This window comes from Photobacterium sanguinicancri (genome assembly GCF_024346675.1).
In the GTDB taxonomy this organism is placed as follows: Bacteria; Pseudomonadota; Gammaproteobacteria; order Enterobacterales; family Vibrionaceae; genus Photobacterium; species Photobacterium sanguinicancri.
Window position 1 is genome coordinate 1,960,832 of record NZ_AP024850.1, and the last position, 115,343, is coordinate 2,076,174.

The following is a 115,343-nucleotide window of genomic DNA, read 5'->3' on the forward strand; positions in this document are numbered from 1 at the left end:
AATCAAAATAAGTATTTAAGTTATCCAGCTCAGTCATTAGCTCATCGATTGGTGCACTCTTGCTTTTCCCTTGAATAGCCATGAAAGAGGCATAACGACTAAAAGCTTCGTTAACTACAAATGATGGTTGTAAACGGACTAAGTCATCACCCGCAACGCGATTGATTTTGTCGAGCTTTCTTAGCTGCTTACCGACCTTTTTCAGACCAAGCTGGTTTGCCGCTTTTGCGTTTCCTCTGGTATCAGCATCATTTTTAGCCGCCAGCGTGGTGTTCACAATCACTGCATCTAACACATCAATTAATGGACTGTTGGCTGGCTCTCGGGCAATTTTAATAGCGCTAGCAAGGTCATACACACTGGTGAAGTCTTTCACTTCAATGTTCTTCACTAACTCTTTCCACTGATAGACATAATCCGCGTAGTACAGCCTTTGGATTTTCTTACTAAGCTCAGATAGCTCAGCAACAGACGCGCCAGACATATCCCCTTGGATACTTTTGAATTCATCATATTGCTTTTTCAACAGAGCCGACTTAACGGTTAGATCTATTTTACTGTGCCCTTGGCGAGTGAATAACTCAGGCAATAAATAACCGTGGAAGTCTTCTCTAAATTGAAATAAATCATCAAATTTATCACCCAACTGACGTCGAATATCCACACGATTTCGGTATTCAGGCATCGATTTTACACGCGCATAAATCAAGCGTTCAGGCGATAACCCTTCTAAGTTTTGAACTGCAACCGATACCAACTCATCATTGGATTTCAGCATGTTTTGATAATCACTATTGAATAAATCAACCATCAACTTACTCAGATTGTTGATGTTACTCGCTGAAATATCACCTTGATCGTTGAGTGTATCGACCAGGTAATTAATCATTTCATTCTGATCTAGGCGTTGCTTATCAAACAACATTTGATAATAACGCAACAATTCAAAGACCTTACTTGGATTACCTAAGTTAACGTACACATACAGTTCGCTACTTAACACCTCTTCAAGTTGAGGCAGCAAAAAGATCTGCAGTTGCTTTTGGTAGCTTTGATAAATATCTTCAGCAGTTTGAGTTTGGTTAAAGCTGACTTTATCGTACCAAGCTAAGGGCTGTTCGCCTTCTTGTGCCACCAATCGTAATTCATTCAGAACTGGCGTAATTTCTTCTAAGCCAGTAAAGCCATCGCGCAGACGATCAATATCATTACGGTATAAGCTCAGTTTAGTAATCGCCTTTTCTCGAAACGCTTCATCGTAGCTCCAGTTATCACGCAACTGCAGGCCAAAGAATACAATCCCAGACACGACGCACATCACCATTAACGATCGCAACGCTAAATAGCTATAGTGACGACGTTCATTAACACCAACCAGCGTGGCTTCAGGTAATATGACATTGCTAAAAATACGGTTGGCAAAAAGACTCTTTCGACCTTGTTGCTGGTGCTTGATACCTTCGGCATTGAAAGCGGCTTTATCAGCCACAAGCTGGGTTAACAGATCAAAACTCACCTCTTTTTGACTCGTGGTGAGCATATACATACCACGTAACCATACCGATTGACGTACTCGGTTTTCACGGCCAAGATGAGTGAGCAGCTCATTCGCTCGCTCAAAGAACACACGTAACTGATAAGGAAGTGTGATGATCGATTTGGACTCTTCTTCTCGCGATTCTCGCAATAGCTGAAACTGCTGCTGAGCTAAATTGGTCAAGATAGCATCACACTCTTTTTTGAGGTCACGCGGGTCAAAACGATTATTTTCGTTAAGCTGCAGCGTGACACCAAATGGATTCTCAACATCGCAACCCGAGTAGTTCGTAAAGAAATCGACAAAATCAGCAATCGAATCCGACTTAGTAAAGACGGTGTACACTGGCAGTGATAATCCAGTATGTTCACCTAGTGCCAAAATGGATTCCTGCAAGTTTGAGCTTAATGTAACGCGTGTTTTCTTATCGCCCTGCAATAAACGATCGCAGCCAATCGCCGTAATAATGCCGTTTACCGCTTGGCGTGGACGATATTTCAATAGTTGCTGAGCAAATACACGCCATAGACGATCATCTATCCCTGAGTCATCGAATAAACGGTGGCCGACTTCAACCACAACAAGACTATCGTTACTCCAGAAACGTAAATACTGATCGGTATCACTGTCATCTAACGTACGGTGCAATACGGGTTCTAAGTTGTTTTGCTGTAATAAGCTGCTTTTCGCATCTTTTTCACCACCAATAAGCACATACCATGGAAGTTCATACATGTTATGTAACTTATTAGCCCGCAGGCCTTTTAGTTGCTTAATGGCCTCGATGAACATTTGGTTAATGGTTTTCACATCTTGCTTGAACAAGATTTCCACTTCATGCTCTTGCTTCGCTTCTTTTGATTGATCGCGATACCAATAACACGCGAAACTACTCAGCACACATAATATACCCCCGCCCCACATCATTGCGGTACGTAGGGGAAACGCATCGTCGGTAGCGATTGGCATCCAGTAGACAACTGCCAGTGTGCCCAACAAGAAGGCAAGAGTTATAGCCAGCCATGGCTTATTCAGGTTTACTTTATTCATTATTGTTACTAACTCTGTTTGCTGCGACGAATAACGGCATTCAAGCCAAATCGTGCATTTAACTCATTCTTCAATTGCTTGGCTTTGGTTAGATCTGCCTGTTTAGGCACCACCAGCTCAACCATGTTGTCCATTTCACGAATTTGCACGCTGTAGCCAGTACCTTGCATATCTTGAGCAAGTCGTTTGGCATTAGCCTCTATTGAGAATGTCGCCAACAATACTTCCCACTGTGCAGGCTTTGCCTCTGGTGTTGGAGCAGCTTTTTTCTCTGCGACTGGCTCAATAAGACCGATATCTTCAGCAGTACTGACATACACCAAATCTTCATCTTGAGAGGAGTTAGAAAAGCCATCCATTTCTAGTGTGTTGAACGCCGTGATAGTGGACTGACTTCGGCTGTCATACCAAAACTCAGAAAATATATAAGAGCCCACCACAACCAGCGTTGTAAGCATCATCAACTTAGGGGCGCTTAAAAACTGCCAAGGAGTTTTCTTTACGGGTAACTCTGGCGTAACAGGCACATGCATACCTGACTCTTCGCGAAAATGGCGGATCGTCAGGTATAACTCAGACTTTAACTCGTTGATCTTCCTGCGTTCGGCGTGACGATACTTGCCAAGGAAACCCAGCATCATCAACACATACTGCAGCTCTAGAAAATCAACAAGCTTAGATGGTTGACGGCGCGCCTGATCAAGCAGTTGAAAAAAAACTTCACCACCATTGCGCTGATTAAATACCTTGCTTAGTACAGAGTGATTTTCCCAACGGATTTGCTCTCCCCACGAGGTATATTGGATCATTTCATCAAAAGCGGCACACAGCACAAAGCAACCCTTTTCGATCACACTCGGGTGATAATCTAAAAACAACCCCCGTCGTTTAAAATCATCAATTGCATCCAGTAGTTGTTGGCGGAAAGCGTCAATATCAAGCGGTGACGACATTCTCGGTAAGCTCACCAATAGCCCCAACAACTCACTACATGCATTAAGCAATGGGTTTTCATAGATAGCTAAATTATCGATTACCTTCTCAGTGCCTGATAAATCCAGCGCCTGAGTTTTAATTGGTTCAGCTATGTTTTGCTTAAACTCAGTGCGGCGTATCGAAATTGTTTCTTGTTCATTAAATAACGAAGTCATAGCGATACCATCAACGAATTACGTAAAATTCAATATCAACATCACCAATACGGCTGTCGACGTGTAACGCAATTGGCTCGTCTTTTTGCACCAATTCATGCCATAGCTCAGAACGTGTATCTAACTCAAAATATGCGGCATCCGTGCGCAGTTTTAGCTCGGAAGGTGCTATAGGTAAGGTGCGTAATGGCACACCAGATAATGAATTTCGTACCAAATCAGCAATCGTACTATTCCCCGCCAGTTTCACGGCTAACGGAAATTGTTCACTTAATTGCACTGACCCCAACGGGGATGACACAACAAGAATAAAGCGGCCTGAGTTATATAAACCACGATCTTGCACCAGCGTTCGCAATAAGCGACGTTTCAAGAATAAGTTTGAATCCCAAGTTAACGTGGTGACATTATCAAGTTGAACTTCACGCAATAGCACACGCATATCAACAAATAAGCTAGAGAATAAAGCGTACAACTTGCCATTATTCCAACCAGGGTATTCTTGTGGCATCTTGCCATTTAGCCCCTGCATTTCCCCCGCTATTTGCAGACATTGGTGATACACCTCTTGCGGTGAGGTAGTACCAACATCAAGCCAATACTTCACCATCGGGAGCCAACGCCCTAACGACTGCAGCCATAAATAATCGCGCATCAGCGCCTGATGGCTCTTACTTGCCGATTCAACTTGCAAACGTTGGGAAATCGTTCGTGCGCGATACTGCATCTGCGCATATAACTCACTAACCCCTTCTTTCAGGTAGTTAGACACAGTGAAGTACAGTGATGCTGGAATAAACGCTTGGTTTAATTCAATTTCACCATCAGACTTATGTTCAGATACATGCGCAATCGGGATTAATGTGTAATCTTGTAGATCTTCACCTTCAAGCTTTAATACAATATTCAACTCTGCCAGTTCTAGTTGCAACGCATCACTATTGCCTCTGCTGGTATCAAACACATTGTGATCCGCGCGATGGTAGCGACGGTTTCGGTCACTTTTTTCACCTACGTTAACCACACCAGAGCGGTAGATTGGCATTGCAAGGTAAACCATTTTATCTATGGTGCCTGCGGGAACATCCAGCGCTAAGCCATTACGGATATCAAACGGTGTGCCATCAGGAAAAATACCTCTCGCGTTCTTAATACCGACTTTACCTATGTTCGTCATAGAGTGATCAAGGTTAAAATCAGCCAAACCATAACGCGATGGGTTCATCAGCCCGCAATAGTCTTTTGCAAAGCCTTCTAAATAGCGTTCTTGTTGTTGAAAGTGCTGAGGACTTAAAAACATCCCTTCAGACCAAACGACTTTATTCTTATCCATTATTTGTCCTCTAGATCCGTAACACTGACATTAATACCGTCGATCATTACGTTTACTTCGATTTTTGAATCAGGCTCGATAGCCATAATCACTTTATTTTTTGCTTCTCGGTAATTCGCGAATGCCGCTATCACTCCCACATATTTCACTTCACTCATTTGCGGAATTTCCACCGTCAATTTACCGCTTGGTAAAACACTACCTAGTTGACGCTTCGATAATAAATCGGCTTTGAGTGCACCCTGATCGTCGTTGTAAATGTCCAAAAAATTGGCTTGCTTAAACGCTTCACTATCTGCCAATTGATAAATTCTGACTTCAAGCGGCGATGCAAGACCGTCAATATTTGGGTTAATATTATTTGCAGCGGTGATATGCGCGATCACTAACGCGGGACTGTCATCTTTCCAAAACATCCAGCTACTGCAACCATTCAGCATTAACAATGCAGAGACGAGAAATAAAATGCGCTTCATTTACTTATCTCCAAATGTTTGTTTGATGCGTAAGCTTTCAGCAAAGTAAGCTTTGAACTTCATCTGCCACTCGTTGTTCTCTTTCTGACGCGCATAATAGCGTTGATACATGGCCCAATAATCAGGTTTTCGCCCCCAAAAACTGCTTGGTGCTAAGTCAGTGAATAAACCTTCTAATGACTCTGGTGACACTTCCGTTAATAAACGATCTAGAGCCATTTCAGCCGCTTGCATCATCATCTCTTGTTGCTTCGCTTGAAATGACAAAAGCTGCTGAGGGTCAAGAACCGCAGATGCACTTGCAGTTGTAGCGGCTGACTGATGCTCTTGCACCCCACCACGCTGCGATTCTCGTCGCGGCTCTCGTTGTATGGCGACCACTTGGTTTATGTTGTCATCACCGAATGGGTCATCATCAAAACCATCATCTTGAAACACATTCGCTGTTTGAGACTGCTTATCTAAAACAACTTCAGGTTCTCTTGCTAAAAAAGGGTCTTCAATCACACTGTCTTGCGATTCCGCCGTAAACGACAGGACGGGGTCAAACCTATCTGGCTCAGGAGTAACCACTTCTAAATGCGTTTTGACCGAGGGTAATTCGCTGCCAAAAGGGTCGTCTTCCCAACCGTTCAAAATAGGCTCGGCAGCAGATTGTAATTGCTTCGCTTTGGCCGTTTCAGGAATGAAACAAGAAATCATCAGCCTATACTTACCTAAATTCAGTACATCACCGTCGCTTAAGGTCGATTGGTTATTACGACCCAGTGGCTCATGGCTACCATTAATAAATAAGCCATTGGTACTGACATCCATAATTTGATAACCACGACTGCTGCGGCTAATTAGTGCATGCGTTCCTGAGATTTCACGAGAAGCATCTGAGAGCTGCATGGTCGTGCCAAATGCACGGCCTATGCTGCCTCCTTCATCAGGAAAATTATGCGCCCATGCAGTAATGGGCTCCCCGTCTGGAGAACTGATAATTCTTAGTGATAACGGCATGCTACCCCTCCTTACACTGCTTAACAGCTTGGTTGAACTCTTTAATAAAACGAGGATACTGCTTCGTGAATTTCTTCGAGAAGTAGACCCCTAATGGTTTGTCATTCACTTTTGTTGTTGTGATGGCTCGGTGACTCACGCCCAACTTTTTTATCGCCTCTTCCATTACAAAGTCGTTGGCAAGAACAGCACCCACTTCACCCGAAAGAAGTAACTCTAATAACGCAGTAGGACGACGCGGTTTTTTTTCAACGCGATAGCCCTGAGCTTGCAGCCAAAACCATTTATTCGACCCAAACAGCGCTGTCACCATCACTTCTTTTTTAAACATGGGATTTTTGGTATCAATCGAATCTGACAAGCTGAACCAGCTCCATGTCTGCTGCATCACGGGTGATGAATAATCAGCGTATTTGTCACGAATGCCATTTTTAGATGCTAAGAAAAAGCCATGTTGTTCACCGACTTCAATCAAGATTTGTGCACGATCCCAATCCGTCATGGTGATTTGATAGGGCTGCTTAAGCACCTTCATTACACACTTAAGATGAGTAATCCCCGGCCCTTTCATCTCACCACGTTCTTGGTATTGATATGGCCGCCACTCTTGTGTTGCGAGTAATAAACGTTCAGGGCGTGCTTCTGCATTCGCAAAACTTGATGCTATTACACTCGCTAAAATAACAACGGTTTTCGCTATTTTTGGCATCATCATTAACGCTCCTTCACAGGCTTACCATCCATACGAATAACCGTACCGTTAACGCCATAGACATCACTGGCCATTTCCATCAAAACAAAGGGGACTTTCTGCTTAATTCGCTGTGCTTGTTGAAAGCTAATCGCGATATCAGGCGGTGAGATCACACCAACAGGAAGATCGCCAACGTCAACTTGATCATTAATAACCTGAAGGCCATAAATAGCCGCTTGATGCGCATTGTTCACAAAGCTCACGCCAAATGACATCAAGGCACTATCTTGGCTTTGGTTCACCACATCTGGCACAGCGGAGATCAGTGCTAGTTTTTGTGAATAACGGTTAATTTCATCCACCCGCGACAACAAGCTTGAGCTGCCCGTTAACCAAAGTAATGAATGATCTAACTGAGGATCGTTTTCTTTTAAATCCGCAATGGCTCTTCCCATCGCAAGGTCTAGCTTTAGGTCTGCCATGCTCTCGTCAACGGCAACTGGCACAATCTTGATACCAGCCTGTTCAGCCACCGCTTTTAGAGGAAGAAATTGAGTCAAGTACGCGCTTCGATTGGTGTTTGCATACAAAATACCTATGTTTTTTAAGCTGGGGTTGAATCGCTTCATGAAGCTTAAAATGACATCAGCAGGCAGATTCAAAGAGGTAAAAGCAAAGTTATCACCTGAGCCACTGTATTTATCGATTAAGCCAAGTTGCACGGGATCTTTCGCATTAACAGAAATAACCGGCAACTTACCGCCAGCATAAAGATTACGAACCTCTACCGTCGCTTTCGACCCTAAGGTATAAATGAGGTTTACCTTTTTCTCTGCTTGTTTTAATAAAGCAGCTAACGCAATTGGATTAGACGGTAACTGTTTTACTATCCACTGCGTTTGTGGCAATTCACGGCTATAAACACTTAATAGTGTTTTTAGTGCGACGTCATAAGATGTCGCTTTGCGTGAAACAATCACCAAGACTTTGGGTAACGCTTGCGTTGGTGAAAACGTAACGCTTTCACCAACAACATCAGCTTGCCAATGGCTTGATGGCGCAGGTTGAAGATCTTTCCCTAACCAATTAGGCCAATCCCCTAACTCAGCCGATGTAGAAGCCGAGGCTGTCGATACCAGAAACGCCGACATGATTGAAAAACCAATCACCGCAGACCACAGTATTCTCGAACCTATGCGGGTCACCATAGTGAATAACTTCGCTGTCAAATCTGTTGTATTCGCTAAACAATTCATTCGTGTGCTCCTTGACGTTGTTGACGATCAAAAAGCATGAAGATGACAGACGCGATAACAAAGAAGGCCGCAATCGTTAGCAGTGCTTCTTCAACATCGAGCCAAAACAGTAATTGACCCACAATAATGGCACCAGAAACATGACCAAGTCGCTCAAGAAAACGGTATGTTACGGCAACCGAAGAGTCAGACTCCTGTTTTGCCGTGTTATTAACGACATGCGTAACCACTGGCGCATTAATTAGGCCATGAGATCCACCCATGAAGAGCATGGCTAACGTAGTTAATAAGACAATTAGCCAGTCCTGATCTTGGCTAAACGCTACCGCCAATACCACGAGTGATACACCAGCCAGTAGATTACCGAGGCTAAGTGCCAGTTTGCTACAGCCATGTTTGTCTACCCATGGACCAACCTTGTAACTCACCAACAATACGATGGCAGCATACGTCATTAGCACCTGACCAATGCTTTCCTTGCTAACGCCCTTTTCAGCAAGCATTAACGGAACCGCAAATGAAACGATGCCTGTTAATGCCGCTTTGGTAGGAATACCCACTAAAACCATGGTGCGAATAAAAGCAGGGACTTTGATTAAGCGCCACGAGTCAGCAGCCATGGCTTTAATGTTGCTAAGCAAAGTGCCAGATTCAACGGCTTGACCGTGTGCAGCTCGATAAATAGATCCAGGCATAGATGGTAAGATCAGGCTAAACACACACATCACGGTGCCGATGGCAGCAGAAATCGTAAATATGCCAATATCGCCAAAGTAGCTAACCAATAAGGCCCCGATCGCCGCACCCGAAATAAAGCCAGCATTGAAACAAAATACAATAATGCCCGCGGCTTGGGTTTTATTACTCTTGTCGCTAAAGCGTAAGATGTACCCTTGCACCGAAATGAAGATCAATGATTGGCCAACACCAGAAATAAAGCGTGCAGCAATTATCTTGCTCATTTCCCCAGATTCACTAAAGCCAAGCAAGGCACATCCCAAAGTTGAAAGCAAAATACCAAAGAATAAGACTTGGCGAATATCAAAGGTTTCAATTAATCGTGCGGCAGGCAATAACGTCAGTGCAAAACCAAGGAAATACAAAGCAAAAAACAACGAAGAAGCACTTGCCCCCAAACCATTCGCTTCCGCAACCGATGTTAAAAATTGTGGCAAAATTGGCGCCATCAAAGCTTCCATCAACACGGCACCAAGAAATAGCGGTTTTAAACGTTCCAATACTTGATCTTTCGGTGACTGATTCAGTTCGCCACTCAGCAAACGGATAAAGGCGAAACAAACTAAACCACAAGCAAAAAACAAAATAGCGAAGTTTTTTAATACTTGTGCGAGTTGCCCTATCACCATTTCAGCCTGATAAGATAAACGTACTTCCCCTTCACCCGATGTGCTTAACGCGTACTCTAATCCACCATTGCTCACCATCATTTGGCCCATAGCGTTTTCATCAACGCTTGTTGCCACCAATTGGGCACTCTTGTAAACCGAAATACTGGCAAGTTCTGGATTTGCACGACGGAAATGATCCAGCATGCTATCAACCCCCGTGATCATGTCACGGCCAATGTCGTATTCCAGTACAGGGGATAGACGGTAGCTAACAATATCGGCAAGAGATATCGCCTTACTATGAAGACCATCGCGGTATAAGCTACCCACCAGCATCATTACGCAGACTGTCATGGCAAAAAACACCACAGTAAAGCTGGTCAAGTACACCGCTCGTTTACGACTGCGTAATACACTACCGATAAAGACAAGCAATAAAATCAAAATTAGCCACATCATAGGTTGAAAGGTACTGGTGACCTTCTCTTCAACCTTTTGCTGACTTAAATACACTTTCAAAGTGCCGATTTGCGAAAATTTATTATTCAATGCAATGGTTATCGAACTCTCTTCATCGCTTTGAGTTCCGGTTCGATACAACTCCTTGCTCCCCGCAAACAGCGTTAACCCTGTTACTGATGGATCCGATTTTACAATTGGCTGCAAGACTAAATTTAGCCCTGCAATCTCAGACAGCGGTACACCCGACTTTAGTACTTGTTCGATACCCAGTCGGGTTGCTTGCGTTTGCGCAAAGACGGCATCCGATGATAATTGACGGTAGCTTTTCAGCGCTTGCGCATACCCTACAACCAACACCAGCAATAGTGACATTGTCACTATTGCTGTGCCGAAAGTAAGTCGTAGGTTAGATTTAACTGTTTCCACTAAGACACCTAAGCACTTTCTAAACTGGCGAACTCATCGTTTAGGCAATGCGATAATGCCCCCGGACGCGTATTGTTTAGGTATACCAAGCGGTTAAATACCAGCGATTGGATCAGATCATGATAGGTCATGCCCTCACCTTGAATATCATGACAAACAATACTGAGTTTGTTGCCTTCAGGACGCTTCAAATCAGGTTTAGGATTAGTTTCAAGTACATATAGCTGACCTTGATTATCCATGCGTAAATCAACACGAACCAAAGTATGTAGACCAAGCTGCTTGAAGATTTTGATCCCCAAATCGGCCAATTGCTTACGCAGCTCAGGATCTTCAACTTTCAATAAACGGTCATCAGTGATCGGTTTAACATCCATCGATGTAAAGATTGGTTCATCTTCAAGTAGTACACGTTCAGTGATTGAAAATGCCAACGGCTCTTCGCGTTTACTTAGTTCATCATTTTTGAACACAACAGGCCCAGCAACGGCAACCACAAACTCACGACCAGAAAGGAAAGGTTCGATCATCACCGTATTATTTGTCGCAGCTTGCACGTGCTCGATCTTATGTTTTAACTGTTCGCGATCAAAAACAGGGTATACATGGACAGAGGCGCGACCAGAAACAGGCTTCACCACAAATGTCGAACCGAACTCTGCTTCCATACTGTCTAACTTCTGTTGGTTAGCAATAGACTGAATATCTTCCCCAAGCGCGACAGTAATAAACGGTGCCGTTGGAATACCGGCGGCATTAATTTCATGCTTAAACAGGTGTTTATTATCTAAAACACCCGCTGTCATCGGTGAATGACCGACATAAGGAACACCCAGCATTTCCAACATCGATGGTAAGTGGCACATCGAGTCAAAGCCTTGTAAACCACCACTATTGGTCACCACTAGATCAATATTCAGTTCTTTTAATCGTCGGGGTAAATCAATATTTTCTGGCAATACACAAACGTGCTTAAAACCTGATTCACATAGTGCATCTGCAATATCACAGGCGACAGGTTGGTATGTTTTGGTAGAGCGCGGGCTCAAATTTTCATAAATGAAATTCTCAGGCTGAGATTTTTCACCACCATGAACGACAGCAATGCTTAAAAACTCACGAATCCACTTTTGCTGACTACGGCTAAATACACTCATTTAAAACTCAATATCTCAATCTAAAACGTAGTGGCTAATCAATGTTATTAGCCACTCTTAACAATCAAATAAGGGTTAACTTATCGACAATGGTTAGCCAACCCGCAGGTTCACGCATTAACTTATCAGCACGGTAATGTTCCCCGCCGACTTTTAATTTATGCCCTTTGATGTTGACAATTACGCGTTCTTTTTCGATTTTTGCTGCTTGTGCAAACAGCTCACGTACCATGTTTAACGCAGGTGTTTCGTCGTTATATTCGAATGGCAACTCTTCTTCGCCAAACATATTTGCTAGGCCATAGTCGATATTCATTTCGTGGAATGCACGGTAGTGAAGAATTTTTGCAACTTTATCAATCGCAGGAGCTAACTTGCTTAAACGGTATGCCAGTGATTGACCGTGAATAAAGCCCGCCGCTGCGGTAGCGGCACCGGTAATCACGTTTCCTGGAATACAGTCGGTAGCTAAAGCGGCGGTTTGAGATTCAAGCTTCAACTTTTTACAGTCGATGATCAGTTCACAAAGCTTATATTCTAACGTTAACCCTTTGCCTTTAAATTGGCTCAGTGACTCGTTTAGACGCACCAGATGGGCAATCGTTTTTGCGTCTGAACGACCATGACGCGCAGCCCCTAACGCATTCACATGCGTCACACCAGATAGAACACCGCCTGAAAATGATACGGCCGCCCCGCCAATTTTCTTCGCGCAGCGTTTCTTGAAGTACGCTGCCGTTTTGGTGTTTTGGTACGAGTTAGCATCCATTGGTGACAATATTGGGTTAGCTTCCAACTTTTTCGCATCACGCTTACCAGACCACTCATAGATCTCGGAAAGAATGTCGTAGCCCAGTTTTACAGTGCCAATAATGTCACCCGCACTACCAAACTCGATCCCACTCCCTGTGGTATATAGACCTTCACCTTTAGCAGCGCCAACGATGTCTTTCGTTGCACTCGCCCAATCCCCTGCAAAACCAAGGATATCACCGCGCATGTCATTAACGACTTCACCATAAATTTTGGCTTCATCGATCGCTTTTTGCTTAGTAAAACCTTGTTGCTTGGGTAGTTTTTTCTGGCGAGCAGTCACCTTGGCACCGCTTTTCTGATCTAGCGGTGTATATGTGCCCTGCGTACCGACACTTGCGATGCCAGCATTACTTAAAATATGATTTCTATTTCTAGCGTCTTCTAGATCGTAACTTTTCTTTCGACCAAACATAATTCAACTCACAATTTATTCGTTGATAAAAACTTAAGTTCATCCGGGACTGATTCAGTATTCCCCGCTACCAATCAGTCCCATTTTTAATATGTCATTAGGATGAAATAACCCTTAAGTGATATAGCTGGGTTTATTTAATCACTAGTGATTAAAGGACCAATCTACCAATTCTTTGGTTTCATCAAGGTAAGCATCAAAACAAGTAATATGTGCAGTCACATCAACCGCAGTTGCTTGCATAACGAAACTCATTTGCTGAATTTTATCGACGTAATGCTTAACTTCGTGATAACTCATCGCTACATCATTACGTGCTTTTTTAATTTTCATGCTTTCTTGAAATTCATCATGATGAAGCCCATCAATATTGAATGTATTTTCAATTAAGCGCTCTAAAACCACCTGACGGTTATCGAGTAAAACAGCCGCTTGTTTTAACTTCGCCAAATTCCGCTGTAGCTTTAGTCCAAGATCTGAAATATCTTTAGCATGCCATTTCGCAATTTTTCTTAGTGCTTCTGTCTCACCAAGGCTTTCACTTAAACTATCTAAGTTTGCGGCATCATATTTTTGACGTTTACGCGCTTTTCTCGCGCTGCCCATCGCTTTAGCCGCAGCTTCAATCCCTTTAAAAGTATACTTAACCGCGATCTCGCCACCAGGAATGAGCGTGAACGGTAACTTTATGTATTTAATTGGATTTTTCTTTTGAACACGTACTAAATCTACAATTTTACGGCGGGCTTTATACAATCGACCACTTGTGGCAGATTCATAAGCGTGGGCTGAATTATCCAGATAATCCCCACCACCATACGTACCTCTCTTATGGCGTTCATGACTAATAAAGCTATCTGAATCCGACATTTTAGGTGATGCAAAAGCCTGTAACTTTTGAGCTGCTACTCGGCTAAAGCTGGCAGAAAACTTTTGCTTCGTTTCTTGAATAATCGCTTTCTGCTCGACTTTATCAATGACATGCTTATCTATCAGGCCGTTTAATTCTGTAAATTTATCGCTGCCTAGTGCAAGGTCGATAATAGGATCGGCTTTACCCGCTTTTAACTGCTTTCCAATATCTAATTCAGGCATAATTAATATACTCCTTTATGTTTCACACTAAAAAACACTATTCAATAAAGATACTTACAACACTATTTTCAATAGCGACTTCAACGTTTTCCACATTCAAACCTTCACTCAAACGAACAATGCATTGTGTCGCAAGTTCAGGCATTAAAGTGCGGTTAATTATCTGCTCAATAGCTCGAGCACCCGTTTCAGGAGAATGGTTCTGGGCGATCAAGTGCTCTATTAGCGCTTCGCTGTAAGAAAAATTAGCGCCGTAATGGCTACGAACACGTTTTTCAATTCGGCCTAGTGATAAACGGGCGATTTTTGTCATCTCGTCATGGTTTAACGGGAAGTAAGGTACAACCGTCGTTCGACCAATGAATGCAGGCTTGAAGAAATTCTGCAAAGCCGGGGAAATGGCTTGCGTTAATTCAGGGATGTTCGGACGTTCGATTTCACACGCATCAACAACGGCGCTATCAGCAGCATTCGACGTCATAATAATGATGGTGTTTCTAAAGTCGATTTCACGCCCTTCACTGTCTGAAATCGTGCCTTTATCAAAGATCTGATAGAAAAGATCGTGCACCCCAGGGTGAGCTTTCTCCATTTCATCCAGCAGCAGTACCGAGTAAGGGTTTTTACGTACGGCTTCTGTTAGTACACCGCCTTTGCCAAAACCAACATAGCCAGCAGGCGATCCCAATAGCATCGAGATTTTGTGCTCTTCTTTAAACTCTGTCATGTTGATGGTTGTGATGTTTTTCTCGCCACCATATAACAAGTCAGTTAGCGCAAGTGCTGTTTCTGTTTTACCCACACCGCTCGGGCCACACATAAGGAAGACACCAATAGGTTTACGTGGATCTGTCAAACCCGCACGCGACATACGGATCGCTTTTGAAATCTCTTCTATCGGTGCTTTTTGGCCAATCACACGCTGACCAATTTCTGACTCGATATTCAGCAAACGCTCAACTTCGTCTTTCACCATGTTTCCAACAGGGATCCCGGTCCATAGCGCAATCACTTCCGCAATTGTTTGCTTGTCTACTTGTGGGATCACAAGCGGTGCCTCACCCTGCAGCAGGCTCAATTCAGCCATCAAGGTTGCTAATTTTTTCTGCTCTTGGCTGTTAGCAACCTCCTCGCCTGCACTGAAGCGTTCAGAAATAATGCCTTGTAGCTCTACAATCTGATTCACGAGGTCTTTTTCAGTATTCCAGCATGACTCAAGTTCTGAGTATTCAGCCTCAAGCACTTCAATTGTCGCCTGTATCGCCTCAAGCTTGTCAGTACCATTTGCTAGCATCGCATGTTCATGAGCACAGGACGTTTGCTCGCTTTTCGCATAGCGAATTTGTTCGGCAAGGTTATCTAACTTTTGTGGCAATGCGCTTTGGCTCAGGCCAATACGCGAACACGCAGTATCGAGTAAGCTGATCGCTTTATCAGGTAATTGGCGTTCGGGTAGAAAGCGAACCGATAGCTTTACTGCCGCTTCTAGCGCTTCTTCTAAAATGGTGACTTTATGGTGCTTTTGCAGGCCTTTTGAAACACCACGCAACATTTGAATGGCATCTTTTTCATTAGGCTCATTAATAGCAACCAGTTGGAATCGACGCGTCAATGCGGCATCTGTTTCAAAATACTGTTTGTACTCGGCCCAAGTAGTCGCAGCAATGGTTCTGAACTCACCACGAGCCAGTGCTGGTTTTAATATGTTTGCAGCATCGTTTTGGCCCGCTGTACCACCTGCACCAATTAAGGTGTGCGCTTCGTCAATAAAGACAATAATTGGACGCGGTGATTGCTTCACTTCTGCCAATACATCTTTTAGGCGATTTTCAAATTCACCTTTTATGCTTGCCCCTGCTTGAAGCAACGATAGATCAAGCGTACGTAACTCAACATCAATCAATGATGGTGGAACGTTACCGTCGATAATTTGTTGCGCTAATCCTTCAACAATTGCGGTTTTGCCGACACCAGGGTCACCCACTAAAATTGGGCTATTTTGACGACGGCGACATAGAATATCGATTGATTTACGGATTTCGGGGTTACGGCCAGAAATAGGGTCCAGCTTTCCAGAGCGGGCTGCTTCCGTTAAGTTATGAGTATACTTATCTAGCGCCGCAGTACTTACTTCCCCACCAAAGCTTTGCTCTGTTTGGTGATCTATTTGAGCGCTTGCTGATACCGCTGTTTTTGCTGCATGCTGTTTCAATGATTCCATCGAAACAGTATTCAGCCATGCAGCAAGTTCGCCGTTATAGCCGCCCAAATCAATGCGCTGCTTCAATACCATCAGCACATGGTAACCATTAACACTTACATTACTGTGGTTCAGCGATGCTAATAACCAACAGTCTTTTAATAACTCAACCAAAGATGGCGACAATGATGGTGCACTGTCGTTTCCACGAGAAAGGCTGTTAAAATAGCGTGTTAACCCTTGGATGATCTGTTCATTATCAATATTGCTTTGTTGAACGAGTGCTTTCCAGCCACTATCAGCATCGCTCATCAACTGATAAAACCAATGCTCAGACTCAATGCTAAAATGTGTCCTTGCCATACAATCACCCGCCGCCATTTCAAGCGCACTTTTCAGTGGTGGGGTTAATCGTTTGACCAAACTTTGTAATTCAACGTTGATCATGCTGTGTTCCTGTTATGTTTGAGTGGCATTACCACGTAATGTTGTTTTAATTGTTTAGGTGCAAGCCATGTCGATTGAGCCAAGCGAATATCCGTACCTTCTTTGCTGGAAAGCTGTAATCCAGGAAGGAAACGCCCACACACTTTCATCATCAGCTTCAATTTAATATCCGATCCCATGTAGTGGCGGACAAAACCATCGATCGCATCAACCAAATGTTCGTCGTTTCTTATCTGCGTAAACTCTTTGCTGTTAGGTAACACTGTTACGACCAACTGCTGGAAAGCTGTCACGGCACTTTTACCAACTAAGGCGTCAAAACCTAATTGGTTATTTTGTCCGGACTTCCCTAACTTAGTAATGCAGCAAGGCAGTAATGGCTGGTGCTCGACCTCGCCGTAACAGACCTCGAACTCATACTCGAAATAATCGGTGAGCAGTTCGCCTAAGGTGTCTAAGCACGACAACTTGAGTCCCATAACACCGCTGTATTGCACTAAATGACGGCTAGATAACGTTGAATTGTTGCCTAAATCACCACTTAAATTGGCCAACATTTGGCTTAAAGCGACGTCATGGCGATTCCAACTAAAGTGTTCTTCTTCAGCCTGTAGTGCCAAGTTGTGCTTTATTTCAGTCTGGCTATGAAGACGGTAATGACGGTTACTAAAACCATCGAAGAAATCGATTAACGCACTGTTTCCTTGCTCGAACTCTTCTTTCAACGCCTCAATATAGATATGACGCGGCATCACGCCTTGACTGCCTGATAGTGACGGTAAATCACAGGTCAGTAGCCACTGATTTGCCCCTTCAAGCTCAACATCAACAATGTCCGATTGCTGATAAGCGGGTAACGTACAAGATGAAAAGCGAACAGATGGACGCTGCCCCAATTGTGCCGCTTGGTGTTTGATCAGCTGAACAGCCTGAGATAACCCAAATGAGTAAGGCGTTTCTCGCAACAAAGTCAGAGCAGATTTTTGCATCCTGACCTCCTTGGAAATACACGGTGCTCCCCTTCTCTACCGTCAAGCAAAATCACCACTTGTGTGAAGCTGTTGAAGCCAGCAAAGTACGCAAAGAACTGATCAAGCAGCTGTGATAGCAGCTCAACGCCGCCACCAAGTGCTTTACCGTTTAGGGTGATATAAATACGCGTCCCACTGGCAAAACAGCTTTTGCCTGAAATACGGATTGGGGCAACGACTTGCTCTTGTGCAAGCTTTACAATGGCTTCAACATACGCAGAGTTTTGAGAACTCTCATTGTGGTTGTATAAATTCAGCATGGCTTTAAGCGCAGCAACAGGCTCATCAGCACCAAAAATGGCTTGATAATTGAAGTGCAAATGCGCCAATAATGGCCATGCATCTTGCTCTGTCGCTTTAATACGCACTTGGGGTTTTGGTCTTCTTAGCAGCGAAATATCAGCAGGTAATGAAATCGAATCATGACAATGAATATCACTGCTCACAGACAATTGATTCGATAAATCACCGTTGGAACACGTGGCATTAATCAGCAAGGTATGTGCGCTTCCATTCGCGCTAATATGCTCAAGATCGGCAACACGTAGGTAACTATCTAACTGACGATCTTCAGCGTTCCACGCTTGCTTAAGTTGCCAGCGTAAGCCTATCTCTGCACCTCGAAATTTTTCACCATACAAAGAAGGCACGGTTTTCACTTGTTGCTCGGTCACGTCTAACACGCTATCCACCGAGAATACTTGGAGTTGATCTTGCCCACCCACATCCAAAATAATGGGATATTGGCCTTGGCTAAAATCAACTTTCATCGGATCGGCCGTTAACGATTGCAAGTTAATGATTGGCGCACAAAACAAGTGGAAGTTTTCTAGTCCTAGACTACGTGCCAGCTCAATCGGCATGTCATCCATGAAAATCACAATCTTCATGGTGCTTTGCTTTACCGCTGACAATGCACCCGCCATATTCACTTTCATTGCATGGAAGCGTTCAGAGAACATGAAGAACTCCGTAAGCAATTTAAATCCACCAAAGCTACGAACGCTATATGGCAAGACATAATCACTAGCGTCAAAACCCACTGGTGACAACGCATCCACCCCAAGCTCAATAAAAGTGTCATCCAATCTGATACACACTTGGTTGGTACCGGCGAACAGGTAATCATAAAGACGCAACACCGATGCCGTTTCACCGCGCAAGAAAATAGGTAGCACGTCTAACGCTAAATCGGAGAAGAGTAACGTGGGATCCGTTGTTTCTAGCTCCAGCTCCAACATAGCTTTCGCTTGCTTAACACTTTTCGGCTTAGCAATATCAAAAGGCGCAATAGATACCTGTGCTGATTTAAGTGCAATTGGATATAAATCCACATCTTGGCACGTTCTATAAATAGCAGTATCAGAGTCGCTCTCTGCAATACCTAAATGTGTGCCTTTAGGTAATGTGTATCGCGCTGCAACTTCCTCATGGGGCTGCATTTTTACTAAGCTGTACGACGGAATTGGGCGCGTAAAATGAGGAAAGAGCAGCTGCAATAGGCTGTCGGTTAACTGTGGGTAGTTATCATCCAAACGCTGTTGGAGCTTGGCATTCATAAATGCAAAGCTTTCAATCAAACGGGTCACTTGAGGATCGTCAATCCCATCACCATTTATGCCTAACGTTTTCGCGACACCAGGGTGGCGGCGTGCGAAATCACCAGCATCTTTGCGAATGAAGGCTAACTCTTGTTCGAAATAATTAAGTAATGACTCAGACAAGGTTGGTCTTCCTTACATCTAAACTGCTGGTGGTAAAATCTAAACTCGAGTCAAAAACAACAACATCTTCACCAAAATCTGTGGTGACTGAGCCTTCAATTCGGAACTTAAGCTTATTGGTATCGATAGAGGCTTCATCTAGCTCGATATCAACATGTTTTAAACGAGGCTCGAACACTTGAATTAAGTGCTTAATTTCATGCAGCACAACAGTACTGTTTGCTCGATTTTGTGCGCGCATCGCGGTGGCCATCCCAAAGGTCGCAATAGAATCACGACTCTGTATTAGTAATGATTCTGCCCCCCAAATGGGTGCCCGTGACGAGAGTAACGATGACAGGTTTTCAATAATGGCATCACGCACACTGTCGACATCGTTATGCCACTCTCCTTTCATTTTGGCTAATAGGCTCATTCTGCGACCTCACCGAGCTTACGTGCTGACACATCGGTAAGCAGGACAATATGAGTATCTAACATTTCATACTGATACTGAGGCTGGAGGTGGATCTGACAACGGTACTTAGTGGAATCAAAACTGTCTTGCGTGAATGTCACGCTGGCTTGCTTTAATGGGTATCGAGCCATAATGGACTCATCGCCATAGTCAACACCGCTAATATAATTCTGAAGCCACTGCTCTAAATCGCGCTCACAAGTTGCAGCACTGTCAAAACTACCAATACGATCGCGGATTTGAGCTTTGATGTAATGCGCAAAACGACAGGCCATCAGGTTGGTTTGCAGCATGCCATTTACACGACTGGCTTCATCTGTTGGCTGCCACACAGATTGATTGCTAAAGAAGCCATTTTGATCGCTTAAATAAACACTAGAGATCGGCACAAGACCTTGCTCCGACCAGAAACTATCGTGCTCGCTGTAAATATTGATCCGCGCATCTATCGATAGCCGATCACGATTCAACATTGGGTCCTTTGATGACGACTGGCCAGTGGCTGGAGCATTCCCTGATACAGAAGCTGGCGCATTAATAATTGCGCCATAACTGCCTGATTCTTCATACGCACGTAAAAAACCAAACCAGCTAATGCGATCAAACTCTCGGATAACATTTGCAGCTAACAAATAGGCGGCATTACCCCACAGAACTGAACTATCGTTAGCTAATTCGGTAAAGACGAAACCCGCTTTGTAAGCTTGATAAGGTGAACGTAAACGGTATTCAGGTAATACAATATTTAGAAAACGACTTGAGCCACGCTGGCGTAATAATTGCCAACTCTGGAAATCTAAGCTGGTCAAAATACGTTTTATTCTCGCTTGATCGTGGACCAAGCGTGCGGGTTCATCACCGAAGAAGTATTGATCCAAACCAAGCGCTATTGGGCATAGCGAGCGTTCGCCCAGATCCGCCAGTAATTGCAATGTATATAAATCATCAAATGTTGCTTCTTCGTCCAAATCGAACTGAACAAGACGATCCGCAACCAGTAGCCCAAATGGCTGCCCACCAGCGGTATCAAGTTCTTTTGAATAGACTTTTTTATAAAGCGCACTATGCGAAAGATCAAAGGACTGATTTAGATCAGCCGATAACTCAGGCCAACTCACATCAATGAGTTTGATTTTAACTCGACGAGTAGAAACAGGTAGAAACGTCAGGTTTTGTACATTGGTCCAGCTTGCTTCAAGTTGTTTGAATGCAGGATCTTGAATAACGGCCGAAAGCTGATCACTTAATAGTCCATCTAGCTGACAAATTACTTTGCTCAGTAGTGCTTTAAACCCTGAAATATTTTGCTGTTTGGCATTGTCTAACAGCATTCGCCAAAGCCCTACATCTTGTAAGATGCTGGCGGATGATGTTGGAGTTGATGTTGTCATAAAAACCTCAAACCGAGGGAAGAAACCTCCCCTCGGAAATATTCGTTAGCCTGGAATGTTAGCTACCATGCGTAGTGATGATGTTAACTCTTCCATTTGTAACCAAGGGCGTAGGTATGCTACTGCAGAGTAACAACCTGGACGGCCGGCTTGCTCTTCAACGCTAACCTTAGCTTCAACAAGTGGGTGTGTTGATTTTGCTTCGTTACCAATCGCATTAGGGTTCACATACTGGTGAATCCAATCGCTTAGCTCTTTCTCGATGTTGGCAGGATCAAGGTTTGAACCAACGCGGTCACGACCCATTACTTTTAAGTACTGCGCGATACGGCTACTTGCCATTGTGTATGGCAGGCGAGCAGAAATTGCAGCATTAGCCGTTGCATCTGGATCTGTATACGTTTTTGGTTTATGCGTTGTTTGGGCACCCATAAACACGGCATAGTTGGTGTTTTTGTAGTGAACAAGAGGTAGGAAGCCAAGATCACTCAGCTCTTTTTCACGCTCATCAGTTAGGTTAACTTCTGACGGACATTGCTGAACAAGATCGCCAGCTGGCGTGTAGTAAGTAAAGTTAGATAGGTTTTCTACTTTACCGCCGTTATCTGTACCACGGATAGCCGTACACCAACCAAATTGAGTATAAGCTTGAGTCAGTAGCAGGCCGTATTCGTATGCTGCGTTGCTCCATACGAAATCATCTTGTGATTCAGGTACAGCATTGCCGTTTACATCCTGAGAAAGCTCTTCAAATTCAAAAGAACTTACTTTTACAGTTGCTTGGCCATAAGGAAGACGCGCAATTGTTTTTGGTAGCGTAAGAGCAACGTAACGTGAATCATCGCTTGCACGGAACGCATTCCAGCTTGCGTATGCTGGCGAATCAAAACCAGCAGCAACAGGCTTACCTTCAGAGAATGTTTCGAAAGAATCGAAATCAAACATGCTTGCGTTGGCAGCGGCAACAAATGGAGAATGCGACGCGGCAGCCACTTCACCCATGTAGCGAAGTAGCGCAACATCTTCGTCGCCGTAACCAAACTCGTAATCGCCAATTAGCGCACCGTAAGGTTGGCCACCCGCTGTACCGAATTCTTCTTGGTAAACCATAGTGAAGAAGCGGCTACGATCGATTGCTGGCGCATCTTCAAACTGCTCTAGTAGCTCATCTTTTGTGTAATCAGCTAGCTTGATTTTTAGATCAGGGCCAAGTTCGCTATTCTTAACGAGTTTTTGAAGACCTAACCAAGTCCCTTCCAGTTTCTGGAAATCTGGGTTTTTCATTACCGTAGAAAGCTGTTCAGAGATCTTCACGTCAAGCGCTGCGATCGCTTTCTCGATAGTCAGTGTAAGGTTTTTATCCCAAGTCACTGTACCTTCAAGTACTTGAGACGTTAGCACAGACAACAGTTCTTTTGTCGTATCTGCTGGTGTTTGTGTCGTTGCTGAAATAGCACGATCAAGGAAGTTTAGTTCACCTTCAGCCGCTTCTGCTTGTGGTGCTGCTTGTTGTTCAGTCGTCATTATTCTTCCTCCCCACCTTTAACACCTAGTTCTTCTGCTAGGTGTTGAATCGCATCTGTGCTTTGCAGTACTTCTTTTAGCAAGCGCTCTAAATCGCGAGAACGATCAGCTTTGCTTAGCAGTACTTTTAGTTGATTACGTGTTTCAACTAACTGCTTAAGAGGATCAATTTGCTCAACCAGGTTTTCTGGGTGGAAATCTTTCATTGATTGCAGTGAAATATTTACTTCAAATTGGCTATCATCGTTCGCCAATTTGTTATCTACTTTGTAAGACAGACTTGGGTTAATTTGGCCCATCACTGTGTCGAAGTTGTCTTTATCAACACCAGTAAACTCACGTTCTTCTAGGTCTACTTTTTCACTTTCTGGCTTGTGACCAGAAAAATCACCAATAACACCAACAACAAAAGGCAGTTCTTTTGTTTCTGTTGCGCCATTAGTTTCTACATCGTAAGTAATGCTTACGCGGTTTTTGCTTACACGCTTATGTTGCGAGTTGAGAGCCATACTTCCCTACCTATAAATATTCAAAAATAATCAATGGGTTTAATGCGCTACATTGCTGTAGCGCATTAAGGACGATTATTTAGCGCCAGACAGAAGTTTGCCTTGCGGTACATGGTAAGAAACTAGACCGCCGTCAACCATCTTACCGCCGTCAGCTTCATGCTTATGCTTCTGATCAAGCTGAATGTAAGAAAGTGAAATGCTTTCAAATGGTTGAGAACCATCACTACCACTTACGTTGTAAGAAACTAGACGTGCTTTTTTCAGACCAACTTGGAAGTAAATCTCAGCACCAGAACCATCGCGTGCAGGCTTAGTAAATACGATATCGATGTCTTTACCTTCTGCGCCAGGGCTGAATAGGAAAGACAATAGATCTTCAGATGCGCCATCAACTTCTTTCGTGATGTTTACTTCGCTCATCGCAACCATGCCTGAATCAGCATTGTTACCGTTACCGATGTCCATCGCTACTTGACGCACTGCGCCCCAGCTGTATGAATTTAGAGCGAACCAACCGTCTTTTGGTAAACCTTCAACCGTTGCGCCGCCCTCAACCTTTACACCTTCTACGCGCATATAGATGCTCGCCATAATATTTCCTCTCTTCTTTTATGTTTAAATACAGGTCGATTACCACAGCGAGTCGCTGTTGGACGTTACTTCCTGTTCCTTTTGTTGTTCTTTTTCCGGCTCTTCCTGCACAACAGGCGAACTTGGCTCAACAGGTACTGGCGTAACTGCCGTCATCACTGTGGCCGAAGGTTGAACCTTTTGTCGTTCAGGTAAATGTGTTTGGCCGTCTTCGTCCAAACCAGATAAATTGAATACGCGATTAATCGTGTCTTGTTGATCGGAAAGCAGCTCACTCATCAGCTCAGGCAGAGATAGATATCCCCACCGAATCGCTTTCTCTAACAAGTATGAAACTGGGCTATGTGGCTCTGTTTTTTTGAAAAACTCAGCAAGTTCACGCATTTGATAAAATGCTTGATCACGGTTTTGTACTTGAGCATTTGCAACCGTAGTAAATGACACTGGTGTGACAGTCTGAGCCGATGCAACAACAGCAACTGAGTCAGAGTTTACAATCGTCATCGCAGTGTCTGCCCCATCGTTATTATTCGGCATGGTTGCTTCTTCAACTTGCGTTGCTTCATTCACAGGTGCAGTTTGCGCGTCTGATTCAGGCTTGATCGCCGAAATATACTCAACCACATGAAGTAACTTACCCAATAGCCCCAATACAAATTGGAAACTAGGTGCCGGCAGTAAAAACTCTTGGCAATGCTTTTTAACAACCGCTTCTATACCTGCTAGGTTTGTACGCAAAGACGCCAAATTATTGACCAATGTCGAAACTTGACTACGATTACTCATCGCAATGCTTTGGTAAGTTTGTCTGACCTCTGCAAGGTTGCCTTTGCGTTCTTCACTTAAATAACGTGAGTAATCTAAATCACTAATTAATGGCAACATGAGTAGTGGCGAATAAAGTAACGAGCTATCTTCCGACTCACCGACTAATTGAACAAACGCCTTTAACTTAAATTCGGCTATTTCTTTTTGCTTAGCAAAGTCATCCGATGCCTTAATCTTCCCATCCGGTAAAATTGGATGAAGGACAGGCCAATGATCCTCTACCAAGAATTTAAACCAAGAACTAAAGTGACTAGCTGTATTTATGCTAGGATCGATAATGATTTGTGCAGTAAGCATCCATGAGGCTAACTCAACGTCTCGCGAAGATGTTTTAAAAACGTCAAAGAGACTATCTGACAGGACTGACCAATTTTGTAAGTTGCTTTCTTGTAATGCATCAACCTCAGTTGGATCTGGTGTTTGAATCAGCTGACGTTGAGATGTTTGTGCGAGGTTAAACTCATTCCTTAAAGGTCTGAATACTTGTCTTTCAGATTTAAGGTAAGTACCACAAAATTGCTCATCGCTGATAGCTTGAGATAGGTTTTCAATCTTATCTTCAGTAAAGCGCACAGTATCCCTTTATTATTAATTGTTATTGGAATTCTTCATTTGAATAACCACCACCTACAAACAGCCTGAAAGGATGCCGTAATCTAGCAAGGGAGTGATTATTAAGCTGGTTTTAATAACAAAATTAAAAATAGTGTTTGTTTCGATTTTCACGATATCTTGTTTTCAAAAAGATAGAAACATAATTTTACTGGTACAATCAGGGTATAAATGGATGAATTATTCCACATAAAAATAAAATCTCACAAAAAACAATTATATTACAATGACTTAAATGATGAAATGAGATGTGTAATATAAAGTAAATGTGATAAATAACATAACGAGCATGTAAAATACTTATTTATAACTTTATATATATGGTTAATTAGCTGTATTTTTACGCACCATTCAATATATACAACCAAGCACATATTTACTTCGGTTATAACATTAATTAATCTATTTGGCTTAATTTTATAAATTACAATCAGGTACCAAACCTCTTTCTAATACACCAACTTAAATTGACTTTTATGCAGTCAATTTTCAGCATCAGCTCAATTCCATTGAAACACTTTATATTTAATATTAGTATTCTTAATACATAAAACTCTGACAACGAAATCAACTGAGATTGTTGTCTTAACTTTGATTAACTATATCTAGCCCTTTTATTCAACTCGATGAATAATATTTAATTTAGAATAAAAGCTCTAATATTGTGGAGCTGAGATCTTGAAATGACATCTGTAGAATATAATGACAAACAACGCCCTGTACTTGCCAAGCTCGATGACAAAGGCTCTTATATAGTTACAAAAATTAAAGTCTTTGAGCAAATTTCAGGGCCATCAACATATAATGCAACTCTACTTTCTTCCGACCTTATCTCTGATAAGTCATTGGGTAAAGTTCTCGATATTTGTTATTCACCAGGCACGGAAGGTATTCGTAAAGAAGCCAAGCGTTTCTATTCGATTATAGCTTCTATTGAAAATGTTAAATTTGACCTTAATAAGCAGCTATATACTTACAAAATAGAAGGGATTGATCCTTTGTCTATTCTTGCATATCGGACGTCTAGTCAGGTCTTCCAAGATATGACAACCAAGCAAATCATTGAAAAAGTATTATCTGATTCAGGTTTAAAGACGCATTTTAAACTTTCAATGCGAAGTGCAGGAATCAAACACCGCTATTGTAGTCAATTTAATGAAACTGACAGCGCATTCTTACAGCGTATGATGGCGAGCGAAGGCTGGCATCATCATGTTGACCATAGTAATAAAAAGCCAAGTGTTGTTATTGCTGATAGCAATCAGGATTTCAAAACAGTGGAAGGCACCAGCATTGCTTATATCGCAAAAGCTAAAGATAAACGTAATGCGATTAGCCAGTGGTGTTTCAAAAACGTACTAGGAACGAGCAAGCTCTCTCTCGCTGATTTCAATCATGAGTTGGCAGAAATTATTGATAGTGGTGATCGCTTATCAAGCAGTAAATCAAAAATGAATGCACTCGCCTGCCATTTCTTTGGCCAAGGTAATGCCGATAAATCAACGATACGCGACAGTGCTAAAAAACAAATGGAGCACCTAGATAGCCAAAAAATGCTGATTAGCGCTGCTTGTTCCAATACCGTTATCAATTGTGGTCAACGCTTCAAACTTACTGATCATACAGAGTCGGATTTCAATCAAGAGTATGTTATCACCCAAGCCATACACGTTATTGAAGCCAATGAAGGTGGGCACAACACTGAATATAGCAATGAATTTCAGTGTGTCCCTGCAAATATCACTTGGCGACCAACGTTTCTAGCTAAACCGTCGATCTACAGTATTCAAAGCGCAGTGGTAACGGGGCCAAGTAACGAAGAGACAAATCAAGACAACCTCGGACGTATCAAGGTGCACTTTCATTGGGATAAACATGGTCAAACCAATGAAAAAAGTTCTTGTTGGGTTCCTGTCGCCCAAGCTACGGCAAGCAATGGTTTTGGTATGCAATTTATTCCACGCGTTGGCGATGAAGTCTTAGTCAGTTTTATTGATGGAGATCCTGATAGACCAGTTGTCAGCGGATCTATTTATACCAAGAAAAACAAACCACCTTATAGCACCCCAACACAATCAGGCATAAAAACGCGCACGACCCCAAATGGTAATAACAGCACAGCAAACGAACTGAGATTTGAAGATAAAAAAGACAAAGAAGAAGTCTTCCTTCAGGCTGAAAAAGACCTAACGATTAATGTCAAAAAAGACAAAAAACAAACTATTGCTGGCTTGATGACGCTCGATGTCACTAAAACCGTGAGCATGAAAAGTAAAGAAGCCATGTCACTCGAAAGTGAGGACGCCTTTTCAAGCAAAGCAGCGAAAGACATCAGTTTAGAGTCGGATGCCAGCGTTACAACCAAAGCGGGCAAAAATGCTGAAGTTAGTGCTAGCTCAAAAGTGTCGATAGACGGCCAAACGATCGAGCTTAAAGGTAAAACTAAAATTAAACTCAGTGTTGGTGCTAACGCTATTGAAATCAGTGCAAGTGGTATCAAAATATCTGGCACACAAGTGACTATTGATGCCAAAGGTAATGCAAATATTCAAGGCACCATGGTAAAAGTAGAAGGTAAAGCCAAAGCGGATCTGAAAGGTGCACTCGTAGGGATTAACGGCAGTGCAATGACCCAAGTAAAAGCCGGTGGCATGGTTCAAATTCAAGGCGCAATCGCGAAGGTAAACTGATGCAGTATTTAAAAATCCCCCACCACAGCGCTAATGATATTTTGAGCCTATACGAGCCAAGTGATGAATTACTGGAAATAGCAGAGCAACACAGCCAACCAGCCGCGCTGATTAATGCCACATTGGAAGCTGAACTATTCTCGGATACGGCCATTTTCATTGCACATGCCCTGCCCGTGCGTGAGGCTATTTGGTGGGCATGTTGCTGTACCAGCCTTCTTAACGACTGGACTGAAGATGAATTTAATGCCATTAGAGCGGCAAAAGCATGGGTTCATACACCAGACGAAACGGCTCGTCGCTTTGCTGAACAAATGGCAATCAAAGCTGATTTACAAACTGGGGCTGGTTGGGTCGCACAGGCTGCATTTTGGAGTGGAGGCAGCATGACTAGCCCTAGCGATCCCGTTGTACCCCCTCCCGCTAATTTGTACTCACATGCTGTTGCTGGAGCCATTAATTTAGCAGCAGCACTGCCTGATGGCGAAAATGCGCACGAACGATACGAAATGTTTTTCAACATTGGACTGGATATTGCTCAAGGCGGTAACGGTCAAATAAGCTCTCATACTTAAATATAGGTTTTAGGTTTTAGGTTTTAGGTTTTAAGTCCATTATTTAAGCCTAGTGTTTAGCACTTACATATAGAGGTAACGCTTTATGCTTCCAGCAGCAAGAGCAACCGACATGCACGTATGCCCGATGCAAACACCTGCGTTGGTACCTATTCCACATGTTGGCGGCCCGCTTTTACCGCTTCCAACAACAGTACTTATCGGTAATATGCCTGCAGCGACGTTGGGGCAAATATGTATTTGTGTTGGCCCACCCGACAGCGTAGTAAAAGGCAGTGCCACGGTGCTGATTAACAATAAGCCCGCAGCACGTATGGGCGACACAACGGCACATGGCGGTACTATTATTATGGGTATGCCAACAGTATTAGTTGGCGGGTAATATTACGTTGGAATGACATTAAAAAAGCCTCACTGACTATATCAATGAGGCTTTTTAGTGGATCTTTTTTCATCCCATGAGTGCCTGCTTATATGGCAACTCGTGAGCGTGTTGTGTTAACTGCTAACTAGTTAATTGCTAACTCAGCTTGATGCTCTTCATCTTCAGCAGACATCATACGCGTCAACATTGGTGAAGCCAGCGCCATAACAACTGCAACTGCAAGCGTTACAAGGCCAATATTTTGGAAGACCTCGGTATACAATGGCAGGGTTTGTAGCGGATCTGTCACGTTTTCAGGTGCAGCACTAAAGGTTGCTACATAGCCACCAATAATGAACGAAGCGGCTTGTGTCAGGAACCAAGCGCCCATAGTAAAGCCCATTAAACGTTGCGGAACTAAGCTCGCGACCATCGCAAGACCAAGACCACTGATTAATAGCTCACCCAAGCTTTGGAATAAGTAAACTAGTACCATCCAACCAACAGAGACCATACCCGTTTGGTCTGCAAACCATAGGCCCGCAGCAGCAACAGACAAGAAGCCAAATGCACACATAAACATACCCACTGTGAATTTACCCGGCATAGATAAATCACGGCCGCGGCTTCCATAATAAGTATATAGGTAAGCAAGAATTGGGCTACACAATACAACCCAGAATGGGTTCAATGCTTGCAGGCTCACGGGGTTAATATTGAAACCAAAGAACTCAGTACGCACGTTATAAATAGCGAAGAAGTTCAGCGACGTAGGCATTTGCGCATAAAGAACGTAGAACACGATCGCTTGTAGCATCAGTACAAATGCAACAATCATTTTCTTACGCGCCGCACCTGTCACTTTGAACGTCTCTTTCATGAAGATGCTAACAACACCAACACCAATAAGACCTAACACTAGGTTCGCCATGAAAATATTTTGCAGTAACCATGCACAAATGAGGATTGAAACAAGCGTGCCTCCTGCAACTATGCCTAGGTACTTAACATTCATCGGTGCTGAGTCAGCATCAGAGCCAATACCATCAACAGTTCGACGCAATACTACATAACTAAGTAAACTAGCAAGCAAACCAAAACCACAAATAACAAATGCCGTTGCATAACCATAGCTCGCTGCAATCACTGGACTTAAAGACAGCGATACTAAAGAACCAATGTTAATGGACATATAGTAAAGAGTGAACGCGCCATCTAAACGGCTATCGCCCTCGTCATAACACTTAGCAAGCAGGCTTGATGGGTTCGCTTTGAATAAACCATTACCTACCGCAATTGCACCAAGAGCGTAATAAATAAATGTAGGTTCAAGAATAGAGAACCCCATTAAGAAATAACCCGCAGCAAGGACTATGGCACCAAACACCATAGTACGTTTTGTACCTAATATATGGTCGCCAACGTACCCACCAACAGACACCAAACCATATACAAGCGCGGCAAATGCACCAAAAGTAACGAAAGAGTCTTGCTGTGTGAAACCTAACTGCTCAACAAAATAAACAGCAAGAATGCCCTGTAAACCGTAGTAACCAAAGCGCTCCCACAGTTCGATAAAAAATATCATCTTAAATGGCTTTGGTTGGTTAAAAATACTAACTTTATTAGACATTATAGCCTTAACCTCTAGTCTTGTATGATTTGAGCGGGCATTAGACCTGCATATCGAAAGTAATAAAGTGATTTGTGTTAATGTTTCAAATTGTTACTAGTGATCATGATCACATCCATACAAATAAGATTGCATAATGAAAAAATAGTTGCTGATATTTTTGTAAGATAAAAAAGGCAATCAAATCAATGTAATGAAAAACATAAGTTTAGCTTATGTCAAATGACTAGATAATACTCACTCGTGGTTCAGACTCTTATTCGAATAAACGAATTCGCTTACAATTATTCGTATGTTCACAAGTACAGTACTTTATGCTGTATCACACATAGCCTTGCGATATAGTGAGATCATAAAATCATGCATAAAGTAGTAAGGATACATATGCAAGCAAGAGGAATAAAACGTAGAGAACAGCTCAAAGCTGCAACCCGCGAATTACTTATTGAAATGGACATCTCAGCTATCACTTTTGCCGATATTGCGTTGCGAGCCAATGTACCAAAAAGCTCTGCATACCATTTTTACGCCAATATTGATGACATATATGCGGAAGTGGCGGCTAGCTATGGCACTGAACTACTCAATATACTATCCGTGTTACCTGACTATGATGATGTGGAACACTGGCAAGATATTGTCGACATTCTTATCGATAGATCTATTGTATTTTATGAATGTGAAACCGCGGCAAGGCAATTGATCATATCCGGTAAGACATCAGCGGCAATCAAACAGAAAGATCGCAATAATGATCTAATTCTATCCGAAAAAATTTATCATATTCTTGATAGCTTCTTCGAGTTACCACAAATAAATAACCGTTCAGATATCTTTCATATCTGGGTTGAAATTGTTGATGTAATTTTCACTTTATCTCAAATGAAGTATGGCTTTATCACTACCAGTATGGCCAATGAAGCAAAGCGTGCATCTAAGGCATATTTAGGAACTTACCTAACAGCAAGCCTAGTAAAAAAACCAAAAGTAATACCAAGTATCGTACTAAGTTAAGCTTAGTACTCAGCACGCATGCTAATATAAACAGCTAATAAAGCCCCTAATGGCTAGGGGCTTTATTTTAAGGCTAGAGGTATATGTTTAGAGCTGAATTACCCAGCAACATCAGTTTAAACACATTCTTTATTTTTTTCTTCCACTGCCATCACTTCCAGATGCTCATCACAAAGATAGTAACGGCAAGGCCCACTCCCCATGTCATGCAAACAGACTTTTTTAGGCTTATTTTTTTTAGATCTATACAGTGCGTTATCTGCTGAAGAAATAACACTATCAAGCTCTCCTATCACCGCCGAAAAGCCCACACTCACGGTGTAAGTGGATTTTTTACCATTAAAGTGTACTTCTGATTGGCTCAAAGCTAACCGTAAATCTTGAAGTTGTACATCCGCAACTAGATGTGAGCTAGCAGCAAACAGGATAGAGAATTCATCGCCACCATACCGAGCAATAATTGCCTGATCTGGCATGATTTCTTTAAGCTTTTCTGCAACAGACAAAATCACTTGGTCACCAAATAAATGACCTAATCCATCATTAATCATTTTAAAGTCATCAATATCTAGCATCGCTAAATAATAACCAGCATGTTTTTTACTTATTACTTGCTGAATATGTGTACGAAGATAATTCTTGTTCATCAAATTCGTCATCTGATCTTTATCTTTAATTCGCTGCCTTAATAACACATGATTTAATGCCCCTTGCGCATAAACACGGTAAATATTAACAAACCACGGTAATACAGCAGGCGTCCCCAGTAAGTAAGCAATACCTTGCAGCTGATCATTATTAATAAGAGGTATTCGAAAAACAGCACGCGTTGGTGATATATGTCGCGCAATAAGGTCATCTCGGTTCACAGTCGAGATCCGCATGCTTTGCCGTTTATCATGAGGAATAAATTGTTCAACTTCCTCTTGCGAAAATATATACCTTTTACGAACATCGATATATTCACGAAGATCTTCGTTATACGTAAACAATACAACATTTTCACAAGGAACCAGATCTTTAATCACGGTGTTAAGTTTTTTATCAAGGGCTACTAGCCCATCAACCTCGGTCAGTTGTCTTCCATTAATGTGAACTCGTTTCGAGATTAAATTAACAAGTACCATGATCCCGATAACACAGAATAATGTAATACTTACTGCACCTAAATTAAAAGCTTTAGAGGTAATATCTTGGGTAAGCGTACCCGATAATAAAATCCAACCAAACGTATTCTGTGCGTCATATACACTAAACTTCCAGCGCATTTTGTACATGTACCCATCAATAGCACCTTGCGTTTTACCTTGCTTTATCTGACTAACCAACTCCGGTGAGACACTGACAGATGGCGTGCTAATACGTGATTGATCAGGATGCATAATAACCTGGCGACTATGCATATCAACGACATAAACATAGCCATTTTCCATTGTTTTCAGTAAGGCTAGTTGCTTATATAGCTCAGTAACGTCGGTTTCCAACAAAATATAGGCAAGTTGCTGATTTGCCATCTTGATCACTTTAACAACCGTAACACTCCATTTATCTGTTGTTCGGCTCATATAAATAGGTGATATATAGCTTTCACCTATTTTGGTATCAGGGCTATACCATGGGCGACTTTCCATTTTTTTTGCAATATTATGCGCTTCAATGCCTCGTGTGGCGTAATAACTACCTTGTGTATAAATCCCAACCTCTGAGAGGTTTGTTTGATTAACAATAAGAGCATCACCCATCGCAATATAATCATCAATTGCGACATCACGTACTAAAATTTGTCCCAATAAATACAGGTGGTTTTCAACTGAATTAAAGTGAATTCTAAGGTATTCATTTGCCACAGAGACATTGTCTTCAGCTTCTTGGTAAGCAGCTGCACGACTCACTTTCAGGTCTGAATACCCGACATATGACAACGATAGGAATACGACAACAATCAATGGAATAATTGTTTGTATTAAATGCTTCGGTTTTATATCCATCAATAAGAGCTCTTGGTAGTTATAGTAATCACCGGTTTTAAAGGGTAAATATACTTATCAACCCAATTGTATATCAACCTACCGTGCAACATATTGTTGTATATCAGCTTTGTTGACACAGAGCACATTAAAGCTTGCTAATCGTATCTGGCTTGGGTAATGCTGTTCACTAGAAAGAAATGAGCGCTGTATTGATTATGTGGGCGTATCTACAACTCACGGAATTAAAACTGAAACGCCCAATCGAGTAGATTGGGCGTTTAAATCGGTAAAGCGACTAGTGATAGTCCCGCAATGCTAGACAACCATGCGAACAACTACGCAAACAACGCTTAATACAACCACAGATATTTCATTAATTAATAGCAAACATCGCCATGAACTCATTCACCGGCGTTGACTCTAACTTGGCTTGGTCACTGCATAATTCAAAAATAGATTGGCTGGTTACTGCAGGAAAACGGGTCTGCAAATTACGGACAAACTTACGCTCTAATACAGGTATCCCTTCTTGACGGCGACGGCGATGCCCTATTGGGTATTCAACGGCGACTTTCTCGGTCGAACTGCCATCCGTGAAGAACACTTGTATTGCATTAGCGATAGAACGTTTATCGTCTTCAAGGTATTCTGCGCTGTAACGCTTATCTTCCTGTACTTGCATTTTTTCACGCAGCATATCAATACGGGGATCACCGCGATGAAAATCATCTTCATAATGCTCGGCCATTAAATCACCATGAATCAATGGCACCGCAATCATGTATTGTAAACAGTGGTCGCGATCAGCTGGATTGGCCAAATCACCCACTTTAGAAATAATGCGAATAGCAGATTGATGCGTGGTAATTTCAATCCGCTCAATATCATCAAGGCGATCTTTCACTTGTTGATGTAGCGTCACCGCGCACTCAACCGCCGTTTGCGCATGAAACTCGGCTGGGAATGAAATTTTAAACAGCACATTTTCCATCACGTAGCTATCAAACGGCTGATTAACTTTAAACTGCTCGCCTTTAAACTGAACATCGTAAAAGCCCCACTGCGGCGCTGTTAATACCGATGGTAACCCCATCTCGCCTTTCATGGTGATCATGGCAAGTCGGACTGCGCGAGAAGTCGCATCACCCGCAGCCCAAGATTTGCGTGACCCCGCATTAGGTGCATGGCGATAGGTGCGAAGTGAACAACCATCAACCCATGCTTGGGAAACGGCATCAATAATTTGGTCACGGCTACCACCGAGCATTTTCGTGATGACCGCTGTGGAAGCAACACGTACTAATAACACATGATCCAGCCCCACGCGGTTATAGCTATTCTCTAATGCCAGCACTCCTTGAATTTCATGGGCTTTGATCATGGCTGTTAATACCTCGCGCATAGTGAGCGGTGCTTTCCCCTCTGCAACAGCAACTCGACTCAAGTAATCCGCTGTCGCAAGAATCCCCCCAAGGTTATCTGAAGGGTGTCCCCACTCTGCGGCTAACCAAGTATCGTTATAATCCAGCCAGCGAATAATACAGCCGATATTAAATGCCGCCATCACAGGATCAAGTTCATGCGATGTGCCAGGAACACGTGCACCATGCCGAACAGTTGTACCCGGCACAATCGGACCTAAATGTTTGGTACATTCAGGAAAGCGCAACGCTAATAAGCCGCAGCCTAGAGTATCCATCAAGCAGTTTCGTGCCGTGTTATAGGCTTCTGTTGAATGAATATCACTATTAGCGACATAGTCTGCGATCTTTACCAACAATGCATCGGGGGCGGGACGTTCATTAATATCTACGTTCATGCTCATGTTTTATCCTTTCTAATCCTTTAGTTTTATCTGCTGTGATCTTATCTATTGAATTTACACACCGCACTTTAGTCTCGCTCTTCAATGGGCAACCAATCTTGATGCTCTGGCCCTTCATAATCTGCACTTGGGCGAATAATTCGGTTATGCGCGCGTTGTTCAAAGATATGCGCAGCCCAACCCGTTACTCGACTCATGACAAAGATAGGCGTGAATAACTTAGTAGGAATACCCATGAAATGGTAAGCAGAAGCATGGAAAAAATCGGCATTGGCGAACAAACCTTTCTCACGCTTTAATACTTCTTCAACACGCACAGAAATATCGAACAATTGTGGATCCTTCGCATTCTTCGCTAGCTTGCGCGACCATTCTTTGATTAGCGCATTTCGAGGATCAGATTCTCGGTAAATAGCATGGCCAAAACCCATGATTTTATCTTTACCATCCAGCATAAACATGATGCCTTGCTCTGCATCATCGGGGGTGCGCCATTGTTGGATCATCGCCATTGCGGCTTCATTTGCCCCACCGTGCAGCGGCCCTCGTAACGTGCCAATTGCAGCCGTCACACAAGAATGAAGGTCTGACAATGTTGATGCACAAACGCGTCCAGCAAAAGTAGATGCGTTAAACTCATGCTCTGCATATAAAACAAGCGAACAATGCATCACTTGTTTATGCATTGCAGACGGTTTTTTACCCGTCAGCATTTCAAGGAAATAGCCACCAATACAAGGTTCTTTACTCAATGCCGTGTCGATGCGTACACCGTCATGGCTAAAGCGATACCAGTAACAAATAATGGCGGGTAGCATCGCTAGTAAGGTGTCTGTTTTATCTTGCTGTTGGTTAAAGTCAGTTTCTTGATCCAAATTACCTAACATAGAGCAACCCGTGCGCATTACATCCATAGGGTGTGCAGTGGCAGGTATAGCTTCTAACACTAGCTTGAGAGCATCAGGTAACCCACGCTTGGCAATTAGAGTCTGCTTGTAATCATCCAGCTCTTGCTGATTAGGCAGTTTTCCTTTCAACAATAAATAGGCAACTTCTTCAAATTCAGCATTGTGTGCCAGATCAGTGATATCGTAACCGCGGTATGTCAGCCCAGTTCCCGTTTTACCCACTGTACATAATGATGTTGATCCCGCACTTTGACCGCGCAGTCCTGCACCACCAACGTGACTATTATCCTTTTCTATATCAGCTACGGCGAGTATTGGCATAGCAAACTCCTTTTGTCGATTACGTTATGAATACTTAAATTTCACTGCACAAATGAAATGAAATGAAATTAGAGAACGAGTTAATGACTTACTTTCTGCCCTTATTTCTAGGCTATTTTTTTGTGAATAACTTATCGAGTGTTTCTTCATATTGGTGGTAACCCAAGAATTGATAGAGCGCTTCTCGGGTTTGCATGGCATCAACAACCTGCCGCTGATGGCCGTCATTTTTGAGATGCTGATAGACATTAAGCGCGGCTTGATTCATGGCTCGAAAAGCACTAAGCGGGTATAGCACCATATCAACACCACACTCTGCTAACTCTTCACCTGAGAATAATGGCGTTTGCCCAAATTCGGTTATGTTCGCTAAAATAGGCACATCAACTGCTGATGAAAACTGTTTATATTGCTCTAACGTGTTTATCGCTTCGGGGAAAATCATGTCTGCCCCCGCATCAATACAAGCAATGGCTCGTTCGATTGCCGCATCTATGCCTTCAACCGCAAGTGCATCTGTGCGCGCCATGACAACAAAATCGCTATCACTTTTTGCATCAACACAGGCTTTAATGCGATCAACCATTTCTTGTTGGCTAACAATGGCTTTATTAGGACGATGACCACACCGTTTCTGCGCTACTTGGTCTTCAATATGTACCGCTGCTGCACCCGCTTTTTCAATTTCTCGAATAGTACGCGCAATATTAAATGCCCCACCAAAACCAGTGTCTATATCGACTAATAGTGGCAACGAAGAGGCTGCCGTCACCCTGCGAACATCTTCAAGCACATCATTCAAGGTGGTGATCCCTAAGTCAGGCAAACCGTATGACGCATTTGCAATACCGCCCCCTGATAAATAGATCGCTTGATGCCCTACTTGCTCTGCCATCATTGCGCAATACGGATTTATTGCCCCTACTATTTGGAGCGGATGGTTTGTCGCTACCGCGTGTCGAAATCGCTTTCCGGGTGTCATGATGCTCTCTCCTTGTCATCACTTAAGTGAAAGTCTGTCTCTAAACCTGTGATTAGTCTTACTCACAGGCATTAAATTTATTCTTCTATCAGCAGCTGTTGCTCTATCAATTGGCGGCTTCGCATAATGTGGCGGCGCATTAACATTTCGGCTAGTTCACCATCGCGTTCTTTTATTGCAGCGAGGATCTGAGCATGTTCACTCAAGGCTTGGCTTGGGCGAGAATGCGCTCGTGGAGATTGATAACGATACATACGCAGTAAATGATAGAGCTCATCACACAGCAGACTTATCAGTTTGGAATTTCTACTGGCTTTGATGATCCGATAATGAAAATCAAAATCCCCTTGCTGATGGAAATAAGAAGCGCCTTCAACCTTTTCGATATGTTGATGATGGGTCGTTAATAAGCGCTGTAATCCTTCAATTTCTTCGTCAGAAATATGAATGCAAGCAAGTCGTGCTGCCATTCCTTCTAAGGCTTCACGCACTGCATAAATTTCAATGAGCTTCTCTTGGCTCAGTTCGACAACTCGTGCGCCAACATGCGGCACTCGCTCAATGAGCCTTAGCGCTTCAACCCGCATCAAAGCCTCACGCAATGGCCCTCGGCTTACACCAAAAGTATTAGCAAGATCGGATTCTGCAATTTTACTGCCTGCGGGATATTCACCATTAACAATGCATTCAATCAACCGTTCTGTCAGATCCTCTGACTTAGTCAACTCTTTCACCGTAACCACTACTGCTATCCTTTTTACTAAAAGCTAATCAACACAGCCTCTCGACAAAGATTGTCGACAATCAGCCCGCCTAAAAACAAAAATAGTCAGATATCGCATAAAATACAAATAAATTGTAAACAAAATGTTAATTTCATGTTTTTTATTGTTGGTTCGATGCTAAAAAGCACCTAACCATTTTTACTTATCTCGGTTAGTAAAAGGAAAATAAAAAACGCCGAACCACATATGTGTTTCGGCGTTTGATTCAATAAATAAAGCGTTCTACTTTATGATACTAGATCACGATCGAAATTGAGTTTATTGTCGATTCTTCGTGCTATATCAATACTCTCGCTGCATTATCGCTTCCATACCAAACTGCTTATTACTTAATGTCAGCGTATTATCCGCCCCTAATTTATACTGGCTTTCATGCTGACCATCTTCATAAAGTAGGACGATATTGTTGTCTTCAAGATAGTAGATACCACGGTGTTCTTTCATCTTCCCGTCAGTGCCTTTAACCTCTACCGAGAATAAGAAATCAGGGCGTAACAGAATAGATAAACCAGTAATATGTTCATCTACATCACTTCCCGATATACGAGAGGCATGCCACTGTCCAGGGAGGTTCTCTGGTGCCAATTTAGTGAATCGTGCACCATCGAGTACAAACTGATTGTAGCTAAGCATGTACGAGTGCAATTGTTCGGGTTGGTCACTCGACCGAAATATTATGTTTGTTTCATCAACATCGTATTGACCTTTCCACTGATCAACCGAGCCGTCGGCCCGCAGTAAACGCACAACAAAGTCATAGTTAGACGTAAACTTAATATTCATCGCTGTATAGCTTTCACCTTCGCTTTCTATACCTTCATCGTTAGTACTAAACCAATACCAATCACCAAGTAATAATGGATAATCAAACTCTGTTAGCTTTTCAGCAGCAACTTGGAAACTCCAAGTACTGATGAACAATGCAAAAGTGACGAGTAATGTTTTCATAGCACGACCTCACAAAACGAACGCTTATATAAAACCCTAGTCCTGATTGTTAGATCGAACACAAACTTTCGAGATAAATCACATTTTAGTTAGCGTTATCTCATCGCTGATACAAATTTATTGCATAGCACCTGCATAAAAAAACGGCCCTGATATTGCTATCAGGGCCGTTTCATTGTCTTTTTCAGATAACGTTAGCTTTGCGTATTGGTTAAATCCACAGTGATGGCCACTGCTTCATCTAAGTACGCATCGGGCGCTTCATAATCTTTTGGCACATCGTCCAGTGAAGCAAAAGGTTTTTTACCTACCGCCTTCTGGCGTTTATTCAAACGAGCTAAACGATCATGGTCATCTTTGTCTTGTTCTGCAATTCGCGTTTTTTCATTCAGCGAGATTGTCTTAATATCTTTCTCAGCTTGATACTTCGAAATATCATCAAGAATGAAACCAAATTCCATATCTTTCTGAATACGACCTTCATGCTTAGTAGATAACGACGGTAATACCGAAGAGAAGTTATCAACTTTCTGGTAACCCGCAGGTTTAATGCTATCCCAAGGTAATGCGTTATCTTCGACACTCTCACCTGTATCTGCAGGATCGATCGCCGTTGGGAAACTAATATCAGGAACAACACCTAGATTTTGCGTACTACCACCGTTGATACGGTAGAATTTCTGAATCGTGTATTGAACATGGCCAAGTGGCTTATCGAACAAATCATAAATATGGTTTAATGAACGATGCTGTTGCACTGTACCTTTACCAAATGATTGTTCACCCAATACCACTGCTCTACCGTAATCTTGCATAGCCGCTGCAAAGATTTCAGATGCCGATGCACTGTAACGATTCACTAATACCGTTAATGGGCCATCAAAATAAACGCGATCATCAGAATCACCGTTCACTTTCACGCGACCATAACTATCACGAACCTGTACAACAGGGCCCCCATTAATAAACAAACCCGTTAATGCTGTAGCCTCTGTTAGCGCACCACCACCATTGTTTCGTAAATCAATGACAACACCGTCGACTTGCTGATCATTCAGTGACGCAAGCTCTTTTTTAGTATCTTCAGACAAGCCAACGTAGAAACTTGGTACTTCAATCACACCAATTTTCTTACCGCCTTCAACTTTAACTTCTGATTTTACCGCTCGGTCTTCTAAACGAATTTTGTCACGCGTAATAGTGACATCGTAACTTTTGGCATTTTTGCTTTCAGGTAAGATCTCCAGAATAACCTTACTACCTTTCGGTCCTTTGATTAACTGAACAACATCATCAAGACGCCAGCCGATAATATCGACAATATCTTTACCTTCCTGACCAACACCAATAATGCGGTCGCCAGCAGTTAACTGTTTAGATGAAGATGCAGGACCACCAGCAACCAGTGAACGAATCACAGTATAATCATCGACAACTTGTAATACCGCACCAATACCTTCTAGAGAAAGGTTCATTTCCGATTGGAATTGTTCAGCATTACGTGGCGATAGATAACTGGTGTGCGGATCCACTTCACGGGCAAAAGCATTCATGTAGATCTGGAACACATCTTCGCTATGCGATTGTGTTAGACGTTTAAGAGCGTTGTTATAACGCTTCCCTAATGTCTCTTTGATCTCTTTCCACTCTTTACCTGCGAGTTTTAGATTCAATGCATCATATTTAACACGCTTACGCCAAATTTCGTTCAGCTCATTACGGTCTTTTGCCCATGCTAATTCAGAGCGATCAATTGTAATGCTTTCATCGGCATCAAATTTGATTTCTCTATCAAGCAAAGACAACGCGTATTGGTAGCGATCGAATCGACGTTGAAGTGTTGTATTAAAAATATTGAAAGCAGCTGATGAATCACCCGATTTGAGCTGATCATCAAATTGATCTTCCCACTTATCAAAAGACTGAATGTCAGATTGCGTTAGGAAACTGCGATTGAAGTCCAACATTTTGACGTAACGGTCAAACATGCTAGCTGAGAATTGATCATCAAGTGCAAATTGCTTGTAGTGTGAACGTGTAAAACGCGATGCAATACGCTTACTAGCTGTCGCATGTTGTTTTTCAGCAGTTAACTGCGGCAAGTCACTTAATGAGTATTTAGCCTCTAGGGCTTGCGCTGATGCTGCCAGCATCATGCCGGCAGCGATCAGTGAGAAACGGAATCGACATTTCATACGTCGAGCATTCTCCTTTACGAACGCAGGTGCTCCGCTTTAACAGCCATAGTTAGACCATTACTCAAACGTACACGCACATCGTCCTTATTGATTTCAACGATAGTTGCCGGCATGTTGCCGGTACCCATGTTCACATTTACATCTTTGCCAACTTTAACTTCGTCAGCGTTTAGAGCACGGGTTGTTTCAACAGGCTTTTTATCTAGCTTAGTCGTTTTTTGCTTAGTGTTCTTTGGTTTAGCTGAATTTGTGCGATTTTTTTTCGCTTTAGCTTCACCTTCTTTAGCAACAGCGGCTTTCGCAACTGCTTGCTCTTTACGACGAGCACGTACTTTTGCTTTGCTTTCTTCTAGCGCTTTTTGTGCATGGTCAATATGCTCTTGCTCTAGCTCACCGCATGCGTTGCCATCTAGGTCTACGCGGTTTGCGCCAGCTTTGGCACCATGAAGGTAACGCCATGAAGAAGTGTATTGACGTAAAGCTGTACGTAATAATGTTTTGCTTACTTTAGGGTCGTCGCTTAGACGCGCAGCTAGATCTTGAAAGATACCAATCTTAAGTGGTTTAGCTTCACCTTCAACAGAGAAACATTTCGGGAAACGCTCAGCAATGTACGCAATAACTTCTTTACTGTTCGTTAACTTTTCAGAGTTTTCCATGGATTTTCCTGACTTAAAGCGAGACCATCTCGCTGTTAGTGCTTTGTTCAAAAAGAAATAGTTTGCGCTATTATAGTTACCTAGCGTTGAAAAACCACCGAAAGCATGAAATTAGAGGTGTTTTTGTAGCGCATTAATGAAAGAAACAAGACCCTCTTCATCAAATTGGTCAAATCTTGACAAGATAGGGCTGTCGATATCAAGCACGCCGTACAATTCGCCACCAATTCGGAACGGGATCACAATTTCAGAATTACTCGCAGCATCGCACGCAATGTGCCCTTCAAACTGATGAACATCATCAATGCGTTGAACTGTGTCTTCTGAAAGAGCAGTACCACACACCCCTCGCCCTACCGGAATACGTACACAAGCCACTTTTCCTTGAAATGGACCTAATACTAACTGCTCGCCTTTTAACAAATAAAAGCCAACCCAGTTAATATCCTCTAACTCCATGTTGAGTAACGCACTAATATTAGAGAGGTTAGCAATGACATCTGGCTCATCTTCTATGATAGCGACAGCTTGTTTTGTTAAACGATTATAAAACGCGAGTTTATTTTCCATGGCTTACTCCTTCTTTAGCCGCTAGAATGTGAATCTTGTTAATAATAGGAATCATTATCACCGTGAAAGATTCTGTAAATCAAATGATTAACTGGTCTTGGCTATTAAAGCAAGCAAAACGTCATCGACCACGATTAATTGCCGCTAACCTTATCGCTATCGTTGCAACCTTGGTTAGTGTTCCTATTCCACTATTAATGCCATTAATGGTGGATGAAGTATTACTTAATAAACCAGCCAATGGCATTGCCTTCTTAAACGCCTTTTTACCTGAATCTCTTCAAGAGGCTGGCGCTTATATTATCCTTGTACTTGTCATGATCGTTATCATGCGCATTATTAGCCAAGTCTTGAACATCCTACAAAGCCGCCAATTTACCTTGGTAGCTAAAGACGTAACTTACCTACTCCGTCAACGCTTGATCGATAAATTAGGCCGTATCAGTATGCGGCAGTACGAAGAACGCGGCAGCGGCGGTATTACATCGCACTTAATTACTGATATTGAAACCATTGATAAATTTGTTGGCGATACACTCAGCCGATTCTTAGTGAGTTTACTAACGCTTATTGGTACCGCGAGTATTTTGCTTTGGTTAAATTGGCAGTTAGGCTTATTCATCTTATTGGTGAACCCGATTGTTGTTTACGCTTCGCGTCTAATGGGTAGCCGTGTTAAGAACCTTAAAAAACAAGAAAACCAAGCATTTGAAAAATTCCAGCAACGCTTAGTAGAAACTCTTGATGGTCTGTATCAGCTGCGAGCCGCTAATCGTGAGAAAGAATTTTTAACGCAGTTAAAATCAAGTGCCGATGAGATTCGCCACAATGCAGACAAATACGCATGGCAATCAGAAGCAGCTGGACGTGTTTCATTCCTATTGTTCTTAGTCGGATTCGAATTATTCCGTGCCGCAGCCATGTTAATGGTGATATTCAGTGATTTAACGATTGGACAGATGTTCGCTGTTTTTGGTTACCTTTGGTTTATGTTAAGTCCGGTCCAAGAGTTACTCGGGATTCAATTTGCTTGGTATAGCGCTTCGGCTGCTATGCACCGCCTCAATGGCTTGATGACATTGGAAGAAGAAGTCCGCCCTGTAGCGACCGTTAACCCGTTCACCCCAAACCAAGCTTTATCGATAGATGTGCGTGATGTCCATTTTTCTTATGATGACGATAAAGAAGTCTTACGTGGCCTAAACTTAACGATTCCAGCCGGAAAACGCGTCGCATTAGTTGGAGCATCAGGTGGTGGTAAATCAACCCTTATCCAGCTGCTATTAGGTATCTACCAAAAAGACTCTGGCGACCTATTGATCAACGGTGAGCGCATTGAAGATGTCAGCTATGAGGCATTGCGTGAAAAAATGGCGGTCGTTTTACAACAGCCCGTTCTATTTAATGACACACTGAGGCATAATCTGACATTAGGTGCTGAATATAGCGATAGTGACCTATGGCAGGCGCTTGAAATTGCACAGTTAACGGACGTAACTAAACGGCTTACGCATGGTTTAGATACTGAGATTGGTCGCCAAGGTATTCGCCTTTCAGGTGGGCAACGTCAACGTCTTGCGATTGCAAGAATGGTTCTGGCAAACCCTGATTTTGTGATTTTAGATGAAGCAACATCAGCCTTAGATACCGCGACAGAAGCTGCTTTACATACGGCACTTAATCAATTTTTGCGAGATAGAACGACATTAATTGTGGCGCACCGTTTATCTGCCGTTAAGCAAGCAGATATAATCTATGTACTTGAAGACGGAAAACTCAGCCAAGCTGGTACACATGATGAACTGGTTCGAAAAGAGGGCCTATATCAAACCTTGTATGGTTCGATACAGTCATCCAATCACGAGCAGAGTGAAGATAATCAACCGCTCACTATAGCCAGCGTCAACGTAAAATAATATAGTGTTCTTTTAAACCGCTGCTTATGCAGCGGTTATTCCATTCTGGATAAGAAAAATTTCAGAAAGACTTAAAGGATTAACCAACCCATGTCGACGGCTCGCCTGTGTCCAGGCTGTGACTTGCCAGTGATGCCTAACGTCGCCCTTCGTGGTCAGAGTGCTTACTGCCCTCGCTGTAAAACACGTTTATATAGAGGTGGCTTTACCCGATTTACGGGGGAGTTTGCTATTGCATTAGCCTGTTTAATTCTTTTTATTCCGGCACATATTTACCCCATGATCACTATCCGATTATTTGGGCAGATGATCCCAGCAACATTACCTGCAGGGACTATCACATTAGCACCTGAATTTCCGGCTGTTGCCTTTTTGATTTTATTTTGTAGCACCATAGCCCCTCTTTTAGTGACCTTGGCAGTTATGACTGCACAAGTAAGCTTAAAAATTCAGCACTTTCGGCTATTCAAATCTTCAATGTGGATCATCCAACATCTAAAACACTGGGCTATGTATGAAGTGTTTCTTGTCAGCCTTGGAATTTCTTGCTTTAAAGTTCAAGACTATGCTGACATTTATATTGGCCCGGGGTTGATTAGCCTTGTCATCCTTCAAATATTGATGCTGCTACTGCTTACACGGATCAGCCCAACTCGCTATTGGGAAGCATGGCAACCTGAAACAACTCATAATCCTGATGAGCTAGTGCATCACTGCCATTCTTGCCACCTCAGTCAAGGAACGAACAGCCATTGCACACGTTGCCATAGCCCATTGCATGCACGCCTACCCCATTCGATTCAAAAAACATGGGCGTATTTAATTTCAGCGACTATTTTTATTTTCCCAGCGAACTTATTCGCTATTTCGATCTTTTTAAATAATGGTAAACGTGCCGAAGACACCATTTTTTCAGGTGTTGCTCACTTGATTAAAACGGGTATGCCCGGCATCGCAGCCATTATTTTTATCGCTAGTATTGTTGTGCCAGTCGCCAAAATAGTGGGACTGGCCTACATATTGTTGTGTATTCAGTTTAAACGTCGTATTCACCACCGCTTTCGTATGCGCCTTTTTAGGATCATTCAGTGGATTGGTAAATGGTCAATGATGGATTTATTCGTAATTTCCATCATGGTGGCCTTGATTGACCGAGGACAAATACTCGATTTCACACCAGGCCCGGGCGCTGTTTCATTCGGGATTGTGGTTGTGCTAACTATGTTTGCAGCAGAAAGTTTAGATTCGCGCTTAATATGGGATAACTATGAACAACGGAAATAACAATCAACCAGAACCAGTAGATATTCACCGCGATAGGTCGGTATCTCCCCTTTGGTTACTTCCTATTTTAGCCTTTGCCCTTGCTGGATGGCTGGTCTTTAAAGCCGTAAATGATGCAGGTCAGCGGATTCAAATTCATTTTAATGATGCGGCAGGTCTAATTGCAGGGCGCACAACAATTCGCTATCAAGGACTTGAAGTCGGCATAGTACGCGATGTAACGCTATCTGATGATCTCGAAAGTATTTATGTTGAAGCCGATATCTATCCAGAAGCCGTTCAAACACTCAATACTGGTACACGCTTTTGGCTAGTAAAACCGAAAGCATCTATTACTGGTATTTCAGGTTTAGATGCTTTGGTATCAGGTAACTATATCGCGCTACAACCGGGTGAAGGTGAAGCAACGCAAAGCTTTACCGCTCTCGATGGCCAACCGTCTGACACCCCAATTGGTGCAGGGCTGTCTATTCAGCTGCGAGCTCCTGACTTAGGCTCAATCAGTATTGGTTCCCAAGTATTCTATAAGAAGATCCCTGTTGGTGAAGTGTACAACTACACCTTAAGTAACAATAATAAACGTGTCCTTGTTGATGTGTTAATTCAGCCGCAATATGCCGATTTAGTTACCAATAAAAGCCGCTTTTGGAATGTCAGCGGTATGAGTGCCAACATCAACTTCAATGGCGTTGATGTTCAGTTTGAAAGCTTATCTGCCATGATCGCTGGTGCTATCGCTTTTGATTCACCCGATGAAGGTCGAGCTATTGAAGATAACCATTTATTCCGCTTATACCCTGACCTGAATACCGCAGGCCGTGGCATCGCGATTAAAGTTGAACTACCAGAAAACAGTAACATCAGCGCAAGCGGTGCTCCGATTGTTTATCGCGGCCTTCAAATTGGCCAAATTTCAGATGTTCGCCTTGATGAAGCACGCAGCAAAATCATCGCACACGCAGCAATTGAACCTAGCATGAGCGACTTACTGAACAGCGGTTCAAGCCTACTACTTGAAGAAGCTGAATTATCGCTCACTGGTGTCAAAAACATTGGTAACTTGGTACGCGGTAACTTCCTTACCCTTATTCCAGGTGAAGGCGAACCAAGTCGGTTATTTAAAGCAATCACCAAAGATGAGCTGCAAGAGAAACAACATGGTGTAGCCACTTTCGATTTATATGCTGATAGTAGTTTTGGCATCAAGCGTGGTACGAAAATTCTGCACCGTGGTATTGCCGTGGGCCGTGTAACCCATGTAAAACTAGAAAAAGACAAAGTGCGCTTTAGCGTTATTGTTAATACTGAATATACATCGCTTATTGGTTCAGCCAGTCGCTTCTATATAGATGGTGGCATTAAAGCGAATCTAAGCAGCAAAGGGTTAGATGTTAGCTTGCCACCGGCAGAACAGTTGATCAGCAACGGCATTAGTTTCACCAGTGGCGGCAGTAAGAAAATCGCGAAAAATTACACTTTATATAGCAGTGAACGCCTAGCAACACTAGCAGCAGAGACAGCAAAAGGTTTTGCTCGCTTCACCTTAGTAGCAAACGAACTACCACCAGTTTCTGAAGGTAGCCCTGTACTCTACCGCAACCTACAAGTCGGTGAAGTTACAAGCTACGCATTAACTGCATCTGGCGTAACCTTATCGTTAAACATTGAAAATAAATACCGCCATTTAGTTACCCAAAATACGGTTTTCTGGAATCGTTCTGGCGTTGAGGTTGAGGCAGGTTTAAGTGGCGTAAAAATTACCGCCTCCCCTGTCGCAACATTAATTAAAGGCGGCGTCGCCTTTGATGATATTGATGGTGTTAGTAACAAACAAAATGGTCGCTTTAAGCTTTATTCTAGCTTAAAGGATGCTCGTAATTTCGGACAAGAAATCCAACTAACGGCAAGCGATGCTCGTGCACTTGCTGTAGGCACTGAAATCCGTTACCAAGGCATTGCCATTGGTAAAATTACGACTATTACGCCTAATTTCGACAAAGGGAATGTGAACATTAGCGCTCGCCTTTTCCCTCAGTTTGCCGACGTTATCGCCCGAGCGGGCAGCTACTTCTGGATTGTGAAGCCGAAACTGAGCCTGACTGAAACTAAAAACTTGGACAGCTTATTAAGCTCTTATATTTCAGTGGACCCTGGAAAAGGTATTAAACAGCAGACCTTTAACCTTGGCAGTGCTGAGTTATTAAACTCAGGGCTTACCGTGGTATTGGAAAGCGAGAAGCGTAATTCAATAAGCGAAGGGACACCGCTGCTTTACCGCGATATCCAAGTTGGCCAAGTTGTAAAAGTTAGCCTTGGTGATTTAGCCGATCGCGTAATGATTGAAGCACAAATAGAACAGAAATATCGCCATCTTGTTCGTAAAGATAGCGTGTTCTGGAATGTCTCTGGGTTTGATGTATCGATTGGCATTACTGGCGCAACCGTCAATAGCGGTACCGTCGATAGTTTGATCCGTGGTGGCATTGCCTTTGCGACACCAGAAGCTCACCCACTAGCACCTATTGCTAAAGCGGACTCACACTTCCTACTTCATAAACAGGCGAAGTCTGAGTGGAAAGATTGGCGCACTGCGATCCCGCGCGATTAACGACATTCGCAAAAGTTAACTAATGATCTACTAAAAGGAGCATTTCGATGCTCCTTTTTTATTCCCTTAAACCTATTTACCTCATACTGCCTATTGCCATAGATGCTTAACGCTGTGATTTGATATACACTCTCGCCCATCAATGCCTGTTATCGAGATACTCCCTTGCATTCAAAAATCTATATCCCTGAAGACTTCATCGAACTTATTCGTCAAACCATGCCAGAAAACCTGAATATGGATGATTTTCTCGCCTGCTGTAAGACCCCACTTCGACGTAGTATTCGTATTAATACCTTAAAGATCAGTGTGGAAGACTTCCTAGCCCGTGTTGCGGACAAAGATTGGACATTAACCCCTGTACCTTGGTGTGATACTGGATTTTGGATTGAACGAGAAGATGAAAACACCGTCTCGCTTGGCAATACAGCAGAACACCTTGCTGGGCTTTTTTATATTCAAGAAGCCAGCTCAATGATGCCTGTTACTGCACTTCTTAAAAACAACGATCAATTAGATTGCGTGTTGGATATGGCATCAGCACCGGGTTCTAAAACCACTCAGATTGCTTGCGCGATGCAAAACAAAGGGGCATTAGTCGCCAATGAGCTAGCAGCAAGCCGTATCAAAGTGTTGCACTCTAACTTACAACGTTGTGGTGTGTATAACGCATCATTGACGCACTTTGATGGTTGTGTCTTTGGCGGGTGGGCACCTGAAGCATTTGACTCTATTTTACTGGATGCGCCTTGTTCAGGTGAAGGGGCTATTCGTAAAGATGAAGATGCAATGGCGAACTGGTCATTAGCATCTATCGACAGTATTGCTGAAGTACAGCGCAACTTGATTGTGAGTGCATTTCAAGCCCTTAAACCGGGCGGTGTGATGGTGTATTCAACCTGCACACTCAACCAAACTGAAAATCAGCAGGTATGTCACTTCTTGAAAGAGACCTTTGGTGATGCCGTACAGTTTGAACCATTGGATGACTTATTCGACGGGGCAGCACAATCGACAACAGAAGAAGGCTTCTTGCATGTCTACCCCCAGATTTTTGATAGCGAAGGCTTCTTTGTTGCCCGCATTCGAAAACTGACTTCGGTAGAGTCTCCTGAAGTCAAAAAACGTATGGGTAAATTCCCCTTCTCGATCTTGGCTGAAAAAGACAAACAAGATATTGCAGCAAGCCTGAAAGCAACGCTGGATATTACCCTACCGCACGAAAGCGATGTCTGGGTTCGCGACAAAGAACTGTGGTTATTCCCACAAAACTTAAAACCACTACTCACTGAAATTCGTTTTCAGCGTATGGGCATTAAGTTGGCAGAACAACATAAAAAAGGCTATCGCTGGCAACACGAAGCGATCATGGCCCTAGCATCAGGTCAAGAAAGCGTATCGGTTGATCTAACGGCGGAACAAGCTAAAGAGTGGTTTATGGGCCGAGACATTCGCCCAGAGGACCTTTCAGGTAAAGGGGAAGTCATCGTAAACTACCGAGATTACCCAATTGGCATTGGCAAATGGGTCGGCAACCGCATCAAAAATGGTTTGCCACGAGAAATGGTTCGAGACACCAATTTATTCGATATCTAATCGACTGTATTTAGGTTGATTCCAATTCTCATTGCTAAAACTGGTAAATTGTACTGCGTGAACTAACATTGATAGTGTAATTGATCTCCATTTACTAACCAGTTAGCGCAAGGCTCTCACGAGAGCCATTCCCCTAAGCCCGAGACAGGAGTCGTTTCGGGCTATTTTTTGCCTGTTACCCACCAACAGTCACCTTTGCAGTTCAGTTTTGAACAATAACTGCCAAGATATTTGAATACTCGTTCGGTTTTTTTGAACAAGTTGACCAAGCTTTTGAGCTGTTTCTTCTCACACAAGAAATCTATATTAATGCCTACGCAAAAAAGCATTTAATGTAGGAAAAAATAATGGCTAACGTTCTAGTTCTTAAATCAAGCATCCTTGGTGGCTATTCACAGTCAAACGCATTAATCGATCATTTATTAACAAGCTGGGAAGGTAAAACACAATCAATTATTGAGCGTGATTTAGCTGCAAACCCAGTACCAATGTTAGATGCAGATGTCGCGAATGCACTTCGTGGTGGTGACAATCTAAGCGAGAAACAGCAAGCTGCACTAGCAATGTCAGATCAGTTAATTGAAGAGCTACAGATCAGCGATACCATTATCATTGCTGCACCTATGTATAACTTCACTATTCCGACTCAACTTAAAAACTGGTTCGATTTAATTGCACGTGCTGGTATTACCTTCTCGTACACAGAGCAAGGCCCTGTAGGCTTACTTAAAGATAAAAAAGTGATTGTTGTGACAACACGCGGCGGCATTCACAAAGGCGCAGCATCTGACACGCTTGTACCTTACTTGCAGAATATTCTTGGCTTTGTTGGTCTAGACAATGTTGAGTTTGTTTACGGTGAAGCGCTTGCGATGGGTGATGAACTAGCGTCACAATCAATCACCGACGCAAAAAGCACTCTAGCCCAGCTAAGCGCTTAATCATAGATTCAGATCGATAATACGATCCTATGGTAAAAACAAAAAACGAGGCCAAAAGCCTCGTTTTTTATGATTGCATAAGAAATGAATTCTTTGCTTAAGTCTGTGTATGACTTATTTTTTCTTTTCCATCATCGCTTTTAAATCAGCGAATGGGTTAAACGTTGCCGCTTCATGGTCGTTTTCACCCGCTTTGACTACACTGCCTGACTGCTGATCATGCTCTGTGTATTTTTCATGCTCATGGTCATGACAAAACAAGCAAAGCAGTTCCCAGTTACTACCGTCGGCTGGGTTGTTGGTGTGGTCATGGTCAGCATGGTGAACGGTTAATTCACGAAGATTTGAATACACAAACTCGCGTGAACAACGGCCGCATACCCAAGGGTATAGTTTTAATGCTTTCTCTCGGTAGCCTTGCTCTTGACGTGCATATGCAGCACTAGTGCCGTTATAATCTGATGACATAAGTAACCCTGATAATCTGTAAATCCAACACTGCGAATTTACCGCAATTCACTACTAGATTAATAGTATTTCGCACATAAAATGTGGTCTTATACGCCATCGAACATGACAGCCAACTATTAACTCGCCTTTTTAGTGACACCGTCACTCTTTTTGAGCGAATCATTCATAAATTGTGATATCAATTTGATCGCTTCTTTAGCTTCATTCAACTGGTAAAACAACGGGTACACATGTGGCACACCTTTAACTATATTCAGTGTCACGTCGCCTCCCGCTTCTCCCATTTTTTCTGCTAAACGGATCGCATCATCCATCAGTAGTTCTTCTGTTCCTGCAGTAACAAAACACGGTGGCAATCCATTTAGCTCAGCATAAAATGGTGAGATATCTGGATCGCAAGGGTTGTTATTACCTAAGTAATTATTCCGCATTAACAATAAACTGCTTAGATCAAAAAATGGGTCATCTTTGCTTTTCACAAAGGCCGACTCTCCCGTTACTGCCATATCAGTGACTGGCGATAGCAACACAATGCCAGCAGGCATGCGCATTTTCATATCACGTAAACGTAAGAGCGTCGCAAGCGCGAGATTGCCCCCAGCAGAATCCCCTGCAAAAAGAATGTTCTGCGGCAGGTAACCTTTCACAAGTAGTGCTTGATATACGGCATAGCACTCATCTAAAGCCGCTGGGTACGGTTTTTCAGGTGCAAGGCTGTAATTAATCATCAAACCACGAGATTTGGTTTGTTGGGCTAATCGCCCCACAAAGGCGTTGTGAATGTTTGGGCTATAAAAGCAGAAACCACCGCCGTGAAAATATAATATGATCTTGTTACCACTACTTTTGGGCATGTCGACCCAATCGCAACCAACATTTGCAAATTTAGTGGGTGTTACGTCAAGGCCTTTTGGAGTCGAGATTAACGCTCCAAAATTATCAATATTTAAGATCAGCTCGCGCATTTCTAATGTTGAATTACAGCGAGCAAGTCGCTGTCGCATTACACGATAAAGTAACTTATTGAATGCACGATTACGCCAACTATCCATAACCACCACCTTAGTTCAGTATCAGTTGGCTCCTAAAAAGGAACAACCTTGATATAAACGTAGAAGCTCACAGCTTAGTTGGTCAATGACATCTACGAGACTCGTGACAAAAATAATACATTTTCATGTCATAAGTACGTTACATGACCCGCTTTTTCTTTGTATACCGTGGCACTTTTATGTTTGATAAATGCAAAAAAGAGGCACATGCATGGCTCACGTGCCTCTGAACCCTAACGTCGCTGAAACGCTAGGAAAAGACTACAGCTTCAAGGCTGGCATTCTCCGCTGTAGTCTTAAACTGGCAATTATTGTACTTCAGCCAGTTTTTCGACAGCTTCTGTTAGCTTGTCGATTTTATCATCCATACGCTCTAGTTTTTCACGGTCGACACCACTTAGACGGTAGAATAAATCATTCATGCCCGCTTCCACTTCGTCAGTCGCTTTTTCTGCATTTTTACCAATGCACTCTTTTGTTTCAATCTCAACTTCTTTGCCGCGCTCTACAAGCTCGTCAAAAACAGTTGTTGTTTTTTCGTTGATTTGTTGTGCTTCTTCAAGGGTGCGGCTGTATAAACCTAGGCCTGCAAGCCAAATGTTACGTGCAACACCTTCACCATTTTCTACGACATTTTTTGCCGCTTTCACTACTGTTTTATCGATCATTTTGCTATCCCCCTGCGTCAAGCGCTGGTTCTATGATTAATCAATACCAAAGCAAGCTGCCACTGCTTTAGAGTTAGAACTTATACTGGTTTTGCTGCTTCTTTCTGAGCTTCAACAGGTTTAGCTGTTGGTTTCTCAGGTGTTGCTTGAACCACTGGACGTGCTGCAATTACTGGTTTCACTTCCGTCACAGGTTTAACTGTTTCTTTTGGTGCTTCAGCAGGTTTAGTTTCTAGTGCTTTAGGCTCAGCGGCTTTCGCTGGCTTACGGCGTGCAACACTTGGCTTACGCGTAGTAGCCTTAGCTGCGGGCTTTTTTGCTTCCACTTTTTTAGCCGGCGCTTTTTTCGCGGCTTCCTGCTGACGAACAAGTAACTTCTCAATGGTGTCTGTTAGTTGATCAATTTTGTCATCAACTTGGTCTAGACGTTCATTATCTAAACCCACCAACTTTTGAACCACTTGATGTACACGTTCTTCAATAGCCACGGTTGTTTGGCTACGTGCTGTATGTACGCGCTCTTTCGTGGTTGATTCAACTTCACGACCGCGCTCAATTAGCTCATCAAAAAGGCTCATGCCTTTGCTAGAAATTTGATTAACTTCTTCAGCACTTTTTGCATAAGCGCCTAATCCAGCTAGCCAAATGTTATAGACCATGGCGTCACGCATTGGGCTATTCGCCACCTTGTTTGATTCGCCTGATGTACGTTTAAAGATGCCCATGAGTGTGCTCTCCTTACATGAATTACAACTGTTGTCAGCCAGTTGTTTCCCTGACTGCTTAACTACAGAATACGAATTTCAATTAGAGTGTTCTTACTAAATAAGAAATTTATTGTGGGCAAGATCAAATATTTAGGAGATTGCGATTTTTAGCGTGATATAGGGAGGAAAAGTGTATTTGCTTATAACTAATAAAACAAAAAGCAGCATGCTGATAAGACTAAGCATGCTGCTGATATAAGAGCCAGAGAGCATCGCCGTTAGTATTAGAAATCAGGCGTCAGGAGTTGATCTAAGCGCTGTACAATATTTTGCTCTATAGATGAAGAAAATAAACTCGCAGCAAAACCTAAACGTAGCTCTATCGTTATTTTTCCGTCTTCTGCTAACATAAAACCACGGGCTGATGAGTGGCGAATTTCTAACTTCTCATTATTCCACCCCCAACGAATACCATATTCCTGCGCTAATTCTTCCGCGATGCTCTCAGATAAAGCGGCAATATGGTCAAACTGGTGGTCATGTTCTCGTTCAATAAAAATTGTCACAGTTGCTTCCATTCAGTCGTGTAACTACCAATAGTCTAACTAATTAAATACTTACTCAAACGGTATATTCGCTGGTAAGGCGATATACTCTACAAATTAGTTTAACTCTTTTCTGTGTTACAGGTCGGATCTCTTTAAATTTCTATTACGAAAAACACCTTTGGCTATTGAACTTACCCACAACGCCCCACCCGCAGCAATTACCGCTCCTTTCATTGCTCTGTGGTAGGGGCTTTTTTCTGAAGGCGACAAAAAACTACCAGCCAATATCCCTAGTCCAGCTATTTTTATAAAACGATTTTTTTCACCAACCACTAAATAACCGCCAAATGCGACAACCATCAGCCGTTGGAATTGCGTACACTCCACGGGTAAACCATGGGCTTGCCGAACAAACTGCTCACAATTCTGTGTAAAGATGTTATAGGGCGTACCAACGAACTTTTTAGCATGTAAGAATGCCAGCTTTGGGTTATTACTTGTGATTGAACTCACAATAACCTCACGTCCCTCTGCAAACTCATCGATTGTATCAAATTGAACTTGCCGACGTTTTTTAGAGTTATGTATTACTCCGCCTCTACCATCTGACATTCCATAATGCCAATATGATGTACAACGAATTTTTAAAACAGTTCCGATGGGATACGCTCTAGATTCCATGATTTGCCTTTAAACTCACTATCACGTAAAAAGTTTAGCTGTAAATTTCCAGTTTCACCTCAGAACACCGTTTTGTCTCAATTTTAGGATTTTAATAAATCACAAATTTATTAAACAGCAGCATAAAATTTTATTGTTAATACTTTAAGTAACAAATAAAGAAATGCGTTTAATTTGTATGAGTTTATTGGCGGTATATGATGTTAATAAAGCAAATGCAACAAGCAACGATGACACTTGTATTAGCAATTTTTGTGTTAAACGGTTGCCAATCTGTCCCTAAAGAGCCTGATCAGGCAGCAATAAAAGCAGAACAAGATTTACTGGCTTTAAACCGTGTATTTAAGCCTGTTGGTAAACTGACAGAATGTAAAATTTCCCACCATCAATTTGATGGTAGCTACATTGCAACGGGTAAAGTACCGCATTATCTTTATAACTCCCCTGTACATAATCACATTGCCCCGGTGCTTGCTGATGAAGCCACACGCCATCAATATGATATGTGGGATACACTTGCCGCCAATATGGAAATGCCCATCCCTAATAATCGCCGCATTCGTTACTACCGAAAATGGTTTATTACTAAACCTGAGCATATTGATACAGTAACAACGCGAGCCCAGCCTTTTTTATTTTATATTTATGAACAAGTTGAGGCTCGTGATTTGCCAATGGAGCTGGTACTCCTCCCTTTTATCGAAAGTTCTTTTGATCAGTTCGCCTATTCAAGCCAAGGGGCTTCAGGACTATGGCAGATTACCCGCGCAACAGGTAAAACCTTCGGCTTGAAGTATTGGCAGGGGTACGATGGTCGACGCGATATTATTGCATCGACTGATGCCGCACTTGATCTACTTGAATATCTTCACAAAAAATTTAAAGGAAACTGGCTACACGCTATCGCAGCATACAATACCGGTGAAGGACGTGTACGAAATGCCATTAAGAAGAATAGAGCAGCGGGGAAACCGACAGACTTCTGGTCTTTACAATTACCCAAAGAGACCCGTTTATACGTGCCAAAACTATTAGCGATGTCTTCTATTATTCAGCATAAAAATCATTACGGTTTACAGCTTAATTCCATTAAGCCTCAGCCAGTGGTGAGCGAAGTAATTATTAACAAACGGGTAAAGTTAAAGACTATCGCTAAAGATGCGAAGATCAGCAGCAAAGAGCTATATGCCTTAAACCCTGGTTATACTGGTGGCTATACAGTCAAAGGACGTGACAACAAGTTACTGCTGCCAAGGGATGCACTTACCTCCTTTTATAATCGTGAAAATGTGCGATATACAAAATACCGCTTTCATATTCATCAAATTAAGCCTGGTGATTCTTTGAATGAGATTGCACAACTCAACAACACTACCGTTTCTTTGCTAAGACAACTCAACGATCTGACTGGATCCTTTATCACTGCCGGACAGCAACTGATTATCCCCCCACGATAGTTTAAACAGGGTTATTAATCTTCCCCAAAAATATAAAACCCAATAAAAAATCTCATACTGATACTTAAATGGGTATGAGATTTTTCAGTTGTCACAAACAGTAGATGTTTATTGTTTAGGAGCTTGTTACTTAGATATCAACTATTGCGAACTGTTGCTGGTTGCGGCCATTTTGGAGTAGGCAATCTTATCAAAATAGGTACTGATCTCTGTCAATGAGATTCGATCGTCACTGTAAGCTTGTGCTGTTGCTTCCATTTGATGAAGTAGCTGTACATCTACTTCATTATGGGAAAGCGACAAACCAATCAATATCCCTGCCATTAAACAAGCTGGTGCGATAAGGCTGCGCACTCCAACTAATGTACACAAACCAAATGCTGACATAATGGTTGCAACATAAACACTCCAGCTGCTTTCTACAAAAAAAGCCATATAAATTGCTAACCCTTGCAGCAATGCACCTAATATCAGAAACAATAACTTCATTATTTATGCCCTTCCTTGTGGCCAATAAAACAAGTATAGCCACAAAAAATTACAGCTTTACTAAAAATACCTATTAAAAAATGTCCTAATTATCAATTAGGTGTCTATGATTAAAGTAGAACTATAAACAATAATGGAGAATAACCATGCACCATGACGAACTGATAGACCCTACCGATCTTGGCATTATTGAGAAAGTCGCCTTTGTTGCTTCTGCTTTTCTTATCGCAGGATTATTTATAATGTAACTTTTGTTGCATTCATTTCTCGTATCAGCACAAAAACTGCTACTTAAAATGACAATGACAAAACAGCGCCTTCAATCAACACCGATAAAAAAAGCATGGCTTCTACCATGCTTTTTTATTTAGTTCGCTGCTTAATCCTAAATCAAGCCAGTATCGCGACTAGACTTGCGACTCTATTAAGTTTTCATCCATCACATCAGGACCATTTAAGGCTTTCATTGGTAGGTACACCGAAAATGTTGTCCCAACACCTAGCTTCGATTCCACGATTATCTCTCCACCACTTTGGCTCACAATACCCTGGCTTACCGATAGGCCTAGCCCTGTTCCACTGCGTCGGGTGGTATAGAAAGGGTCAAAAATACGATCAAGGTTCTCTTCCGCAATTCCGCAACCGTGATCCGTAATATGAACCACTGCGCCAATCGCTTGTTGATTATCATCTAACCAATCTTCCGTAGCGACTCGAAGTAAACCTTTGTCATCCATAGCATGAACGCCATTCATCTGTAAATTGACCAAGACTTGCAGCAGTTGATGTCGATTAACCTCGACACTGCAACGTGCATTTAGCTCTTTCTCAATGAAGATGTCCTGTTTTTTCGTCCCTGTTCGCACCAAGGTTAAGCTTTCTTCAACCAATGGATTGAGGTGGTGCCATGTAACTTCATCTTGCACCCCACCTTGGCGACTGTATTGCAGCAAGCTACGGGTGATATTTCGAATTCGATCGATTTGCTCGTGAATAGCTTCGAGTTCTTCTTTAACGCGTTCAGCATCGTCTTCAAGCTCAAATTGTAATAACTCTACATTGCCTAAAATAACAGCAGTCGGGTTATTAATTTCATGCGCAATACCCGCGGTTAATTCACCCAGCGCAGCCAGTTTTTCACTACTGACAAGTCTGCTACGTGCCTGATTAAGCAATTTGATATGTTGCTCTAGCTCTTCTGTTTTTTCATGTAGGCTTTTCGTACGTTTTGCGACTTTGTCTTCAAGTTCAACAGAAGCTTGCTTGATCTCTTCATTACGGTTTTCAAGCTGATCCAGCATAGAATCAAACTGCTTGCCAAGTATTTGCAACTCATGATCTTGACTCAAATCTAAATCACCAATACGGCGCTCTAGACCCAGTTGAACCGCTTTTGCTACTTGGTGAATCTTTTCTATCGGCTGAAACAGATCCTTCGCTCCGCGATACACAACAAACCCTGACAGTAGGAGCACAATGGTAATACCGACCCCTAATTCAACAATATTTGTAAGGTAGACTTTAAGCATTGGCCACTCTAGGTAGCCCGTATAAAGCATGCCAATAATATTATTATTGTGATCGTGCAGTGGCTCATAAGCAGACACATACCAATCGTCATAAACATAAGCACGGTTAAACCAGTTTTGCCCCTGCTCTAATACGGTTTGCTTCACTTCATCAGAGACTCGAGTGCCAATAGCCCGACCATTTAAGCTTTCGCTGTCTAACGGTACATTAGTACTGACACGAATATCATCCAAGAATAAAGTCACAGTCCCGATACTGCCGTCAGGTAGTGTATTAGAGGCATAGACAAGGTCTCGAATGCGATCCACCAGCAAAGTGCTGTTATTGAGTAGCATTCCGCCATCAACAATCCATTGCAACTGACCTTGTGCATTGAATATTGGAAATAAACTGCGGCTGACTAAACCACGCGTTTCAACGCCATTCTCATTCAACAATGGGATATGGGCGTATACAGGTAAATCGCGATTCAATCTTTCCAAAGCCGAGCGGTCGAGTACTTGAAAGAATGTTTGCTCTTCTCCCTTAAGTAGCAAGCCGCGGTTGAATTTTGAAAACTCACCCAATGCAGAAGCGGGATGAAGTACCACAAAATCCAACCCATAAGAGGCGGACTGTTGATTTACCCAATCACTTAAATTGGCTTCATCGGTACGAAGACGATGTTGAAAATCGTATGATGAAGCTAAAGACACCAGCTGCATCCGTTGTTCACGCTGTAACAACTCCATGCTGTGGTGCGCAACCGCCAAGTCCGCCCGCACATTTTTAAGGGCATTTTGCCAGGTATACATCACGGTCCAATACATAGTGAGCGCAATAAGCGCCAACAATGTAATGATTATCGGCACTGACGTTAGTACCAATAACCGATAGCGCACCATAGTGCGGAATCGACGTACCCACATGACAATAAACTGTTTTATATTCATTCGATTATTCCGAGTGGTCGCTCATTAAAGTACGCCTTCATCAGCCCAATCTTTGAATTTTCGCTCTAGCGTTTTACGGGCAACGCCTAGTTGTCTAGCCGCTGCTGATTTATTACCACTATGAGAGTCAACTACCTGTAAAATATGTGCTTTTTCGACATCTTTAAGCGTCCAGTCAGTCGGATAACAAAACTGTTCAACGTCGTTTTCATCATGACAGCGGCATGGTCGGTTTGATCCAACTTCTGCATCTGCACCTACAGCCTGCATTTGATTGGGCTGCACCATTCTAGGCAACGGAATCGCATCGCCTTGTAGTTCGCGCCAATACTCCGCTGGTGGTTTCCCTAGTAAGATACAACGTTCCATCATATTACGGAGTTCACGAATATTACCCGGCCAATCATAGCTTTGCATGGCTTGGATATCTTCATGTGTCCAATTCATGGCTTGCATACCCAGCTCTTTCGCCAACACTTGTGTAAAATGATGTGCAAGCGTTGGGATGTCATCCAACCTATCTCGTAATGCTGGTAGCTCAACGGTCAGTACATTTAGACGATAATATAAATCACGACGAAAACGCCCTTCTTCAACTTCTTGCTTCAAGTTACGGTTGGTTGCCGCCACAATTCGCACATCAATTTGCACTTCACGTTCTGCCCCTACAGGGCGAATGGCTTTCTGTTCTAATGCGCGTAATAACGACGATTGCATTGAAAGTGGCATTTCCCCAATTTCATCGAGGAACAAGGTGCCGTTATTGGCGACGCGGAACAAACCTTCACGACCTTTTTTGGCGCCAGTAAACGCACCTGACACATGTCCGAACAATTCACTTTCAAGTAAGTCAGGCGCTATTGCTCCACAGTTAAGCGGTACAAATGGCCCTGTTCGCTTACTCAATTGATGAAGCGCTCGTGCCACTAACTCTTTACCTGTTCCAGACTCCCCCTCTACCAATACTGCGGCAAGGGAAGGTGCAACTTGCGCTATTACGTTTTTCATTTTCTGTGTCGTTTCTGCATCACCAATAATATCGACAGGGTGAATGCGCTCTACATCGCGCTGCAAGGCAAAGTTCTGGCGTTCGACTAATCGGTGCTCGATGCATCGACTTACAGACTGCATCATTTGTTCAAGATTAAAAGGCTTTAGAATAAAGTCAGATGCGCCCGCCCGAAGGGCTTTAATGGCAGTATCAAGATCAGCGTAACCTGTCATGAAGATAACATCGCTACGGCGCGTAGAAGGGTCAAACGCTTCATGCCATTCAATACCAGAACGACCTGGTAGATTGATATCAACAATCAATAAATCAAAATGGCATCGCTTACGTAATGTTTCTGCTTCTTCTATACTCCCCGCAACGTCAACTTGGGCAAATTTTTTGCTGAGTGCTTTTTTTAAGATGGCGCGCATGCCGGGTTCATCATCAACAACTAACACGGAAACGGCAGTCCAAAGTGACGTGGACGGAAAATCTGACATAATTTCTTTATTCGAGTAATTTTGGGGTGAGACATTTTGTCTCACCAACTCATGCTTTGTCAAAAAACTTTCTGAAACCATTTCACATTCAACATTTTAAATATAATTATCTTGTTTTAAATCATTGGTTTAATTATATTTTGCACATTAGTATAATGCGAGATCGTTAAGTTGGCATTGCTATTGCTTATAGTGCGCCATAGGGCGAGGTTATTTAGATAGCAACGCTAAGCATTCAATCAATGACATACTTGTCAGGAAGACCTATGAAACTATTACAAACAACACTTGTTATTCTTTCTCTTACCACTGCAGCTGCTGTTCATGCTGCCGACGAGATGAAGATCCGTCTTGCTACAACAACCAGTACTTACCACTCTGGCTTGCTTGACTATCTTCTTCCTGAATTCAAGAAAGACACAGGTTACACCGTTGAAGTATTAGCGGCAGGTACAGGTAAATCACTGCGTATGGGCCAAAACGGTGACGTTGATCTTGTGATGACGCATGCGCCAAAAGCTGAAGCTAAGTTTGTTGACGAAGGCTACGGTGTGCTTCCACGTAAATTAATGTATAACGATTTTGTTGTTGTTGGTCCAAATAACGATCCAGCAAAAATCGAAGGCATGAAAGACGTTACCAAAGCTCTGAAAAACATTGTGAGCTACAACGCAACATTTGTTTCTCGTGGTGATGATTCCGGCACGCACAAAAAAGAACTAAACTTGTGGAAACAAACACAAATCGAACCAAACTTTGGTGGCTATAAGTCGGTTGGCCAAGGCATGGGTCCAACGCTAAACATGGCTTCTGAGCTACAAGCGTACACAATGACAGACCGCGGTACTTGGCTGGCTTACCAAAACAAACTTGACCTATCAATTATGGTGCAAGGTGATAAGCGCTTATTCAACCCTTATCAAGTAATTCTGGTTAACCCAAGCCGCTACCCAGACATTAACTACCAAGGTGCGAAAACATTCAGTGATTGGCTTGTGAATCCAAAAGCACAAGCAATGATCAATGGTTATCAACGTCATGGAGAGCAACTATTCGTTGCTGATGCTATCACTAAATAATGAATCTTTGGTTAACAACCCAAGAAGCTGTGCAACTGCTCCTCAGTGGTGATACTGCCCTGTGGAGCATTGTTGGCGTTTCTTTCTCAGTTTCTTTACTGGCAATAGCAACAGTGCTATTGCCATCTTTACTTATTGGCTTTGCTTTGGCGTATGGGAAATTTCCCGGACGTTGGGTCATTTTGTCTCTCGTTAACACTTTCCAATCGATACCAACCGTTGTTATCGGTTTATTGCTGTACATGCTGCTGTCTCGGGCTGGGCCGTTAGGTGACTGGAAGTTATTGTTTACTCAAGAAGCGATGATCTTGGGGCAAATCTTTATTTGTTTTCCCATTTTAGTCTCAATGATGCATGCCGCCTTTCAAAACAGTGACAAACGCGCATGGGAAACTGCCCTTACACTTGGGGCGAGTCTGCCAAAAGCTTTTTTAAGTTTGATGTGGGAAAGTCGCTTCCCACTATTGGCCGCGATAATCGCAGCATTTAGCCGTATAATTACAGAAGTGGGTTGTTCAATGATGGTGGGTGGGAACATTCTTAATGCGACCCGTAATATCCCAACGGCCATTGCACTAGAGAGTTCAAAAGGCGCATTTGCGCAAGGTGTCGCGCTAGGGATTGTGTTACTCCTATTAGCTCTAGGGCTAAACTTCTTTTTATCTGTTGCCCGTGGCAAAGCTCACTTGCGCACAAATTAAGTTGAGGAGCTGGTAATGTCTCAAATTTCAATTCAAGCACACGACCTGTCAATGCGTTACAAAGATCGTCTGCTTTTTCACGTCCCTCAACTTAACATTGGCCCTCAAGAAGCCATTTATTTAAGTGGTGATAACGGCGTGGGTAAAACTACTCTACTAAAGATTTTGTCGGGGCTACAAAAGCCAACCACTGGCCACGTCAATCTACAAAACCAATCTTGGACTTCGCGACTATTTAAAAGTCAGCGCAGCGGCGGTGTGATTTACATGCATCAAACCCCCTACATGTTTGATGGTAGTGTGTTTGATAACGTATGCTACGGTTTAAAATATCGGTTCAGTGATCGTCACTCGCAACGCAGTGAAGTCATCAATGCGTTACGCTTAGTCGGGCTTGAAACATTGGCTAATGAACATATTTCTGTATTATCAGGTGGTGAACGCCAACGCGTTGCCATGGCACGCGCTTGGGTATTAAAACCTAGCGTATTGCTGATGGATGAGTCCAGCGCCAGCCTTGATGCAGAATCCACTGAGCGCCAAGTGTTATTAGCTGAAGATTTATTAGAGCGTGGTGCTAGCCTTGTTATTACAAGCCACCAACAAAACGCACTGACTAAGCTCTGCCGTCGACACTGGACAATCTCACATAATAAATTAGTCGAACGAGCCGATTTACAACTCGTCAATGAGGACAAAAATCACTATGCCTTTGCCTGAAAAGACAAGCTGGGTAATTTTGGCTGGCGGACAAGCCAGCCGTATGGGGGGCAACGATAAAGGATTAGTCTCTCTTAATAACCGCACAATGATAGAGCATGTTATTGACATTCTCGCCGCACAAACACAACACATCACCATCAATGCCAACCGTAATCATGATAAATACCAAGCGTTTGGGACAGTATTTGGTGATCAAATAAAAGACTACCCCGGCCCCTTAGGCGGTATGCATGCCGCTCTGCATACACTCGACAATGAATGGATCGGTTTTGTACCTTGCGATTGCCCGCAACTGCCTTCAGACCTTGTTGAACGTATGTCTCAAGCCTGTGATGCCTCTACCGATATTGCTGTCGCTCATGATGGTGAACATATCCAACCTGTCGTTACCCTACTCCATCGTCGCATTCTCCCTAAGCTGGAAGCCTTTCTGGCCAATGGCGACAGGAAAATCATTTTACTGTACCGCCAATGCAATATGATAACTGTCGATTTTAGCGACCAGCCTAACGCGTTTGTAAATCTTAATACGCCAGAAGAACTCCAACAATTTGGGAAACAACATGAGTCAAATTAGCGCTTCTTTACCTTTACTGGGCTTTGCGGCCTTTAGTGGAACAGGCAAAACGACGTTATTAGAAGCTATGCTGCCAAAACTGGTTGAGCGTGGCATTCGTATTGCCGTGATTAAACATGCTCACCATAACTTCGATATCGATCAAGAAGGTAAAGACAGCTACCGTTTACGCAAAGCTGGTGCTTCTCAGATGTTGATTTCTTCGCGCTACCGCCGAGCCTTAGTCACTGAAACGCCAGAAGAAGAAGCTAACCTTCCTCACCTCATTTCCCAATTAGATCAAACCGCACTGGATTTGATTTTGGTTGAAGGATTTAAAAAACTCGACTTCCCAAAAATTGAATTGCACCGTGAAGAAGTCGGCAAACCTTGGCTACACCCTGACGACAGCAATATTATCGCCGTTGCCGCTAACATCCCTGCAAACACACATCTACCGCAAATGGACATCAACAATCTCGATCAGATCACTGATTTTGTTGTCAATTTTGCTCAAGGCACGTTAGAAAAACCGAGCCTAGATTGCAGTGATGTAAACAATAGCGACATGTTATCGGTTGACGAAGGTCGTGCTAAGATTTTAGATCAAATCGTAACGTTGCCTCGTGAAGTCGCTGTATCGCTTGAAAATGCGCTGGGACAGATTGTCGCACAAGATATTTTATCACCAGTAAATGTTCCACAGCACACGAATTCAGCAATGGATGGCTATGCGATTCGAGGATCTGACTGCGAGCTAGAATCTTTCACTGTTGTCGGTCAAGTGATGGCTGGCCATTGCTATGACAAGCCACTTGAAGCAGGCCAAGCTGTTCGTATTATGACTGGCGCACCCGTGCCCCAAGGTGCTGACACCGTAATTATGCGTGAACAGGCAGAACAAACAGACGACCTTGTGCGCTTTGATACCACTCAATTTGGCATTAAAAAAGGACAAAACGTACGTCAAGCAGGAGAAGACCTCGCATTAGGCCAAGTCGCCATCGCTGCTGGCAGTGTAATTACAGCTCCAGAGGTCGGTATGATTGCCTCTTTGGGCCTTAATAACGTCACCATCACGCAACCACTAAAAGTTGCTATATTCTCAACAGGCGATGAAGTACAGCAACCCGGTGAGACACAAAAAGAAAACTGTATTTACGATTCTAACCGCTTCACCCTGCAAGCAATGCTTTCTAAAATTGGCTGTAAGGTGATTGACTTCGGTATCATTGAAGACAACGAAACATCACTTCAAACCACGCTGAATGCGGCGAGCGAACAAGCTGATATGATTTTATCATCTGGTGGTGTTTCTGTAGGCGATGCGGACTACATCAAAACTGTGCTTGATGCTTTAGGTCAAATAAACTTCTGGCGTATCAACATGCGTCCTGGCCGCCCACTCGCGTTCGGTCAAATTAAAGACACACCATTTTTCGGATTACCGGGTAACCCTGTCGCTGTCATCGTCGCTTTCTTACAGTTTGTAGAGCCAGCACTACGCAAGATGCAAGGTTGTAATTGGCAACCAACTTGCTACACAGCGATTGCCACAGAAAAACTGCGTTCACGCCCTGGCCGTACTGAATATACTCGTGGAATTTACCAACTCGATGCCAATGGACGACTCACGGTACAATCAACAGGACAACAAGGCTCGGGGATTTTACGCTCAATGAGTGAAGCGAATTGTTTGATAGAAATTTTGCCGGAACAGCCAAATGCGGAAGTTGGTGACAAGGTCAGAGTGATCCCATTAACGGGTCGAATTTAATACTGATGAAAGCGGTAATAGAAAATACCAACTAGGGATGAGACGATCTTTTTAGCCTTAACTGGAATAATGTACCTATTACTCTGACTAATATTTTTGCGCTCAACAAGTAACGATAGCTACTTGTTGAGCGCTTTTTTATTTGTAGCTTCCTTGCTACTTTATTTTTCCTTTGGCTTCTACACGTCTAGAAGATGGTTATCTGTTATCTGTCTTATTTTATTTGTTAGAACAGAGCATAACCTAGCCAATTCTATTTAAGTGTCTGTTTTCGGTATGGTGATATAATACATAATTATTCCACTCGTTGCACTTAATAAATCTAACTTAACTTTATAAATTAGTTTAAGTTATTTATCCGCTCTATTTGCCATCAAAATCTGCATTTGCGGACAAAATACAACCAACACCTATTGTAACCCTGTTGCATTTGTGAAACACGTGCCTCATAGGTACCAATGTGACAATAATTATCAATAGCACTCAGAACAAAAACGCTCAATATTAATACAACTATTATCTTTCCCTAAATGAAACTAATGTCTCTAATTAGATAACCTAGCTCTATTCAATATAAAAACTAATACCAAGCCTAATAATCAGTACTTTGAGACAATAAAGACACACATAATATAGGGATAATTAGCTGTTATGTACAATAAAGTGAATAAGCATATGCATATTCATTCAAATTAAAGCCTTGTTTTCTAGACAGCCGTTATGGCAGCAAGTGGCTAGACCATTACTGAGAAAAAACTCATGTACAATAGGCGACAGTTAGATGAACGAAGGTATTCATAAGTTAAACATGTTTTTAAATTCGTACTTTTCAGAGCAAAATGGTGAGTTTTCTTTCTCACGCCAACAAGCAAGTCACTTCGCTAAACGTGTAGCCGGTGATTTCAACCCAATTCATGATGAAGATAATAAGCGCTTTTGTGTGCCTGGTGATCTTCTCTTCTCTGTGGTACTTGCTAAAGCAGGACTTAGCCAAAAAATGCGTTTTGAGTTTGCGGGCATGATTAATGACGGCATTGCGCTAAACATTGATTCAAAATCTGATGCTGACCAATCGATGGTTGATAACAACGGAAAAGAATACCTTCACATTACACGCGGCGGTGATACAACACACAGCCAAGCGTTGATTGAGCAAGTGACAAAAAGCTATGTTCAGTTCTCTGGTATGAACTTCCCGCACATCATGGTTCCTTTAATGGAATCAAAGCAAATAATGATTAACCCAGCACGTCCGTTAGTGATCTATGAAAGCATGGAACTCGACTTTACTCGCTTAGATCTAACCTGCCCTACCGTCGAATTGACTGAATCTGAAATTGATGTCGAAGGAAAACGTGGTAGCGTTACTTTAAACTTCTGTTTCAAAGAAAATGGTGAAGTGGTTGGTACGGGTCGTAAACGCATGGTAATGAGTGGCTTGAAGCCTTATTGCCAAGATGACATCGATGATCTTGTTAATCGCTTTAATGGCCGTAAAGATCATTTCAATGCCATTGCAGCTTAACTATTTGAATCTCTGATCATTCAACAGATACCCAAATTAATGATAGAAAGCCTGATCGTTAGTGATAACCATCAGGCTTTTTGGTCTAATTCGCTGTAAAACCTTAGCTAAAGTAAAGTCTAGCTCTTAAACCTGGGGTATTATCTCGGAATATAACCTCTCCGCCATGTCGCTTCATTACGGCATCAACCAAGCTTAATCCAAGCCCATAGCCTGCTTGTGTTCGGCTTTTGTCACCTCTATACATAGGTTCACAAACGCGTGACTTATCCAAATCAGAAATACCTTCACCATTATCAATCACCACCACTCCAAATGGGTCGGTAACAACGGTTATTATTCCCTTTTCAGGCGTGTATTTAATGGCGTTTTCAATCAAATTAATTGTGGCACGAAACAGTAAATTTGGCTCACCATCAAGCTGATAAGGCGTATCTTGGCGAATAGTGAGTTGTTGTAGTTTTTCTTCGGCTAACGGTCGTAGAAAATCAACGGCGTCTTGTGCAACTGCGGCTAAATCAACAGGCTGCTTGCTGACAAGTTGCTTACCGCTATTGAGATTAGCAATTTCTAACATGCCATTAAACATCCCCAGTAATAGCTCAAGATCATCGTGACAAGCTTCTAACTCTTTTTTTATCTGAGGGTTATTGGCATCATCTAACAAACTTTCTATTCGTAATTTCATTCGTGACATAGGTGTACGTAGATCATGGGCAATGCCAACAGTCAGCGCCTTTAGAGAGCTTTCCTTTTTCTCTATTTGTTCAATCATAAAATTGAGATGGATAGATAACAGATCAAACTCATCATCATTTCGACTAACAGCCAACTTGACACTTTTCTCTCCACATAACACACGGTTCATGGCGAAGTTTACTCGCTGTAATTTTTGAATAATATTAACTGCGAACCATACTGCGCCAGCAATCATCACAATAACAGGCAGTGCGACGCCCGATATCATCATTGGCGCCAGATCATCACGATACTGTTGTAGCAAGTCTTGGTTTATTTCAATGCGTAAAACAGTATGATCATCTAACAATAAGCTACTACCTGATTTCAGTTCAGAAAGCTCAAAATATGGTTGATTCCCAGTTAGTGCCGCAGGGTAACTCAAACTAACCGTTTGGGTGCTAACAGGTTGAATATGGTAGGTGAATGGACTAGATATACTTTGCTTTTCAGCAATAAGCGTACGGGTGGCGTCAATCTTACCCTGTGTCGCTAACGCAGCAAAAACCTCAGTCTCTTGTGATAGTTCACGATCAAGTTGTTTACGGTGAAAGGCGTCTGAACTTAAGTAAACTTGATGAACAAATACTGTGTAAATCACACCAATGCACGCTAAAAAATACAGTAATAGTTTGAATGTTGAGGAACGAGACAGTAGCTCACGGTTGTCGAAGAACATATCCTGCTCCTCGGATGGTATGGATTAAACTCTCACTATTTTCAACTTCTAATTTTTTATGCAAATTAGCAATGTGAACATCTATCACATTGGTCTTTGGATCGAAATGATAGCTCCATACCGCCTCAAAAAGATGCATTCGTGAAACTACTTGCTCTGCATGCTCCAGTAAATATTGTAATAAAAGGAATTCTTTTTGCTGCAGAGGTATTAAAAAGCCGCTTCGCCATACGCGGTGCGATCTAAGATCCAGTTTTAAATCAGCATACTCATATTTAGTCACCTCCCTTTTGTCAGAAGATGCCCGCCTGATAAGTAACTGCACGCGCACTAATAACTCAGCCAATGCAAACGGTTTTATTAAATAGTCATCACTTCCTGCATTTAAGCCCGCGACACGATCTTCAATCGAATCCATCGCACTCAAAATAAGTACTGGTGTATTATTTTCAGTTGCGCGTAACGCAGCAAGTACTTTCATTCCATCCATTAGCGGTAACATGCGATCTAGGATAATAAGTTGATAGTCACAACTGGTTGCCATCACTAAACCTTGATGACCATCACTGGCTTCATCGACGACAAACTGCTGCTCACGTAACCCTTTGGCCACAAACTCTCTTGTTGTAGAGTCGTCTTCAATAATCAGTATTTTCATACCTATAACCCTATATGCCCTTTAAATTCCATTTCCCAAAAAAGAACATAGCTCAACTACACTACACACGTCTGTAACGAGCAAATTCACCAGTAAAGGGAGTAAAACTTATTGCTTTAACACAAAGTGCCATAATACAAAAAAGCGGCTTACTGAACAGCAAACCGCAAGTGGTTTAGGGGGATAAACCACTTATTTTTTATTCGCTTACAATTGTTTCATTTCTGTCGCTATCATTTCAGCTTGTGGCCCAAGAACCACTTGCACGTTCTTCTCACCCACATTTACGATACCTTTCGCGCCTAGGGCCTTCACTTTGGCATCATTCACTTTACTTCGATCGAGCACCGTTAAGCGCAAGCGTGTAATACATGCGTCAATATCGGTCAGGTTTGCTTTACCACCAAGAGCGACTAAATAAGCTTGAGCTAGCTCACTAGGCTGTACATTAGATTCCAATGCACCTTCGTTATCGGTTTCATCTTCTCGACCTGGCGTTTTCAGATCAAACTTTTTAATCGCAAACGTGAATGTCACGAAATACAGCACCGAAAAAGCTAACCCGACTGGTATTAATTTCCACGCGTTGAGTGCAGCTGGTGCATTAAAGTTCAAAATATAATCAATCAAACCCGCTGAAAAACTAAAGACTAAATGCACGTCCAATAGGTAAGCAATAACCAAGCTTATTCCCATAAAGATGGCATGCACCACATACAAGGCTGGTGCCAAGAACATAAATAGAAATTCAAGTGGCTCGGTGATCCCGGTTAAAAACGCAGTAAATGCAACACTGGCTAGCATGCCTGCAACACGGGCTTTATTTTCAGGCTTAGCACAGTAGTAAAATGCAGCAGCAGCAGCGGGTAAACCAAACATCATAATTGGGAAGAAGCCTGCTAGCATTAATCCAGCCTGTGGGTCTTCTGCCCAAAAACGCGATATTTCACCTGTTACACCGTTATATTCGCCAAACACAAACCACACCATAGTATTTAATATATGATGCAAACCAAAAGGGATCAGTAATCGGTTAGCAAAGCCATAGGTGAACGTACCTGCGACACCACTCCCGAGCATCCACTCTCCCAATATATTAATTGCGCTCTGAATAGGAGGCCAAATAAGGCTAAATGAAATCGCTAAACCTAAGGAAACAAGACCTGTAATGATGGGAACAAAACGTTTACCAGCGAAGAAGCCTAAAAAGTCTGGTAATTTGATCATGTAAAAACGGTTATACAAATGCCCCGCCGTAATACCTACGATGATCCCACCAGCGACGCTAGGATCAATATCTGCATTCATCGAACCCAATGCAGCCAGCATCACTAGATGCCCAACAACAGCGGCAATAGCCGCAGCTGCCGAGCCATCTTTTGATAAACCGGCCGCAACACCCATAGCAAAAAGTAAGGCAATATTATCGAAAATAGCTTGGCCACCTTGAGCCATGAATGCCACATCAAGTAAATCGGGTTGACCAAATCGCAATAGCAAGCCTGCGACAGGTAGGACTGCGATAGGCAACATCAATGCCTTACCGAGTTTTTGAAAGTAGCCAAGTATATTCATATTCCACTCCATAAAATAACGCTATCTATTGCGATATACTTTACTTAAGTGGCGTTAAAGCGAACCTTTTCAGAAGATTAAGAATACTTAACGTTTAGTTTAGCTATAGAAACAACACCCCCACTATCAGCCTAGTGGAGGGTATTATTTTCATCTGTTATCTATTTTTAGCGCTATTATTTAATCGTGGGAGTTGAAGATATAGTCGCACTCAAAGCTATCGAGTTAAACGTTGGCAAATTTGTTCGCATAAATAATGTGAATGAAGATTACGCGCTGTCAATTGACTATCTTGTTTACCGCTTTCTACAACAGAGGCCCAATGTTCGTGCATTGCATGAAAGCCTTTCGTGGCAAGCATAGGCGTCCAGTCAGGACTCTGCACTCTAGATTCAACGCCTCCCTCCCACTGTTTACCCGTAACGAATGAATCAAACTGGAACGTTTGGTTACGATAATTGGCAGTAACAATTTCTTGGGTACAACCGTGAAGGCGGTGCATAGAGGCATGATACATCGTTTGTTTGTTCTGCCATTGCACATCTAATCTCGCCAATTGGTCACCATCAAATTGACGTATAATATGCAAATCTTCGGCTTTTACCATCGCGTTGATATTCACGCTGTCTAGCGGGTGGATGTAGTCATCAAAGACAAAGGTGCGAACATCACCGGTAAGATTGTGGCGATGTTTTTCCCACCGCAACGATAATAAGGGTTGCTCTGTTTCGTTGCCAATCTGGTAATTCGGCATACTTTTATTAAACAGTGGAATGTAACGGCGATTAAACCCCATAAATAAAGGCAAAGATTTTATTTCTGCTAATTCATGTAAAGCTTCACAATCGGCATAATTGTCTGACAGTGGCTTATCAACAAAAACAGGTAGGCCTTGCGATAAAAAGAAATGTGCTATCTCAAAGTGAGAAAACGTTGCACTGTGGATCATCACTGCATCAATGCCAAAAGTGAGTAGCTGGCGGTAATCAGTACATATTTCACTCACACGGTACTTTGCTGCTAGTTGCGCAACTCTTTCTGCATTACGCGTACAAAATACTAATTCAATATCAGAAAGTTGTGTTAATACGGGTAAATGTGCTTTTTCTGCAATATCACCTAACCCTATGACTCCGATCTTCATCTACTTTCCTTTCAAATGCACATTGATTATAGGTACAAATGATAACATCGTTCTCACGATGCAACAGAAAATGGCGCAATATAAGCTCACAAATTAAATGACGTATTTTTTACACTGACTAACTTCACTTTTGCTATAGTTGCTCTCTTTTTTGTACAACACAAGCAAACATCATGTTACGCACCCAACTACAACGTAAAATACCTGGCTACAAGGTGCTTGGTTTATTCACTTTGATACTGCTAGCACTATTAGCATTATTTCCCTCGCCTTCTTTAGTTGCTCCAGCAAATGACAGTACAGGTTTTATTTTTACTCTGCTTTCAAGTTCGGCAGGTAATCCATGGTTTATTATCACAGTCGCCATGTTATGCCTTCTGCCATTAGCTTATAAAAAAGATAAAAAAACCTGCCTAACCTTATGGTGTCAATTTGCCTTAATTTTAGTGTTAAGCTTTGCGGCCAAATCCATCATGAAGCACATTACAGAAGTGCCTCGTCCTTATACGCATGAACTTGCCGCGCTTAAGTTGGTTGACTCAGCCCCTGCGTTTTATCAATTATCAGCAGATCAAAAAGAGCTTGTTATAGAGCAGGCAAAAGAAAATGTCAGTGAATGGCGCATCCGCCACTGGGAAGGCGAAACCAACTACTCACTCCCTTCTGGTCACACTATTTTTGTTGCTGTATGCATTGTATTCTGGGGAGGTTTTTTACTTCGCAATAGGGGCTACTTACCCATTACTTTGCTATTTACTTGGGGGTTAGGTGTCGCTATGAGTCGAATCTGGCTTGGTATGCACTGGCCTACAGACCTAATTGCCTCGACTTTCTGCGCAGGGTTACTCTACCTTTTTATACCCGAACCGATAAAAAATGGCTCGCAAGGGTAAGACGGAATACAAAAATGCCAACCGAATCGGTTGGCATTTTTATTATTTACGCCGTTGCAATTAAAACGAAATGGCAATGCTGTACACAGCAAATCAGCATGGTTTTAGTCGTAAAGCGACGCTTCACCTTCTGGGCGTGTTTTAAAACGGCGGTGAAGCCACATGTATTGTTCAGGTGCTTCCAAGATAATACGCTCTACCGCTTTATTCATATAAACGGCCGCAGCTTCAGGATCACCGTGTGGAAATTCCGTCAATGGCTCCATAATTTTAGCAATATACTGCCCTGAGTCGGTATCACGTATCATCGCAAACGGCACCACAGCACAATCAGACGCATCCACTAATAAACTGGTACCCGTTGTTGTGCATGCTTTTTCTACCGCAAAGAAGGGAGCAAAAGCAGAACGGCGTAAACCATAATCATGATCAGGTGCATACCAAACACGAGCTGTACCACGTAGCTCTCTCAGCATTCCTTTTACATCTTTACGATCAATTAACGAACGATTTGAACGAGAACGGCCTTGGTACTGAAAATAATCAAAACAAGGGCTATTATTAGGACGATAAACACCACTGCCTGACATTTTCATCCCCATAGCACGCGCTCCGAGCTCAAGGTTCATTGAATGTACAGCAACAACCAGTACGCCTTTGCCCTGCTTTTCTAGCTCTTCTAGAATCTCAAGCCCTTCATAAGTCACATGCCGTTCAACCCGAATATCTGGCCAAAACCAAGCCATGCCTGTTTCAAATAAAGCCAAACCCGTGTTATCAATATTTTTCTTTACCATCGCATCTCTTTCTTCGTCATCCATATCAGGAAAACAAAGTTCAAGATTGCGCTTGATGGTTTTAGCGCGTTTCTTTACAAATTTCAGAGCTAAACGTCCGATCCCTTGCCCCATGCGAAACTGAATGAAATAAGGTAACCAACTAATCAGGTACATCACACCGATCAAAAATAGCGTCGGCCAATAACGCGGATGCAGCAACGCTTTTGTAAAGCTTGGCGGGGTAAACTTGCTCATATTGTATAAACAGTCCCTTAATTTCGTGATCGCAAGATGAGATCGTTCAGGTAATAGATCTGATATTTTATGGTTTGACGCTAGCTATAGCAAGAAAGCATCCCATAGACGTCGTTTAGCGGTGGCGTTTTAACCGCTTGATCTCACTAAATGAAATACGCAGACAAAGAAAAGCCACCATTACGGTGGCTGGAGGTATTACAATTTCGATACTACCGCACTAGCGCTTATCCCCCTAAGCCCGTGCTACCTCAATCGCCTACCTCTAAATAAGGAAAATTTGAACAAGAAAACTGTTTGTGGATAGAACTTTCAACTACAAAGGTTAATGCATAACTGTTGCCAACTTTTATAGTGCTTTATATTCAGCTAGTTAGTAAAAGACAAACGTTCCATAGCATCCAGAGTGTAAAAAAAGCTGACAATAGATCCAGCTAAATCAATTGATGTATATTTTATGATAAGCTCGAAAAATCAAGGACTAATCAAATGGACATTTCGCTGACATGAGTATTAGCAAAACAAAATCAAGTTTTTACCGCCGTCTTTACGTTGCCCATCTCATTGATACAGGCGTTTCAAGCGTGCCAGCTATTATTGAATTTAGTGGTATGCCTCGTCGTACCGCACAAGACACTATCAAAAACCTTGCCGAGCTCGACATTATTTGTGAGTTTGAGCAAACTCAAGGTGAGCGTAATCATAGCGGCCATTATGTCATTAGAGACTGGGGGGCAATTAATCAAACTTGGCTAAAACAACATATCGCAGAGATCAGAGGCTTGTTGGATTATCCATAATCGAAAATATGTCACACCGAATGCCATTCACGCTGCAACATGAATGCTAATACCGTAATAAATAGGAAAAAATGTCCTATCATAATCTTCAGAGCACGATGACAACACAATATCAGCGTATGGATTGGTTGTAAAATACACTAAGACCCCGATTCTTCTTGCAATTCAGGTAAAAAATGCTGTCAGCCTAGGTGTAATGCGGCTTTGTTATGGTAGTATTCTGGCTAAATTGTTCATAGTGAATCGATTTTTCACTGCAAAGAGTAGACGAATATGGCTTTTGATTTTTCTAAAATGACTGTTGACCTATCGGCAATGCCGACAACTCTCGATATGGGACACGCTTGGTTAGGTGGTTTAGTGTTAGTAATGCTAGTGCTTTACATCGCTAAAAAAGGCAAACCTGTTGAAGTTGAAAAAATTGTTGAGAAACAAGTCGAAGTAGAAAAAATCGTCGAGGTTGAAAAACCTGTCGAAAAAATCGTTGAAGTAGAGAAGATTGTTGAAATCCCTGTCGAGAAAATCGTCGAAGTGGAAAAAATCGTCGAAAAGATTGTTGAAGTTGAACCTAAGCTGAAAACATCAACACCCGACGCTGCCCTTCAACTGCTATCTTTGCTACAACAGGAAGCGCGTTTTATCGATTTTATGCAAGAAGACCTAAAAGGTTTTGCTGACGCTGATATCGGTGCCGCAGCTCGTGTTATTCACGAAGGCGGTCAGAAAGTGCTAAACGAATACTTTAGTTTTGCGCCTGTGCGTTCTGAAGAAGAAGAAACTCGCGTAACACTACCAGCAGGCTTTAATGCCTCTGAAGTTCGCCTAACGGGCAATGTCGTTGGCGAAGCACCATTTACTGGAACACTGATCCATCGTGGTTGGAAAGTAACTGATATCAATCTGCCAAAAATGGCAGAAGGTCATGATGCTCAGATTATTGCCGCCGCTGAGGTAGAACTGTAATGCAAGAAACACAAGAACACCGTTATAGCGTTGGTATCGACTTAGGTACAACTCACTGCGTATTGTCGTATGTTGACCTTCAAGATGAAGATGCCAGCGTTAAAGTAATGCCTATCGCCCAGCTAACGACGCCGGGTCACGTTGAAGAAAAAGATCAACTGCCATCATTCATGTATCAAGCACATGAATCCGAGCTAGCACAGGGCGACACAGCGTTGCCTTGGAACACGCAGCCAAAGGCAATTGTTGGTGCAATGGCACGTAACTTAGGCAGTAAAACACCAATTCGTCTTATCGCGAGTGCTAAAAGTTGGTTATGTCATGGTGGTGTGAACCGCCGCGACGCATTTCTTCCGCTAAATAGCCCAGAAGAAGTGATCAAGGCTTCACCACTCGAAGCGACGCGTTGTTATTTAGAACACCTCGTTGATGCTTGGAACCATAATCATCCTGAAACACCATTATGCGATCAAGATGTTACGGTTACCGTTCCTGCCTCTTTTGACCCAGCAGCTCGCGAGTTAACGGCTGAAGCAGCCCGTCATGTTGGCTTTAAGCACCTTACCCTGCTTGAAGAACCACAAGCTGCGGTTTACAGCTGGATCAAAAACAATGAAGATTCTTGGCGTGACCAAGTCTCTGTTGGCGACATCGTACTTGTTGTTGATATCGGTGGTGGTACTACCGACCTTTCTTTAGTCGCTGTGACTGAAGAAGAAGGTAACTTAACCCTTAATCGTGTTGCTGTTGGCGATCACATCCTTTTGGGTGGCGACAACATGGATTTAGCCCTTGCCTACCGCTTAAAAATGAAGCTGGCGCAAGAAGGTAAACAACTACAACCTTGGCAGATCCAAGCTATCACGCATGCATGTCGCGATGCGAAAGAAGCACTGCTAAGTGATGCTGAATTACAAGCGGTTCCAATCGTTGTACCTAGCCGTGGTTCAAAACTACTGGGTGGCACGCTTCAAACCGAACTAACCCAAGAAGAAGTTCAACAAACACTGGTTGAGGGTTTCTTCCCTCGCACTGGCATTGAAGAGCATCCGGTACAAACGGCACGTGGCGCATTAACGCAAATGGGTCTGCCATATGCACAAGATGCAGCGGTAAGCCGTCATGTTGCTAGCTTCTTAAGCCGTCAAGCTTCTGCTGTAGACGAGCTGTTTGAGAAGTTTGAACAAATTCATGAAGATTTCATCCGCCCTACCGCTATTTTGTTTAACGGTGGTGTACTGAAGTCTGAGCTTATCTCTGATCGCTTACTGGCTATTATCAATAGCTGGTTAACAACAGCAGGTTCAGAAGAAGCTAAATTACTTGAAGGTTTAGATCTCGATCTTGCTGTTGCAAGTGGTGCGTCTTACTACGGTTCTGTACGCAAAGGTAAAGGCGTTCGTATCCGTGGTGGTATCGCAAGCAGCTACTATGTCGGTATCGAAAGCGCGATGCCAGCCATCCCAGGTATGGAGCCACCATTAGAAGCATTGTGTGTGGCACCGTTTGGGATGGAAGAAGGCACTCATGCTGATGTTCCTAGCCAAGAGTTTGGTCTAGTGATTGGCCAACCGGTGCAGTTCCAATTCTTTGGTTCTACAGTTCGCCGCGACGACGCTGCAGGTACGCATCTTGATTGGTGGCAACCAGAAGAAATGGAAGAGCTACCTACTATTCAGGTAACCCTACCTGTTTCTGAAGGCCGCACAGCAGGTGAAGTTGTCCCTGTTCGTCTTGCATCTCGCGTGACGGAATTAGGTACTCTTTGCTTAGAAGCTATTCCTAGCGATGGCGGCCAGAAGTGGCAAGTTGAATTCGATGTTCGTGAAAAATAATCATCGATAATATTAAAACGGCGCATCCTCGATGCGCCGTTTGTTTTAGTATCGGACATTACCTTATTTATTAAACTGGTACCCCGCAAACACTGTACAAACAATTTAAACAATAAAAATTGCGGCTACCACTTCGCTACCAATCAGCATTCACCATTGGTATAACTATCTGGAGTGATAAATGGCTTCCCCACGCTTTCTTGTCGGTATTGATTTAGGTACAACACACACCGTTGTTGCTTATACCGAAATTACCGACAACCTTGAAAATAGCCCTACGCATATTTTCAACATCGATCAACTCATCGCCCCTGGTGAAGTTGCACGTAAACCGCTACTCCCCTCTTTTCGTTACCACCCTGCTGCCAGTGAAATTAATGAATCTGAATTAATCCTGCCATGGCAGCCAGCATTGGTCGACGGTGACATTCCGCTGGTGATTGTTGGTGAGTATGCAAGAGAGCTTGGGGCAAAAGTTGAAGGTCGACAAGTCGTTAGTGCAAAAAGTTGGTTATCTCACCCGAATGTCGATCGTAATGAAGCCATCCTACCTTGGTCATCAGGCCAAGGCGTTGAAAAAGTATCACCAGTAATTGCCAGTGCGAGTTACTTGAATCATGTTCGCCAAGCATGGAACTACCACAACCAAGATTGTAAGCTTGAACACCAAGAAGTGGTTATCACGGTGCCCGCCTCTTTTGACGAAGCCGCACGCGCATTAACACTTGAAGCCGCCAAACTAGCAGGCTTGCCTAACGTTTTACTGCTTGAAGAACCACAAGCGGTTTGTTACGACTGGTATGCACAAAATAAAGACAACGCAGACACCTTACTTAAAGATATTCCATTACTTATGGTGTGCGATGTTGGTGGCGGTACAACCGATTTAAGTTTAATAAAAGTGAGCTCAAATGAAGGTAAACTTCAGCTTGATCGTATAGGTGTAGGTGATCACCTAATGTTGGGTGGCGATAACCTTGACCTTGCTCTTGCTCATCAAGCAGAGCTTCGCCTTCATGGTAGTGATAAAAAGTTAACGGCGGCTGGGTTATCTAAACTGATCCAACAAACACGTAAAGTAAAAGAGCAACTACTGTCTGGCAATGCGCCAGACACTGCAAAAGTGACTTTACTGGGAAGTGGTTCACGTTTGATTGGTGGTGCAAAAAGCGTTGAACTAACAAAGGAAGAAGTACATACCATTGCGCTGGATGGCTTCTTCCCATTAACAGAATTTTCAGACCAACCCAATCAACGTCAAGCAGCTGTTGTCGAGTTTGGCCTGCCCTACGCAGCTGATCCAGCTATCAGTAAACACCTTGCACAATTTATTGAGTTGCACGACGAAGTTTGTCGCGATGCACTAAACCAAAAAGGTGAAACTGCTCTAAGCGATGTCCCACCAATTCCAACAGCTGTCCTGCTTAATGGTGGGGTATTCAACAGCCCACTTTTGAGCACAAGAACGCTCGATATCTTCAAGAAATGGAAGGGTGACAGCGTCACGCAACTCGTTAATCCACACCCTGATTTATCAGTAGCTTATGGTGCAGTCGCTTATGCAAAAGCACGCCATGGCGCACAACTTAAAATCGGTGGTGGTTCTGCCCGTTCTTACTTTTTAACCATCGAAGATAAGAAATCAGCCAAACAAGGTTTGTGTCTATTACCAAAAGGAACTGATGAAGGAAGTGATATTCACCTAGAAGATCGCTATTTTGCATTAACCCTTGGCGAACCAGTACGCTTTAACTTAGTGTCATCAACCGATGATACACATACAGAAGTTGGTCAAATTGTCGATATTGATACCGACAGTTTTGTTAACTTACCGCCATTTATCGCCACATTAGACAGCGACACAGATCGCTCATCACTTGCTGCTAACCAAAAAGAACGGGAGGTCGTCACCCTCGCCTGTCAACTTACCGAAGTTGGTACATTGCAGGTGGAGTGTGTATCGGCTACCGATAAATCAAAGCGTTGGAAGGTTGAATTTACCGTTCGTAAAGATCTGGCCAAATTAAGCCGCAACAAAGATAAAGACGCGACTCAGGCTGAATCCATTCTCCCTTCGCGCATAGACGATGCAATAGCTACGATAAAGTTAGTCTACGGCGGAAGTGCTAAAGTTACAGACAACAAAACGCTCAAAACTCTGCAAAAAGATTTAGAGAAAATGCTTGGAAAACGAGATGCGTGGGAAACGCCTTGTTTGCGCGAGCTGGCAACCGCACTGCTGGATAGCAAAAAGCGCCGCCGTCGCTCTGATCTCCATGAAAGAACCTGGTTAAAACTGGCTGGCTTCACGCTTCGACCTGGCTTTGGTTACCCTTCGGATGAATGGCGCATGGATCAAGTTTGGCAGCTGTACCAACAAGGTATTCAGTTTGAATCTAACCCACAAACTTGGAGTGATTGGTGGACATTCTGGCGCCGCGTTGCTGGCGGTCTCACCCAAGAACAGCAACTTATGATTTATAAAGACATCGCAAAATACATTAATCCAAGTGCATCACGTAATAGCAAACTGAATAAAGAACTTCAAGAACGTAGCTATCAAGATATGGTGCGTTTGGCCGCATCACTTGAACACCTTCCTTTTGAGAATAAACTTCAACTTATTGAATGGCTGTTTGGTCGCCTACAAAAAAGTCAGTACTCTCAAGCGCACTGGTGGGCTGTCGGCCGTATAGGGACTCGTAGTCCATTCTATGGGAGTGCTCATAATTTACTGACATCCCAGCATATTGCTTATTGCTTACCTGAATTGATGGAACTTGACTGGCGAACCGACCCTAATATCGGTTTTGCTGCTGTTATGATGTGCCGAATGACGGGTGATCGCACTCTGGATATTGATGATTCAAGCCGAGCGGCAATCATTGAGAAACTGAAATCTAGTAAAGCACCAGCAAGTTGGGTTCAGATGGTTTCTGAAGTTAAAGTGCTAACAGAAGAAGAGACAAAGCGTGTATTTGGTGATGCGTTGCCCGCAGGTTTGCAGCTAATCAAGCACTAATATCTCGTAAATAGTGTCAAATTGCCCGTCGTAACATTTACAAACATATTGTTACTGTTAGTAGCGGCATTTTGGCACTACCTATTAAGCTTCCGTTAGGGTTCAAGTAGGTATTATAGAATTATTCAATAACAAGGCATGCATGAAAGACATCTTTCATCGTCACCAAGAATAATTTGTGAGTATTCTATGAACCGTAATCAATTTCAATTTATCGCTCAACGCATCTTCAAATCTCAAAACCAACGTGTAGCAGTTGAAGCTGTTATTTTTGATGGACTATCTAGCTACGAAGCAGAAAAGCGCTTTGACGTACCAAAAGGCACACTTTCTCGTAATGTTCGTAAATATAAAAGCGAAGCAGATTATATTTCTTCTGTAGCGACTGCGTAATTATCGATTATCCTCATATTCAGATATGTATGACGGTAACATTCCAAGTCCCTACTTGCTTGCAAAGCCTATTAATGCATTGAATACCATACATTCTAAAATGAATATGACAGTAATAAAAAAGGAGAGCTTCTGCTCTCCTTTTACTTTTATAAACCTAAACCAAACCTTGCCAGAAAATCATCGGTTTGCCGCATCTTTACCGTTAATGCTATACAAACAGCACTCACTATCATCAAGCCTAACCAAGAAATAGCACTCACTGAAAACAAAGTACCAATTGGGTTGTCACTGAACAAGATCGTTATTGGTAAATGATAAAGCCCTTTTATCGAGTCCCCTAACGCCGTCGTACCAAGTGCCAAAGAGGTTGTTATATTGAGCAAAAATATAGCGACTAAAAGCACAACTAATGGAGCTCTCGTAACTTGTGACAGAAGAAATATCACGCTAACAAATGGCACTAACACAATACTGACTGCAACCATTCGCCCAATAAAAGCTAACCAATGCAGTAATAGCGCCCACAAAGTAACTGTTGAGGTCGTATCTACTGTTTGTGGTACCCACAACAAAGATAAAACCCAAACAATAAAATCTGCAAATACGAGTACCGTTGACGCGATTACAGGTAAAACCACTAACGTGAAAAGTAACTTAACCAACACGGTTTCCCAGTCTGACACTGGCATTGAACGCCAAAACATCAAGCTGCCTTCTTCACGCTCTTTACGTAAAGCTTTAGGTGTGTATACCAAAAAGAGTATGACAGCTACAATACTCGCTACCCACACATTAAAATTCCCCAAAACACCGGCAAAACCCAAAAAGTCACCCACATCAGGGATGATACTACTGCCGTTAACTTGCCATGTTACAGACACATCATTGCCAGACATAAAGAGCGCAAGGGCCAGTAATACCACGCATGCAATCACAATAGGAAAACGAAGTAAAAACGGGTATTCAATCAATTCTTTCTTTACTAAGCATAAGAGGCGGTTCATGCGTTAAGCCCCAATTGTTTTGCGAGGAAAAGATCAGACAAGCGCGTTTTGCTTACTTGCCCTAACGCCATAAGTGCTTCACTTGATTCGTTATTAAAAAGCATCAAGGTGTGTCCTTTTTCTTCTTTTGCATAAATTGGACAATACTGTTCAGCCTTTTCTCTATTCTCATGAGGAATGCTGATACTTATATATTGCTCATACAGTGAATCTAATGCACCTTGCAATACGACATCACCCGATTTGAGTACCAATACATCTGTCAATAAATGTTCAATTTCACTAACCTCATGACTCGCTATTATCATTGAACGGTTATGTTTCTGAACCCATGATTGAATATCATGATAAAATGTTTCTCGATAAATTAAATCTAAACCTAACGTTGGTTCATCTAATATCAAAATTTGAGCATCTGTCGCCATCACTAACGCTACATGCAGCTGAACTTTCATCCCTTTTGAAAGTTGAACAATTTTCATTTGCAACTTAAGCTCAGTATTCTGTAAATAAGATTTAGCCCTGTCAGCATCAAACTGTGGGTGCACACCTTTCATGTAATTAATAATTTGCTTAATTGTCATCCAGCTGGGTAATGAACTAACATCTGATATATATGCCACCCGCTCCATAATTTTTGTTCTATGCTTCTCAGGTGTTAATCCGAGTAATGCTACTTCACCGTCATAATGCAGTGTGCCTAGCAATATTTTAATTAATGTCGACTTACCTGCCCCATTGTGGCCTAGCAGCCCTAGAACTTGTCCGCCTGAAAGCGTAAAACTAATATCTGAAATAACTTCTTGACCACTAAAAGCTTTAGAAAGATGTGACACTTCTACTAAATTTTCCAAGTTAGTACTCTACACTTGTTGATACTGCACCACTCTGTGCGCAATATGTTAAACCAATATACCTAGCTTTATAGGCAACAAAACAATCCGATAGTTCAGTGATTTATATCCAAATAACAGGTACGGGAAAAAGGCGCTTACGAATAAGCACCTTTTTTAAATAGCAGCTATAACGATACAGTCTATATTAAGACAACAACATAGCCATACTTACCCATTGGCTAAAGGCAATACCTACAAAATAATCAGCTTCATCAGAGAAACCGCTACAATTTACCTTTGGATAGAATATCAATCGCTAACGAGAATAGAATGAAAACTTATTCTTTCTCAATTAAATCTTCAGGGTGAACACCGTCTTTTTCCATCATAGCTAAAATCTCAATCATGCGAGTATTTTTAGCTTCATCGCGAAACTCATGTAACACTGCAATTAGATTATTAATTTTATCCAGAGGGATGCGCTTAATTACCGCTTTTTGACGACCTGGTACTTCATCAGCAAAATCAATTAATGTTTGACGATAGTCTGTACGTTCGACTTTTTTGTTACCGTCTGCATCTACGCTTTTCAGCATTGCACTTAATGCTTTTTCTGCAGCAGCAAAATTATCCATGTATTACCTCTTAACTTATATGAGGAGCTCCAATCATGGCATTAGGAGATCCCTTAGAAATCATGTTCTATAGATAACGATTAACGATAGGAAATATTAACCGTCTTAATGATATATGGTTTAGAACCTCAGATAAGAGGCTTTCACTACACTAGCAACTAACAGAGTGATCAGTGTTGATCATCAATTATAATAAGTGAGAAGGTGGTGTGTTTCTCTAGTAGCAAGAAAGGCAATATACTCCCACTTTCCACATAAGTGAATCACTTTTTCTTATTTAAAACGTCTTTAGTATAACTTCTATCATCTGATACACCCTTAATGATAGCTGATCAGCGGAAACAAAGTGTAAATATTTAAAATGCGGCTCTATTTTCAGTGATTTCGCAGGTTACTAATGAGTAAGCGACTAAAAGGATAACGACGACCTTCAACAACAGATTTCCAAACATAAAGTACAAAATGAAACAACCACCATTTCGATTCGATAAGTATAGTTTAGGCGAACCTCATAATTTAAGTAACGACTTCTCATTGTTAACACATTGATATGTATAATTCACCAGACCATTTACGCAAGAGCACCTTTATGGAACCTATTTATATCTGCGACCGTTGCCACCAAAGTGATGAATACCTTATTAGTGAATCTGGCACCTATACCTGTATTTGCGGCTATCAATTTGTTGTCATTCAACACGATCAAACAAGCCAAGACACAACAGAAACAATGACAATTAAGCATGCAGTACACTAAGCACCTAGCCCATTCTTTATTTTATGCTTCTTTTGTTTCTATTTCCTTGCATAAAGATGAACCTCCCTGCATATCATGTTAACAACTTACTTCTATTATGAGCCCACTAAATAGGGTATATACTATTTTCGGGCTAATTGGACAGCGTTTTACCCAAAAATAAACAGAACGCAGCGGCTATAACTAACCCATTGTATTTAGTGGCTTTATTATCAAAACCCTCCTTTCCAATTGTCTATTTTCACTCAATACATAAAAAAACGTGATCTGTGTCGTGTAGATTCTCACGTATTTCATGCTACCTTTCAGCGCCCTTATTGCGGCAGATACACGGTTTCATGTTTCAACAATGTTAAATTAAAGACTATTAAATCCGCATAAAACATTAGAAACCAGAACAAAATATAGTTGAAACCGTTGTGGCAAAGTGTCACTAAATGGATGTTCCAGTTCGCTCGATGCTTTTTACGATTGAGCCCTTGTTACAGGAAAACAAAATGAATGTTGCTAACGAATCTTGGTTAGATGCGCTAAACAATGGACTAATGTCTATCATTGGTACTATTAATGGACTTCTTTGGGGCCAAGTTCTTATATACCTTCTCGTTGGTGTTGGTATCTACTTCACTCTGCGTTTAGGTTTTATTCAAATCCGTCAATTTAGACACGCAATCTATGTGCTAAAAAGCGGTAAAAACATCGAAAATGGCTTAAGTTCTTATCAAGTATTTTGCACCTCTATGGCTGCTCGTGTAGGTACTGGTAATATGGCTGGTGTTGCAGTTGCCCTTGCAGCTGGTGGCCCAGGCGCTATTTTTTGGATGTGGTTGATTGCCCTATTTGGTATGTCTACAGCTTTTGTTGAATCAACCCTTGCTCAAGTATATAAAGTAAAAGATGTTGATGGTCAGTACCGTGGTGGCCCAGCCTATTACATGGAAAAAGGCCTTGGTCAACGTTGGATGGGTTCACTATTCTCAGTATTCCTTATCATTGCATTTGGCTTAGTATTTAATGCCGTGCAAGCAAACACTATTACTGATGCGTTAAACCACTCATTCGGTTTCGATGAAACTATCATGGGTGTCATTATTGTTGCAGCATCAGCATTCTTCATTATGGGTGGCCTGCGTAAGATTGCCCAAGCCTCTGCGCGTATCGTACCTGTTATGGCTATTAGCTACCTTGCAATTGCAATGGTGGTGGTTGTAATGAACATTTCTGAACTACCAGCAGCACTTGCGCTAATCGTTAAGAGTGCATTTGGCTGGCAGGAAGCTGCAGCTGGTGGTGTGGCTTACACAATCGCACAAGCGATGCAAAGCGGTATTGCTCGTGGTCTATTCTCGAACGAAGCTGGTATGGGTTCTGCTGCAAACGTAGCGGCATCTGCAACGCCAAACCCTAACCACCCTGCGTCACAGGGTTTTGTTCAAATGCTAGGTGTTTTTGCTGATACTATCGTTATCTGTACAGCATCAGCAGCAATGATTATGCTTTCAGGAGTCATGGATCAACCTGATGCTGCTTCTGGTATTGGTTTGCTGCAACAAGCTCTAACCAACGAGCTAGGTAGCTGGACTGCTTACTTTATGGCAGCTGCAATCATACTGTTCTGTTTTACATCTATTATTGCGAACTACAGCTACGCAGAAACAAACATCATGTTCTTGAACGGTAATACCAAAAAAGGCCTATTTGCCTTCCGTCTACTTGTTCTGGCTATGGTTATGTTTGGGTCTATAACGTCACTACCTGTAGTATGGAATTTAGCGGATGCCTCTATGGGTATGATGGCACTGATTAATATCGTTGCTCTTCTGCTACTGTCTAAACTTGCATTTAAAGTAATCAAAGATTACGAAGTGCAAATCAAAGCAGGTAAAACGCCGGTATTTGACCGTTCGAAGTTCCCTGAACTAGATGAACTTGATGGCGCTTGGCATCCAAAAGAAGCTAAAACTGTCAAATAACAGCTAAGTCTCTAAACTAAAAGCCAGCCTAACTAAATGAAATGACCCCCAATAGTTGGACAACCAATTATTGGGGGTCTTTTTTATGTCCAAATATAGTCGTGAATTAAAGCTTACTATTGCTAGGCAATATCTTCATGGAACAGCATCCAGCAGACTGCTATCTAGTGAATATTCAATATCATCGAGACAAATAAGGTACTGGGCTCAGGTCTATTCGATACATGGCACCAACTCCTTCTTACCTTCCTCACATAGCAGTAGTGCGGGTAAGAAATTGCAGGCATTGAATCTGATGTGGACGAGTGGGTGGTCTCTCAGTCACACTAGCGCTGTTTTGAACCTATCCTCTCCTGGCATCTTGTCGTCATGGCTTAAAAAGTACAATGAGGCCGGTTTAGAAGGACTAGAAAACCGCCCTATAGGAAGACCTCTCATGAAATATCAATCCAAAGCTACACCAAAACCTGATGACGAAATGACCCTTGAAGAGCTGAAAGAGGAACTGGCGTACTTGCGGGCAGAGAATGCTGTTCTAAAAAAGTTGGAGGAGCTGAAGCAGCAAAAGCGTCGACAAACAAAGAAAAAGCGTTAGCCGTCTCAGCTCTGAAAGAAAAGCACTCTTTAAAGCACCTACTTCGAGCCATGAAGATGGCAAGGAGTGTGTTCTACTATCAAATTCAAGCATGCCATAAGCCTGACGCTTATGAGCACGAGCTAGAAGTTATTAGATCGATTTATCATGAGCATGAGGGGCGTTATGGCTACCGCCGTATTCACTTGGAATTAAGGAATCGCGGTATCAAGCTCAATCACAAGACGGTACAACGGCTGATGACCCGTCAGGGGCTAAAATCCACGATGAGGCCAAAGAAGTATCGAGCTTATAGAGGAGAAGCAGGGAGAGCGGCACCAAACATACTTGAAAGAGACTTCAAGGCGACAAAACCTGATGAAAAGTGGGTGACAGATGTCACCGAGTTCAAGGTTAAAGGGCAGAAAGTCTATTTGTCGCCGATAGTTGACCTGTTTAATCAAGAAGTGATCTCGTTTAGGCTAGCCAAAAATGCTCGACTACCACTGGTTACGGGCATGTTGAAAGATGCAATAAAGAAACTTAGAGGACACTCAAGACCAATTGTACATAGCGACCAAGGCTGGCAATATCGGCATAAGGCTTATCAAAAGCAACTCGCTAACTGTGGTCTTGCCCAAAGTATGTCGCGAAAAGGGAATTGCCTCGATAATGCTGTAGCCGAGAACTTTTTCGCGTTGCTGAAAACAGAGATGTATCACGGGAAAAGCTTCAAAGATGCCGATGAACTGATAGAAAAGATTAAAGGGTACATAGAGTATTACAATACAAAACGTATAAAGGTAAAACTAAAAGGCCTGACTCCGATAGAATATCGAAATCAGGCCTTACAAGCCGCTTAACTAAAATGTCCAACTTAATGGGGTCACTTCAAAAGCTGGCTTTTTCTTTTCATGAGCTTTCCATACCCCACCGCATTCAACCCCTATATATCTTTTTCTGAACTCAATTTCTGATCGCGTTTCATAATTAAATTGCCTACTTAGCTAGACCTTGGGTGCATCTTTTCGGTACAGTAAAAAAACGCAATTCAATTTACTATCAAAAGAGTCAATATGGACATTATCGAACTGTTACCAAACCTCTTTAATGGCTGGATATTCCTTGCCATTTTTGTCATTATTTTCATTCGTTCTTCCGTGAAATTTGTACCTCAAAACTCTGCTTACATTGTGGAACGTTTTGGTAAGTACAATAAAACAATGGAAGCAGGCTTAAACTTCATTATTCCTTTCATCGATCGCATCGCTTATACCCGTTCATTAAAAGAGCAAGCATATGATGTACCTCAGCAATCAGCGATCACAAAAGATAATATTTCGCTAATTGTCGATGGCGTACTGTACCTAAAAGTCCTTGATCCAGCTAAAGCCTGCTACGGTGTTGACGACTATGTTTTCTCTGTAACCCAACTAGCGCAAACAACAATGCGTAGTGAAGTGGGTAAACTTGAGCTAGATAAAACCTTCGAGGAACGTGAAAGCCTAAATACAGCAATTGTATCCTCTATTAATGAAGCCTCTGAACCTTGGGGGGTGCAAGTAATGCGTTATGAGATTAAAGATATTGAACCACCTCGTTCAGTATTAGACGCCATGGAACGCCAAATGAAAGCTGAACGTGAAAAGCGTGCGGTTATTTTGGAATCTGAAGGTCAACGTCAGTCTGATATCAATATCGCTGAAGGTGAAAAACAAGCACGTGTATTAGCGGCTGAAGCTGAGCGTTCAGAGCAAGTACTAAAAGCCGAAGGTGAAGCGCAAGCGATTCTAGCCGTTGCTCAGGCGCAAGCTGAGGCTATTGAAGTGGTAGGTCGAACAGCATCAACAGAAGAAGGTCAAAAAGCGATACAACTTGAACTGGCCGGTAAAGCCATTGATGCAAAACTAGCCATCGCCAAAGAATCTTCAGTGGTACTGCTTCCTGAAAATCAAACCAATGCCTCGTCAATGGTTGCTGAAGCAATGACTATCATTAATAAGCTTAACCAAAGTAAGTAATTAAAGGGGTATCGTATGGATGTTTTTGGTATTAGCCCTGCACAGTTAACCATCATTATTGGCTTAATATTATTGTCTGTAGAGACTTTACTCTTGGGCCTCTCAACAATCGTACTATTGGCTGTCGGTATTGCTGCGATTATCACTGGCGGGCTTGCATGGGCAGGAATACTGCCAGAAACATTTCTAAGCTTAGTCAGTGCGACTGGGATTGGTGCGGGTATTATTACTGCACTTCTTTGGAAGCCGCTAAAACGCTTACAGCAAAGCAAAGTCGAAGCTAGCAATGTCCATAGCGATTTTATGGGCCTAACTTTTACTCTGAGCTCGACACTAAGTGCACAGGATACGCCTGTTTACGTTAAGCATTCAGGTATCCAATGGCAATTATTACTTGATCCGACCTCTCATGATCAAGTGATTCCTGCAGGTAGCACCGTCAAGGTTGTCAGTGTTGCTGTTGGGAAATTTACAGTTCAAGCATGTTAGGTAGACTTTAGCTTTATACGTTATTTGATTATCACCACCATCAAAATGTTAAAACTGCAATCACCTTGGCGGTGTTAATCGAATACCGCCTCTTTATTTGGACTCCCCTTTCTTTTTCATCCAGCCTTATCGTGATTTGCTAAACTGACAACAATTCACGCGATAAAGGTACCGATTATGATTGCGGATCATTTTATACGCGCTTCATCGCGTAACTTATTAAGACCGGCTCAACCCTATAGTTCAGAGCCGAGCTTTGCGGTGACGAAACTTTCTGATCTTTTTCTATTGCCTCTATTTCTTATCATTGCCTCTTTTCCTGCATACGCCGAGAAGATTTCCTACGCAGATCTAGAAGACGGCGATATTATTACCGTAACACTCGACCAATTATTACCCACTCAGGCTGTGATCAGCTATGACAAAGAATATGCACATCTCTACCGTTACAATAAAAATAAAAAGAATATTTACCATGCACTTTGTAAACTGAATGGTGGCGGTAAAGTAAAAAAGTGGGATGAAAATTCATCACCAACGGATATCGAAAGCTATAGCTGCACCAAAAAACTCGGTTCACAAACTCATGATCTAGCATCTGTCGTCGTCGGGCCTGATAACGGGTTACTCTACCTCACCACCCAGCACCATATCCTATCAAGCTTTTGGGACATGCCAAATGGTGGGACAAGTGTCCCAATTAGACTAAAAGTCACATTTAACCTACTTGGATCGGGTGATGATTTTTGGCCTGAAATGCGTAACGACAATGCCGTCTGGCTCTATAACCAAAAAGGCAAAAAGATCTCCCCTTCGGATCTACCCGACTTCATCGGTTTAAAACAACTAAAAGAAGACAAATACTTATCACTCGCTTATTTCTTGCAAGGCATCAGTTACGACTTACCGCAGAATAATACTGATCCGAATACTAAAGAACCTTATCCGCGAGTCCCTTACCTTGCCCTTCAATGGTCGCTTGTTTTACGTGAAAAAATGACTGTCGATGATATTAACTTCAATAACCGAGATGAGTATGCAGCCGCATTAGCTGAAGCTGCAACTGTCATGGTCGATATGGCCAGTAATGAAAAAGTAGGAAAAACAGACTTACCCGCAATCGCAATGGGGAAATTTTCAGAAGTAGACTCAAAAGCACTCGAAGCTATGCTGACTAGCCAAAATTCAGAGTGGTATTACGCAACGGAATATAGAATAAACAAGAAGAAAAAAGCGACACCGAAGAAGCTGCTAGAAGAGCAAGAGAAAACAGTAAAAGGGACTGAAAGCCAAAAAGAAAAGGAGAAGGAGAACCAAGCAAAAGAGTAAACAGGGCATAAAGTTATTACTTTGGCGGCTTTTGCTTCAAACAGTAGCAACGAGCTTACTTAGATGCTTAAAGCTCGTTACCTTTTGTGTCTGAGACTATTTTTTATGGTTTTTTGCCACAAAGCTGTCTAATTTATTCGCAAAGTTTTGGCGATCAGACTGGTTAAGTGGTGGTGGCCCACCTGTTTGCACACCAGAGCTGCGCATGGTGTCCATGAAGTCTCGCATCTGTAAACGTTGTTTAATCGTTTCTTTGGTATACAACTCACCGCGCGGATTCAGCGCATGTCCATCTTTAGTGATCACTTCGTCAGCTAATGGAATATCAGCTGTGATAACCAAATCCCCCGCTTCAACCTGCTGGACGATAAAATCGTCTGCAACATCAAAACCACTTTCAACCTGTAACGATCGAATATGGGGCGATGGCGGTACACGTACATGATGGTTAGCCACCAGCGTGACTGAAACCCCCACTCTGTTAGCCACCCGAAATAAAATTTCCTTGATTACATTTGGACACGCATCAGCATCTACCCAAATTTTCATTTTATTCTCCAACCTTGTTGAATAGCCAATTGAATTAAACCATAGACAGAAAAAAGCCGCCTTATAGGGCGGCTCTCATTCAACAAACAATAATTAGCCTGTTAGGCCTTGCTTGCGTAGGTATTCATCGTAAGAACCGTGGAAATCTTCAATACCGTTCTTAGTAATTTCGATGATACGCGTAGCAACAGACGATACAAACTGACGGTCATGAGAAACGAACATCAAGGTACCTTTGAAGTTTTCAAGCGCTAAGTTAAGTGCTTCGATAGACTCCATATCCATGTGGTTTGTTGGTTCATCCATTAGAAGGATGTTAGCTTTTTGCATAATAAGCTTACCAAACAACATGCGACCTTGCTCACCACCAGAAATCACTTTAACCGATTTCTTGATGTCACTTTGAGAGAACAACATACGACCAAGGATGCCGCGAACTACTTGCTCGTCGTCACCTTCTTTTTTCCACTGACCCATCCAGTCAAGCAGCGTCATATCTTCTTCAAAATCAGCACTGTGATCCTGAGCATAGAAGCCGATGTTGTGGTTTTCAGACCACTTAACCATACCTTCCATTGGATCCATTGCACCAGCAAGCGTATTTAGTAATGTTGATTTACCGATACCATTCTCACCGATAATCGCGATACGCTCGCCCACTTCAACCATAAGGTTTACACCGTTGATCAAAATGTTTTCGCCGTAACCTTGTTTTAGGCCTTCAACTTCAAGAGCATTACGGAAAAGTGGCTTTTCCTGATCGAAGCGGATAAACGGAGATTGACGGCTTGACGCCTTCACTTCACTAAGTTGAATTTTATCTAGTTGTTTCTGACGTGATGTCGCTTGCTTTGCTTTTGATGCGTTAGCAGAGAAACGGCTTACGAACGTTTGTAGTTCAGCCATCTGTGCTTTTTTCTTCGCGTTATCAGCGTACAGTTGGTCACGTGATTGCTCAGCCGCAATCATGTATTCATCATAGTTACCTGGGAATAGGCGAAGTTCACCGTAATCCAAGTCTGCCATGTGTGTACAAACACTGTTTAGGAAGTGGCGGTCATGCGAGATAATGATCATTGTGCAGTTACGTGCCAACAAAATCTCTTCTAACCAGCTGATTGTGTGAATGTCCAAGTTGTTCGTTGGTTCGTCAAGAAGCATAACTTCAGGATCAGCGAATAGAACTTGCGCTAGAAGCACACGAACTTTTAGACCAGGAGCAACTTCGCTCATTAGACCGAAGTGTTGATCTTCTGGAATACCAAGACCAAGTAGAAGTTCACCCGCACGCGCTTCAGCAGAGTAACCGTCCATTTCTGCGAACTCAGTTTCAAGGTCGCCAACACGCATACCATCTTCATCAGACATTTCTGGTAAAGAGTAAATATGGTCGCGTTCTTCTTTTACTTTCCAAAGCTCTTTGTGACCCATGATAACGGTGTCAACAACAGAGTATTTTTCAAAAGCAAACTGGTCCTGACCTAACTTAGCCATACGCTCGTTAGGATCTAATGAAACAGTGCCGCCTGACTGCTCTAATTCGCCGCCAAGGATTTTCATGAACGTTGACTTACCACAGCCATTCGCACCGATTAGGCCGTAGCGGTTACCGCCACCGAATTTAACTGAAATGTTTTCAAACAATGGCTTATCGCCAAACTGCATCGTAATGTTAGCTGTAGAAATCAATGTACTGTTCCAAATTGATTGATGTATCAAGCATTAAAAAAGCCGCCATGATGGTGGCAGCTTCAATTTGTATGTTTCATCTGAGTACGCAGAGCAAGGATATTACTCGTCATTTTGAGAGCGCTCTTGCCATGACCCAGAGATAATAGCGCGCATTATAACAGAAATAGTGAGCTACATCACCCCTATTCTAGCCCCAAAATAAAACCGCCACACGAGTGCAGCGGTTATGCAAAAATCAAACAGAAATATGATTATTCAAAGGACTATCGCCTGATTATGCATGGTTTTTACGACGACGAGAGAAACCTAACCCCATCAGACCTAAACCAAATAATGCCATTGATGCTGGCTCTGGCACATCAGTAATGACACGAATCCAGTCACCGGGCTGTGTAACTCGCATAGTCACGGTTAGCTTATCACCATCAATTGTATAGCTATCACTGCCTTCCATACCACGTGCACCGAACGCACCTGGGTAGGTTGTTCCTGCAGCGCCCAATAAGGCATTACTCGCGGCTTCTAAGATACCACCAGAATCAGACATAACACCTAAAATTTTGCCATCAAACATCCACTCAACACCAATGTGAGACAACACGCCACTCTCGCTCGTTGCTTTATTCAAAAATATCATGTGACTCGCGACATTTGTACCTTGGGCTATTGTTCCGCCATCGACATCTAAGTCAGCCGCCAAAGAAACAAGCTGCTGTTCATTGAAACCCTGCTGGGCCTGATTGGTAACCGCGGCATCTGTCACTAACCCTGGAGCCAGTGTAATTTGCCCTGAAAATCCCGCAGAAGAAGTACCTGAACTCACAGACAGAATCGTCGCACTTGCATTAGCGGCAAATAAAGAAGATGTAACTAAAGCAGCGATAGTTAACTTTTTCATGATAATCCCTCAAATATTATTAATAAGTTGCACACTAGAGTTAGCAAAAGGGATACCACTTTTTTTAAACCTTTCTTTTCAGTAAGTTGAAATATAATGGCACTAAAATAGGCAACAATGTGTAAAATATACTGACGTTTTCTATGTCTCTAACAGGTATCAAACAGTGACTGAAAAATACATTGGCCTCATGTCTGGCACGAGTATGGATGGTGTTGATGCCGTTCTCGTTGAAATAGATTCCACGCAAACACATCTGATTGCATCAATCAGCTTTCCAATGGGAGAAAGCCTAAAACATTCATTGCTTGATGTCTGTCTGGGACAACCAACCAACCTTCAAACAATCGGCGAGCTCGATCACCGATTAGGTCACCTGTTTGCAGATGCAGTTAACACCCTTGTCACGAAGGCAAACGTTAAACCTGAAGACATCAAAGCAATAGGCAGCCACGGCCAGACGGTATTTCATGCCCCTGATTGTGAATATGCTTTTACAATGCAGCTGGGGGATGCCAACATCATTTCAGCTAAAACAGGTATTTGTACTGTTGCAGACTTTCGTCGAAAAGATATGGCCTACGGTGGTCAAGGGGCTCCTTTAGTACCCGCATTCCATCAGCAACTATTCAGTTGTCCAGAAACCTCCCGAGTTATTTTAAACATTGGTGGTATTGCAAACATCACGGTCTTACAACCAAACCAACATGTGATCGGCTATGATACTGGTCCCGGTAATATGCTGATGGACGCTTGGATAAACCTTCACCAACAAAAAACCTACGACAACAATGCAGAGTGGGCACTAACAGGTTCAGTCAACCACGCATTGCTTGAACAATTGCTGGCTGAACCATACCTCGCGCTATCCGCGCCAAAAAGTACAGGGCGGGAACTCTTTAATTTGCCTTGGTTACAACAGCACTTAGCTATTTTGGCGCAAGAAAAAGGCATCACACTTACACCACAAGATGTACAAGCCACGTTAGTTGAATTCACCGCAATGACGATAGCCAACGATGTTCGTACCTTCACTTGCAATAATGTACCTAACGAACTGCTTATCTGTGGTGGTGGTGTTCATAACCCACTATTGATAAACAGGCTACAAACAGCATTACCGCAATGGCAAATACTCAGTACATCTGAACGAGGTGTAGACAGCGATAACATGGAAGCGATGGCATTTGCATGGCTCGCATACCGAACTTTGCATCAGTTACCAGGTAATCTTCCAGATGTGACAGGGGCAAGTAACGCAATTGCTTTAGGCGCCATTTATCCAGCCTAAAATGCTGAAGTGTGATTTTATTACTTTGTGATAAACAACCCCTTCACTTCAGCATTTATGTAAACAGGGCTACTCAGCACTTTGATTAGCCTTTATTTTCATTCCCTCCATGGTGCTTTATTTCTCTGATCTCCAATTTAGCCACAGCAGCTAAGTAGCGGTTATATCTCAATTCTCCCCTTTACTTAACAAAAAACTATTTATATTTAAGCAGACTGTTTTTCTAAATGAATAGCGAAAAATAAGTACATTTCAAAAGCACAGAAAACACGTTATACAAATTTAATTTGCGAGGTCGATCACGACACTGCACCGACTCAGATCACAATTATAAGCGCTTAATTTTACTAGGATAAAAACGACGCAAACGTTACACTTTTGCACATAAAAACAACATAGCTTCATGCAGGCCCCAACCTGCTTCTTCCCCCCAAAAAACGTGAAAGGTCCTAGTAAAGATGAGTCCGGAAAAATATCTTCTTGATTGGCAAACAAGCCAAACTAATTCAGAATCCATCTCACCACTTCTTGGCCAACTGTACCGACAGAAAGGTGTTGAAATCCTACTGTTTGGTCGTCAATTGGTTAACGCTTCAACTGTCGATATCATCAAAGCACACCGTGTCGCTCGCAAGTATACTGGTAAGGCTTTATCACCAGCACAAACGCTTCCGCTTATTCAGCAACTGACAGAATTAGATTTGTCGCCTTGTCGAATCGATGTTGGTCAGCTTGCACACGAATACTGGAATAACCAAGACAATGAAGACGGTTTAAAAGACTACCTTCAAACTGCATTAATTGAGTCGCTAGACAGTACCCAATCGTTAGAATCTCGTGATGTTGTTCTGTATGGCTTTGGACGTATTGGTCGCTTATTGGCACGCTTACTCATTGAAAAAAGTGGTGTAGGCTATCCACTCCGTCTAAAAGCGATTGTTGTTCGTGGCGGTAAAGATGGTGATTTAGAAAAGCGTGCGAGCCTACTCCGTCGTGATTCAGTACACGGCCCGTTTAACGGCAGCATTACCATCAACAAAGAACGTAAAGCTATCATTGTTAATGGTAACTTTATCCAAATTATCTATGCTAACAGCCCTGCTGAAGTAGATTACACACAATACGGTATCAACAATGCACTTGTTGTCGATAACACGGGGATTTGGCGCGACAGCGAAGGGTTAAGTAATCACCTTGCATGCCCAGGCACAAGTAAAGTACTACTGACAGCGCCGGGGAAAGGCGATATTAAAAATGTCGTATTTGGGGTGAACGAAGCCGTCATTCAACCTGAAGACACCATTATCTCAGCAGCAAGCTGTACTACCAATGCAATAACGCCAGTATTGAAGGCCGTTAACGACAAATATGGCGTCGTCTCTGGTCACATCGAAACTGTGCACTCGTACACTAACGATCAAAACTTGATTGACAACTTCCACTCAGGCGATCGCCGTGGCCGCTCTGCATCCATAAATATGGTACTGACTTCCACTGGCGCAGCTAAAGCCGTCGCAAAAGCGCTGCCAGAACTGGCAGGTAAATTATCAGGTAACTCTATTCGCGTTCCAACTCCAAATGTTTCCATGGCTGTTGCTAACTTGAATTTAGAAAAAAATGTTACCGCAGAGGAGATGAATCAATACCTTCGTGAAATGGCGCTTAACTCGCCACTTTCAGGGCAAATTGATTTCACGGATTCTACAGAAGTCGTATCTAGCGATATTGTTGGCTCACGTGTTGCAGGTGTTGTGGATGGTGTCGCCACGATTGCTCAAGACAACCGTTGCGTACTGTACATTTGGTACGATAACGAGTTCGGCTATAGCTGCCAAGTCGTTCATTGTATGGAACAAATGATGGGGGTTCGCTACAAAACATACCCAGCTAAGTAAAACTTAGTACTTATTATAATAACTAAACCTCTTGCCTATTTACCGCTCTGATTATTCAGAGCGGTTTTTTCTTTATAGGTTTTACTGAGCCGATGAATATACTCCTTTCAAAATGCGGCACTCACTTTTCGTACAGCAACGTACTAGCGATACCCATTGATCACCCGTTTCATCACACCCACGAAACTCAGCACGCAATTCGTATTTTTTGAATGGTAGAAGTGCGATAAAAGTCGCGACAAGGAGTGCCAAAAAGCCAAATTGAGGTACAAAAGCCCAAGTCGCAGCAGCCATAATTTGATCATTGATGAGATTAATATAGATATAAAAAAACCCGCATCACTGCGGGTTTTATTTTTTAAATAGCTTTCAACTAATTAAGCATCTTGCTTTCCTAGGTGTAGCCACGTTTCAACCACTGTGTCTGGGTTGAGTGAAACAGAGTCAATCCCCTGCTCCATTAACCAGTCAGCTAAATCTTCATGGTCTGATGGCCCTTGGCCACAAATTCCGACATATTTGCCCGCTTTATTGGCTGCTTTAATCGCCATTGAAAGCATGGCTTTCACCGCATCATTACGCTCATCAAACATGTGAGCGATTTCGCCAGAATCACGGTCAAGGCCCAGTGTTAGCTGAGTCATGTCGTTAGAGCCAATCGAGAAGCCGTCAAAGTACTTCAAGAAGTCATCTGCCAAAATAGCGTTAGATGGCAACTCACACATCATGATGACTTTAAGGCCATCTTCACCGCGACGTAAATCAAACTTAGCCAATAAGTCGATAACCGATGCAGCTTCGCTAACGGTACGAACAAATGGAATCATGATTTCAACGTTTTTCAGACCCATTTTATTACGTACACGCTTCATCGCTTCACACTCTAAAGCGAAACAATCTTGGAACTGTTCCGAGATATAACGCGATGCACCACGGAAGCCTAGCATTGGGTTTTCTTCAGTTGGTTCGTAGTTAAGCCCACCAACCAAGTTACGGTATTCATTCGACTTAAAATCTGACATCCGAACGATAACGCGTTTTGGCCAGAAAGCCGATGCTAATGTTGAAATCCCTTCTGTGAGTTTTTGAATGTAAAACTCAACAGGACTTTCATAGCCAACAATACGACGATCAATTTCAGCTTTCAGCTCATCAGATTGTTGGTCGTAGTTAAGTAATGCTTTAGGGTGAATACCGATCATCTTATTAATGATGAATTCTAAACGCGCAAGACCAACACCTTCATTCGGAATACACGCGAAATCAAATGCGCGATCAGGGTTACCGACGTTCATCATCACTTTCAGTGGAAGATCAGGCAGTGAATCGACTTCTGAACGACGAATCTCAAAGTCCAATTCACCTTCATAAATGAAGCCAGTCTCACCTTGAGCACAAGACACAGTCACTTGCTGACCATCACTAAGTTGCTCTGTCGCTTTCCCGCAACCCACAACAGCAGGAATACCAAGTTCACGTGCAATAATCGCAGCATGACAGGTACGGCCACCACGGTTTGTAACGATAGCCGATGCTTTTTTCATCACAGGTTCCCAATCAGGATCTGTCATGTCTGCCACTAATACATCACCGTTTTGCACCTGATCCATTTGATCTAGGCTGGTCACTACGCGAACAACACCAGTACCAATACGTTGACCAATTGCGCGACCTTCAATAATAGCTTGCGCTTGATCATTAAGGTGGAAACGCTCCATCACATTTTGATCATCACGAGAACGTACGGTCTCAGGGCGCGCTTGAACAATCAGGAGTTCACCTGTAATGCCATCTTTTGCCCATTCAATGTCCATCGGGCGACCATAGTGTTTCTCTATGATCAATGCCTGCTTCGCTAGCTCTTCAATTTCAGCATCCGTTAGTGAGAACTGGTTACGCTCTTCAACCGATGTATCAATTGTTTCAACTTGCGTACCCAGTTCTTCACCCTCTGCGTACACCATTTTGATCATTTTTGACCCAATGGTACGACGCACAACCGCAGCGTTTCCAGCTTCTAAGGTTGGCTTATGAACGTAAAACTCATCAGGGTTAACAGCACCCTGTACAACCATTTCACCCAAGCCCCAAGATGAGGTAATAAATACCACTTGGTCAAAGCCCGACTCAGTGTCTAGTGTGAACATCACACCTGATGAGGCTTTATCTGAACGAACCATGCGCTGAATGCCCGCAGACAATGCTACACCTTGGTGTTCAAAGCCTTGGTGTACACGGTAAGAAATTGCACGGTCGTTAAACAAAGAAGCAAATACATGCTTAACCGCTTCAATCACAGCATCAATACCACGCACATTTAAGAACGTTTCTTGTTGACCTGCAAATGAAGCATCAGGTAAATCTTCTGCTGTTGCAGATGAACGTACGGCTACTGATAGCATCTCGTCGCCTTCACCAAGCTCAGCATAGCTACGACGAATATCATCCTCTAAATCAGCCGGAAATGGTGCATCGAGAACCCAGCCTCGAATCGTTTCACCCGCCGCTTTCAACGCGTTTACATCTTCAACATCTAACTTATCAAGTAGTTGATAAATGCGGTCGTTCAAACCCCCAGCTTCCAAGAAAGCATTAAAAGCAAACGATGTTGTTGCATAACCATTGGGTACCTTCACACCAGCGTTAGCTAAGTTAGCTACCATTTCGCCGAGTGATGCGTTCTTTCCACCTACTTTGTCAACGTCATTCATTGATAAAGCGTCATACCAAACAACATTCTGTTGCACGGGGAAGTCTCCTTGTAATTGGGTACAGCTGTAATTAAGAATATAGCCACCAAGGCAATCGTTTGCATTCAGTCACAAAAAAATACTCACGATGCGGTGTTGATATGGTAGATATTCCTTTTTAGGTTATTGTAATAACTCTGATACCCACACGATTACAAAATAATTTTAAGGATTCAACTTTATATGCAGCGCAAAACCCAATTTCGTGACGTATTTTACGTTTCTGACGGTACTGCAATCACATCTGAGACCCTTGGACACGCTGTTTTAGGCCAATTTCCGCTAGAAACTAAGCAAATGACACTGCCATTTGTCGAAACAATCGAACGAGCAGAACACGTAAAAAACCTTATAAAACAAGCTCATGAAGCATCAGGCTCTCAGCCGATTGTCTTTTATTCTGTCGTGATCCCTGAAGTAAAGGCCGTTTTAGAGCAAAGCAGCGCCTTACTTTATGATGTATTGAATGTACTAGTTGAACCGCTTCGACAAGACCTAAACCTTGAGCCAGCGCCCAAATTGCAACGCTCTCATAGCATCAATAAAGACGCCGCTAGCTATATGGATCGTATTGCAGCTATTGAATATACCCTTGCACACGACGATGGTATCTCACTGAATAATCTTGATCAGGCAGATATTATTCTATTGGGCGTATCTCGTTGCGGAAAAACACCAACAAGTTTATATCTCGCTATGCAATTTGGTATCCGAGCGGTAAATTATCCGTTTATTGCTGAAGATATGAAGCGATTAAAACTTCCTCAAGCTATTGAACCTTATAGATATAAAACCTTTGGTCTCACTATTGACCCAGAGCGCCTGCATACCATTCGCCATGAACGCATGGCAGACAGCGAATACGCAAGCCAACTCCAATGTGAAACCGAATTAGGCAAAGTCGAAAGCATGTTCCGAAGAGAGGCAATCCCTTATTTGAATACCAGCTCATTATCAGTGGAAGAAATTTCGACAAGATTGTTAGAGCTAAGCGGTTTAAAGCGCCGTATGTGCTGATATTTTCCATCGAGAATTAACTAGCACGCCATTCTCCCCTCACAACAAAGAAGTGGTCAATTTTGCCACTTCTTTATCCAACTTATTTCCCATCGCACCTTCCTTTTTTGACATTCTCACGAATGAGAGTCCGATTTTTAATTTTATTTCAGGTAGTTAAATACAAGTTCAATTTATCCATCAGAATTGATCAAATGACAGCTGAATCTTGCAATATGCTTACATTAAGATTCATAAAATAATTACAAAAGAGGTTCTAACATGTTTAGAACAGCGCTAATAACCGCATTACCTATTTTGTTGTTAGGTTGTGGCGGTTCAGGGGATGGAGGCAGTGACGTTGATGCAGTGAGTAATGCTGTTGATGGCGTTTCACGCACACGACAAGCCGACTTACATTTTGTAAATACGACAAAGGAAGCCATTGATTACCATATTCGCCATACCTTAAGTGAAGATGCGTTATTTACTAGCACCAATAAAGCAACAGCAAATATGGATAAAGAAGTAACACCGTATATGTACCGCTGGAATGTTAGTGACAACGTAACAGTGCAGTTAGGCATACAAGATACTAACTCTAAGAGCATTCAAGCAGGAATCGACACTATGTTGATCAGTGAAAATGCGGATCTATGGGTTGTTGCTTGGTTAGATGACGCAAAAAGTAAGCTCTTTAAATTAAGTTCGCTTAAACGTTCGCGCTCAGAGGTTGCAGGAAAATATCGGATTCGAGTGTTTAGTCATAAAGATGCCCAAATCATCGCGACTTCTACCGTTACTATTAATGAAGCCAAACAGGGCGTAGTCACGCCTTACATGACAATTGAAAACTGTAGTGGTGATTTGTACTTTGGTGCTGAAAGTATTGATATATGCCAACTAGATATTGGCAAATCATACTTATTGATCACCGATGGTGAAGAGTTGTTAATGTCAGCAGAAGAGTAATACCAACTCTTAACGAGTTAAACAATAATTATAAAAGTAGTACCCCCTTGGGGATAATAATAAAAATGCGCTTTAGCAGTAATGCTTTTTGAATACGCAAGGACAGTCTACGATCACTCGCTGTATTGATTACCCTATTCTTGATGTGCTTTGCAACTCTGTTGCGCTTGGGGAAACAAAGAATAGATGTAATGGATACAGAAATAAATAAGTAGGCAGCGGTGGCAAAATAGCCCCGATATCGTAGCAATATCGGGGCTTCTTTTGTTATTAGAAAGTATGTTACACAACTATCTAACCACGTTTATTTCACGCTTTAATTATACAGCGGCAAGCTGTTCTTCATCGGCACGCTTTAAGAACGCGTAAGTGACACCCGTTACGATTGTGCCTGCCGCAATCGCGACTAAGTACATAAATACGGGGGTAATTGCGTTTGGAATAAAGAGTACGAACAAACCACCATGTGGTGCCATCAGTTTTGCACCAAATAACATTGATAACGCGCCTGTTAATGCACCACCCGCCATACAGCTTGGAATTACACGCATTGGATCGCGTGCCGCAAACGGAATCGCACCTTCAGAGATGAAGCATAGACCTAAGACAAACGATGCCTTACCCGCTTCTGATTCACTGTTGGTAAATTTACGCTTAGCTAAGAAAGTCGCTAAGCCCATACCCAGAGCAGGTACCATACCTGCCGCCATCACAGCCGCCATTGGTGCGTATGTCTGCGATGCAAGTAAACCAACTCCAAACGTATAAGCCGCTTTGTTTACTGGGCCACCCAAATCGAAACACATCATACAACCAAGGATAATACCCAGTAGTACAGCGTTAGCAGAACCCATGTTGTTTAAGAAATCCGTCAAACCCATCATCGCAGCAGACACAGGGCCACCAACAATGTAGATCATGATTAGACCTGTGATTAAGCTTGCCGCAAGCGGAATAATCAATATGGGTTTCAGTGCTTCCATCGATTGTGGCAGTTTGACATTGTCTGCAATCATCTTGGCACTGTAACCCGCTAAGAAACCAGCAACAATACCACCAAGGAAGCCAGCGCCTGTCGAACTTGCTAACATACCGCCAATTAGACCCGGCGCTAGACCAGGGCGGTCAGCGATCGAAAATGCAATGAAACCAGCTAATACTGGAACCATCAAGGCAAATGCAGAACCGCCACCGATAGTCATCAGTGCCGCAGCCAATGTGCCTTCTTCTTTAAATGCTTCAATACCGAAAACAAATGACAACGCAATCGACAGACCACCAGCAACAACCAACGGCAGCATGTGAGAAACGCCTGTCATTAAGTGTTTATACGCACCTGTTTTTTCACCTGACGTGCTCGCGCTATTTGCTGAGCTTCCATCATGTTGATAAGTCGTCCCTTTTTCAAAAGCATTTTCAAGCTCTTGTTTTGTTTTCTTAAGTGCTAAACCTGTACTGGTTTTATAGACTTTCTTACCTGCGAAACGCGCCATATCAATTTCGATATCAGCAGCAATAATCACTAAATCAGCATCTGCAATTTCAGATTCTGTCAGTTGGTTTTTGGCACCAACAGAACCACGTGTTTCCACTTTAATATGGTGTCCAAGACGATTGCCTTCTTCTTCCAGCGCTTCCGCCGCCATGAAAGTATGAGCAACACCTGTTGGACACGCAGTGATAGCAACAATCTTCTTAATACTATTGTTAGAAGCTTGATTTTCATCTACTTGTGGAATGACGGCCAACACATCGGCTTGGCTAATCGCATTTTCTAGGTATGTTTTTGGCGATGTTAAGCACGCTGAAATATCAGATTGATACACTTTCTTCGATTTGAAACGGCTCAAATCTATAGTGCGATTAGCAGCAACAATGATACAGTCCGCTGCTTCGATTTGTTCGGCGGTAAGTGTATTACCACTTACGACACTTGACTGACATTCAATATTTGCCGTCCACTTTAATTCTGCCGCTGCTTTTTCAAGCAAACCCGCAGCAATGACGCTATTTGCAATACCGCTTGGGCAAGCTGTCACTATGGCTACTTTCATTATCAAAACCCTCTGATTCTTTTATTTTTTACGTAATTATATTTACGTTACTGGATAAATATTTGTTGGTATAAGCTAACTATCGTTCTATGCGAGTTGTACTTGTTCCATACACTGCTCAACACGTTCTAAGCTATCAACGCCAACACCAACTTGTGCCACAGCTAACGCAGACAAAGCCGTCGCAAACTTTAATGTTTGTTCTTTGTTCCATTGATTTAAGTGACCCCAACACATGCCAGCCACTAGCGTGTCGCCCGCACCTACAGTACTGACTACATTCATTGTTGGTGGTTTAGCAGAGAGCCAACCATCTTGATCTAGCCACATCACACCGTGCTCGCCACGCGATACAACAACATTACGGACCCCTAAATTTGAGATCGTTTCAGCAACCTCGGTAATAGAAGCAAGTGTTGTCAGTGGCTTTCCAGCCCAATCTGCTAATTCATCATCGTTGGGTTTGATCAACCAAGGTGTTGCCTCAAGCCCTGCCGTTAATGCCGCTTTTGAACTATCAAATAGCACTTGTTTCCCTTGCTCTTGAAGCAAGCGAACCCATTGCGCACATTTTTCTGGTGACACACCCTGTGGCAAACTGCCAGCCAGTACAAACACATCATGTGTTTTCGCAAGTGCTAATAATGCTTGCTCAAAGCAAACAATATCCGCTTCTGTTACATTCACTCCAGGGAAGTTCAAGTCGGTAACTTTGCCTGAATCTTCAACCACTTTTACATTAATACGCGTAGCACCCACTACACGTACAAAGGCATCATTCAAACCTATTGATTCAAACAATTGGCAAAAAGGCGCTTGGTTATCAGCACCTAAGAAACCAGTCACAGTTACCTCAGCACCCAACTCAGCAAGCACTTTCGCGACGTTTACGCCTTTACCAGCAGGGTGTAACGAGCCGCGTTGAACTAAATTAACGCTGCCTGCGCTCAAGGTTTCAAGGGAACCGGTTAAGTCCAAAGCAGGGTTTAACGTCACGGTGACGACTTTCAGATTTTTCACTGACATTATTTGCCCTCCCCTAAACCATTTGCGATAGCTTCACCAATTGCAGTTAATGCAGCATCTGCATCAGCCCCTTGCGCTGTAAAATGTAATTTATGGCCATGCTTAACGCCCAATGCGATTACTTTCATTAAACTTTTCGCATTTACCGACTTTCCTTCACCGTCAAGGTTGGCAACCAGAATATTAGATTCAAACCCTTTAGCGGTACTCACCAACATGGCACCCGGACGAGCATGTAACCCATGCGTATTACGGATCTGGAATGTCGCCTCAGAACCTTCTAGTGTTTCTTCTGTTAATAACGAGATCACTTTATCGCTGTCTGACGCTAGCAACTTGCTCACTTGCTGGTTGTAAAGCAGGTTTGTTAAATGCTTTAAATTTGGGACGTGAGCACTGTTACAAGCCGCAACCGCTAACAAAGCATTTACTGGCTGACCGTCTTGTTCAAAATGTTGTGATGGCTTAACAAAAGACAAGGTAGTACGAGTCACTGCTATATCTGTTTTTGCCAACCACAGACCTTGCCCTAAATAAGTCGGTTCTGTGGCCACCATATTCGCAACACCCTCAGCACCTAGCGCGTGTTTATTTTTGATCAAGCCCGCCGCTACAGCCGTCAATTGCAATAAGTCTGTCGCGGGAAAATCAAGCAGTACCAAGCTATTGTCAAAGTCTGCGTCAAGCTGAGCGTCACCATTAAGGATCGCAATGATCGCCTCTGCGCTACGACTTTCTTTTAATTTTTGTTCAACGCCATCAGCTGAAAGTACCTTTGTGAGCTGTTTAAGAATGCCTAAGTGCTCATCTGACTTAGCCGCAATACCTATCGCAAGGTAAACTGTTTTACCATCACCCCAGTTAACCCCTTGCGGAAAGTGATGAATTTTAACGCCCGTATTGTTAACTAACCCTCGGGTATCTGTCGTACCATGCGGTATCGCAATGCCATTACCCAAGAATGTTGAGTTTTGCGCTTCGCGTGCCAGCATGCCATTCACATACCCAGTCGCAACAAGGCCACTTTGTTCTAACCCGCTAGCCAAAGCCTTAATTGCTTGTTCTTTATTGTCGGCAAATTGATCTAGCTGAATATCATCTGTCGAAAGCGATAACATGTGTTCATCCTCTTACGTTTTTGCACTCCCCTTTACTTAAGGGCAGCTACTACACGCTGTAATTATAAGAATAGCGAATCGCCTCCTTAGCTCGTCCTCCCCCCAACTTTAGTCCCTCGTTGGAATCGCTAATTAAAGCTGAGCTACAAGCTGAAACGATTCAGCAAAAAGCTAAATTAAAAGTTTCAGCACAATCTGAGAGAGCTCTCTAGTTCTGCTGAAACCTTTCAGCTGACATGCTGAATGGATTCAGCTATGATTGCAAACACTAGTAGGGTGATCAGTTATCAAATTATGATCAACCGCACAATTATTCCTGTTAGAGATAGAAAATGACGCTAGATGAAATTGCAAAACTTGCGGGGGTTTCACGAACAACGGCAAGTTATGTCATCAATGGGAAAGCCAGCAAATACCGTATTAGTGAAAAAACTCAGCTAAAAGTAATGGCTATCGTTAACGAGCATAACTTCAGGCCAGACCACGCAGCGACGTCTTTACGCGCAGGTAGCAGCCGATCGTTTGGTTTGATCATCCCAGATCTTGAGAATAGTAGTTATGCCAAGTTAGCTAAGTTACTTGAGCGCGACGCGCGTAAAGCAGGCTACCAACTAATCATTTCATGCTCTGACGACGATCCAGAAACTGAGATGAAAGTCGCTGACACTTTACTTAGTCGACGAATAGATGCGCTCATTGTGGCCAGTGCCCTTTCACCCGAGAACGACTTTTATAAAAAAATCCAAACTGGTGGCGTCCCTGTTATTGCCATTGACCGCGCGTTAGATGATGAAGTCTTTGCTAGTGTGATCAGTGAAGATCTTGAAGGCGCTTACGAACTCACTCAATCTCTACTGCGCAAACCACTAACAAGTATTGGCATCATAGGCGCAGTTAAAGATCTTGGTGTTTCAGTTGAACGTGAGCAAGGGTTCTTCTCTGCGCTTCGTGCAAATGCCAACGAGCTCAAGGTACTAACAGCTTATGGCGATCACTTTAGCCAACAAGAAGGCTTTAGAATCGTTAAGGACTGGATTGATCAAGACATGATGCCTGATGCCATATTGGCAACGTCTTACACCCTATTTGAAGGAATCTTAGACGGCTTATTGACACAGCCTGAATTACTTACCAAAACACAACTGGCGACATTTGGTGATAACCGCTTATTAGATTTTTTACCCAATAAAATTCAATCGCTTCCTCAGCAATTTGAGCTGATTGCTGAAAATGCCTTAGAGCTAGCATTAAATGCGGTTGCGGGGAGATATAGAACAGGTGTTGAAGTTGTATCGAGGAAAATAAAGAGACGCTAATGCATAGCTTTAGCGATTAACGTCTCTTTTACAGCTGTCTATAGGCGTAATAATTGAAATTACGCCTTAACAGTTATGCGAGTGCTGCTAACTTCTCATTCGCTTTAAGAAGTAAAGGTTCTTTCTTAGTAACACAGTAAGCGACAAATTTTTCTTTTGGCAGCATCATTCGTACTGGCGCTGGTAAAAACTCGTAGCCGTTTTCAAAAAATGAATCGATATAGCCAGGCTGGTTGAGTTTATCGCCAGCTACAGCGACTAACTTCTCGACTAAAATAGCTTCTATTTTTGGCCAATGCCCCTGCATTATCTCATCAATACTATTACCGCCAACTTTATCTGCAGCTAACTGAGTTGCTTTTTCTTTTAATTTACCGAACATTATTATTACCTCGTTTTTAATGGAGACAATACTAAATGAATCACTTTTAACGTGTAAAATATCAACAGTATATTTTCGCGTTAGTTAACAGTGCATAAAATAAAATCTTTACAATGAAAAGTAACCATATCAATTAAAATTCACAAGGCGAATAACAACACCAAATAGCATAAAGCAAGGTTATTAATTATCTAGATACTTCTTGCTACGCCTTAACAGAACGCCTGAACTGCGATGGTGTCAGCTGATAATGTTTTTTAAATACATTAGAAAAATAGGCCAAGTTATCAAAACCTGAATGATTGGCAACTTGGGTGATACTCAGGTCTGAGTATGTTAAATAGTCTCTCGCCTTTTTCAACTTAACATCATTGAGAAGCTTTGAGAAATCGACATTATCTTCTTTTAATTTACGCTGTAATTTAGAACTAGACATATTAAGTGAGCATGCTAAATCTGCTAGCTTCCACTTGCGCGATAAATCTTGGCAGACCTTATCTACAATAAAATCAACCACACGTTTATCACTTAATGTATGTGTCAATAACTGTGGTGCATAGATTGATATCAATTTATAAATAATTGACTGAGATAGCGATGTCATCACTGTCGATTTATGAGAATCAAGTAATTGATTAACGGCTATTAAGCTATCAAACTCGTCATCAAATTCATCACTGTATTGAAAATACATTTGTGACACATTAGAGAACTGCTCATAAACGGTGAAAGGCTTCAAGCCTTCTATGATTTGTAAAAAATGCTCCTTTTTAAACGACACAACATCCAGTTCTGCTTGCTTATTATTTAGCGGTTTTACAGAACAAGCGACACTTGTGTGACAAGGGATGTATATAAGCCCTTTTCCATTAATTTCGTTAATTACTCCTTTCATCGATACGAAGCCAACCGCATTTTTAATTCTAATTAATTTATAGTCGATGGAGTAAAAATTATTGAGTGATGAGTTATCACACAGGGAGTGGTGCTTCACCTGTATGCTCGATTTGCTGGCTTCTTTCATTATGTAATGCTTTCCAAGGCGTAAATTTCATTTTTTGTATCACTTCATTGATGCATCTTGGGTAAGAGAAATAATATCCTTGAGCAAATGTTTTCTCTCTACAGATTAATCGTCGTTGTAACTCAGTTTCTACACCTTCAAATATGACTCCTTTTTTTACATAGCTCTGTAATACGGATGTTAATGACTTCAATAATGACTCCTCTTCCGTATTGAAGTAAAGGTATGACTTGTCGATTTTTATAATATCCCATTCTATATAGCCAAGTGTTAGGTTTGCAACTCTGGAATGGTGCAAGTAATCGTCTAGCCATAGTTGGTGCCCTTGACGCTGTACCTTAGCTAAATTATCTGCGATTTTTTTAGATTTTAAATTAACGTTAAGATCTGTAAATTCGAGCGCAACTTTTTGCGTGCAAATAGCTAAGAGCTTTTCAACAAAACAGTCATCTTCCATACAAGACAAAGGTAAGTTATAAGATATCAAAATACGCCGTTTGGTATAAACTGTTTGCTTGAAGGCACTAATTTGCGCAATTACCAAACTTTTTAATAATTCAGTACCAGCATGCTCAAAAAAGTCTTCATTATTAAGCTGATCGCCAGACTGTGATATGACTTTAGACAGGGCTTCAAAGGCAACAACCTCACCAGTAGTGGGTATAACAATTGGCTGCAATAAAAACGTTAACTCGGCGTACAAGTTATAGTTGAGTAAAGATTCAATTCGCACTGCATTGGGCAGATCCGAGGTTGATATTTTGTGCATATTTAATACACCTTGTTGTAAATTGTTAAATCAATTCTATTTCGCCACCTTTAAAAAACCAGTAAAAAAGCACTTAAGAAAAAACATTGCGGTAATATCAATAAATTCTATTATTTTGTCATGTTTTTGGCGCGTATTGTTTATATCCCCAAAGGGATGTTATCAATATGCCTCGAATTTATAAAATACAAACGATGCCTTGACTCAAAAAATCAACTGCAAAAAAATGTAACAGTATAATAAACAGTCAACTCTGTAGTAATAAGTACTGAGTTGACTATCGATTCAACCTTTGCCAACTATTAATTGAACAATATTTAAATATAATTTAACGGCAGGGAGCATACGTGTTTCATCAATATCGAAATCGCCATTATGGTGGCCAGCAGTCAGATCGGATCCAACCAAACAATAAACAGCTTGTCCACCACATTGCTGAACACGATCCACTAAATAACCTGCATCTTCACTGGCTCCAAAATCTTTTTTCTTAATCACATTATTAAAGCCACTGTCTTCACCCACTTGGAACAGTAAATCTACCAATGCGCTGTCGTTCTGCAGGCCTATCGCTTCACCTTGCGCTTTAATCTCTACATTTACACCGTGCATCATTGCCGAAGCGTGGGCAATTTGTTCTACCTGCTGGTACATGTAGGAGTTAAGTTCACGGTTTTCACCCCGCGTTTCTCCTTTTAATACCGCATTCTCAGGAATAACATTACGCCCTTCACCTGACATCAATTGCCCGACATTCACACGAGTCATGCCATCTCGGTGACGAGGTATCGCCAACATTTGATTCACAGCAGTACAAGCCGCAGCCAACGCGTTACGACCTACATTTGGCTCGATACCTGCGTGTGCTGGTTTACCATTAAAATGTAAATCAAACTTTGAACTGCATAAAAAATGCTGTGGGTTACACACTAGAGTCCCACTTGGCACATTCATGCCAATATGCGAGGCAAAGAGATAATCAACATCATCTAACCAGCCACTTTCAGCAATAGCCTTGCCCGCTCGGCAACCTTCTTCCGCAGGTTGAAATAACAGTTTAAATTTGCCGGTTAAGTGCTCTCTATTTTCAGCTAACACTTCCGCTAGACCCAGGCCAATAGCAACATGCGCATCGTGCCCACATGCGTGAGCAACACCGTCTAGTAACGACGAAAAGCCCAAAAAATGAGGGCGATGAGAGTCGTCATGGCTTTCCATGACTTCTACGGCATCAATGTCGAAACGAAAGGCGATAACAGGACCGGGGATCCCCGTGTCGAGGACTGCGCCAATGCCCGTTACACCATTCATTCGCTCAAGGCTTTGTGAATCAGCGCCCCAATGCAAAGCGCGCTCTTGTGCTTTTTGTATTTGATCTGGATTACGACCCATGATGGCATCGTTATGAATAATTTCATCCGAGTAAGCGAGTTGATACTTGAGGTGTGCAAGATGTGCTGCAATTCTACTGGTTGTAAAAAACTCACACCACGCAGCTTCGGGATAACGATGAAGTTCACGGCGATAATTCATTAAACGCTGCGATAAAGATTGCTCATCAAATTGTATTGTTGCCACGTTACTTTCCTACTGTCCTTATAGGCACATCGTGTATTGAGTTACGTTGTACAAACGCAATACATCCTGTGTGCTAATACCCTGTTAATTCCATGAAACCACGGCCGTTGTGGCTACCTTTAACCATTATTTGTCCTTCCCAATATGGGAAGCTAAATGGGAGCCATTGTTGTTTTCTTTCTGCCCCGATAGATAACTTAATATCTTGCGATGGGATATCTATTCGCCATTTAAGCGGTAATACCTTTCCATCTATTGTCGAGTAGCTTATTGGCGTTAAGTATATTTCATCACTACTTAAGGTCGTTACACGGCCATCAGGCCAACTACGAGAACCAAATGAATAGGCTTTTCTATCATCAGAGCGAATTTGTGCCGCCATCAGGGCGCTACCATCATCTAAATGGATGGAGAACCAATCCCAGCCCTGCTGCTCAGTTGACAGCATGCTGCTACTCCATTCTCGGTCGTACCAACCTTCACCTTGGACATTCACCGTTTTGCCATTCAGGGTTAATTTTCCTTGCAACTGCAAAAAAGGAGCGCTGTAATAGTACGAGGCGCGATCTTCCGCTGGGTGCTTTTTACTGTATCCAGCATCGCCATGGAGCACGATCTCCCCTTTATTCAAGACAGTTAATTCCCCTGCCATGCCGTTATCTTCAAATGATAGTTGACCTGGAAATGGGCCTTCACTGGTCGATTGCCAAGACCAATTATCCAACCAAATACGATACGGTGATGTTTGCACGCCCGCTTGACCAATACCGCCGCGTGAAAAACGTTCAGCATGCTGCATCCCGTTACTGTCACTGACCACTACGTGCGCCATATAGATTTGTGGTGTACCCCAGCCTTTTGTATCGTGACTGCCCGTTGCGATACGAAATTGTGTCCATTGAACACCATATCGCTCACCTTGGTCGGTTTTTAAATTCGCGGTTAAGTACCACCACTCAGTCTTAAACGTAGGATGCTCACCGTGATCGGCTGGAAAGTGTAACGTGCGATCTGGGATTACTTTTTCGAAGTCATCGGTGGGAGTTTCCGTTAGCACACTCACCGTTGGCGAAGCAATTTCAGGTTGTTCACACCCCACTAACAGTACACTTACGCACATAACACATAGAAAAGATTTGAACGACATTAGAAGGACTCTCTTAATGATGTTATCGCAGAGCGCTTCACTAAACGCCATACAGGCCAAGCACCAGCGGCAAGCAATACAATGAGCGCCATTCCGAGTGAGAACAAATATTGTGTCGGAAAGAAATAGAGCTCCATTGTCCAGCCAAACGAATATTTGAGAATGACGTCTATGAGCAGCTGCGCTAACACTAACCCCATAGGTAAAGCGATTAACGCTGTCATCAAACCGATAATGAACAACTGACCACCACCGAGGAGTGCCAATTCACGGCCCGTCATGCCCATGCACCGCAATAAAGCAAACTGACGCTGACGCGAAACTTCACCCGCCACAGTGGCAACAAACAAGCCACACACAGAAATAAAGAGTGTTAACTTCCCTAAGGTCGATGTCACCACAAAGGTTCGGTCGAACACACGCATCGCTTGATTCATCAATTCGGCATTATTACGCACACGTTCTGGTTGCAACCTAAAGCGTTCGCCCATCCGTGCCATAATGGGTTCGGGGTCGACACCTTCAGCAAGGTGGATAGCAAAACTAACTGCACCTTTCTTACTCCACATTTTTTTCCAATACGTTTGCGACAGCATCAGTTGCCCGTATGGGTTACCATAATCGTAATACACTGCGCTTATCAGCCAGTTTTTACCCAATGGCGCAGGTAAATCAACCACGTCACCTGGCTTCCAGTTCTCACGCAGTGCCATAGATTCACTGACCATGACTGCGCGTTTATGGTGTGTTGTTGCCCAATATTCAGGTACAGCCACTTTCACCGTCAGCGCTTCTTTTTCACCTTGAGACGACCCCATACTACGTACTTCAACAATACCTTTATGGGTATCAAGTTCTTTACGCCAACGGCGCCAAACCTGATCCACTTCAGGCTGCGCTTCTAACCAAGTTTCAAGACGAGATGCAACATTAAGAGGAGGACGCACATAAATATCAGCCGCTAGCCGCTGACCTAACCAGTTTTCGGTGGTGTAACGGAAACTCCCCACCATGGTTTCCATACCAATATTGGCAGCTAAAGCAAGCATAAATGCCATTGCGGCGACTCCGCGATAACTTAAGCTTGCCGCGGCATCAGAAAAGAACCAACGAAGTCTTGCAGCTTTGACAAGCTTGGCGCTTAAACGAAAAAACTGCCATAAAATAAAGGGCATCATTAGCCCACTCGCAACCAAGATAAACGCAATCAGTACAAAACCAGCCGTTTGGCCATGGGGAAGTTGATACACGCCATAAGCTGCACCAATAAAGAAACACGAAATAATGGCTTGTAAGCCAAACTCTCGACCGCTAATCCGAATAAGCGACATATGTGTTGCAAGACGAGATGGTTGCGTATTAATGAGACGTAAAGCAGGCCAACCACAGGCAAGGACCGAACCAAAAACAGCAATCGCTAAACTGGCTAATCCCCACTGCCAGTGCCATTCAACAGCCAGTGATACATTTGCGCCATATAAGTCACTTAAGGTCGCAGCCACAGAAGGAAGAAGTTGCTGAGCAAGCAACAAACCAAGTGCATTACCGCCGAGTAAACCTAACACCACCCACAATATAATCTCGACCAGCAACGCGCGAGCAAGTTGAAAACCAGACACGCCCATTTGTCTTAAAACACCGACTAAAGGCTGACGTTGCGATAATGAAAGTGACATTGCCTGATAAAAAATAAACAAGCCAACCACAAACGACAACATACCCATCGCGAGTAGGTTCATGTGAAAAGCATTGGTCAGTGGTTCAAGTGTCGCACTTTGATTTTTTTCCAGCGTTACGCCTGATGGTAATGTTTCTTCTAGCGCAGTTTGACGCTTCGATGATAAGTCACGACAAATAACAGCGGTAAAGCCCGAACTCTTATTTAACTGACGTAGTAATGCCATATCGGCAATCATGCGTGGACCACCGATACGTTCATCTTCTACCAGCATCAATGGGCCAATTTCATCGCCATTATCGAGCGTGATCATTTCACCGTTTTCAACCCCAATATAACGGGCTAATTGATCACCAATTAAAATAGGATACGGAGGCTTAATAAGGTCAAACAACTGAGATTGTGCCGGGCCTGATTGCTTAAGCGTTGAATACATCGCAATAGGATCAACACCGAGTAATTCAAAGTCTCGCTGCTTATTGGTCGTAATACGAAATTCATCAATTGGTACGCACTCATGAAAGCCAGCTCGGCGTAAATCAATATACAAGCCTTGTGGGACTTTCATTCCTGATTGCAGTGAGCGAATACGATAAGGAAAAGGGTTGTCGAAAAGCTGCTCGCCTTGGCGGTAGCTTTCACGAGCTTGCTGATTAATTGCCATCACACCGATGAGCAGCGCAATGCCTAATGTTAAGCCTAACCAGACAAGTAAAATTTGGAACGGATGGCGACGGTAATGTCCCCAGAGCGCCTTAGCGACTGGATTGGACATGCAGTTGCCCTCCTTGTAAACGGATACAACCCTGCATGTGAGAAGCGACTTGCTCACTGTGGGTAACGAGTAAAAGCGTACAATCAAGCTTACTCGCAAGGCTAGTCAGCAATCGAATTACAGCGCCAGCATTGCGTTCATCAAGGCTTCCTGTTGGCTCATCGGCCAATAAAAGATCAGGCTCCATATATAACGCGCGAGCGATAGCTGCACGTTGCTGCTGACCACCTGACATTTCTTCAGGATAACGGTCTAATAACGGACGGAGATCGAGTGCGGATACAATTTGACGCCATAAAGCCTGATCATCATCAAGCCCTTTTAGCTGTCGGCAAAAACGAATATTATCTTCAGTTGATAACGTAGGC

The 115,343-nt window shown here is 42.6% G+C and carries 96 protein-coding genes (2 of these 96 running past the window's edge); 34 read left to right on the top strand and 62 right to left on the bottom strand.

All coding sequences use genetic code 11. The features are described from left to right. From tssM to OCU87_RS09550, 20 genes are all read right to left on the bottom strand, one after another. On the bottom strand, positions 1 to 2,587 hold the 5' portion of the coding sequence (gene tssM, locus OCU87_RS09455) for a type VI secretion system membrane subunit TssM (RefSeq protein WP_261856983.1). Its footprint begins 884 nt before the window's first position; 2,587 of the gene's 3,471 nt are visible here — the first part of the coding sequence; its start codon is at positions 2,585 to 2,587; its stop codon lies off the left edge, out of view. A gap of 8 nt (positions 2,588 to 2,595) precedes the next feature. Then, positions 2,596 to 3,738, bottom strand: coding sequence for a type IVB secretion system protein IcmH/DotU (icmH, locus tag OCU87_RS09460; protein WP_261856984.1), 1,143 nt, complete (start codon positions 3,736 to 3,738; stop codon positions 2,596 to 2,598). A gap of 10 nt (positions 3,739 to 3,748) precedes the next feature. Further along, complete coding sequence (gene tssK / locus OCU87_RS09465; protein WP_261856985.1) at positions 3,749 to 5,071, bottom strand: type VI secretion system baseplate subunit TssK; 1,323 nt, start codon at positions 5,069 to 5,071, stop codon at positions 3,749 to 3,751. Beyond that, positions 5,071 to 5,547, bottom strand: a complete 477-nt coding sequence (gene tssJ / locus OCU87_RS09470) for a type VI secretion system lipoprotein TssJ (RefSeq protein ID WP_062690617.1) — start codon at positions 5,545 to 5,547, stop codon at positions 5,071 to 5,073. The genes tssK and tssJ overlap by 1 nt, the downstream gene beginning before the upstream one ends. Continuing rightward, complete coding sequence (locus OCU87_RS09475) at positions 5,548 to 6,552, bottom strand: type VI secretion system-associated FHA domain protein (protein WP_062690616.1); 1,005 nt, start codon at positions 6,550 to 6,552, stop codon at positions 5,548 to 5,550. 1 nt (position 6,553) lies between these two features. Further along, a complete protein-coding gene (locus OCU87_RS09480; protein ID WP_261856986.1) occupies positions 6,554 to 7,267 on the bottom strand; it encodes a transporter substrate-binding domain-containing protein in 714 nt (237 codons plus the stop codon). Next, positions 7,267 to 8,400 (bottom strand): ABC transporter substrate binding protein, encoded by a 1,134-nt coding sequence (locus tag OCU87_RS09485; protein WP_390960816.1) that lies wholly within the window; start codon positions 8,398 to 8,400, stop codon positions 7,267 to 7,269. The genes OCU87_RS09480 and OCU87_RS09485 overlap by 1 nt, the downstream gene beginning before the upstream one ends. Positions 8,401 to 8,498: 98 nt before the next feature. Next, a complete protein-coding gene (locus OCU87_RS09490) occupies positions 8,499 to 10,739 on the bottom strand; it encodes an MFS transporter (protein WP_239928770.1) in 2,241 nt (746 codons plus the stop codon). Positions 10,740 to 10,747: 8 nt separating this feature from the next. Then, entirely contained in the window at positions 10,748 to 11,896 is a 1,149-nt protein-coding gene (locus OCU87_RS09495) for a D-alanine--D-alanine ligase family protein (RefSeq protein ID WP_094956978.1), read from the bottom strand. Between the two features lie 64 nt (positions 11,897 to 11,960). Continuing rightward, the gene (locus tag OCU87_RS09500) at positions 11,961 to 13,124 is read right to left on the bottom strand and encodes a hypothetical protein (protein ID WP_261856988.1); all 1,164 of its coding nucleotides are present in this window, start codon (positions 13,122 to 13,124) and stop codon (positions 11,961 to 11,963) included. A gap of 144 nt (positions 13,125 to 13,268) precedes the next feature. After that, complete coding sequence (locus OCU87_RS09505) at positions 13,269 to 14,219, bottom strand: hypothetical protein (RefSeq protein ID WP_062690613.1); 951 nt, start codon at positions 14,217 to 14,219, stop codon at positions 13,269 to 13,271. A 37-nt stretch (positions 14,220 to 14,256) separates the two neighbouring features. Next, positions 14,257 to 16,866, bottom strand: coding sequence for a type VI secretion system ATPase TssH (tssH, locus tag OCU87_RS09510; RefSeq protein ID WP_261856989.1), 2,610 nt, complete (start codon positions 16,864 to 16,866; stop codon positions 14,257 to 14,259). After that, a complete protein-coding gene (locus tag OCU87_RS09515; RefSeq protein ID WP_261856990.1) occupies positions 16,863 to 17,855 on the bottom strand; it encodes a type VI secretion system baseplate subunit TssG in 993 nt (330 codons plus the stop codon). The genes tssH and OCU87_RS09515 overlap by 4 nt, the downstream gene beginning before the upstream one ends. Beyond that, positions 17,837 to 19,621, bottom strand: a complete 1,785-nt coding sequence (tssF, locus tag OCU87_RS09520) for a type VI secretion system baseplate subunit TssF (protein WP_261856991.1) — start codon at positions 19,619 to 19,621, stop codon at positions 17,837 to 17,839. Before tssF ends, OCU87_RS09515 begins: the two co-directional genes overlap by 19 nt. Then, a complete protein-coding gene (gene tssE / locus OCU87_RS09525; protein ID WP_094956982.1) occupies positions 19,614 to 20,036 on the bottom strand; it encodes a type VI secretion system baseplate subunit TssE in 423 nt (140 codons plus the stop codon). The genes tssF and tssE overlap by 8 nt, the downstream gene beginning before the upstream one ends. Beyond that, positions 20,033 to 21,469, bottom strand: coding sequence for a type VI secretion system contractile sheath domain-containing protein (locus OCU87_RS09530; RefSeq protein ID WP_062690609.1), 1,437 nt, complete (start codon positions 21,467 to 21,469; stop codon positions 20,033 to 20,035). Before OCU87_RS09530 ends, tssE begins: the two co-directional genes overlap by 4 nt. 45 nt (positions 21,470 to 21,514) lie before the next feature. Then, positions 21,515 to 22,993 (bottom strand): type VI secretion system contractile sheath large subunit, encoded by a 1,479-nt coding sequence (gene tssC / locus OCU87_RS09535; protein ID WP_094956983.1) that lies wholly within the window; start codon positions 22,991 to 22,993, stop codon positions 21,515 to 21,517. Then, entirely contained in the window at positions 22,993 to 23,502 is a 510-nt protein-coding gene (tssB, locus tag OCU87_RS09540) for a type VI secretion system contractile sheath small subunit (RefSeq protein ID WP_094956984.1), read from the bottom strand. Before tssB ends, tssC begins: the two co-directional genes overlap by 1 nt. Before the next feature lie 75 nt (positions 23,503 to 23,577). Further along, positions 23,578 to 24,096, bottom strand: coding sequence for an Hcp family type VI secretion system effector (locus OCU87_RS09545; RefSeq protein WP_062690607.1), 519 nt, complete (start codon positions 24,094 to 24,096; stop codon positions 23,578 to 23,580). Between the two features lie 39 nt (positions 24,097 to 24,135). Continuing rightward, positions 24,136 to 25,497: a type VI secretion system protein TssA gene (locus OCU87_RS09550; RefSeq protein WP_094956985.1), complete on the bottom strand. Its 1,362-nt coding sequence runs from the start codon at positions 25,495 to 25,497 to the stop codon at positions 24,136 to 24,138. A gap of 722 nt (positions 25,498 to 26,219) precedes the next feature. Here OCU87_RS09550 and OCU87_RS09555 point away from each other — a divergent pair. From OCU87_RS09555 to OCU87_RS09565, 3 genes are all read left to right on the top strand, one after another. Beyond that, on the top strand, positions 26,220 to 28,226 hold the full coding sequence (locus OCU87_RS09555) for a type VI secretion system Vgr family protein (RefSeq protein ID WP_261856992.1): 2,007 nt from the start codon (positions 26,220 to 26,222) through the stop codon (positions 28,224 to 28,226). Then, positions 28,226 to 28,801: a DUF6931 family protein gene (locus tag OCU87_RS09560; RefSeq protein WP_062690603.1), complete on the top strand. Its 576-nt coding sequence runs from the start codon at positions 28,226 to 28,228 to the stop codon at positions 28,799 to 28,801. The genes OCU87_RS09555 and OCU87_RS09560 overlap by 1 nt, the downstream gene beginning before the upstream one ends. 85 nt (positions 28,802 to 28,886) lie before the next feature. Beyond that, positions 28,887 to 29,183 carry a PAAR domain-containing protein gene (locus tag OCU87_RS09565; RefSeq protein WP_062690602.1) on the top strand — a complete coding sequence of 99 codons (297 nt, stop codon included), beginning with the start codon at positions 28,887 to 28,889 and terminating at the stop codon, positions 29,181 to 29,183. A 127-nt stretch (positions 29,184 to 29,310) separates the two neighbouring features. On the opposite strand, the gene OCU87_RS09570 is transcribed toward OCU87_RS09565, so the two are convergent. Continuing rightward, positions 29,311 to 30,798: an oligopeptide:H+ symporter gene (locus tag OCU87_RS09570; protein ID WP_062690601.1), complete on the bottom strand. Its 1,488-nt coding sequence runs from the start codon at positions 30,796 to 30,798 to the stop codon at positions 29,311 to 29,313. A 384-nt stretch (positions 30,799 to 31,182) separates the two neighbouring features. Here OCU87_RS09570 and OCU87_RS09575 point away from each other — a divergent pair, with 384 nt between their 5' ends. Further along, positions 31,183 to 31,812, top strand: coding sequence for a TetR/AcrR family transcriptional regulator (locus OCU87_RS09575; RefSeq protein ID WP_261856993.1), 630 nt, complete (start codon positions 31,183 to 31,185; stop codon positions 31,810 to 31,812). A 116-nt stretch (positions 31,813 to 31,928) separates the two neighbouring features. On the opposite strand, the gene OCU87_RS09580 is transcribed toward OCU87_RS09575, so the two are convergent. The 9 genes from OCU87_RS09580 to OCU87_RS09620 form a co-directional block, all read right to left on the bottom strand. Further along, entirely contained in the window at positions 31,929 to 33,800 is a 1,872-nt protein-coding gene (locus OCU87_RS09580; protein WP_261856994.1) for a sensor domain-containing diguanylate cyclase, read from the bottom strand. A gap of 355 nt (positions 33,801 to 34,155) precedes the next feature. Continuing rightward, positions 34,156 to 35,607, bottom strand: a complete 1,452-nt coding sequence (locus tag OCU87_RS09585) for a bifunctional 2-methylcitrate dehydratase/aconitate hydratase (protein ID WP_261856995.1) — start codon at positions 35,605 to 35,607, stop codon at positions 34,156 to 34,158. Positions 35,608 to 35,675: 68 nt separating this feature from the next. Further along, positions 35,676 to 36,836 carry a bifunctional 2-methylcitrate synthase/citrate synthase gene (gene prpC / locus OCU87_RS09590; RefSeq protein ID WP_261856996.1) on the bottom strand — a complete coding sequence of 387 codons (1,161 nt, stop codon included), beginning with the start codon at positions 36,834 to 36,836 and terminating at the stop codon, positions 35,676 to 35,678. A gap of 112 nt (positions 36,837 to 36,948) precedes the next feature. Next, positions 36,949 to 37,818, bottom strand: coding sequence for a methylisocitrate lyase (prpB, locus tag OCU87_RS09595; RefSeq protein ID WP_261856997.1), 870 nt, complete (start codon positions 37,816 to 37,818; stop codon positions 36,949 to 36,951). A gap of 77 nt (positions 37,819 to 37,895) precedes the next feature. After that, on the bottom strand, positions 37,896 to 38,561 hold the full coding sequence (locus OCU87_RS09600) for a GntR family transcriptional regulator (protein WP_157072622.1): 666 nt from the start codon (positions 38,559 to 38,561) through the stop codon (positions 37,896 to 37,898). 324 nt (positions 38,562 to 38,885) lie between these two features. Beyond that, on the bottom strand, positions 38,886 to 39,551 hold the full coding sequence (locus tag OCU87_RS09605; RefSeq protein WP_062690594.1) for a lipocalin-like domain-containing protein: 666 nt from the start codon (positions 39,549 to 39,551) through the stop codon (positions 38,886 to 38,888). Positions 39,552 to 39,745: 194 nt separating this feature from the next. Further along, entirely contained in the window at positions 39,746 to 41,746 is a 2,001-nt protein-coding gene (gene prc, locus OCU87_RS09610) for a carboxy terminal-processing peptidase (RefSeq protein ID WP_261856998.1), read from the bottom strand. Positions 41,747 to 41,763: 17 nt separating this feature from the next. After that, entirely contained in the window at positions 41,764 to 42,408 is a 645-nt protein-coding gene (gene proQ, locus OCU87_RS09615; protein ID WP_094957239.1) for an RNA chaperone ProQ, read from the bottom strand. 111 nt (positions 42,409 to 42,519) lie between these two features. Further along, positions 42,520 to 42,978: a GAF domain-containing protein gene (locus OCU87_RS09620; RefSeq protein ID WP_261856999.1), complete on the bottom strand. Its 459-nt coding sequence runs from the start codon at positions 42,976 to 42,978 to the stop codon at positions 42,520 to 42,522. A gap of 83 nt (positions 42,979 to 43,061) precedes the next feature. Between OCU87_RS09620 and OCU87_RS09625 the strand changes: the two genes are divergently transcribed. The 5 genes from OCU87_RS09625 to OCU87_RS09645 all read left to right on the top strand — a co-directional run bounded on the left by OCU87_RS09625 (position 43,062) and on the right by OCU87_RS09645 (position 51,323). Beyond that, entirely contained in the window at positions 43,062 to 44,894 is a 1,833-nt protein-coding gene (locus tag OCU87_RS09625; protein ID WP_261858365.1) for an ABC transporter ATP-binding protein, read from the top strand. Positions 44,895 to 44,984: 90 nt separating this feature from the next. After that, positions 44,985 to 46,178, top strand: a complete 1,194-nt coding sequence (locus OCU87_RS09630; protein ID WP_261857000.1) for a paraquat-inducible protein A — start codon at positions 44,985 to 44,987, stop codon at positions 46,176 to 46,178. Beyond that, a complete protein-coding gene (locus OCU87_RS09635; RefSeq protein ID WP_094957236.1) occupies positions 46,162 to 48,786 on the top strand; it encodes an MlaD family protein in 2,625 nt (874 codons plus the stop codon). Before OCU87_RS09630 ends, OCU87_RS09635 begins: the two co-directional genes overlap by 17 nt. 165 nt (positions 48,787 to 48,951) lie before the next feature. After that, on the top strand, positions 48,952 to 50,382 hold the full coding sequence (rsmF, locus tag OCU87_RS09640) for a 16S rRNA (cytosine(1407)-C(5))-methyltransferase RsmF (protein ID WP_062690592.1): 1,431 nt from the start codon (positions 48,952 to 48,954) through the stop codon (positions 50,380 to 50,382). Between the two features lie 347 nt (positions 50,383 to 50,729). Then, positions 50,730 to 51,323 carry an FMN-dependent NADH-azoreductase gene (locus OCU87_RS09645; RefSeq protein ID WP_261857001.1) on the top strand — a complete coding sequence of 198 codons (594 nt, stop codon included), beginning with the start codon at positions 50,730 to 50,732 and terminating at the stop codon, positions 51,321 to 51,323. 114 nt (positions 51,324 to 51,437) lie between these two features. Here OCU87_RS09645 and OCU87_RS09650 read toward each other — a convergent pair whose 3' ends face one another. The 6 genes from OCU87_RS09650 to OCU87_RS09675 form a co-directional block, all read right to left on the bottom strand. Continuing rightward, positions 51,438 to 51,791, bottom strand: a complete 354-nt coding sequence (locus OCU87_RS09650; protein ID WP_062690590.1) for a YajD family HNH nuclease — start codon at positions 51,789 to 51,791, stop codon at positions 51,438 to 51,440. A 119-nt stretch (positions 51,792 to 51,910) separates the two neighbouring features. Then, a complete protein-coding gene (locus OCU87_RS09655) occupies positions 51,911 to 52,846 on the bottom strand; it encodes an alpha/beta hydrolase (protein WP_062690589.1) in 936 nt (311 codons plus the stop codon). Positions 52,847 to 53,154: 308 nt separating this feature from the next. After that, on the bottom strand, positions 53,155 to 53,514 hold the full coding sequence (locus OCU87_RS09660) for a phasin family protein (RefSeq protein WP_062690588.1): 360 nt from the start codon (positions 53,512 to 53,514) through the stop codon (positions 53,155 to 53,157). An 80-nt stretch (positions 53,515 to 53,594) separates the two neighbouring features. Next, positions 53,595 to 54,239 (bottom strand): phasin-related domain-containing protein, encoded by a 645-nt coding sequence (locus OCU87_RS09665; protein WP_094957234.1) that lies wholly within the window; start codon positions 54,237 to 54,239, stop codon positions 53,595 to 53,597. Positions 54,240 to 54,505: 266 nt separating this feature from the next. Next, positions 54,506 to 54,787, bottom strand: a complete 282-nt coding sequence (locus OCU87_RS09670; RefSeq protein WP_062690692.1) for a polyhydroxyalkanoic acid system family protein — start codon at positions 54,785 to 54,787, stop codon at positions 54,506 to 54,508. A 117-nt stretch (positions 54,788 to 54,904) separates the two neighbouring features. After that, on the bottom strand, positions 54,905 to 55,450 hold the full coding sequence (locus OCU87_RS09675; protein ID WP_062690587.1) for a lecithin retinol acyltransferase family protein: 546 nt from the start codon (positions 55,448 to 55,450) through the stop codon (positions 54,905 to 54,907). A gap of 197 nt (positions 55,451 to 55,647) precedes the next feature. Between OCU87_RS09675 and OCU87_RS09680 the strand changes: the two genes are divergently transcribed. Further along, positions 55,648 to 56,907: a transglycosylase SLT domain-containing protein gene (locus OCU87_RS09680; protein ID WP_261857002.1), complete on the top strand. Its 1,260-nt coding sequence runs from the start codon at positions 55,648 to 55,650 to the stop codon at positions 56,905 to 56,907. A gap of 141 nt (positions 56,908 to 57,048) precedes the next feature. On the opposite strand, the gene OCU87_RS09685 is transcribed toward OCU87_RS09680, so the two are convergent. The 3 genes from OCU87_RS09685 to OCU87_RS09695 all read right to left on the bottom strand — a co-directional run bounded on the left by OCU87_RS09685 (position 57,049) and on the right by OCU87_RS09695 (position 61,349). After that, positions 57,049 to 57,396, bottom strand: coding sequence for a hypothetical protein (locus OCU87_RS09685; RefSeq protein WP_261857003.1), 348 nt, complete (start codon positions 57,394 to 57,396; stop codon positions 57,049 to 57,051). Positions 57,397 to 57,803: 407 nt separating this feature from the next. Continuing rightward, a complete protein-coding gene (locus OCU87_RS09690) occupies positions 57,804 to 59,858 on the bottom strand; it encodes a sensor histidine kinase (protein WP_261857004.1) in 2,055 nt (684 codons plus the stop codon). A 24-nt stretch (positions 59,859 to 59,882) separates the two neighbouring features. Next, positions 59,883 to 61,349: a sigma-54-dependent transcriptional regulator gene (locus OCU87_RS09695; RefSeq protein WP_261857005.1), complete on the bottom strand. Its 1,467-nt coding sequence runs from the start codon at positions 61,347 to 61,349 to the stop codon at positions 59,883 to 59,885. Between the two features lie 266 nt (positions 61,350 to 61,615). Here OCU87_RS09695 and OCU87_RS09700 point away from each other — a divergent pair, with 266 nt between their 5' ends. The 6 genes from OCU87_RS09700 to OCU87_RS09725 all read left to right on the top strand — a co-directional run bounded on the left by OCU87_RS09700 (position 61,616) and on the right by OCU87_RS09725 (position 67,710). Next, positions 61,616 to 62,428 carry a substrate-binding domain-containing protein gene (locus tag OCU87_RS09700; RefSeq protein ID WP_189337946.1) on the top strand — a complete coding sequence of 271 codons (813 nt, stop codon included), beginning with the start codon at positions 61,616 to 61,618 and terminating at the stop codon, positions 62,426 to 62,428. Beyond that, a complete protein-coding gene (locus OCU87_RS09705; protein WP_062690585.1) occupies positions 62,428 to 63,129 on the top strand; it encodes an ABC transporter permease in 702 nt (233 codons plus the stop codon). The genes OCU87_RS09700 and OCU87_RS09705 overlap by 1 nt, the downstream gene beginning before the upstream one ends. A gap of 15 nt (positions 63,130 to 63,144) precedes the next feature. Beyond that, entirely contained in the window at positions 63,145 to 63,849 is a 705-nt protein-coding gene (locus OCU87_RS09710; protein ID WP_062690584.1) for an ABC transporter ATP-binding protein, read from the top strand. After that, on the top strand, positions 63,836 to 64,429 hold the full coding sequence (gene mobA / locus OCU87_RS09715; protein ID WP_062690583.1) for a molybdenum cofactor guanylyltransferase MobA: 594 nt from the start codon (positions 63,836 to 63,838) through the stop codon (positions 64,427 to 64,429). The genes OCU87_RS09710 and mobA overlap by 14 nt, the downstream gene beginning before the upstream one ends. Continuing rightward, on the top strand, positions 64,416 to 66,185 hold the full coding sequence (locus OCU87_RS09720) for a bifunctional molybdopterin-guanine dinucleotide biosynthesis adaptor protein MobB/molybdopterin molybdotransferase MoeA (RefSeq protein WP_261857006.1): 1,770 nt from the start codon (positions 64,416 to 64,418) through the stop codon (positions 66,183 to 66,185). Before mobA ends, OCU87_RS09720 begins: the two co-directional genes overlap by 14 nt. Positions 66,186 to 66,993: 808 nt before the next feature. Next, entirely contained in the window at positions 66,994 to 67,710 is a 717-nt protein-coding gene (locus tag OCU87_RS09725; RefSeq protein WP_261858366.1) for a DUF3581 domain-containing protein, read from the top strand. A gap of 103 nt (positions 67,711 to 67,813) precedes the next feature. Here the strand turns inward: OCU87_RS09725 and OCU87_RS09730 are convergent, their stop codons facing one another. The 4 genes from OCU87_RS09730 to OCU87_RS09745 all read right to left on the bottom strand — a co-directional run bounded on the left by OCU87_RS09730 (position 67,814) and on the right by OCU87_RS09745 (position 72,504). Then, a complete protein-coding gene (locus tag OCU87_RS09730; protein WP_261857007.1) occupies positions 67,814 to 69,127 on the bottom strand; it encodes a sensor histidine kinase in 1,314 nt (437 codons plus the stop codon). Then, the gene (locus tag OCU87_RS09735) at positions 69,108 to 69,785 is read right to left on the bottom strand and encodes a response regulator (protein ID WP_261857008.1); all 678 of its coding nucleotides are present in this window, start codon (positions 69,783 to 69,785) and stop codon (positions 69,108 to 69,110) included. The genes OCU87_RS09730 and OCU87_RS09735 overlap by 20 nt, the downstream gene beginning before the upstream one ends. A 207-nt stretch (positions 69,786 to 69,992) precedes the next feature. Then, on the bottom strand, positions 69,993 to 71,360 hold the full coding sequence (gene nagE, locus OCU87_RS09740) for an N-acetylglucosamine-specific PTS transporter subunit IIBC (RefSeq protein ID WP_062690579.1): 1,368 nt from the start codon (positions 71,358 to 71,360) through the stop codon (positions 69,993 to 69,995). Positions 71,361 to 71,577: 217 nt separating this feature from the next. Then, positions 71,578 to 72,504, bottom strand: coding sequence for a Gfo/Idh/MocA family protein (locus OCU87_RS09745; RefSeq protein WP_261857009.1), 927 nt, complete (start codon positions 72,502 to 72,504; stop codon positions 71,578 to 71,580). A gap of 173 nt (positions 72,505 to 72,677) precedes the next feature. On the opposite strand from OCU87_RS09745, the gene OCU87_RS09750 reads away from it, so the two are divergent. Next, positions 72,678 to 73,397 (top strand): phosphatase PAP2 family protein, encoded by a 720-nt coding sequence (locus OCU87_RS09750; RefSeq protein WP_062690577.1) that lies wholly within the window; start codon positions 72,678 to 72,680, stop codon positions 73,395 to 73,397. A gap of 104 nt (positions 73,398 to 73,501) precedes the next feature. Here the strand turns inward: OCU87_RS09750 and lpxL are convergent, their stop codons facing one another. Further along, positions 73,502 to 74,431: an LpxL/LpxP family Kdo(2)-lipid IV(A) lauroyl/palmitoleoyl acyltransferase gene (lpxL, locus tag OCU87_RS09755; protein ID WP_261857010.1), complete on the bottom strand. Its 930-nt coding sequence runs from the start codon at positions 74,429 to 74,431 to the stop codon at positions 73,502 to 73,504. A 506-nt stretch (positions 74,432 to 74,937) separates the two neighbouring features. Here lpxL and OCU87_RS09760 point away from each other — a divergent pair. From OCU87_RS09760 to OCU87_RS09780, 5 genes are all read left to right on the top strand, one after another. Then, the gene (locus OCU87_RS09760) at positions 74,938 to 75,231 is read left to right on the top strand and encodes a winged helix-turn-helix domain-containing protein (protein WP_094956900.1); all 294 of its coding nucleotides are present in this window, start codon (positions 74,938 to 74,940) and stop codon (positions 75,229 to 75,231) included. A 294-nt stretch (positions 75,232 to 75,525) separates the two neighbouring features. Beyond that, complete coding sequence (locus OCU87_RS09765; RefSeq protein WP_189337853.1) at positions 75,526 to 76,194, top strand: DUF2760 domain-containing protein; 669 nt, start codon at positions 75,526 to 75,528, stop codon at positions 76,192 to 76,194. Beyond that, positions 76,194 to 78,029, top strand: a complete 1,836-nt coding sequence (locus OCU87_RS09770) for an Hsp70 family protein (protein WP_062690575.1) — start codon at positions 76,194 to 76,196, stop codon at positions 78,027 to 78,029. Before OCU87_RS09765 ends, OCU87_RS09770 begins: the two co-directional genes overlap by 1 nt. A 181-nt stretch (positions 78,030 to 78,210) precedes the next feature. After that, entirely contained in the window at positions 78,211 to 81,051 is a 2,841-nt protein-coding gene (locus OCU87_RS09775; protein ID WP_261857011.1) for an Hsp70 family protein, read from the top strand. Positions 81,052 to 81,240: 189 nt separating this feature from the next. Beyond that, on the top strand, positions 81,241 to 81,444 hold the full coding sequence (locus OCU87_RS09780; RefSeq protein ID WP_062690574.1) for a helix-turn-helix domain-containing protein: 204 nt from the start codon (positions 81,241 to 81,243) through the stop codon (positions 81,442 to 81,444). Positions 81,445 to 81,593: 149 nt separating this feature from the next. Here OCU87_RS09780 and OCU87_RS09785 read toward each other — a convergent pair whose 3' ends face one another. The 3 genes from OCU87_RS09785 to OCU87_RS09795 all read right to left on the bottom strand — a co-directional run bounded on the left by OCU87_RS09785 (position 81,594) and on the right by OCU87_RS09795 (position 83,922). Then, positions 81,594 to 82,451 (bottom strand): ABC transporter, encoded by an 858-nt coding sequence (locus tag OCU87_RS09785; protein ID WP_261857012.1) that lies wholly within the window; start codon positions 82,449 to 82,451, stop codon positions 81,594 to 81,596. Next, complete coding sequence (locus tag OCU87_RS09790; RefSeq protein WP_261857013.1) at positions 82,448 to 83,305, bottom strand: ABC transporter ATP-binding protein; 858 nt, start codon at positions 83,303 to 83,305, stop codon at positions 82,448 to 82,450. The genes OCU87_RS09785 and OCU87_RS09790 overlap by 4 nt, the downstream gene beginning before the upstream one ends. Before the next feature lie 320 nt (positions 83,306 to 83,625). Next, the gene (locus OCU87_RS09795) at positions 83,626 to 83,922 is read right to left on the bottom strand and encodes a hypothetical protein (protein ID WP_062690570.1); all 297 of its coding nucleotides are present in this window, start codon (positions 83,920 to 83,922) and stop codon (positions 83,626 to 83,628) included. 589 nt (positions 83,923 to 84,511) lie between these two features. Between OCU87_RS09795 and OCU87_RS09800 the strand changes: the two genes are divergently transcribed. From OCU87_RS09800 to OCU87_RS09835, 7 genes are all read left to right on the top strand, one after another. Then, a complete protein-coding gene (locus tag OCU87_RS09800) occupies positions 84,512 to 84,679 on the top strand; it encodes a hypothetical protein (RefSeq protein ID WP_157072621.1) in 168 nt (55 codons plus the stop codon). 497 nt (positions 84,680 to 85,176) lie between these two features. Continuing rightward, the gene (locus tag OCU87_RS09805) at positions 85,177 to 86,652 is read left to right on the top strand and encodes an alanine/glycine:cation symporter family protein (protein WP_062690690.1); all 1,476 of its coding nucleotides are present in this window, start codon (positions 85,177 to 85,179) and stop codon (positions 86,650 to 86,652) included. Between the two features lie 85 nt (positions 86,653 to 86,737). After that, positions 86,738 to 87,247, top strand: a complete 510-nt coding sequence (locus tag OCU87_RS25060; protein ID WP_062690298.1) for a helix-turn-helix domain-containing protein — start codon at positions 86,738 to 86,740, stop codon at positions 87,245 to 87,247. Positions 87,248 to 87,258: 11 nt separating this feature from the next. Then, the gene (locus OCU87_RS09820) at positions 87,259 to 88,089 is read left to right on the top strand and encodes an IS3 family transposase (protein ID WP_239928692.1); all 831 of its coding nucleotides are present in this window, start codon (positions 87,259 to 87,261) and stop codon (positions 88,087 to 88,089) included. A 213-nt stretch (positions 88,090 to 88,302) separates the two neighbouring features. Continuing rightward, complete coding sequence (locus OCU87_RS09825; RefSeq protein WP_062690569.1) at positions 88,303 to 89,247, top strand: SPFH domain-containing protein; 945 nt, start codon at positions 88,303 to 88,305, stop codon at positions 89,245 to 89,247. A 15-nt stretch (positions 89,248 to 89,262) separates the two neighbouring features. Further along, positions 89,263 to 89,736 (top strand): NfeD family protein, encoded by a 474-nt coding sequence (locus OCU87_RS09830; RefSeq protein ID WP_094956896.1) that lies wholly within the window; start codon positions 89,263 to 89,265, stop codon positions 89,734 to 89,736. A gap of 177 nt (positions 89,737 to 89,913) precedes the next feature. Further along, the gene (locus OCU87_RS09835; protein ID WP_261857014.1) at positions 89,914 to 91,065 is read left to right on the top strand and encodes a ParB/Srx family N-terminal domain-containing protein; all 1,152 of its coding nucleotides are present in this window, start codon (positions 89,914 to 89,916) and stop codon (positions 91,063 to 91,065) included. A gap of 96 nt (positions 91,066 to 91,161) precedes the next feature. On the opposite strand, the gene OCU87_RS09840 is transcribed toward OCU87_RS09835, so the two are convergent. The 3 genes from OCU87_RS09840 to OCU87_RS09850 form a co-directional block, all read right to left on the bottom strand. Further along, positions 91,162 to 91,614: a YaiI/YqxD family protein gene (locus OCU87_RS09840; RefSeq protein WP_062690568.1), complete on the bottom strand. Its 453-nt coding sequence runs from the start codon at positions 91,612 to 91,614 to the stop codon at positions 91,162 to 91,164. Between the two features lie 93 nt (positions 91,615 to 91,707). Then, a complete protein-coding gene (locus OCU87_RS09845) occupies positions 91,708 to 93,303 on the bottom strand; it encodes an ABC-F family ATPase (protein ID WP_094956894.1) in 1,596 nt (531 codons plus the stop codon). Positions 93,304 to 93,580: 277 nt separating this feature from the next. Continuing rightward, positions 93,581 to 94,204: a PEP-CTERM sorting domain-containing protein gene (locus tag OCU87_RS09850; protein ID WP_261857015.1), complete on the bottom strand. Its 624-nt coding sequence runs from the start codon at positions 94,202 to 94,204 to the stop codon at positions 93,581 to 93,583. A 205-nt stretch (positions 94,205 to 94,409) separates the two neighbouring features. Between OCU87_RS09850 and OCU87_RS09855 the strand changes: the two genes are divergently transcribed. Next, on the top strand, positions 94,410 to 95,495 hold the full coding sequence (locus tag OCU87_RS09855; protein WP_261858367.1) for an anhydro-N-acetylmuramic acid kinase: 1,086 nt from the start codon (positions 94,410 to 94,412) through the stop codon (positions 95,493 to 95,495). A gap of 458 nt (positions 95,496 to 95,953) precedes the next feature. After that, a complete protein-coding gene (locus OCU87_RS09860) occupies positions 95,954 to 97,390 on the top strand; it encodes a glyceraldehyde-3-phosphate dehydrogenase (protein WP_261857016.1) in 1,437 nt (478 codons plus the stop codon). Between the two features lie 81 nt (positions 97,391 to 97,471). Here OCU87_RS09860 and OCU87_RS09865 read toward each other — a convergent pair whose 3' ends face one another. Next, positions 97,472 to 97,684 carry a hypothetical protein gene (locus OCU87_RS09865; protein WP_261857017.1) on the bottom strand — a complete coding sequence of 71 codons (213 nt, stop codon included), beginning with the start codon at positions 97,682 to 97,684 and terminating at the stop codon, positions 97,472 to 97,474. Positions 97,685 to 97,767: 83 nt separating this feature from the next. Further along, the gene (gene ppsA, locus OCU87_RS09870; RefSeq protein ID WP_390960820.1) at positions 97,768 to 100,101 is read right to left on the bottom strand and encodes a phosphoenolpyruvate synthase; all 2,334 of its coding nucleotides are present in this window, start codon (positions 100,099 to 100,101) and stop codon (positions 97,768 to 97,770) included. Positions 100,102 to 100,323: 222 nt separating this feature from the next. Between ppsA and ppsR the strand changes: the two genes are divergently transcribed. Both ppsR and OCU87_RS09880 read left to right on the top strand, forming a co-directional pair. Then, positions 100,324 to 101,157 (top strand): posphoenolpyruvate synthetase regulatory kinase/phosphorylase PpsR, encoded by an 834-nt coding sequence (ppsR, locus tag OCU87_RS09875; RefSeq protein WP_062690563.1) that lies wholly within the window; start codon positions 100,324 to 100,326, stop codon positions 101,155 to 101,157. Between the two features lie 261 nt (positions 101,158 to 101,418). Next, positions 101,419 to 102,108, top strand: a complete 690-nt coding sequence (locus OCU87_RS09880; protein ID WP_261857018.1) for a hypothetical protein — start codon at positions 101,419 to 101,421, stop codon at positions 102,106 to 102,108. Positions 102,109 to 102,428: 320 nt separating this feature from the next. Here OCU87_RS09880 and fruA read toward each other — a convergent pair whose 3' ends face one another. The 3 genes from fruA to fruB all read right to left on the bottom strand — a co-directional run bounded on the left by fruA (position 102,429) and on the right by fruB (position 106,306). Further along, the gene (gene fruA, locus OCU87_RS09885) at positions 102,429 to 104,162 is read right to left on the bottom strand and encodes a PTS fructose transporter subunit IIBC (protein WP_261857019.1); all 1,734 of its coding nucleotides are present in this window, start codon (positions 104,160 to 104,162) and stop codon (positions 102,429 to 102,431) included. Between the two features lie 87 nt (positions 104,163 to 104,249). Further along, positions 104,250 to 105,188, bottom strand: coding sequence for a 1-phosphofructokinase (gene pfkB / locus OCU87_RS09890; RefSeq protein ID WP_261857020.1), 939 nt, complete (start codon positions 105,186 to 105,188; stop codon positions 104,250 to 104,252). Further along, entirely contained in the window at positions 105,188 to 106,306 is a 1,119-nt protein-coding gene (gene fruB / locus OCU87_RS09895; RefSeq protein ID WP_261857021.1) for a fused PTS fructose transporter subunit IIA/HPr protein, read from the bottom strand. The genes pfkB and fruB overlap by 1 nt, the downstream gene beginning before the upstream one ends. Positions 106,307 to 106,638: 332 nt before the next feature. Between fruB and cra the strand changes: the two genes are divergently transcribed. Continuing rightward, positions 106,639 to 107,622, top strand: coding sequence for a catabolite repressor/activator (gene cra, locus OCU87_RS09900; protein ID WP_261857022.1), 984 nt, complete (start codon positions 106,639 to 106,641; stop codon positions 107,620 to 107,622). A 73-nt stretch (positions 107,623 to 107,695) separates the two neighbouring features. Here the strand turns inward: cra and OCU87_RS09905 are convergent, their stop codons facing one another. The 7 genes from OCU87_RS09905 to OCU87_RS09935 form a co-directional block, all read right to left on the bottom strand. Next, positions 107,696 to 108,004, bottom strand: a complete 309-nt coding sequence (locus OCU87_RS09905; protein ID WP_062690558.1) for a hypothetical protein — start codon at positions 108,002 to 108,004, stop codon at positions 107,696 to 107,698. 205 nt (positions 108,005 to 108,209) lie between these two features. Continuing rightward, positions 108,210 to 109,028: a helix-turn-helix transcriptional regulator gene (locus tag OCU87_RS09910; RefSeq protein ID WP_083540927.1), complete on the bottom strand. Its 819-nt coding sequence runs from the start codon at positions 109,026 to 109,028 to the stop codon at positions 108,210 to 108,212. Next, positions 108,976 to 109,797: an EAL domain-containing protein gene (locus OCU87_RS09915; protein WP_261857023.1), complete on the bottom strand. Its 822-nt coding sequence runs from the start codon at positions 109,795 to 109,797 to the stop codon at positions 108,976 to 108,978. Before OCU87_RS09915 ends, OCU87_RS09910 begins: the two co-directional genes overlap by 53 nt. 285 nt (positions 109,798 to 110,082) lie before the next feature. Continuing rightward, complete coding sequence (locus tag OCU87_RS09920) at positions 110,083 to 111,375, bottom strand: amidohydrolase (RefSeq protein ID WP_241148905.1); 1,293 nt, start codon at positions 111,373 to 111,375, stop codon at positions 110,083 to 110,085. A gap of 73 nt (positions 111,376 to 111,448) precedes the next feature. Beyond that, complete coding sequence (locus OCU87_RS09925) at positions 111,449 to 112,522, bottom strand: lipocalin-like domain-containing protein (RefSeq protein ID WP_261857024.1); 1,074 nt, start codon at positions 112,520 to 112,522, stop codon at positions 111,449 to 111,451. Next, positions 112,522 to 114,975 carry an ABC transporter permease gene (locus OCU87_RS09930; protein ID WP_062690554.1) on the bottom strand — a complete coding sequence of 818 codons (2,454 nt, stop codon included), beginning with the start codon at positions 114,973 to 114,975 and terminating at the stop codon, positions 112,522 to 112,524. The genes OCU87_RS09925 and OCU87_RS09930 overlap by 1 nt, the downstream gene beginning before the upstream one ends. Beyond that, positions 114,956 to 115,343: the 3' portion of an ABC transporter ATP-binding protein gene (locus OCU87_RS09935; RefSeq protein ID WP_062690553.1), read on the bottom strand. Its footprint extends 284 nt past the window's final position; 388 of the gene's 672 nt are visible here — the last part of the coding sequence; the start codon falls outside the window, past its right edge; it ends in the stop codon at positions 114,956 to 114,958. The genes OCU87_RS09930 and OCU87_RS09935 overlap by 20 nt, the downstream gene beginning before the upstream one ends.

Excerpts from the sequence above, each read along its gene's own strand:
- OCU87_RS09830 (WP_094956896.1), top strand. The coding sequence starts at position 89,263 with ATGGATGTTTTTGGTATTAGCCCTGCACAGTTAACCATCATTATTGGC.
- OCU87_RS09570 (WP_062690601.1), bottom strand. The coding sequence starts at position 30,798 with ATGTCTAATAAAGTTAGTATTTTTAACCAACCAAAGCCATTTAAGATG.
- OCU87_RS09725 (WP_261858366.1), top strand. The coding sequence starts at position 66,994 with ATGTTTTTAAATTCGTACTTTTCAGAGCAAAATGGTGAGTTTTCTTTC.
- pfkB (WP_261857020.1), bottom strand. The coding sequence starts at position 105,188 with ATGTCAGTGAAAAATCTGAAAGTCGTCACCGTGACGTTAAACCCTGCT.
- proQ (WP_094957239.1), bottom strand. The coding sequence starts at position 42,408 with ATGGAAAACTCTGAAAAGTTAACGAACAGTAAAGAAGTTATTGCGTAC.
- OCU87_RS09780 (WP_062690574.1), top strand. The coding sequence starts at position 81,241 with ATGAACCGTAATCAATTTCAATTTATCGCTCAACGCATCTTCAAATCT.
- OCU87_RS09710 (WP_062690584.1), top strand. The coding sequence starts at position 63,145 with ATGTCTCAAATTTCAATTCAAGCACACGACCTGTCAATGCGTTACAAA.
- OCU87_RS09765 (WP_189337853.1), top strand. The coding sequence starts at position 75,526 with ATGACTGTTGACCTATCGGCAATGCCGACAACTCTCGATATGGGACAC.
- OCU87_RS09785 (WP_261857012.1), bottom strand. The coding sequence starts at position 82,451 with ATGAACCGCCTCTTATGCTTAGTAAAGAAAGAATTGATTGAATACCCG.
- prpB (WP_261856997.1), bottom strand. The coding sequence starts at position 37,818 with ATGACACCCGGAAAGCGATTTCGACACGCGGTAGCGACAAACCATCCG.
- tssH (WP_261856989.1), bottom strand. The coding sequence starts at position 16,866 with ATGATCAACGTTGAATTACAAAGTTTGGTCAAACGATTAACCCCACCA.
- OCU87_RS09770 (WP_062690575.1), top strand. The coding sequence starts at position 76,194 with ATGCAAGAAACACAAGAACACCGTTATAGCGTTGGTATCGACTTAGGT.
- prpC (WP_261856996.1), bottom strand. The coding sequence starts at position 36,836 with ATGCCAATACTCGCCGTAGCTGATATAGAAAAGGATAATAGTCACGTT.
- nagE (WP_062690579.1), bottom strand. The coding sequence starts at position 71,360 with ATGAATATACTTGGCTACTTTCAAAAACTCGGTAAGGCATTGATGTTG.
- OCU87_RS09680 (WP_261857002.1), top strand. The coding sequence starts at position 55,648 with ATGATGTTAATAAAGCAAATGCAACAAGCAACGATGACACTTGTATTA.
- OCU87_RS09800 (WP_157072621.1), top strand. The coding sequence starts at position 84,512 with ATGGAACCTATTTATATCTGCGACCGTTGCCACCAAAGTGATGAATAC.
- OCU87_RS09480 (WP_261856986.1), bottom strand. The coding sequence starts at position 7,267 with ATGATGATGCCAAAAATAGCGAAAACCGTTGTTATTTTAGCGAGTGTA.
- OCU87_RS09605 (WP_062690594.1), bottom strand. The coding sequence starts at position 39,551 with ATGAAAACATTACTCGTCACTTTTGCATTGTTCATCAGTACTTGGAGT.
- OCU87_RS09930 (WP_062690554.1), bottom strand. The coding sequence starts at position 114,975 with ATGTCCAATCCAGTCGCTAAGGCGCTCTGGGGACATTACCGTCGCCAT.
- OCU87_RS09515 (WP_261856990.1), bottom strand. The coding sequence starts at position 17,855 with ATGCAAAAATCTGCTCTGACTTTGTTGCGAGAAACGCCTTACTCATTT.
- tssE (WP_094956982.1), bottom strand. The coding sequence starts at position 20,036 with ATGAGCCTATTAGCCAAAATGAAAGGAGAGTGGCATAACGATGTCGAC.
- OCU87_RS09690 (WP_261857004.1), bottom strand. The coding sequence starts at position 59,858 with ATGAATATAAAACAGTTTATTGTCATGTGGGTACGTCGATTCCGCACT.
- OCU87_RS25060 (WP_062690298.1), top strand. The coding sequence starts at position 86,738 with ATGTCCAAATATAGTCGTGAATTAAAGCTTACTATTGCTAGGCAATAT.
- OCU87_RS09860 (WP_261857016.1), top strand. The coding sequence starts at position 95,954 with ATGAGTCCGGAAAAATATCTTCTTGATTGGCAAACAAGCCAAACTAAT.
- OCU87_RS09910 (WP_083540927.1), bottom strand. The coding sequence starts at position 109,028 with ATGAAAGAAGCCAGCAAATCGAGCATACAGGTGAAGCACCACTCCCTG.
- OCU87_RS09565 (WP_062690602.1), top strand. The coding sequence starts at position 28,887 with ATGCTTCCAGCAGCAAGAGCAACCGACATGCACGTATGCCCGATGCAA.
- OCU87_RS09655 (WP_062690589.1), bottom strand. The coding sequence starts at position 52,846 with ATGGATAGTTGGCGTAATCGTGCATTCAATAAGTTACTTTATCGTGTA.
- OCU87_RS09775 (WP_261857011.1), top strand. The coding sequence starts at position 78,211 with ATGGCTTCCCCACGCTTTCTTGTCGGTATTGATTTAGGTACAACACAC.
- tssJ (WP_062690617.1), bottom strand. The coding sequence starts at position 5,547 with ATGAAGCGCATTTTATTTCTCGTCTCTGCATTGTTAATGCTGAATGGT.
- OCU87_RS09760 (WP_094956900.1), top strand. The coding sequence starts at position 74,938 with ATGAGTATTAGCAAAACAAAATCAAGTTTTTACCGCCGTCTTTACGTT.
- OCU87_RS09575 (WP_261856993.1), top strand. The coding sequence starts at position 31,183 with ATGCAAGCAAGAGGAATAAAACGTAGAGAACAGCTCAAAGCTGCAACC.
- OCU87_RS09795 (WP_062690570.1), bottom strand. The coding sequence starts at position 83,922 with ATGGATAATTTTGCTGCTGCAGAAAAAGCATTAAGTGCAATGCTGAAA.
- OCU87_RS09620 (WP_261856999.1), bottom strand. The coding sequence starts at position 42,978 with ATGGAAAATAAACTCGCGTTTTATAATCGTTTAACAAAACAAGCTGTC.
- OCU87_RS09645 (WP_261857001.1), top strand. The coding sequence starts at position 50,730 with ATGGCTAACGTTCTAGTTCTTAAATCAAGCATCCTTGGTGGCTATTCA.
- OCU87_RS09545 (WP_062690607.1), bottom strand. The coding sequence starts at position 24,096 with ATGGCGAGCATCTATATGCGCGTAGAAGGTGTAAAGGTTGAGGGCGGC.
- mobA (WP_062690583.1), top strand. The coding sequence starts at position 63,836 with ATGCCTTTGCCTGAAAAGACAAGCTGGGTAATTTTGGCTGGCGGACAA.
- OCU87_RS09585 (WP_261856995.1), bottom strand. The coding sequence starts at position 35,607 with ATGAGCATGAACGTAGATATTAATGAACGTCCCGCCCCCGATGCATTG.
- OCU87_RS09865 (WP_261857017.1), bottom strand. The coding sequence starts at position 97,684 with ATGGCTGCTGCGACTTGGGCTTTTGTACCTCAATTTGGCTTTTTGGCA.
- OCU87_RS09735 (WP_261857008.1), bottom strand. The coding sequence starts at position 69,785 with ATGAAAATACTGATTATTGAAGACGACTCTACAACAAGAGAGTTTGTG.
- OCU87_RS09745 (WP_261857009.1), bottom strand. The coding sequence starts at position 72,504 with ATGAAGATCGGAGTCATAGGGTTAGGTGATATTGCAGAAAAAGCACAT.
- OCU87_RS09855 (WP_261858367.1), top strand. The coding sequence starts at position 94,410 with ATGGATGGTGTTGATGCCGTTCTCGTTGAAATAGATTCCACGCAAACA.
- OCU87_RS09825 (WP_062690569.1), top strand. The coding sequence starts at position 88,303 with ATGGACATTATCGAACTGTTACCAAACCTCTTTAATGGCTGGATATTC.
- OCU87_RS09580 (WP_261856994.1), bottom strand. The coding sequence starts at position 33,800 with ATGGATATAAAACCGAAGCATTTAATACAAACAATTATTCCATTGATT.
- ppsR (WP_062690563.1), top strand. The coding sequence starts at position 100,324 with ATGCAGCGCAAAACCCAATTTCGTGACGTATTTTACGTTTCTGACGGT.
- OCU87_RS09840 (WP_062690568.1), bottom strand. The coding sequence starts at position 91,614 with ATGAAAATTTGGGTAGATGCTGATGCGTGTCCAAATGTAATCAAGGAA.
- OCU87_RS09665 (WP_094957234.1), bottom strand. The coding sequence starts at position 54,239 with ATGGGCATCTTTAAACGTACATCAGGCGAATCAAACAAGGTGGCGAAT.
- OCU87_RS09720 (WP_261857006.1), top strand. The coding sequence starts at position 64,416 with ATGAGTCAAATTAGCGCTTCTTTACCTTTACTGGGCTTTGCGGCCTTT.
- tssK (WP_261856985.1), bottom strand. The coding sequence starts at position 5,071 with ATGGATAAGAATAAAGTCGTTTGGTCTGAAGGGATGTTTTTAAGTCCT.
- OCU87_RS09805 (WP_062690690.1), top strand. The coding sequence starts at position 85,177 with ATGAATGTTGCTAACGAATCTTGGTTAGATGCGCTAAACAATGGACTA.
- OCU87_RS09500 (WP_261856988.1), bottom strand. The coding sequence starts at position 13,124 with ATGTTTGGTCGAAAGAAAAGTTACGATCTAGAAGACGCTAGAAATAGA.
- OCU87_RS09695 (WP_261857005.1), bottom strand. The coding sequence starts at position 61,349 with ATGTCAGATTTTCCGTCCACGTCACTTTGGACTGCCGTTTCCGTGTTA.
- OCU87_RS09630 (WP_261857000.1), top strand. The coding sequence starts at position 44,985 with ATGTCGACGGCTCGCCTGTGTCCAGGCTGTGACTTGCCAGTGATGCCT.
- OCU87_RS09635 (WP_094957236.1), top strand. The coding sequence starts at position 46,162 with ATGAACAACGGAAATAACAATCAACCAGAACCAGTAGATATTCACCGC.
- tssC (WP_094956983.1), bottom strand. The coding sequence starts at position 22,993 with ATGACGACTGAACAACAAGCAGCACCACAAGCAGAAGCGGCTGAAGGT.
- OCU87_RS09650 (WP_062690590.1), bottom strand. The coding sequence starts at position 51,791 with ATGTCATCAGATTATAACGGCACTAGTGCTGCATATGCACGTCAAGAG.
- prc (WP_261856998.1), bottom strand. The coding sequence starts at position 41,746 with ATGAAATGTCGATTCCGTTTCTCACTGATCGCTGCCGGCATGATGCTG.
- ppsA (WP_390960820.1), bottom strand. The coding sequence starts at position 100,101 with ATGAATGACGTTGACAAAGTAGGTGGAAAGAACGCATCACTCGGCGAA.
- OCU87_RS09560 (WP_062690603.1), top strand. The coding sequence starts at position 28,226 with ATGCAGTATTTAAAAATCCCCCACCACAGCGCTAATGATATTTTGAGC.
- OCU87_RS09555 (WP_261856992.1), top strand. The coding sequence starts at position 26,220 with ATGACATCTGTAGAATATAATGACAAACAACGCCCTGTACTTGCCAAG.
- OCU87_RS09625 (WP_261858365.1), top strand. The coding sequence starts at position 43,062 with ATGATTAACTGGTCTTGGCTATTAAAGCAAGCAAAACGTCATCGACCA.
- OCU87_RS09835 (WP_261857014.1), top strand. The coding sequence starts at position 89,914 with ATGATTGCGGATCATTTTATACGCGCTTCATCGCGTAACTTATTAAGA.
- OCU87_RS09880 (WP_261857018.1), top strand. The coding sequence starts at position 101,419 with ATGTTTAGAACAGCGCTAATAACCGCATTACCTATTTTGTTGTTAGGT.
- OCU87_RS09700 (WP_189337946.1), top strand. The coding sequence starts at position 61,616 with ATGAAACTATTACAAACAACACTTGTTATTCTTTCTCTTACCACTGCA.
- OCU87_RS09660 (WP_062690588.1), bottom strand. The coding sequence starts at position 53,514 with ATGATCGATAAAACAGTAGTGAAAGCGGCAAAAAATGTCGTAGAAAAT.
- OCU87_RS09925 (WP_261857024.1), bottom strand. The coding sequence starts at position 112,522 with ATGTCGTTCAAATCTTTTCTATGTGTTATGTGCGTAAGTGTACTGTTA.
- OCU87_RS09915 (WP_261857023.1), bottom strand. The coding sequence starts at position 109,797 with ATGCACAAAATATCAACCTCGGATCTGCCCAATGCAGTGCGAATTGAA.
- OCU87_RS09475 (WP_062690616.1), bottom strand. The coding sequence starts at position 6,552 with ATGCCGTTATCACTAAGAATTATCAGTTCTCCAGACGGGGAGCCCATT.
- OCU87_RS09495 (WP_094956978.1), bottom strand. The coding sequence starts at position 11,896 with ATGAGTGTATTTAGCCGTAGTCAGCAAAAGTGGATTCGTGAGTTTTTA.
- fruB (WP_261857021.1), bottom strand. The coding sequence starts at position 106,306 with ATGTTATCGCTTTCGACAGATGATATTCAGCTAGATCAATTTGCCGAC.
- OCU87_RS09705 (WP_062690585.1), top strand. The coding sequence starts at position 62,428 with ATGAATCTTTGGTTAACAACCCAAGAAGCTGTGCAACTGCTCCTCAGT.
- icmH (WP_261856984.1), bottom strand. The coding sequence starts at position 3,738 with ATGACTTCGTTATTTAATGAACAAGAAACAATTTCGATACGCCGCACT.
- OCU87_RS09530 (WP_062690609.1), bottom strand. The coding sequence starts at position 21,469 with ATGACAACATCAACTCCAACATCATCCGCCAGCATCTTACAAGATGTA.
- OCU87_RS09905 (WP_062690558.1), bottom strand. The coding sequence starts at position 108,004 with ATGTTCGGTAAATTAAAAGAAAAAGCAACTCAGTTAGCTGCAGATAAA.
- cra (WP_261857022.1), top strand. The coding sequence starts at position 106,639 with ATGACGCTAGATGAAATTGCAAAACTTGCGGGGGTTTCACGAACAACG.
- tssB (WP_094956984.1), bottom strand. The coding sequence starts at position 23,502 with ATGGCTCTCAACTCGCAACATAAGCGTGTAAGCAAAAACCGCGTAAGC.
- fruA (WP_261857019.1), bottom strand. The coding sequence starts at position 104,162 with ATGAAAGTAGCCATAGTGACAGCTTGCCCAAGCGGTATTGCAAATAGC.
- OCU87_RS09750 (WP_062690577.1), top strand. The coding sequence starts at position 72,678 with ATGTTACGCACCCAACTACAACGTAAAATACCTGGCTACAAGGTGCTT.
- lpxL (WP_261857010.1), bottom strand. The coding sequence starts at position 74,431 with ATGAGCAAGTTTACCCCGCCAAGCTTTACAAAAGCGTTGCTGCATCCG.
- OCU87_RS09685 (WP_261857003.1), bottom strand. The coding sequence starts at position 57,396 with ATGAAGTTATTGTTTCTGATATTAGGTGCATTGCTGCAAGGGTTAGCA.
- OCU87_RS09675 (WP_062690587.1), bottom strand. The coding sequence starts at position 55,450 with ATGGAATCTAGAGCGTATCCCATCGGAACTGTTTTAAAAATTCGTTGT.
- OCU87_RS09730 (WP_261857007.1), bottom strand. The coding sequence starts at position 69,127 with ATGTTCTTCGACAACCGTGAGCTACTGTCTCGTTCCTCAACATTCAAA.
- OCU87_RS09850 (WP_261857015.1), bottom strand. The coding sequence starts at position 94,204 with ATGAAAAAGTTAACTATCGCTGCTTTAGTTACATCTTCTTTATTTGCC.
- OCU87_RS09505 (WP_062690613.1), bottom strand. The coding sequence starts at position 14,219 with ATGCCTGAATTAGATATTGGAAAGCAGTTAAAAGCGGGTAAAGCCGAT.